Annotated in this window: 132 protein-coding genes and 2 pseudogenes (2 of these 134 only partly in view); 99 read left to right on the forward strand and 35 right to left on the reverse strand. The window is 38.1% G+C overall.

Going from position 1 to position 113,578, the window contains the following annotated elements:
* From AC1ECF_RS02360 to AC1ECF_RS02385, 6 genes are all read left to right on the forward strand, one after another.
* On the forward strand, window positions 1-25 hold the final stretch of the coding sequence (locus AC1ECF_RS02360; RefSeq protein ID WP_480387788.1) for an ABC transporter substrate-binding protein. 1,145 nt of this gene lie to the left of the window's left edge; 25 of the gene's 1,170 nt are visible here — the last part of the coding sequence; the start codon falls outside the window, past its left edge; it ends in the stop codon at window positions 23-25.
* Between the two features lie 55 nt (window positions 26-80).
* Window positions 81-956: a branched-chain amino acid ABC transporter permease gene (locus AC1ECF_RS02365; RefSeq protein ID WP_480387789.1), complete on the forward strand. Its 876-nt coding sequence runs from the start codon at window positions 81-83 to the stop codon at window positions 954-956.
* An 11-nt stretch (window positions 957-967) separates the two neighbouring features.
* Window positions 968-1,918, forward strand: coding sequence for a branched-chain amino acid ABC transporter permease (locus AC1ECF_RS02370; RefSeq protein ID WP_480387790.1), 951 nt, complete (start codon window positions 968-970; stop codon window positions 1,916-1,918).
* Window positions 1,908-2,693 carry an ABC transporter ATP-binding protein gene (locus tag AC1ECF_RS02375; protein WP_480387791.1) on the forward strand — a complete coding sequence of 262 codons (786 nt, stop codon included), beginning with the start codon at window positions 1,908-1,910 and terminating at the stop codon, window positions 2,691-2,693. The genes AC1ECF_RS02370 and AC1ECF_RS02375 overlap by 11 nt, the downstream gene beginning before the upstream one ends.
* Entirely contained in the window at window positions 2,686-3,393 is a 708-nt protein-coding gene (locus AC1ECF_RS02380; protein ID WP_480388104.1) for an ABC transporter ATP-binding protein, read from the forward strand. The genes AC1ECF_RS02375 and AC1ECF_RS02380 overlap by 8 nt, the downstream gene beginning before the upstream one ends.
* A 151-nt stretch (window positions 3,394-3,544) precedes the next feature.
* Window positions 3,545-5,092 (forward strand): sensor domain-containing diguanylate cyclase, encoded by a 1,548-nt coding sequence (locus AC1ECF_RS02385; protein WP_480387792.1) that lies wholly within the window; start codon window positions 3,545-3,547, stop codon window positions 5,090-5,092.
* 144 nt (window positions 5,093-5,236) lie between these two features.
* On the opposite strand, the gene AC1ECF_RS02390 is transcribed toward AC1ECF_RS02385, so the two are convergent.
* Complete coding sequence (locus AC1ECF_RS02390; RefSeq protein ID WP_480387793.1) at window positions 5,237-5,611, reverse strand: hypothetical protein; 375 nt, start codon at window positions 5,609-5,611, stop codon at window positions 5,237-5,239.
* A gap of 77 nt (window positions 5,612-5,688) precedes the next feature.
* Here AC1ECF_RS02390 and AC1ECF_RS02395 point away from each other — a divergent pair, with 77 nt between their 5' ends.
* Window positions 5,689-6,132, forward strand: a complete 444-nt coding sequence (locus AC1ECF_RS02395) for an OsmC family protein (RefSeq protein WP_480387794.1) — start codon at window positions 5,689-5,691, stop codon at window positions 6,130-6,132.
* Between the two features lie 15 nt (window positions 6,133-6,147).
* Entirely contained in the window at window positions 6,148-6,375 is a 228-nt protein-coding gene (locus AC1ECF_RS02400; RefSeq protein WP_480387795.1) for a hypothetical protein, read from the forward strand.
* A gap of 13 nt (window positions 6,376-6,388) precedes the next feature.
* On the opposite strand, the gene AC1ECF_RS02405 is transcribed toward AC1ECF_RS02400, so the two are convergent.
* Window positions 6,389-6,904, reverse strand: coding sequence for a kinase (locus AC1ECF_RS02405; protein ID WP_480387796.1), 516 nt, complete (start codon window positions 6,902-6,904; stop codon window positions 6,389-6,391).
* 98 nt (window positions 6,905-7,002) lie between these two features.
* Window positions 7,003-7,650, reverse strand: coding sequence for a PAQR family membrane homeostasis protein TrhA (trhA, locus tag AC1ECF_RS02410; RefSeq protein ID WP_480387797.1), 648 nt, complete (start codon window positions 7,648-7,650; stop codon window positions 7,003-7,005).
* A 135-nt stretch (window positions 7,651-7,785) separates the two neighbouring features.
* Between trhA and AC1ECF_RS02415 the strand changes: the two genes are divergently transcribed.
* The 6 genes from AC1ECF_RS02415 to AC1ECF_RS02440 all read left to right on the forward strand — a co-directional run bounded on the left by AC1ECF_RS02415 (window position 7,786) and on the right by AC1ECF_RS02440 (window position 13,122).
* Window positions 7,786-8,340, forward strand: coding sequence for a DUF1836 domain-containing protein (locus tag AC1ECF_RS02415; RefSeq protein WP_480387798.1), 555 nt, complete (start codon window positions 7,786-7,788; stop codon window positions 8,338-8,340).
* Window positions 8,337-9,854: an amidohydrolase gene (locus AC1ECF_RS02420; protein WP_480387799.1), complete on the forward strand. Its 1,518-nt coding sequence runs from the start codon at window positions 8,337-8,339 to the stop codon at window positions 9,852-9,854. The genes AC1ECF_RS02415 and AC1ECF_RS02420 overlap by 4 nt, the downstream gene beginning before the upstream one ends.
* A gap of 1,188 nt (window positions 9,855-11,042) precedes the next feature.
* Window positions 11,043-11,351, forward strand: a complete 309-nt coding sequence (locus AC1ECF_RS02425) for a magnetosome magnetite crystal formation protein family (protein ID WP_480387800.1) — start codon at window positions 11,043-11,045, stop codon at window positions 11,349-11,351.
* A gap of 22 nt (window positions 11,352-11,373) precedes the next feature.
* Window positions 11,374-12,195 (forward strand): type II pantothenate kinase, encoded by an 822-nt coding sequence (coaW, locus tag AC1ECF_RS02430; RefSeq protein ID WP_480387801.1) that lies wholly within the window; start codon window positions 11,374-11,376, stop codon window positions 12,193-12,195.
* 164 nt (window positions 12,196-12,359) lie between these two features.
* Window positions 12,360-12,560, forward strand: a complete 201-nt coding sequence (locus tag AC1ECF_RS02435) for a cold-shock protein (RefSeq protein ID WP_480387802.1) — start codon at window positions 12,360-12,362, stop codon at window positions 12,558-12,560.
* 91 nt (window positions 12,561-12,651) lie between these two features.
* Window positions 12,652-13,122 carry an SRPBCC family protein gene (locus AC1ECF_RS02440; RefSeq protein WP_480387803.1) on the forward strand — a complete coding sequence of 157 codons (471 nt, stop codon included), beginning with the start codon at window positions 12,652-12,654 and terminating at the stop codon, window positions 13,120-13,122.
* Between the two features lie 184 nt (window positions 13,123-13,306).
* Here AC1ECF_RS02440 and AC1ECF_RS02445 read toward each other — a convergent pair whose 3' ends face one another.
* The gene (locus tag AC1ECF_RS02445; RefSeq protein WP_480388105.1) at window positions 13,307-13,516 is read right to left on the reverse strand and encodes a hypothetical protein; all 210 of its coding nucleotides are present in this window, start codon (window positions 13,514-13,516) and stop codon (window positions 13,307-13,309) included.
* Window positions 13,517-13,681: 165 nt separating this feature from the next.
* Window positions 13,682-14,077, reverse strand: coding sequence for a reverse transcriptase-like protein (locus AC1ECF_RS02450; RefSeq protein WP_480387804.1), 396 nt, complete (start codon window positions 14,075-14,077; stop codon window positions 13,682-13,684).
* Between the two features lie 97 nt (window positions 14,078-14,174).
* Between AC1ECF_RS02450 and AC1ECF_RS02455 the strand changes: the two genes are divergently transcribed.
* Complete coding sequence (locus AC1ECF_RS02455) at window positions 14,175-14,360, forward strand: zinc-finger domain-containing protein (protein WP_480387805.1); 186 nt, start codon at window positions 14,175-14,177, stop codon at window positions 14,358-14,360.
* A 33-nt stretch (window positions 14,361-14,393) separates the two neighbouring features.
* Here the strand turns inward: AC1ECF_RS02455 and AC1ECF_RS02460 are convergent, their stop codons facing one another.
* Window positions 14,394-14,597: a cold-shock protein gene (locus AC1ECF_RS02460; RefSeq protein WP_480387806.1), complete on the reverse strand. Its 204-nt coding sequence runs from the start codon at window positions 14,595-14,597 to the stop codon at window positions 14,394-14,396.
* A 270-nt stretch (window positions 14,598-14,867) separates the two neighbouring features.
* On the opposite strand from AC1ECF_RS02460, the gene AC1ECF_RS02465 reads away from it, so the two are divergent.
* From AC1ECF_RS02465 to AC1ECF_RS02480, 4 genes are all read left to right on the forward strand, one after another.
* Window positions 14,868-15,497 carry an HD domain-containing protein gene (locus AC1ECF_RS02465; RefSeq protein ID WP_480387807.1) on the forward strand — a complete coding sequence of 210 codons (630 nt, stop codon included), beginning with the start codon at window positions 14,868-14,870 and terminating at the stop codon, window positions 15,495-15,497.
* Window positions 15,494-17,371, forward strand: coding sequence for an ABC-F family ATP-binding cassette domain-containing protein (locus tag AC1ECF_RS02470; protein ID WP_480387808.1), 1,878 nt, complete (start codon window positions 15,494-15,496; stop codon window positions 17,369-17,371). The genes AC1ECF_RS02465 and AC1ECF_RS02470 overlap by 4 nt, the downstream gene beginning before the upstream one ends.
* Window positions 17,372-17,384: 13 nt before the next feature.
* Window positions 17,385-18,497: a conserved virulence factor C family protein gene (locus AC1ECF_RS02475; RefSeq protein WP_480387809.1), complete on the forward strand. Its 1,113-nt coding sequence runs from the start codon at window positions 17,385-17,387 to the stop codon at window positions 18,495-18,497.
* A 589-nt stretch (window positions 18,498-19,086) separates the two neighbouring features.
* Entirely contained in the window at window positions 19,087-19,383 is a 297-nt protein-coding gene (locus AC1ECF_RS02480; protein ID WP_480387810.1) for a hypothetical protein, read from the forward strand.
* Window positions 19,384-19,474: 91 nt separating this feature from the next.
* On the opposite strand, the gene AC1ECF_RS02485 is transcribed toward AC1ECF_RS02480, so the two are convergent.
* Window positions 19,475-20,332: a manganese catalase family protein gene (locus tag AC1ECF_RS02485; protein ID WP_480387811.1), complete on the reverse strand. Its 858-nt coding sequence runs from the start codon at window positions 20,330-20,332 to the stop codon at window positions 19,475-19,477.
* Between the two features lie 87 nt (window positions 20,333-20,419).
* The gene (locus AC1ECF_RS02490; RefSeq protein ID WP_480387812.1) at window positions 20,420-21,850 is read right to left on the reverse strand and encodes a UDP-N-acetylmuramoyl-L-alanyl-D-glutamate--2,6-diaminopimelate ligase; all 1,431 of its coding nucleotides are present in this window, start codon (window positions 21,848-21,850) and stop codon (window positions 20,420-20,422) included.
* Between the two features lie 544 nt (window positions 21,851-22,394).
* Between AC1ECF_RS02490 and AC1ECF_RS02495 the strand changes: the two genes are divergently transcribed.
* Complete coding sequence (locus AC1ECF_RS02495; RefSeq protein WP_480387813.1) at window positions 22,395-22,832, forward strand: BrxA/BrxB family bacilliredoxin; 438 nt, start codon at window positions 22,395-22,397, stop codon at window positions 22,830-22,832.
* Entirely contained in the window at window positions 22,829-23,608 is a 780-nt protein-coding gene (locus tag AC1ECF_RS02500; RefSeq protein WP_480387814.1) for a class I SAM-dependent methyltransferase, read from the forward strand. Before AC1ECF_RS02495 ends, AC1ECF_RS02500 begins: the two co-directional genes overlap by 4 nt.
* A gap of 399 nt (window positions 23,609-24,007) precedes the next feature.
* Here the strand turns inward: AC1ECF_RS02500 and AC1ECF_RS02505 are convergent, their stop codons facing one another.
* Both AC1ECF_RS02505 and AC1ECF_RS02510 read right to left on the reverse strand, forming a co-directional pair.
* Complete coding sequence (locus tag AC1ECF_RS02505; RefSeq protein ID WP_480387815.1) at window positions 24,008-24,487, reverse strand: DUF3997 domain-containing protein; 480 nt, start codon at window positions 24,485-24,487, stop codon at window positions 24,008-24,010.
* 24 nt (window positions 24,488-24,511) lie between these two features.
* Window positions 24,512-25,009: a hypothetical protein gene (locus AC1ECF_RS02510; RefSeq protein WP_480387816.1), complete on the reverse strand. Its 498-nt coding sequence runs from the start codon at window positions 25,007-25,009 to the stop codon at window positions 24,512-24,514.
* A 187-nt stretch (window positions 25,010-25,196) separates the two neighbouring features.
* Here AC1ECF_RS02510 and AC1ECF_RS02515 point away from each other — a divergent pair, with 187 nt between their 5' ends.
* The 13 genes from AC1ECF_RS02515 to msrB all read left to right on the forward strand — a co-directional run bounded on the left by AC1ECF_RS02515 (window position 25,197) and on the right by msrB (window position 34,059).
* On the forward strand, window positions 25,197-25,676 hold the full coding sequence (locus AC1ECF_RS02515; RefSeq protein ID WP_480387817.1) for a peptide ABC transporter substrate-binding protein: 480 nt from the start codon (window positions 25,197-25,199) through the stop codon (window positions 25,674-25,676).
* 28 nt (window positions 25,677-25,704) lie between these two features.
* Window positions 25,705-26,169 (forward strand): hypothetical protein, encoded by a 465-nt coding sequence (locus AC1ECF_RS02520; RefSeq protein ID WP_480387818.1) that lies wholly within the window; start codon window positions 25,705-25,707, stop codon window positions 26,167-26,169.
* Entirely contained in the window at window positions 26,166-26,420 is a 255-nt protein-coding gene (locus AC1ECF_RS02525) for a hypothetical protein (RefSeq protein WP_480387819.1), read from the forward strand. The genes AC1ECF_RS02520 and AC1ECF_RS02525 overlap by 4 nt, the downstream gene beginning before the upstream one ends.
* A gap of 32 nt (window positions 26,421-26,452) precedes the next feature.
* On the forward strand, window positions 26,453-27,421 hold the full coding sequence (locus AC1ECF_RS02530) for a leucine-rich repeat domain-containing protein (RefSeq protein ID WP_480387820.1): 969 nt from the start codon (window positions 26,453-26,455) through the stop codon (window positions 27,419-27,421).
* A gap of 335 nt (window positions 27,422-27,756) precedes the next feature.
* Window positions 27,757-28,326 (forward strand): YpjP family protein, encoded by a 570-nt coding sequence (locus AC1ECF_RS02535; RefSeq protein WP_480387821.1) that lies wholly within the window; start codon window positions 27,757-27,759, stop codon window positions 28,324-28,326.
* A 42-nt stretch (window positions 28,327-28,368) separates the two neighbouring features.
* The gene (locus tag AC1ECF_RS02540) at window positions 28,369-29,313 is read left to right on the forward strand and encodes a thymidylate synthase (protein ID WP_480387822.1); all 945 of its coding nucleotides are present in this window, start codon (window positions 28,369-28,371) and stop codon (window positions 29,311-29,313) included.
* 15 nt (window positions 29,314-29,328) lie between these two features.
* On the forward strand, window positions 29,329-29,820 hold the full coding sequence (locus AC1ECF_RS02545; protein WP_480387823.1) for a dihydrofolate reductase: 492 nt from the start codon (window positions 29,329-29,331) through the stop codon (window positions 29,818-29,820).
* Window positions 29,783-30,553 carry a lysophospholipid acyltransferase family protein gene (locus AC1ECF_RS02550; protein WP_480387824.1) on the forward strand — a complete coding sequence of 257 codons (771 nt, stop codon included), beginning with the start codon at window positions 29,783-29,785 and terminating at the stop codon, window positions 30,551-30,553. The genes AC1ECF_RS02545 and AC1ECF_RS02550 overlap by 38 nt, the downstream gene beginning before the upstream one ends.
* 57 nt (window positions 30,554-30,610) lie before the next feature.
* Window positions 30,611-31,450 (forward strand): DegV family protein, encoded by an 840-nt coding sequence (locus tag AC1ECF_RS02555; RefSeq protein WP_480387825.1) that lies wholly within the window; start codon window positions 30,611-30,613, stop codon window positions 31,448-31,450.
* A gap of 118 nt (window positions 31,451-31,568) precedes the next feature.
* Entirely contained in the window at window positions 31,569-32,387 is an 819-nt protein-coding gene (locus AC1ECF_RS02560; protein ID WP_480387826.1) for a GDSL-type esterase/lipase family protein, read from the forward strand.
* 152 nt (window positions 32,388-32,539) lie between these two features.
* On the forward strand, window positions 32,540-33,115 hold the full coding sequence (locus AC1ECF_RS02565; protein ID WP_480387827.1) for a YpmS family protein: 576 nt from the start codon (window positions 32,540-32,542) through the stop codon (window positions 33,113-33,115).
* 13 nt (window positions 33,116-33,128) lie between these two features.
* Window positions 33,129-33,659, forward strand: a complete 531-nt coding sequence (msrA, locus tag AC1ECF_RS02570) for a peptide-methionine (S)-S-oxide reductase MsrA (RefSeq protein WP_480387828.1) — start codon at window positions 33,129-33,131, stop codon at window positions 33,657-33,659.
* A complete protein-coding gene (gene msrB, locus AC1ECF_RS02575; protein ID WP_480387829.1) occupies window positions 33,649-34,059 on the forward strand; it encodes a peptide-methionine (R)-S-oxide reductase MsrB in 411 nt (136 codons plus the stop codon). Before msrA (AC1ECF_RS02570) ends, msrB begins: the two co-directional genes overlap by 11 nt.
* Window positions 34,060-34,682: 623 nt before the next feature.
* Here msrB and AC1ECF_RS02580 read toward each other — a convergent pair.
* Complete coding sequence (locus AC1ECF_RS02580) at window positions 34,683-36,503, reverse strand: methyl-accepting chemotaxis protein (RefSeq protein WP_480387830.1); 1,821 nt, start codon at window positions 36,501-36,503, stop codon at window positions 34,683-34,685.
* A gap of 117 nt (window positions 36,504-36,620) precedes the next feature.
* On the opposite strand from AC1ECF_RS02580, the gene AC1ECF_RS02585 reads away from it, so the two are divergent.
* From AC1ECF_RS02585 to AC1ECF_RS02605, 5 genes are all read left to right on the forward strand, one after another.
* Window positions 36,621-36,842, forward strand: coding sequence for a YozE family protein (locus AC1ECF_RS02585; RefSeq protein ID WP_480387831.1), 222 nt, complete (start codon window positions 36,621-36,623; stop codon window positions 36,840-36,842).
* 74 nt (window positions 36,843-36,916) lie between these two features.
* Complete coding sequence (deoD, locus tag AC1ECF_RS02590; protein WP_480387832.1) at window positions 36,917-37,621, forward strand: purine-nucleoside phosphorylase; 705 nt, start codon at window positions 36,917-36,919, stop codon at window positions 37,619-37,621.
* Between the two features lie 84 nt (window positions 37,622-37,705).
* Window positions 37,706-39,187: a lmo1851 family serine protease gene (locus AC1ECF_RS02595; RefSeq protein WP_480387833.1), complete on the forward strand. Its 1,482-nt coding sequence runs from the start codon at window positions 37,706-37,708 to the stop codon at window positions 39,185-39,187.
* A gap of 221 nt (window positions 39,188-39,408) precedes the next feature.
* Window positions 39,409-40,299 (forward strand): CobW family GTP-binding protein, encoded by an 891-nt coding sequence (locus AC1ECF_RS02600; RefSeq protein ID WP_480387834.1) that lies wholly within the window; start codon window positions 39,409-39,411, stop codon window positions 40,297-40,299.
* A complete protein-coding gene (locus AC1ECF_RS02605; protein ID WP_480387835.1) occupies window positions 40,296-40,550 on the forward strand; it encodes a hypothetical protein in 255 nt (84 codons plus the stop codon). The genes AC1ECF_RS02600 and AC1ECF_RS02605 overlap by 4 nt, the downstream gene beginning before the upstream one ends.
* 233 nt (window positions 40,551-40,783) lie before the next feature.
* Here the strand turns inward: AC1ECF_RS02605 and AC1ECF_RS02610 are convergent, their stop codons facing one another.
* Window positions 40,784-42,151, reverse strand: coding sequence for an MATE family efflux transporter (locus AC1ECF_RS02610; protein ID WP_480387836.1), 1,368 nt, complete (start codon window positions 42,149-42,151; stop codon window positions 40,784-40,786).
* A 43-nt stretch (window positions 42,152-42,194) separates the two neighbouring features.
* On the opposite strand from AC1ECF_RS02610, the gene AC1ECF_RS02615 reads away from it, so the two are divergent.
* Window positions 42,195-43,271 (forward strand): undecaprenyldiphospho-muramoylpentapeptide beta-N-acetylglucosaminyltransferase, encoded by a 1,077-nt coding sequence (locus tag AC1ECF_RS02615; protein ID WP_480387837.1) that lies wholly within the window; start codon window positions 42,195-42,197, stop codon window positions 43,269-43,271.
* 402 nt (window positions 43,272-43,673) lie between these two features.
* On the opposite strand, the gene AC1ECF_RS02620 is transcribed toward AC1ECF_RS02615, so the two are convergent.
* Window positions 43,674-44,219, reverse strand: coding sequence for a GNAT family N-acetyltransferase (locus AC1ECF_RS02620; RefSeq protein WP_480387838.1), 546 nt, complete (start codon window positions 44,217-44,219; stop codon window positions 43,674-43,676).
* A gap of 556 nt (window positions 44,220-44,775) precedes the next feature.
* Here AC1ECF_RS02620 and AC1ECF_RS02625 point away from each other — a divergent pair.
* The 9 genes from AC1ECF_RS02625 to AC1ECF_RS02665 all read left to right on the forward strand — a co-directional run bounded on the left by AC1ECF_RS02625 (window position 44,776) and on the right by AC1ECF_RS02665 (window position 55,519).
* Entirely contained in the window at window positions 44,776-45,447 is a 672-nt protein-coding gene (locus AC1ECF_RS02625) for a response regulator transcription factor (protein ID WP_480387839.1), read from the forward strand.
* On the forward strand, window positions 45,444-46,808 hold the full coding sequence (locus AC1ECF_RS02630; RefSeq protein ID WP_480387840.1) for a sensor histidine kinase: 1,365 nt from the start codon (window positions 45,444-45,446) through the stop codon (window positions 46,806-46,808). The genes AC1ECF_RS02625 and AC1ECF_RS02630 overlap by 4 nt, the downstream gene beginning before the upstream one ends.
* Window positions 46,809-47,064: 256 nt before the next feature.
* Window positions 47,065-49,869, forward strand: coding sequence for a 2-oxoglutarate dehydrogenase E1 component (locus tag AC1ECF_RS02635; RefSeq protein ID WP_480387841.1), 2,805 nt, complete (start codon window positions 47,065-47,067; stop codon window positions 49,867-49,869).
* 25 nt (window positions 49,870-49,894) lie between these two features.
* Complete coding sequence (gene odhB, locus AC1ECF_RS02640; protein ID WP_480387842.1) at window positions 49,895-51,127, forward strand: 2-oxoglutarate dehydrogenase complex dihydrolipoyllysine-residue succinyltransferase; 1,233 nt, start codon at window positions 49,895-49,897, stop codon at window positions 51,125-51,127.
* Between the two features lie 129 nt (window positions 51,128-51,256).
* Complete coding sequence (locus AC1ECF_RS02645) at window positions 51,257-51,460, forward strand: DUF6501 family protein (protein ID WP_480387843.1); 204 nt, start codon at window positions 51,257-51,259, stop codon at window positions 51,458-51,460.
* Between the two features lie 48 nt (window positions 51,461-51,508).
* The gene (locus AC1ECF_RS02650) at window positions 51,509-52,369 is read left to right on the forward strand and encodes an ATP-binding protein (protein ID WP_480387844.1); all 861 of its coding nucleotides are present in this window, start codon (window positions 51,509-51,511) and stop codon (window positions 52,367-52,369) included.
* Between the two features lie 9 nt (window positions 52,370-52,378).
* On the forward strand, window positions 52,379-54,265 hold the full coding sequence (locus tag AC1ECF_RS02655) for a vWA domain-containing protein (RefSeq protein WP_480387845.1): 1,887 nt from the start codon (window positions 52,379-52,381) through the stop codon (window positions 54,263-54,265).
* 206 nt (window positions 54,266-54,471) lie between these two features.
* Complete coding sequence (locus tag AC1ECF_RS02660; protein ID WP_480387846.1) at window positions 54,472-54,645, forward strand: hypothetical protein; 174 nt, start codon at window positions 54,472-54,474, stop codon at window positions 54,643-54,645.
* A 115-nt stretch (window positions 54,646-54,760) separates the two neighbouring features.
* The gene (locus AC1ECF_RS02665; protein ID WP_480387847.1) at window positions 54,761-55,519 is read left to right on the forward strand and encodes a hypothetical protein; all 759 of its coding nucleotides are present in this window, start codon (window positions 54,761-54,763) and stop codon (window positions 55,517-55,519) included.
* A gap of 135 nt (window positions 55,520-55,654) precedes the next feature.
* Here the strand turns inward: AC1ECF_RS02665 and AC1ECF_RS02670 are convergent, their stop codons facing one another.
* Window positions 55,655-56,827 (reverse strand): toxic anion resistance protein, encoded by a 1,173-nt coding sequence (locus AC1ECF_RS02670; RefSeq protein ID WP_480387848.1) that lies wholly within the window; start codon window positions 56,825-56,827, stop codon window positions 55,655-55,657.
* Entirely contained in the window at window positions 56,805-57,473 is a 669-nt protein-coding gene (locus AC1ECF_RS02675) for a 5-bromo-4-chloroindolyl phosphate hydrolysis family protein (protein ID WP_480387849.1), read from the reverse strand. Before AC1ECF_RS02675 ends, AC1ECF_RS02670 begins: the two co-directional genes overlap by 23 nt.
* Before the next feature lie 228 nt (window positions 57,474-57,701).
* Here AC1ECF_RS02675 and AC1ECF_RS02680 point away from each other — a divergent pair, with 228 nt between their 5' ends.
* The 4 genes from AC1ECF_RS02680 (at window position 57,702) to AC1ECF_RS02695 (ending at window position 59,971) form a co-directional block, all read left to right on the forward strand.
* Complete coding sequence (locus tag AC1ECF_RS02680; protein ID WP_480387850.1) at window positions 57,702-57,983, forward strand: DUF1033 family protein; 282 nt, start codon at window positions 57,702-57,704, stop codon at window positions 57,981-57,983.
* A gap of 202 nt (window positions 57,984-58,185) precedes the next feature.
* Window positions 58,186-58,386, forward strand: coding sequence for a cold-shock protein (locus AC1ECF_RS02685; RefSeq protein ID WP_480387851.1), 201 nt, complete (start codon window positions 58,186-58,188; stop codon window positions 58,384-58,386).
* A 195-nt stretch (window positions 58,387-58,581) separates the two neighbouring features.
* Window positions 58,582-59,421, forward strand: a complete 840-nt coding sequence (locus tag AC1ECF_RS02690) for an STAS domain-containing protein (protein WP_480387852.1) — start codon at window positions 58,582-58,584, stop codon at window positions 59,419-59,421.
* A 70-nt stretch (window positions 59,422-59,491) separates the two neighbouring features.
* Window positions 59,492-59,971, forward strand: coding sequence for a YkvA family protein (locus AC1ECF_RS02695; protein WP_480387853.1), 480 nt, complete (start codon window positions 59,492-59,494; stop codon window positions 59,969-59,971).
* 358 nt (window positions 59,972-60,329) lie between these two features.
* On the opposite strand, the gene AC1ECF_RS02700 is transcribed toward AC1ECF_RS02695, so the two are convergent.
* Window positions 60,330-61,934 carry an ABC-F family ATP-binding cassette domain-containing protein gene (locus tag AC1ECF_RS02700; protein ID WP_480387854.1) on the reverse strand — a complete coding sequence of 535 codons (1,605 nt, stop codon included), beginning with the start codon at window positions 61,932-61,934 and terminating at the stop codon, window positions 60,330-60,332.
* Between the two features lie 230 nt (window positions 61,935-62,164).
* Here AC1ECF_RS02700 and AC1ECF_RS02705 point away from each other — a divergent pair, with 230 nt between their 5' ends.
* The 3 genes from AC1ECF_RS02705 to AC1ECF_RS02715 all read left to right on the forward strand — a co-directional run bounded on the left by AC1ECF_RS02705 (window position 62,165) and on the right by AC1ECF_RS02715 (window position 64,492).
* Window positions 62,165-62,686, forward strand: a complete 522-nt coding sequence (locus AC1ECF_RS02705) for a tubby C-terminal domain-like protein (protein ID WP_480387855.1) — start codon at window positions 62,165-62,167, stop codon at window positions 62,684-62,686.
* Between the two features lie 102 nt (window positions 62,687-62,788).
* Entirely contained in the window at window positions 62,789-64,030 is a 1,242-nt protein-coding gene (locus tag AC1ECF_RS02710; protein ID WP_480387856.1) for a S41 family peptidase, read from the forward strand.
* A gap of 138 nt (window positions 64,031-64,168) precedes the next feature.
* On the forward strand, window positions 64,169-64,492 hold the full coding sequence (locus AC1ECF_RS02715; protein WP_480387857.1) for a hypothetical protein: 324 nt from the start codon (window positions 64,169-64,171) through the stop codon (window positions 64,490-64,492).
* A 164-nt stretch (window positions 64,493-64,656) separates the two neighbouring features.
* Here the strand turns inward: AC1ECF_RS02715 and msrA (AC1ECF_RS02720) are convergent, their stop codons facing one another.
* The gene (gene msrA, locus AC1ECF_RS02720) at window positions 64,657-65,175 is read right to left on the reverse strand and encodes a peptide-methionine (S)-S-oxide reductase MsrA (RefSeq protein ID WP_480387858.1); all 519 of its coding nucleotides are present in this window, start codon (window positions 65,173-65,175) and stop codon (window positions 64,657-64,659) included.
* A gap of 108 nt (window positions 65,176-65,283) precedes the next feature.
* Here msrA (AC1ECF_RS02720) and AC1ECF_RS02725 point away from each other — a divergent pair, with 108 nt between their 5' ends.
* The 9 genes from AC1ECF_RS02725 to metA all read left to right on the forward strand — a co-directional run bounded on the left by AC1ECF_RS02725 (window position 65,284) and on the right by metA (window position 72,761).
* Window positions 65,284-66,225, forward strand: coding sequence for an LCP family protein (locus AC1ECF_RS02725; RefSeq protein ID WP_480387859.1), 942 nt, complete (start codon window positions 65,284-65,286; stop codon window positions 66,223-66,225).
* Between the two features lie 82 nt (window positions 66,226-66,307).
* Entirely contained in the window at window positions 66,308-67,501 is a 1,194-nt protein-coding gene (locus tag AC1ECF_RS02730; RefSeq protein ID WP_480387860.1) for an AI-2E family transporter, read from the forward strand.
* 5 nt (window positions 67,502-67,506) lie between these two features.
* Window positions 67,507-67,899 (forward strand): sporulation protein, encoded by a 393-nt coding sequence (locus AC1ECF_RS02735; RefSeq protein ID WP_480387861.1) that lies wholly within the window; start codon window positions 67,507-67,509, stop codon window positions 67,897-67,899.
* A gap of 76 nt (window positions 67,900-67,975) precedes the next feature.
* Window positions 67,976-68,188, forward strand: a complete 213-nt coding sequence (locus AC1ECF_RS02740) for a hypothetical protein (protein WP_480387862.1) — start codon at window positions 67,976-67,978, stop codon at window positions 68,186-68,188.
* A 70-nt stretch (window positions 68,189-68,258) separates the two neighbouring features.
* A complete protein-coding gene (locus tag AC1ECF_RS02745) occupies window positions 68,259-68,387 on the forward strand; it encodes an RAxF-45 family protein (protein ID WP_480387863.1) in 129 nt (42 codons plus the stop codon).
* 105 nt (window positions 68,388-68,492) lie between these two features.
* Window positions 68,493-70,118 (forward strand): ribosomal protection-like ABC-F family protein, encoded by a 1,626-nt coding sequence (gene abc-f / locus AC1ECF_RS02750; RefSeq protein WP_480387864.1) that lies wholly within the window; start codon window positions 68,493-68,495, stop codon window positions 70,116-70,118.
* 301 nt (window positions 70,119-70,419) lie between these two features.
* Window positions 70,420-70,890, forward strand: a complete 471-nt coding sequence (locus tag AC1ECF_RS02755) for a pyrimidine dimer DNA glycosylase/endonuclease V (protein WP_480387865.1) — start codon at window positions 70,420-70,422, stop codon at window positions 70,888-70,890.
* A gap of 135 nt (window positions 70,891-71,025) precedes the next feature.
* Entirely contained in the window at window positions 71,026-71,790 is a 765-nt protein-coding gene (locus AC1ECF_RS02760) for a DUF7683 domain-containing protein (protein WP_480387866.1), read from the forward strand.
* 62 nt (window positions 71,791-71,852) lie between these two features.
* Window positions 71,853-72,761 (forward strand): homoserine O-acetyltransferase MetA, encoded by a 909-nt coding sequence (gene metA / locus AC1ECF_RS02765; RefSeq protein ID WP_480387867.1) that lies wholly within the window; start codon window positions 71,853-71,855, stop codon window positions 72,759-72,761.
* Window positions 72,762-72,808: 47 nt separating this feature from the next.
* Here metA and AC1ECF_RS02770 read toward each other — a convergent pair whose 3' ends face one another.
* From AC1ECF_RS02770 to AC1ECF_RS02790, 5 genes are all read right to left on the reverse strand, one after another.
* Complete coding sequence (locus AC1ECF_RS02770) at window positions 72,809-73,960, reverse strand: acyl-CoA dehydrogenase family protein (RefSeq protein WP_480387868.1); 1,152 nt, start codon at window positions 73,958-73,960, stop codon at window positions 72,809-72,811.
* 17 nt (window positions 73,961-73,977) lie between these two features.
* On the reverse strand, window positions 73,978-74,910 hold the full coding sequence (locus AC1ECF_RS02775; RefSeq protein ID WP_480387869.1) for an aldo/keto reductase: 933 nt from the start codon (window positions 74,908-74,910) through the stop codon (window positions 73,978-73,980).
* A 385-nt stretch (window positions 74,911-75,295) separates the two neighbouring features.
* A complete protein-coding gene (locus AC1ECF_RS02780) occupies window positions 75,296-75,478 on the reverse strand; it encodes a hypothetical protein (protein ID WP_480387870.1) in 183 nt (60 codons plus the stop codon).
* Window positions 75,471-75,653 carry a YvrJ family protein gene (locus tag AC1ECF_RS02785; protein ID WP_480387871.1) on the reverse strand — a complete coding sequence of 61 codons (183 nt, stop codon included), beginning with the start codon at window positions 75,651-75,653 and terminating at the stop codon, window positions 75,471-75,473. Before AC1ECF_RS02785 ends, AC1ECF_RS02780 begins: the two co-directional genes overlap by 8 nt.
* Window positions 75,646-76,149 carry a sigma-70 family RNA polymerase sigma factor gene (locus tag AC1ECF_RS02790; RefSeq protein ID WP_480387872.1) on the reverse strand — a complete coding sequence of 168 codons (504 nt, stop codon included), beginning with the start codon at window positions 76,147-76,149 and terminating at the stop codon, window positions 75,646-75,648. Before AC1ECF_RS02790 ends, AC1ECF_RS02785 begins: the two co-directional genes overlap by 8 nt.
* A gap of 423 nt (window positions 76,150-76,572) precedes the next feature.
* Here AC1ECF_RS02790 and AC1ECF_RS02795 point away from each other — a divergent pair, with 423 nt between their 5' ends.
* From AC1ECF_RS02795 to AC1ECF_RS02840, 10 genes and pseudogenes are all read left to right on the forward strand, one after another.
* Window positions 76,573-77,880, forward strand: coding sequence for a tetratricopeptide repeat protein (locus tag AC1ECF_RS02795; RefSeq protein WP_480387873.1), 1,308 nt, complete (start codon window positions 76,573-76,575; stop codon window positions 77,878-77,880).
* The gene (locus AC1ECF_RS02800; RefSeq protein WP_480387874.1) at window positions 77,881-78,321 is read left to right on the forward strand and encodes a hypothetical protein; all 441 of its coding nucleotides are present in this window, start codon (window positions 77,881-77,883) and stop codon (window positions 78,319-78,321) included.
* 445 nt (window positions 78,322-78,766) lie between these two features.
* Window positions 78,767-79,294: pseudogene (locus AC1ECF_RS02805) on the forward strand (GNAT family N-acetyltransferase); the annotation flags it as partial.
* 30 nt (window positions 79,295-79,324) lie between these two features.
* The gene (locus tag AC1ECF_RS02810; RefSeq protein ID WP_480388106.1) at window positions 79,325-79,819 is read left to right on the forward strand and encodes a tetratricopeptide repeat protein; all 495 of its coding nucleotides are present in this window, start codon (window positions 79,325-79,327) and stop codon (window positions 79,817-79,819) included.
* A 29-nt stretch (window positions 79,820-79,848) separates the two neighbouring features.
* A complete protein-coding gene (locus tag AC1ECF_RS02815) occupies window positions 79,849-80,355 on the forward strand; it encodes a GNAT family N-acetyltransferase (protein WP_480387875.1) in 507 nt (168 codons plus the stop codon).
* Window positions 80,356-80,634: 279 nt separating this feature from the next.
* Entirely contained in the window at window positions 80,635-81,402 is a 768-nt protein-coding gene (locus AC1ECF_RS02820; protein ID WP_480387876.1) for an aminoglycoside phosphotransferase family protein, read from the forward strand.
* Window positions 81,403-81,597: 195 nt separating this feature from the next.
* Window positions 81,598-82,182, forward strand: coding sequence for a lysophospholipid acyltransferase family protein (locus AC1ECF_RS02825; protein WP_480387877.1), 585 nt, complete (start codon window positions 81,598-81,600; stop codon window positions 82,180-82,182).
* 94 nt (window positions 82,183-82,276) lie between these two features.
* Window positions 82,277-83,065 carry a DUF4097 family beta strand repeat-containing protein gene (locus AC1ECF_RS02830; RefSeq protein ID WP_480387878.1) on the forward strand — a complete coding sequence of 263 codons (789 nt, stop codon included), beginning with the start codon at window positions 82,277-82,279 and terminating at the stop codon, window positions 83,063-83,065.
* Window positions 83,066-83,183: 118 nt separating this feature from the next.
* Window positions 83,184-83,453, forward strand: coding sequence for a hypothetical protein (locus AC1ECF_RS02835; protein WP_480387879.1), 270 nt, complete (start codon window positions 83,184-83,186; stop codon window positions 83,451-83,453).
* Between the two features lie 89 nt (window positions 83,454-83,542).
* On the forward strand, window positions 83,543-83,947 hold the full coding sequence (locus tag AC1ECF_RS02840) for a hypothetical protein (protein WP_480387880.1): 405 nt from the start codon (window positions 83,543-83,545) through the stop codon (window positions 83,945-83,947).
* Window positions 83,948-84,083: 136 nt separating this feature from the next.
* On the opposite strand, the gene AC1ECF_RS02845 is transcribed toward AC1ECF_RS02840, so the two are convergent.
* A complete protein-coding gene (locus AC1ECF_RS02845; protein ID WP_480387881.1) occupies window positions 84,084-84,260 on the reverse strand; it encodes a hypothetical protein in 177 nt (58 codons plus the stop codon).
* A 71-nt stretch (window positions 84,261-84,331) separates the two neighbouring features.
* Here AC1ECF_RS02845 and AC1ECF_RS02850 point away from each other — a divergent pair, with 71 nt between their 5' ends.
* The 6 genes from AC1ECF_RS02850 (at window position 84,332) to AC1ECF_RS02875 (ending at window position 88,502) form a co-directional block, all read left to right on the forward strand.
* On the forward strand, window positions 84,332-85,237 hold the full coding sequence (locus tag AC1ECF_RS02850; protein WP_480387882.1) for an aminoglycoside phosphotransferase family protein: 906 nt from the start codon (window positions 84,332-84,334) through the stop codon (window positions 85,235-85,237).
* Between the two features lie 77 nt (window positions 85,238-85,314).
* Window positions 85,315-85,896: a hypothetical protein gene (locus AC1ECF_RS02855; RefSeq protein ID WP_480387883.1), complete on the forward strand. Its 582-nt coding sequence runs from the start codon at window positions 85,315-85,317 to the stop codon at window positions 85,894-85,896.
* A gap of 108 nt (window positions 85,897-86,004) precedes the next feature.
* Window positions 86,005-86,967, forward strand: coding sequence for a tyrosine recombinase XerC (locus AC1ECF_RS02860; RefSeq protein ID WP_480387884.1), 963 nt, complete (start codon window positions 86,005-86,007; stop codon window positions 86,965-86,967).
* Window positions 86,968-87,029: 62 nt separating this feature from the next.
* Window positions 87,030-87,572 carry a GNAT family N-acetyltransferase gene (locus tag AC1ECF_RS02865; protein WP_480387885.1) on the forward strand — a complete coding sequence of 181 codons (543 nt, stop codon included), beginning with the start codon at window positions 87,030-87,032 and terminating at the stop codon, window positions 87,570-87,572.
* A 158-nt stretch (window positions 87,573-87,730) separates the two neighbouring features.
* Window positions 87,731-88,180, forward strand: coding sequence for a hypothetical protein (locus AC1ECF_RS02870; RefSeq protein WP_480387886.1), 450 nt, complete (start codon window positions 87,731-87,733; stop codon window positions 88,178-88,180).
* A gap of 79 nt (window positions 88,181-88,259) precedes the next feature.
* Entirely contained in the window at window positions 88,260-88,502 is a 243-nt protein-coding gene (locus AC1ECF_RS02875) for an Imm59 family immunity protein (protein WP_480387887.1), read from the forward strand.
* 111 nt (window positions 88,503-88,613) lie between these two features.
* On the opposite strand, the gene AC1ECF_RS02880 is transcribed toward AC1ECF_RS02875, so the two are convergent.
* The 6 genes from AC1ECF_RS02880 to AC1ECF_RS02905 form a co-directional block, all read right to left on the reverse strand.
* On the reverse strand, window positions 88,614-88,961 hold the full coding sequence (locus AC1ECF_RS02880; protein ID WP_480387888.1) for a helix-turn-helix domain-containing protein: 348 nt from the start codon (window positions 88,959-88,961) through the stop codon (window positions 88,614-88,616).
* A gap of 350 nt (window positions 88,962-89,311) precedes the next feature.
* Window positions 89,312-89,731: a hypothetical protein gene (locus AC1ECF_RS02885; protein ID WP_480387889.1), complete on the reverse strand. Its 420-nt coding sequence runs from the start codon at window positions 89,729-89,731 to the stop codon at window positions 89,312-89,314.
* 39 nt (window positions 89,732-89,770) lie between these two features.
* Window positions 89,771-90,220, reverse strand: a complete 450-nt coding sequence (locus AC1ECF_RS02890) for a GNAT family N-acetyltransferase (RefSeq protein ID WP_480387890.1) — start codon at window positions 90,218-90,220, stop codon at window positions 89,771-89,773.
* 46 nt (window positions 90,221-90,266) lie between these two features.
* Complete coding sequence (locus AC1ECF_RS02895; protein WP_480387891.1) at window positions 90,267-91,088, reverse strand: GNAT family N-acetyltransferase; 822 nt, start codon at window positions 91,086-91,088, stop codon at window positions 90,267-90,269.
* Between the two features lie 168 nt (window positions 91,089-91,256).
* Complete coding sequence (locus tag AC1ECF_RS02900) at window positions 91,257-91,508, reverse strand: (4Fe-4S)-binding protein (protein ID WP_480387892.1); 252 nt, start codon at window positions 91,506-91,508, stop codon at window positions 91,257-91,259.
* A 17-nt stretch (window positions 91,509-91,525) separates the two neighbouring features.
* Window positions 91,526-93,199, reverse strand: coding sequence for a ribonuclease J (locus AC1ECF_RS02905; protein WP_480387893.1), 1,674 nt, complete (start codon window positions 93,197-93,199; stop codon window positions 91,526-91,528).
* A 164-nt stretch (window positions 93,200-93,363) separates the two neighbouring features.
* Here AC1ECF_RS02905 and AC1ECF_RS02910 point away from each other — a divergent pair, with 164 nt between their 5' ends.
* Complete coding sequence (locus AC1ECF_RS02910) at window positions 93,364-94,224, forward strand: manganese catalase (protein ID WP_480387894.1); 861 nt, start codon at window positions 93,364-93,366, stop codon at window positions 94,222-94,224.
* 34 nt (window positions 94,225-94,258) lie between these two features.
* On the opposite strand, the gene AC1ECF_RS02915 is transcribed toward AC1ECF_RS02910, so the two are convergent.
* On the reverse strand, window positions 94,259-94,966 hold the full coding sequence (locus AC1ECF_RS02915; RefSeq protein WP_480387895.1) for a hypothetical protein: 708 nt from the start codon (window positions 94,964-94,966) through the stop codon (window positions 94,259-94,261).
* Between the two features lie 146 nt (window positions 94,967-95,112).
* Between AC1ECF_RS02915 and AC1ECF_RS02920 the strand changes: the two genes are divergently transcribed.
* The 8 genes from AC1ECF_RS02920 (at window position 95,113) to AC1ECF_RS02955 (ending at window position 100,493) form a co-directional block, all read left to right on the forward strand.
* Window positions 95,113-95,598, forward strand: coding sequence for an N-acetyltransferase family protein (locus AC1ECF_RS02920; RefSeq protein WP_480387896.1), 486 nt, complete (start codon window positions 95,113-95,115; stop codon window positions 95,596-95,598).
* Between the two features lie 18 nt (window positions 95,599-95,616).
* Window positions 95,617-96,459, forward strand: a complete 843-nt coding sequence (locus AC1ECF_RS02925; protein WP_480387897.1) for an aldo/keto reductase — start codon at window positions 95,617-95,619, stop codon at window positions 96,457-96,459.
* A gap of 87 nt (window positions 96,460-96,546) precedes the next feature.
* On the forward strand, window positions 96,547-96,903 hold the full coding sequence (locus AC1ECF_RS02930) for a DUF3139 domain-containing protein (RefSeq protein ID WP_480387898.1): 357 nt from the start codon (window positions 96,547-96,549) through the stop codon (window positions 96,901-96,903).
* Window positions 96,904-96,995: 92 nt separating this feature from the next.
* Window positions 96,996-97,688, forward strand: a complete 693-nt coding sequence (locus tag AC1ECF_RS02935; RefSeq protein WP_480387899.1) for an AIM24 family protein — start codon at window positions 96,996-96,998, stop codon at window positions 97,686-97,688.
* Between the two features lie 99 nt (window positions 97,689-97,787).
* Window positions 97,788-98,051, forward strand: a complete 264-nt coding sequence (locus AC1ECF_RS02940; protein WP_480387900.1) for a hypothetical protein — start codon at window positions 97,788-97,790, stop codon at window positions 98,049-98,051.
* A gap of 58 nt (window positions 98,052-98,109) precedes the next feature.
* Window positions 98,110-98,307 (forward strand): hypothetical protein, encoded by a 198-nt coding sequence (locus AC1ECF_RS02945; RefSeq protein WP_480387901.1) that lies wholly within the window; start codon window positions 98,110-98,112, stop codon window positions 98,305-98,307.
* A 340-nt stretch (window positions 98,308-98,647) separates the two neighbouring features.
* Window positions 98,648-99,277: an immunity protein Imm33 domain-containing protein gene (locus AC1ECF_RS02950; protein ID WP_480387902.1), complete on the forward strand. Its 630-nt coding sequence runs from the start codon at window positions 98,648-98,650 to the stop codon at window positions 99,275-99,277.
* Window positions 99,278-99,476: 199 nt separating this feature from the next.
* On the forward strand, window positions 99,477-100,493 hold the full coding sequence (locus tag AC1ECF_RS02955; protein ID WP_480387903.1) for a C45 family autoproteolytic acyltransferase/hydolase: 1,017 nt from the start codon (window positions 99,477-99,479) through the stop codon (window positions 100,491-100,493).
* Window positions 100,494-100,654: 161 nt separating this feature from the next.
* Here AC1ECF_RS02955 and AC1ECF_RS02960 read toward each other — a convergent pair whose 3' ends face one another.
* On the reverse strand, window positions 100,655-101,632 hold the full coding sequence (locus AC1ECF_RS02960) for a DNA/RNA non-specific endonuclease (protein WP_480388107.1): 978 nt from the start codon (window positions 101,630-101,632) through the stop codon (window positions 100,655-100,657).
* A gap of 212 nt (window positions 101,633-101,844) precedes the next feature.
* Window positions 101,845-102,708, reverse strand: coding sequence for an SDR family oxidoreductase (locus AC1ECF_RS02965; RefSeq protein WP_480387904.1), 864 nt, complete (start codon window positions 102,706-102,708; stop codon window positions 101,845-101,847).
* Window positions 102,709-103,298: 590 nt separating this feature from the next.
* Between AC1ECF_RS02965 and AC1ECF_RS02970 the strand changes: the two genes are divergently transcribed.
* Both AC1ECF_RS02970 and AC1ECF_RS02975 read left to right on the forward strand, forming a co-directional pair.
* A complete protein-coding gene (locus AC1ECF_RS02970) occupies window positions 103,299-103,832 on the forward strand; it encodes an RNA polymerase sigma factor (protein WP_480387905.1) in 534 nt (177 codons plus the stop codon).
* Window positions 103,819-104,397, forward strand: coding sequence for a hypothetical protein (locus AC1ECF_RS02975; RefSeq protein ID WP_480387906.1), 579 nt, complete (start codon window positions 103,819-103,821; stop codon window positions 104,395-104,397). The genes AC1ECF_RS02970 and AC1ECF_RS02975 overlap by 14 nt, the downstream gene beginning before the upstream one ends.
* Window positions 104,398-104,572: 175 nt before the next feature.
* Here AC1ECF_RS02975 and AC1ECF_RS02980 read toward each other — a convergent pair whose 3' ends face one another.
* Complete coding sequence (locus tag AC1ECF_RS02980) at window positions 104,573-104,731, reverse strand: hypothetical protein (RefSeq protein WP_480387907.1); 159 nt, start codon at window positions 104,729-104,731, stop codon at window positions 104,573-104,575.
* 192 nt (window positions 104,732-104,923) lie between these two features.
* Between AC1ECF_RS02980 and AC1ECF_RS02985 the strand changes: the two genes are divergently transcribed.
* The 5 genes and pseudogenes from AC1ECF_RS02985 (at window position 104,924) to AC1ECF_RS03005 (ending at window position 107,118) form a co-directional block, all read left to right on the forward strand.
* On the forward strand, window positions 104,924-105,085 hold the full coding sequence (locus tag AC1ECF_RS02985; protein ID WP_480387908.1) for a tRNA U-34 5-methylaminomethyl-2-thiouridine biosynthesis protein: 162 nt from the start codon (window positions 104,924-104,926) through the stop codon (window positions 105,083-105,085).
* Between the two features lie 69 nt (window positions 105,086-105,154).
* Window positions 105,155-105,424 (forward strand): hypothetical protein, encoded by a 270-nt coding sequence (locus tag AC1ECF_RS02990; protein ID WP_480387909.1) that lies wholly within the window; start codon window positions 105,155-105,157, stop codon window positions 105,422-105,424.
* Window positions 105,425-105,514: 90 nt separating this feature from the next.
* Window positions 105,515-106,270 (forward strand): SDR family oxidoreductase, encoded by a 756-nt coding sequence (locus AC1ECF_RS02995; protein ID WP_480387910.1) that lies wholly within the window; start codon window positions 105,515-105,517, stop codon window positions 106,268-106,270.
* Between the two features lie 80 nt (window positions 106,271-106,350).
* Window positions 106,351-106,490, forward strand: a pseudogene (locus tag AC1ECF_RS03000) (GNAT family N-acetyltransferase); the annotation flags it as partial.
* Window position 106,491: 1 nt separating this feature from the next.
* Entirely contained in the window at window positions 106,492-107,118 is a 627-nt protein-coding gene (locus AC1ECF_RS03005; RefSeq protein WP_480387911.1) for an FMN-binding negative transcriptional regulator, read from the forward strand.
* Between the two features lie 400 nt (window positions 107,119-107,518).
* Here the strand turns inward: AC1ECF_RS03005 and AC1ECF_RS03010 are convergent, their stop codons facing one another.
* Together AC1ECF_RS03010 and AC1ECF_RS03015 are read right to left on the reverse strand one after the other, a co-directional pair.
* Entirely contained in the window at window positions 107,519-108,214 is a 696-nt protein-coding gene (locus AC1ECF_RS03010; RefSeq protein WP_480387912.1) for a response regulator, read from the reverse strand.
* Window positions 108,211-110,901, reverse strand: coding sequence for an ATP-binding protein (locus tag AC1ECF_RS03015; protein WP_480387913.1), 2,691 nt, complete (start codon window positions 110,899-110,901; stop codon window positions 108,211-108,213). Before AC1ECF_RS03015 ends, AC1ECF_RS03010 begins: the two co-directional genes overlap by 4 nt.
* 313 nt (window positions 110,902-111,214) lie before the next feature.
* Between AC1ECF_RS03015 and kdpA the strand changes: the two genes are divergently transcribed.
* Entirely contained in the window at window positions 111,215-113,032 is a 1,818-nt protein-coding gene (gene kdpA / locus AC1ECF_RS03020; protein ID WP_480387914.1) for a potassium-transporting ATPase subunit KdpA, read from the forward strand.
* Window positions 113,033-113,113: 81 nt separating this feature from the next.
* On the forward strand, window positions 113,114-113,578 hold the beginning of the coding sequence (gene kdpB / locus AC1ECF_RS03025; protein ID WP_480388108.1) for a potassium-transporting ATPase subunit KdpB. 1,530 nt of this gene lie beyond the right edge of the window; 465 of the gene's 1,995 nt are visible here — the first part of the coding sequence; the start codon lies at window positions 113,114-113,116; its stop codon lies beyond the right edge, outside the window.

The raw sequence follows: 113,578 nt of genomic DNA on the forward strand, positions 1-113,578 counted from the left end.
ATTTAAAACAAAGGTTAATCCATAACGAAAAGAAGGGGGGAGAAGTCCCTCCTTTCGTATTTAGGGAAAGGGGTTCGCAGATGGAATGGATTCAGCAGTTGGTAAACGGAATATCAATTGGTAGTATATACGCACTAATAGCACTTGGCTATACTATGGTTTACGGCATTATTAAGCTGATTAACTTTGCCCATGGCGATGTGTTCATGGTCGGTTCCTTCATAGGTTTTTATTCGATTACCGTATTAGATTTTGGTTTTTTTCCAGCTCTTATTTTATCCATGACTGCTTGTGCAATTTTCGGTGTGTTGATTGAAAGAATCGCATATAGGAGATTACGAAATGCAACCAGGATTGCAGCATTAATCACTGCTATTGGGGTATCTCTTTTGATAGAATATGGCGTTATTTACATAAGAGGCGCACAGGCTGCTGCATACCCAACCATTTTTGAAAATCGCTCCATTGATTTGTTTGGTATTCAAATAAGTATGCAGGCCCTTATTATTTTGACGATTGCCCTTATTTTAATGGTCCTTCTACAATTTATCGTACATAAGACGAAAACGGGGAAAGCCATGAGAGCGGTATCGCATGATATGGAAGCTGCTAGATTGATGGGAATAAACGTGGATAATACGATATCCGCAACCTTTGCGATTGGCTCTGCATTAGCTGGAGCAGCAGGCGTTATTTTTGGTATTTACTATACGAAGATTGACCCTTTAATGGGAGTCATTCCTGGAGTAAAGGCTTTCGTAGCAGCGGTATTAGGTGGAATTGGTATCATTCCAGGCGCTATGGTCGGAGGCTTACTGTTAGGAGTTATTGAATCCATTGTGAGTGCACTTGGATTTTCTTTATGGAGAGATGCTGCTGCTTTTATTATTCTCATTCTCATTTTGATTTTCAGACCATCTGGCATCTTCGGTAAAAATACGCGGGAGAAAGTGTAGGTGGATCAACGATGAAAATATCAAAACAATTTCTTCTATTCATTGGCATAGCGGTTGCCGTTTATATTGCAGTACAAGGAATGATAGTGTCAGGGCTGTTAGATTCCTATACAGCAGATATTTTAATCAAGATCATTATCAATATTATCCTTGCGGTTAGCTTGCATCTAGTCATTGGTATTACTGGACAATTCTCGATTGGACATGCCGGATTTTTGGCTATTGGTGCATATATATCTGCCATCATTACCATGAAGCTAGAGATGTCCTTCTTATTAGCAATTCTTGTTGGTGGTATTGTTGCTGCCCTTGCTGGTCTCGTTATTGGTATTCCGAGTTTGCGTTTAAAGGGAGATTACCTGGCGATTGCCACCTTGGGGTTTGCGGAAATCATTCGGATTGTCTTTTTAAATATTCCTTACGTGGGTGGAGCTGCCGGTCTTCAAGTTAGTCACCAGACGACTTGGACAATCGCTTTCATTTGCTTGGTGATTACGATTGTGGTTATCTCCAACTTCACAAGGTCGAGGCATGGGATTGCCGCTATCTCGGTAAGAGAAGATGAGATTGCTGCAGACGCAATGGGTATTAACACTACCTATTATAAGGTGCTTGCTTTTGCAATCGGAGCCTTTTTCGCAGGGGTAGCTGGAGCGCTTTATTCTCACAATTATTATATTATCCAACCCTCTCAATTTGGCTTTTTAAAATCATTTGATATTTTGATATTCGTCGTTTTAGGTGGACTTGGTAGTCTTTCAGGGGCCGTTATATCGGCGATTCTTTTAACAGTTATCTCTGCATATCTTCAGGACTATACAGAAACAAGAATGATTATCTACAGTCTTGTGCTTATTCTTGTTATGTTGTATCGACCAAAAGGGTTAATGGGAACGAAAGAGATTTCCGATTACTTTACAGGCTGGGGCTCACCGAAGGGAGGCAAACAGCATGGAAAATAAACAACCTCTGTTAGAAGTGAAAAACGCTGGGATACAGTTCGGAGGGTTAAAGGCTGTTCAAGGATTAAATATGACCCTTTTTCAGGGAGAATTAGTTGGAATGATAGGACCTAATGGTGCAGGCAAGACCACTAGCTTCAATCTCTTAACGGGAGTGTATGCTCCTACAGAAGGGGATATCGTGTTTGATGGGAATAAAATAAATGGGTTTGCTCCGTACAAGGTGACTCGAAAGGGCATCAGTCGAACATTTCAAAACATACGACTCTTTAAGGAGTTAACTGTGTTAGAAAATGTGAAGGTAGCCTATCATTCCTTGGCAACGCACTCTATCATCAGCTCCATCCTTAGATTGCCGTCTCATTTTGCTGGGGAAGAGGAGATGGAGAGAAAGTCTATTGAGTTTCTCAAAATTTTTAAGCTTGATTCCTATAAGCATGAGCTTGCTAAAAATCTGCCATACGGGCAGCAACGTCGTCTAGAGATTGCACGGGCGCTTGCAGCTGGTCCAAAGCTCTTGCTGCTAGATGAGCCAGCTGCCGGGATGAATCCTCAGGAGACAAAGGACTTGATGGAGTTAATTGCTTTTATTCGGAAAGAGTTCAATTTAACGATTCTTTTGATAGAACATGACATGAATCTTGTAATGGGTGTTTGCGAGCGAATATACGTCCTGGACCATGGGCAGTTATTGGCAGAGGGGCCGCCTGAAGTGATACGAAACGACCCTAAGGTGATAGAAGCTTATTTAGGGGAGGAGATTCATGATGCTTAAGGTAGATAATTTAGATGTTTTCTATGGAAATATCCAAGTGCTACGGAATGTTTCCATCGAGGTGAATGAAGGAGAGATTGTTACTTTAATAGGAGCAAATGGTGCTGGAAAAAGTACCTTATTGAAAACACTCTCTGGACTAATAAAACCAAAAAGTGGGACAATTGAATTCCTCGGAAAATCAATAAGTGGGAAGGCTGCGCAATCTATCGTAAAAGCAGGTGTCTCTCATGTTCCGGAAGGCAGAAGAGTGTTTGCTAACCTAACGGTTGAAGAAAATTTAGAGCTAGGAGCATTCCTTCGTAAAGGGAAAGATGCGATTCAGAAGGATTTGCATAAGGTATATGAAACCTTTCCTAGGCTACTTGAACGAAGAAAGCAGCATGCTGGAACACTTTCTGGAGGAGAGCAGCAGATGCTTGCAATCGGCAGGGCGATCATGGCAAAGCCTAAGCTTGTATTATTGGATGAGCCTTCTATGGGTCTTGCCCCCCTTATGGTTAAAACTATTTTCCAGGTCATTGAGGAAATCAATAAAGAAGGAACAACTGTTTTATTGGTAGAGCAAAATGCACATATGGCATTATCCATAGCAAACAGGGGATATGTCATTGAAACAGGAAAAGTTGTTCTTTCCGGTTCTTCTCATGATTTGCAGGATAGTGAGGAAGTGAAGCTTGCCTACCTTGGTGGTCATTAAAGGAAGAGATATGGTCATAAGCAAGGAAACATATCGGTCGTTTCCTTGCTTTTATAATGTTAGAAAAGTTTTAAAAATATTGTTCCAAATTACACTAGGAATGCTATAATCAGACAATGTGCATTTATTTAAGTAATAATTTGGAGGAAGTATGTTAAAGTCTCTTCGTTTTTGGATATTAATACTAATTGTATTTACAGTGATCGGAATTTTAAGCAGTGCTTTGCTGTCTAATTATATTGTTACTAAAAATAGTTTGATTAAGAACTCGTTAGAACAGAACGAGGTGTATTCTCAGAAGCTTTCCCAGATGACAGAGGAGTTATTTGAGCACATGTGGGTCACTTTGGAGGCTCGTAAGGTGGATGTTATCGAGCATCTCGATGACAGCGAACAGCTAACGGCTATACTTGATCAGATATTGGTTAGCGGAAAAAATTTTAACTCCTTATCGGTAATAGATAAAGAGGGAGTTGCCATTGCTACCTCTCCCAATGTTGGAATTGCAGGGAACCGTATAGACTCGGAGGGAGTAAGAGAAGCGTTAAAGGTGAAAGAAAATATTGTCACTCGTCCTTATATGGCTATTACTGGGAGGCTTCTTATACTAGTGTCCACGCCTCTTTTTACTGAGGACAATGAATATCTAGGTATGTTAAATGGGACCATTTATCTTCAAGAGGATAATTTTATTCAGAAGGTGCTAGTTGAACATTACTCACAAGATGGTTCTTATGTGTATGTGGTAGATAAGGAAGGAACATTGATTTATCATCCGCAGGAACATAGAATCGGAGAAAACGTGGGAGATAATCCTGTTGTTCAAGAGCTACTAGATAAAAACAGTGGATCTATGTCTACGGAGAATACTCAGGGTGAGGATTTCTTAGCAGGCTATTCCTATATCCCGCAAGCGGAATGGGGCGTAGTTTCCCAAACTCCTTATAAAAGTAGTCTGCAGCCGCTAGTTGGCATATTGACAAAGGTTTTTCTGTATTCATTACCACTAGCCGCACTTTTTATTTTTATCGCCTTTCATTTATCAACAAAGCTAGCGGCCCCATTGCAGCGCCTTGCTCTCTATACGATGCAGAGGGAGGGAGAAGCGGGAGAGTTAAATATCCCAACCTTTTATTTTGAGGCGAAGCAGCTTAAAGAGACGATTGAAAAATATAGAATTATGCAAGAGGAAACAGTGGAGGACTTTAAAAACCAATCCCTTACGGATGCCCTTACTGGATTGAAAAATAGAAGATATGCAGATTATTTATTTAATAGCTTTATAGAAAGTAAACAGTCCTTTTCTGTGATTATGCTAGATATTGATTACTTTAAAAAAGTAAATGATGAGTTTGGACATAAGGCTGGAGACGAAGTGCTTCAATTTTTAGCAGCAATCATGCAGGAGTCAGCTAGAGAGAAGGATACGTGTATCAGACTTGGAGGAGAAGAGTTTGCACTTGTACTTCCTGGTATTTCTGAGGAAGAGGCCTATGAAATAGCGGAAGCTCTTAGGGCGACTGTTGCCAACTCCCTACCACCTACGAACAAGTATATTACCATTTCAAACGGAGTAGGAACCTTCACGAATTTCCAGGAGCCTGTTGCTGACTTTATGAATCAAGTAGACGAAGCCTTATACAAAGCAAAAGAATCCGGACGGAATCGTACAATGAAGATTAGTGAGATGGATGAATAGACCGAGGGGAATTGGTAGTAAGTAACGTTAATGTGAAAAGGGGTTTACCTAAAAGTTTAAGTTGGCACTTACAATTGATCGTTTAAAATTGTAAGTGTTTTTTATTGGAAAACGGATAAGGATATGCTGAATAAAGAGCAGGAATTATTGTTCCTTGCTCTTTTTCAGGATATATAAGATTCCTTCCACAATAAAACCGATAACCAAGCCAAAGGAAGTAAAGATGAATAAGGAAAGGATACCTAACACATCTCCTTCACCATTTGCATCGATAATGAAAGAACGAAACAAATCAATGAAACCAATTGCCAATCCAAGCGTAAACAAATAAAATGCCTTATTTAATTTATAAATAAGAAGCGCCCCTGCAAATACCCCAACAACGATGGAAAAGGCTGCAAAGGCAATGAAATTCATCAGAACTAAATCCTGGCCAAGCACGTATCGAACGCCTAAGATTAAAAGGAACATGGATAATACGATAATAGAAATGGTGATTTTTCCGTAATTTTTTAACAAAGTGAATCCCTACTTTCTCCTATTAATCATAATAGATTCAGAAGATTTTTCAAGTACACATAAAGGGGTAGATAGATTTGACCGTACACCAATTTCATTTAAAGGCTGACTGGCCGGGAAATAGAAATGACGTAGGAACCATTGAGACAAAGAATCTTCATACCAAAATCTCCATTCCAAAAGAGATGGATGGACCAGAAATCGGAACAAACCCAGATGAAATGCTGTTAGGAGCAGCTACAACCTGTTATATCATCACACTCGCCGCCATGCTGGAGAGAAGTAAAATTCCAAAAGAAAAACTGCAGGTAGAATCTACGGCCTTTGTTGATGTGACCAATGGAGTTTTTACATATCAACGGATACAGCATCGGCCATATTTAGTTGTGACAAATGCAAAAGATTTATCTGTTGCAACCAAAATAGCCTACAAGGCAGAAGAAAATTGTATGATCAGTAGGGCACTTAAAGGAAACGTGGAGATAGATGTAGAACTAACGATAGAAGCTGCGAATGAATAGGAAGGATGATGGAATATGATGTGGATTGTTTTACTTTTAATCGGTGTACCTATTACGAAGTTAATTACTTCGCATTTAGAAGAAAGACAAAGAATAAAAGCTTCTGTGATAAAGGACCAGCTAGAATTAGAAAGAATAAAAAACGATAATTTTATTATGGAAACTGAAAAGATGAGATTGGAGCTAGAAAGAATGAAGCTACAATCACCACCTGGCTATACCTTTGATATAGAAAACAAATGAGCTTGAAGTAGCGTCACTTCAAGCTTATTTTTTGTACTTCTAGTTGTTCTAGAATAACCCCAAGAATATCTTCTTTCGTCATGTTATCAGTAAAGAGTGTTTCTCCTCCTACATCTAGATAATCACCTGCGTTCCACCATTCACGCAATGAGTCTTCGCCAAATTTTGCTGCCTTTTCTCTCGAGCTATGCCTTCTTACTGTTTCTTCAAAGCTTAGGTCAAAATAATAGGTATATGTATTGTTCTCATAATGGCTAATTAAGTCCAGAATCATATCCTTGTATCTGCTAGAAGTTAGTATTCCCTCTAGAATTACATACTGGCACTTACCTTTGCCGTACTCTGTAATTTGCTTGATTAACTCAATGGACAGATTTCCTTTTCTATCTCTGGCCAAAAGCATATTTCTTCTAATCATATCTTGGGATACTAAAAGTGTTCCTTCTCCAAAATACGCTTGAAGCGCTTTCGCTATTGTAGTTTTCCCGCTACCTGAATTTCCCCTTAAAATAATAAGCTTCGATTCCATTTTCTCCTCACCATCCTATATTGCATCATAGCAAATTTTTCTTCCAGGTGGCAATTTAATCCATAAAAAAACGCCCGTCCAATGACGAGGCGCTTTCCTTATAATACATAAACATATATACAAATAAAATGACAAATCGTACCTAGTAGAATAAATAAATGGAAGATCTCATGAAATCCTAAACGTTTAATAAAGGAAATATTAGGCTTTAACCCGTAAATTACTCCTCCGATGGTATAAAGAACGCCACCTAGAACTAAATAGATTAATCCACCAGCACCGAGACTATCCATAAGCGGGGAAATAAGAAAGATGATAATCCAGCCCATTCCTATGTAAAGTGCTGTTGAAACCCATCTAGGACAATTAAACCAAATCATCTTAAAGATGATGCCGCTAATTGCAAGGGTAGAGATGATGAGGAATAACGTATATCCTGTCACACCTTTTAAAGTAATTAAACAGAACGGAGCATAAGTTCCAGCGATTAAAAGATAGATCATCGCATGGTCTATGCGTCTCAACAATTGGATGACGTTGTCCTTTGCAATTACTGCATGGTAGATTCCTGAAGCTGCATAAAGAACAATCATACTAATCCCAAAAATGAGTACTGCGGTTATCGATAGAGGGGTCCCTCCTTGCTCTATTACCTTGAACAGCATAGCAACAAGCCCAAAGACACCAAGAACAGCACCAAACAAATGGGATAAACTATTAAACGGTTCCCTGATAAAATTATGCATCTAATCTCCTCCATCACTATATGTAGTTTCTATAACTACTTATTATGATATATGCATAACGATTAATAGTCAAGATTTACGTATTCAGATAATTACGTTACTATTATGGTTATACCCACTCTTGGAGGTTTAAACATGAGTTCTTATAAAAAAATAGAAGAAAAATTTTCGCAAGATGACAGGATTCTTCCGAATGACATTCCAGATATAGATTTGTATATGGATCAAGTCATTCAATTATTTGATTCCAAATATCATACTTCCTTAAGAAACGATGAAGACAAAGTCCTCACAAAGACAATGATCAATAATTACGCAAAAGGAAAACTCCTTTTTCCAATCAAAAACAAGAAGTACTCAAAGGAACACATTATGCTGATCAGTCTGATCTACCAGTTAAAGGGTTCCTTATCAATTAATGATATTAAAAGTGTACTGGAACCATTAAAGGAAGAGAATATTCGTTTGGAGGATTTTTATTCTTTCGTAACGGAGGAGCAGGAAAGTCATTCACAAATGGTACTTTCGAGTATTGAATCATTAGAAAAGAAAATGGAAGTTACTGAGATGGATGATTTACATCACCAGCTTCTCTTAATTGTGGCATTATCTAATATCAGCACTCTTTATCGAAGAGCCGTAGAGTACTTAGTGGATGATTTGGCAGCTAAGAAGGAGAAGAAAGAATGAAAACGATGTGGGCGGATGGAGAAATAATCACGATGATAGCTGAAGGGGACCAAGTGGAGGCCATATTGACGGAGAACGGTAAAATCACCAGAGTAGGGACTAAGGAAGAAATAGCTCCCTATGCTGATCGAGTAGTGTCGTTGCAAGGGGCTGCTATGTATCCCGGTTTTGTTGATAGTCATATTCATTTAATTGGCCATGGAGAAAAGCTCTCCTATTATGATTTATCGAAAGAGCCTTCTATAAAAGAAATAATAGAAAGTGTCGAAAATCGACTCACTAAGGGGCAATGGTTTATTGCAGAAGGCTGGGATGACAACCGCTTGGAGGAGAAGCGGGTCATAACAGCAGCTGACCTCCAGATCGTGGAAGATACTACTGTTGTCTTGAAGAGAATATGCAGACATGTTCTAGTTGCCAATAAAAAAGCAATGGAGCTAGCAGGAGTCACGGAAGACACTGAAAATCCAAAGGGGGGCGTCATTGGTAGAGATGAACATGGACGGTTAAACGGACTGTTCTATGACGAGGCACAAAAGCTAATAACGGATGCCATACCACCTGTAACTAGTGAATATTTAACGGAGGTCATTACAAAAAGCGTGAAGGATCTTCAAAAAATGGGCTTTACCGGAGCGCACACAGAGGACATGTCTTATTATGGGCATTATTCCGTTCCATTAGAAGCTTATCGTAGAGCGATTGCCGGTGATTTCAGACTTCATCTCTTAAGGCATCACCTTGTCTTTGAAGAAATGTCTGGGGAGCAGGAAGAGGATTTTCTAGAGTTTGGTGCAATGAAAATATTTATAGATGGTTCGCTTGGAGGCAGAACTGCCCTATTAACGGACGATTATGCAGATGAGCCGGGTAACAAGGGATTAGCTGTCCATTCATTAGAAGAGCTGAGAAGTTTCGTGCAGCTGGCAAGGAAACACAATGAAAATATTGCGGTTCACGTAATTGGGGACAAGGCTACAGAGATGATACTAGATATAATAGAAGAATTTTCGGTTCCTGCCGGGAAAAAGGATCGTCTGATACATGTAAATATCTTACGGGCGGATCTCATTGAACGAATGAAACGACTGCCAGTGGTATTAGACATCCAACCTATATTTGTCCCTTCCGATTTCCCTTGGGCAGCTGAACGACTGGGGGACAGCCGTCTAGCGTATTCCTACGCATGGAAAACCCTACTTCAAGAAGGTCTCGAATGCTCGGGTGGTTCCGATTCTCCTATAGAGAATGCTGACCCAATTCTAGGCTTAGACGCTGCAATCAACAACAAGTGGCTACCTCAGCAATCGCTTACCGTTTTTGAGGCAATTGCTCTTTACACATTGGGAAGTGCAAAGGCAATCGGCAAGGAGCACCGCCGTGGGAAAATAGCAATCGGATATGATGCTGACTTCACCATATTTGATCAAGTGATAACAAAAGAGAATATATTGGACCGAAAAGCAATCATGACTATTGTCAACGGACAAGTAGTCTACGACGGTCGAGGTTGAATCGATTTCTGTCTAACTGAATAGGATAGAAGGATGGGGGTGTACACCTACGAGTAAGCCGAGTATGACCTGGTAGGTGGGACCTCTTGTAAGGGGTACCTCCGAGGCTAAGCAGCTTGCCTAGGACGAGGAAGTTGGCATATCGCTAACTGAGAGTAAATTCCACCTAACCGAGAGTAAACTGCCTCCGACTGAGAGTAAACGACTTGAATGAGAATAAATTGCTGCTATCCGAGAGTAAAGTGAGCTCGAATGAGAGTAACGACACCCCGAACGAGAGAAAGTACTCTCTAACTGAGAGTAACGCATCCACGTGGTCAAGCGGCTTGATCAATAGGGAGTGATTTCTGCCTATCTGAGTCTATTAGCGGACCGACGGAGAATAAAGACATAAATGGGGGCGGCTTCGCCTATCTGGCAATCAAGTTGCTTCGATTAATGGATTCCGTTTTCTGCTGGCAAGCGGGTTATCATTACTGAATGAGAATAAATGTGTGCTATCCGAGAGTAAACTGCCCCCGACTGAGAGTAAATGGTTTGAATGAGAATAAATCGCTGCTATCCGAGAGTAAAGCTAGCTCGAATGAGAGTAACGACATCCCGAACGAGAGTAAGTAGTCTCTAACTGAGAGTAACGCATCCACGTGGTCAAGTGGCTTGATTAATAGGGAGTGATTTCTGCCTATCTGAGTCTATTAGCGGACCATCCGAGAATAAAGACTAAAATGGGGGCGGCTTCGCCTATCTGGCAATCAAGTTGCTTCGATAAATGGACCCTATTTCTGCTAGCGAGCGGGCTATCATTACTGAACGAGAATAAATGTGTGCTATCCGAGAATAAATCTTCCCTGAACGAGAGTATTCCCCTTGAATGAGAATAAATTGCTGCTATCCGAGAGTAAAGCTAGCTCGAATGAGAGTAACGACATCCCGAACGAGAGTAAGTAGTCTCTAACTGAGAGTAACGCATCCCGTGTACTAGCTAATTGGCCAGCCGGCAATCCTAGAATAAGAGATTCCTTGCAAAGTCAGCATCCCACTAACAGAGAATAATGCATTTCCAGGATTCTAGCTGCCGACAACTCGAGTGGAGCCTATCAACTGCCATTTATTGCTGCCATTCTTGACCGGATGTTAGTATCAAAAACCCTATGCAAGACAATAATAAATTGTAAAGGAGCTTATCAATTGGAGAACAAAGGATTCAAAGTGCTGCTACATGCAAGTACCTGGTTTGCCCCATTCTTGGTACCTTTTTTGTTGTATTTATTGATAGATAGTTCGGAAATTAGAAGATTGTCGCTGGAGGCGGTTCTATTTCAGCTAGTAATGTATGGTTTAATGACAATCTCTGCGTTTTTGGTAATTTTTTTAATTGGTATTCCAATGCTTATAATCTTTGGTATAATGGCATTTGTCATACCGATAATAGGAATTGTAAAAGCATTGAATGATGACTATTTTCAATATCCTATCGTTGGCAACTGGATAAAATAAGCATTATCAAAGGGGAATGAACATGGCTGTAAGATTAGGGATAGATGCTGGAGGAACTTTAATAAAGATTGCATATTCAAACGAAGAAGGGGAGATGTGCTTCCAACATTTCCTTTCCTCTAATTTTCAGGCTGTAAAGGATTGGATAACAAAACATCATCCTAATGCTTCTATATGTCTGACTGGCGGTCGTGCGGAACAATTAAAAAAATTCCTATCATCAGAGAAGGATATACCATACATAGTAGAATTCGATGCTACAATGAACGGGGTCTTCTATCAGCTGCAGCAAGAGGAAATCGAAATCAACTCAGCTATTATTGCAAATATCGGAACGGGAACATCTATACATAAAATGAGTAAGAATAATCATATAAGAATTGGTGGGACAGGCGTAGGCGGTGGTACGCTAATGGGCCTTGCGGTTAGTACTACCGGAATCTCCGACTATCAAAAAATTATATCGCTATCTAAAGAAGGAAAACGTTCGTCAATAGATGTTTTAGTGAGCGATATTTATAAAGACAATAAGCTACCTATTAAGGGCTCTTTAACAGCAAGTAACTTTGGCGGAGTTTCATTAAAAAGCTCAGAAGCTAACGTCCATGCTGATCTACTTGCAGGTATCCAAGGGCTTATTGGGGAAGTAGTAGCTACGCTTTGCATTCAGGCCGCAGAATCGAATGATGTGGAAGATATCATCTTTATTGGTTCAACGCTGGAGGAAAACGAGCTTTTGAAAGAAATTATCGAATCCTACACAAAACTAAAAGGGAAGAATCCTATCTTTCTTGAAAAACATGGTTATAGTGGAGCAATTGGTGCTTTGGTGGAAAATGTATAAAAAATTTCGGTAAATTGGTTGCAATATAAGTTTTACCATGTTATATTATAAGAGGATTATTTTTGTTCGGTTAGTTAGTAGGTGGCAACACTTTTACTTAACAGTGTTGAGCAAGGATAGTAACAAAATGTATGCTGCAGTTAGCATACGAGGAGGAAACAAACATGGAACAAGGTAAAGTAAAATGGTTTAACTCAGAAAAAGGATTCGGATTCATCGAGCGCGAAGGCGGAGACGATGTATTTGTACACTTCTCAGCTATCCAAAGCGACGGTTTCAAAACTCTTGATGAAGGTCAAGAAGTGACATTTGAAATCGAGCAAGGCCAACGTGGTCTTCAAGCTACTAACGTAGTTAAAGCTTAATTTTAAACCAATAACTTGAACAGACTCTTTCGGGAGTCTGTTTTTTTGTGCTATGATAGAAGTAACATAACTTACATAAGGAGCAAATAGCATGAAAAAATGGAAAAGAGAGATTCAGATAGACGTTCCAATCGAATTTGCTTGGTCCTACTTTTATGGGAATTTGGAGAAGAAGAAAGCAATCTTTCCTAAAATAGAGGAAGAAGAGTATACAAATCTAACAAATACCATTGTGGGGTCTACATTCAAACAGACATATAAACTTACAACTTATTCGGATACGTATGATATTACGATTACGAAATATGAGGACACAGAAGATTACAAAGTTATTGAGGAGAGCTTTGTGTTAAGCAATCGTTTTAATATGAAGACTGCTTATGAGCTAAAAAGTAATCCAGATGGAACGACAACCTTTATTTATACATCGGTAAACAAACCGAAAAATCCTTTATTGATTTTATTTCAGCTATTTGGAAAAGATGATGCGATTGTCAGCTTTTTGAATCGCACAAAACAAACGATTGAGGCAGCGTACAATACGCAAGCTGAGGGAGAATAATAAAAACCGATAGATTACTTAACTAATGTAGTGGTATGAATAAAAGGTTCCGTGAGGGTAAGTGAACAGCTAAAAACATAGATAAACAGACATGATTATTTCCAATTTTCTATCTGAGGCCAACTTTGAGACAATCAGATCACCCTTTTCAAGATGACCGACTTATCCTGCTTGCAGTTCAATTTCAAGCTCGTTCCTTTAAATATTCCTCCAGAGCATCCTTTACCTTATCTGGTTTTGGGGTCACTCTGGATAGCCTCTTTTGGATATCAGCTAATAAGTATAAGCCTCTAAATAAGATGCCTACCACAATACCAAAACCAATGACGACACCAAATGGACCCATCAAAAAGAGTACTGCCCCTAAAAGTCCTGAAAGAACTATGGATATCATTAAATGCAAAGCAATTCCCCCTTCTAAATAAATATCCTTTAATTACCATATTGCTTTAAATTCCAATAAAATACAACACTATTTAATAGATGGACCAAATAAATGAAAAAACAGACCAACATAATGTAAGTTGATCTGTTTTTCTTTCTAAAACCGTATACCTTCCTATTGAGATGTCCCTTTTGCAACAGCTTCACGAGCTAGAGCATGGGCTGCTTTGTTTTGCTCGTCAGGAATCCATTTGATAAAAAATAAATCAAACGTATCGGCTATAGCCAGGATTTTTTTGAGAATTTCTGCAAATTCTTCGTTTTTAGCATATCGTTTTTCTACTGCAGCTAAAACGGCTTGAGAATCCGTTCTTACCGATACGATGGAAGGGGAGAGCTTTTGCACTTCTTCAACAGCTCGTAATAAGGCTAAAAATTCCGTTGTATGATTTGTATATTCTCCTATATATTCGCTTATTTTAATATGGTGGCCTTCTCCTTTAATGAAAACTCCAATTCCACTGGGACCTGGATTTCCAATTGTAGAGCCGTCAATATATACTTCTAGCATCAAATTTCCCCTTTATTAATCCGTCTTCATTACTTGCAAGGACGAGAAGTCTAGTTGTACAATCAATAAATATTAACTTCAAGGAGCGATTAAGTATATGAAGCATACAGATATTATGAATGAAATTGATCATTTACTGCAAACATATTGTGATGGCTGTTTGGTAAAAGCTCAGCTTCGTAGGGAAAGAGGGAAGACAAAAGCCCATCATTTCTGTATTAAAGACTGTACCGTTGGAGAGGAAATAAAGGAATTTGGTCAGAGGCTTACAGAGTCCAAATAAAAAACCCTGGAAAAGATCCCAGGGAAGGACGTATTATTGCTGCTTGATCACATTAGCAGCTTGAGGACCGCGATTTCCTTCTACAATTTCAAAAGTAACAAGTTGTCCTTCTTCCAAGGCTTTAAACCCGTCCCCTTGTATGCCGGTAAAGTGAACAAACACATCCTCGCCGTCATTGTATTCGATAAAGCCGTAGCCCTTCTCATTATTAAACCATTTTACCTTCCCCTGTTGCATTCTGTTCCTCCCTTAATCCACCAAAAATTCTGAAAATGGATAGTTTCACTATACAGAAAGTGACACAAACTGTCAATTATTTGTTGTTTTATTTAACAATTCACTTATATAGAGACTTTTAAGTGGGCCTGCTACGGTCACTCTATAAATTTTGTTATAATAGAAATACAAATCGGGATTACGAGTAAGCTAGTAAACATTAACTATTGCTTAGATCTTCGTTTCTGTAGAACGTATACATAGATTTTATTTGCAAGAAAGGAGATACTTATGGACACGGTTACTTATTGTGAGTCGCTAGTAAAAGGAATCTATGAAAAATTTGATGCTAGCCATGATTTTCAACATATACAAAGAGTCAGGAATAATGCAATGGAAATTTTAAAGGATGAAGAGCAGGCTGACAAGGAGCTAGTGCTTCTCTCCGTCTTGCTGCACGATGTAAGTGACCCAAAATATTCTAATGGGAAAGAGTTAGAGGTCTCCATACTAGAGAAGCTATCACTAGATAAGGAAAAGAAGGAACAAATCCAGCGAATCATTCAATCTGTCTCCTTTAATGGTGGGCATGAGCTACCTGCCGAGTCGGTAGAAGCGAGAATCGTTAGAGATGCGGATCGATTGGATGCAATCGGTGCTATTGGGATAGCGCGAACCTTCGCGTATGGAGGAGCAAAAAGCCGAAAGCTTTATGATTCTAGTGAGCAAGCAAGAGAAGAAATGACGGAGGAAGAGTATCGGTCCAAAGCAACCTCCTCAGTGACACACTTTTATGAGAAGCTGTTAAAATTATCTAAGGGAATGCTCACAAAGAGAGGGCAAGAGCTTGCTATGGAAAGACATCAGTTCATGGAACAATTTTTAGAACAATTTAGAAAAGAAGTAGGAGAAGATATATGAGTCATTTAATCATATCCAATTTAACAAAAACAGTAGGAGAGAAGACGCTTTTTGAAAACATCTCCTTCACGATACATAATCAGCACAGAGCTGGTTTGATTGGTATTAATGGAACGGGGAAGTCTACCTTTTTATCCATTATTGCAGGAGAACTGGAGGCAGATTCTATTGAGCGTGACCATCCAAACAAATTTCGTGTTGCTTATTTAGAGCAGCAGCCTGTTTTTACGAAGGATGAAACGGTGCTTCAAACTGTGTTCAGTGGAGACTCTCCTATTCTAAAAGTAAACAGAGATTATGAAGAAGCGTTAAAGAGACTATCTGCTGACCCAACTTCAGAGGTGCTACAAAATAATCTATTAGCCCTTCAGCAAAAAATGGACGAGCTAGAGGCTTGGGATGTAAATGCTCTTGCAAAGACTGCTTTAACCAAGCTTGGAATCACGCAATTTGAGCAATCGATTCTTCATTTATCTGGTGGGCAACAAAAAAGAGTGGCGCTTGCCAAGGTGTTAATTGAGCCGGCAGATTTGTTGCTGTTAGATGAGCCAACAAACCATCTAGATAAGGAATCCACAGACTGGCTTCAGGAAACGCTTCAGCGAATAAATGGTGCGATGATTTTTGTCACTCATGACAGATACTTTCTGGATGCAGTTGCTACTCATATATACGAGCTGGCTGACAAGCAACTATATACGCATACTGGAAACTATGCAGATTACCTTGAATCGAAGGCATTAAGAGAAGAAATGAATGCAGCATCCCAGCAAAAGCTGCAAAACCTTTACCGGAATGAATTGAAATGGATTCGAAGAGGGGCAAAGGCTAGGACGACCAAGCAAAAGGCTAGAATTGATCGCTTTGAAGAGTTAGACTCGAAGATAGATAGAAATAGTGGGTCCCAATCTTTGGACATGGAGCTAGCTTCCTCTCGCTTAGGGAAGCAGGTACTAGAAGGCAAGAATATATCTAAAAGCTTTGGTTCAAAGAAAATCGTAGAGGATTTTTCCTTTCTTCTACAGGCTGGTGACAGAATTGGCATCGTGGGACCAAATGGAGCTGGCAAAAGTACGTTGCTAAAGATGCTTGCGGGTGAATTAGCTTTAGACAGTGGAGAAATCATTGTTGGTTCCACTGTTAAGCTGAAACATTTTTCCCAGCAGCTACCACCACTAAACGAGCAAACACGTATGATTGAATATATTAGAGAGTCTTCTAACTCAATTGAAGTATCATCTGGTGAGAAGTTATCTGCAGCTCAAATGCTGGAACGTTTTTTATTTCCCCTACACACACATGGTACTCAAATAGGCAAACTCAGTGGAGGAGAGAAGAAGAGGCTGATTCTACTAAAAATGTTGATGGAGCAGCCCAATGTATTGTTACTGGACGAGCCTACAAATGATTTGGACATCCAAACCTTGTCTGTGCTTGAGGACTTTATTGAATCGTTTCCAGGTGTTGTTATCACCATTTCCCACGACCGCTTTTTCTTAGACAGAATTGCCAAAAAGCTTTGGATAGTAAATGGAGATGGGACAGTAAAGGAATGGTTGGGTGTTTACTCCGATTATTTAGAGGAAAATAAAACAGCAGAAAAAGAACAGCCGGTGAAGAAAGAAGAACCAACTGTAAAGCCACAAAAGGAAAAGAAGAAGCTTTCCTATAAGGAACAAAGAGAATGGGAAGCAATTGGTGGAGAAATCGAGAAGGCTGAGCAGCTCATTATGGAGCTAGAAGAGCAGCTTACAAACGCCGGAGCCAATTACGATTTGGTAAGAGAATTAACCGAAAAACTGGAAAAAGCAAATGAAACATATGAGCAGCTTATTGAAAGATGGTCGTATTTAGAAGAGTTAGCAACCAAGTAATGGAGGGAATAGCATGAAAATCGTATCCATTGAACCAACACCTAGTCCAAATACAATGAAGGTCAATATCGACCAAGAGCTTCCATTTGGGAAGAGTCATAACTATAACAAAAACAATATCCAAGATGCACCAAAAGAAATCCAAGAGATTTTTGCGATAGAGGGCGTCAAGGGTGTCTATCATGTAGCCGATTTCTTAGCAATTGAGCGTATCGCTAAATTTAGCTGGGAATCCATATTAGCTTCTGTCGAAAACGTTTTTGGGGCAGAGAATGACAGTCAAGACAGTGACAAGCCTGCTGATCACTACGGAGAGGTCTATGTGCATGTGCAGCAATACAAGGGAATTCCTCTTCAAGTGAAGGTGTTTGATAGTGAGTCGGAAACTCGCTTTGGCCTGTCTGAAAGGTTTACAAAGGCACTAGACGAGGCGATGGAGGGGGACAAGGAAAACTATATCCTTCTTCGTAAATGGGTAGATTATGGTGTGCGATATGGAGACCAAAAGGAGATTGGAGAGCAGCTGGTGAAGGAGCTGGAGGCAACCTTCCCGGAAAGCAAGCTGCAGGACCTCATAGAGAATAAAGATAATAGTGAAGAACGCAAGCCGGTTCGTGCTCCGTTCACATTAGAGGAATTCAATCATCCAGACTGGAAGGTACGATTTCAGCTGCTAAACAACTTGATCAACCCTGAGCTGGAGGACTTACCAATCCTCGCAAAGGCATTGGAGGATGAGCAAGTATCTATTAGACGTCTAGCGACGGTTTATCTCGGACTTTTAGAGGACGAAGCAGTAATCCCATACTTAGAAATAGCATTAAAGGATAAAAGTGCTTCAGTTAGAAGAACTGCTGGCGACGCGATGAGTGATTTGGGCTTCGAGCAATTCTCTACTGCAATGAAAGAAGCATTGTTTGATAAAAACAAATTAGTAAGATGGCGTGCAGCGATGTATTTCTATGAAGTAGGGGATGAAGAAGCACTCCCTGCATTAAAAGAAGCAATGGATGACAAAGAATACGAGGTCCGCTTACAAATTCGCATGGCAATCGCACGAATTGAAGAAGGGGAAGAAGCAAAAGGATCTGTTTGGAAGCAAATGAATGAAGCGAGAAGTAAATAAAATAACATCTTTTCAATTACTCAGAAGCTAGTTTGATAGTATACCAGGGAGCCGCTATATAAATGGACATTCCTATGCAGGCTTTTGAGTTTGAGATATGCGGTAAGAGGAGCACTTATGATTCTATCATTTGATAAGAATCATAAGTGCTTTCTTATTTTGAGTGTTAGGTTCTCTGCGCGTCTCTCAAACTAAACGAAAGCCCCAATTAGGGGAGTGGTGAAATTGCTCGGAACAAAGTTGCAAAGAAACGTTTGGACTTTGTCGTACTCTTTGCTATTTTTTCTCCTATCCCCATGAATCATTTCTGTCTACATCTATAGTTCTTTACTCTCACACAGCATTGTATTATTCTTAATTTTTATCAAAAAATATAGATGAAATATTATTTTTCTGTACTTTCATATGATAAAATAATAGAAAAATTTTCTAGTCTATTTCGTCACGAGCGGTTGGAATATTTCCATATGATAAGGAGAAAAACATTTGTAAATAAAATGTAATTAAAATTTCCATAAATGTATGTGTAAACATGAGGAAAAGTGTGAATAATACAATAAAAGACGGCTTGTAGAATTGAGGGATCTGTATGGCGAAGAATTTTAAAAGAGAAGAACTGAATAAAAAGGAAGAGCTAAAGATCACTTATTATTTTACGTTGTTCATGACGTTAGTGGGTACTCTTTTGATTATGTTTTTATTAAGCTATAAGGTAGAAGAGCTCAATCTTTTTGTCGTATTGTTGTCTATCTCCGCTGGTGGTCTTCCCCTCGGAATTGTGGGAGCATACTTCGATTATCGAATGGCAATGTTGAAGAAAAAGTATCAAGAAATGAAGTACAGAGAAAGATTGTCCGGTAAAGGTTTAAATAAGTCATTAGAATAGTACTTACGGGTTCTTCTATTTATGGGAGGGCCCTTTTTTATAGAAAAGGCACACTACGATACATGTCGCCGTGTGCCTTTTAAACTTTCTCTTACCTGTTCAAATCACTTAATCCTGGACTATGCTCATTTGGCATAACAGGGAGTACAGGAACAGGGAAACCTTGCGGTGGTGGAGTAACCTGAACTTGTCCACCATTCCTGCTAGGAGACTGTCCTTGAAAGATTTCTTGTACCCTTGTTGGATCTAAGCGGAAATTGAACTGTGCATTATGATAACCCATATCTACGAACTTTTTGCACTCGGGATACTTATTGATATCGTAATTAGGTATCGGCAAGATTTTGCCCCAATCTACACCTAAGGTCTCTAATGCTTTGGCAAATACATTTTGATGTGCATTATCTCTGACAATCAAAAATGCCAAAGTTTCTCTAAATGTTTGATTGGAGCTCATTTCATAAATACGTGTTTTTTGAAGAACTCCGGTAGATTCTAACACGACATTATCCAAAAGGTCTGCAATTAGATTACCGTGAGCATATACCCAAGAACCGTTCCATGGATTTCCAGCAGCGTCTACTGGAAGAGACCCCTGTGCCCCTATAATGAAGTGATGTGGGTTTGCATGCTTAGTGGCATCATCTAGCGGTGCACCATCCATACCCGCATTACCGGCTTGATCAGACATACCAGAATCATTCAGTAATTGATTGATCGTATTTTGAACAAGCTCTACGTGAGCAATTTCCTCTAAAAAGACTGCCTTCAAGAGATCTCGGTATTGGGTTTCTGGACCGCGAAAGTTGGACCCTTGGAAGAAATACTGCATCATCGTTCTCATTTCACCGAAGTGTCCACCAAGAATCTCTTGTAAAATTTTAGCGGCTGCTGGATCCGGTTTGTCAGGCTTAATAATATTGATTAGCTCTTCCTTATAGTAATACATCTATTTTCCTCTTTTCATCAGACAATTTGTACAACCTGTTTATTAGGATGTACGGAATGTTGACTGATATACGAGGACTTTATTTCATTAAACATAGGCTTTTATTCTGGATAAATACCTTAACGTTTCCATATCGTTTGTTGTTGGAAAAGAATATTCCTGCTGATAAGTTTCACAGCCTTTTCCTGTAATAACCACCCAATCATCTTCTTTTGCTCTTTCCCATGCATAATGAATAGCCATTGTTCGATCAGGAATAATGATACATTTTTCGTGATTCCCTAATGCTTCTAACTCCATAATCATTTCCTTATAGGAAACTCCATTTAAATCATCAAATGTAAGAATGCAGCAATCACTATATTTTAAGGACATCTCCACCATTTTTCTTCTTTTGCCAGTGTCGCGATTTCCTCTAAAACCAAAGATATGAATGATATTGTTTGGCTGTTGTGACCTCACTGTATCTAAGATATGGAAGAACGCATTAGCCGTATGAGCGTAATCGACTACAAAAGTTGCACCTATTGGAGACTTAAATAATTGATATCTACCTGGTAAGCCTGAAAAAGTTCGTAGGGATACTGATATCAACTCAGGTTCGATTCCTAATGCTCTACAAGCACAGAATGCATTTGCTGCATTTTCAATGTTATGGCTTCCTTTCATTTGGGTGAGGAGGGAGTAACTTAGGAGTTGATAGTCTTGCTTTTCTATCAGCTCATTTCCATTTATTATGTATGTTGGATTTGATCCGTCAATTTGAAGTACTTTCTTTCCAATTGACTGAACGTATGTACTTAATCTTTCTCCGTAATCATTCATACAGTGAACGACTGCAGTACCATCTGGCTTTAAGAAATCAAATAAGGATTTCTTAGCTTCAAAGTATGCTTCCATATTTTCATGATAATCTAGATGCTCGTGCTCGATGTTCGTGAAAATACATACGTCAAATTCGAGGCCCTCAATTCGGTGTTGTATCAGGCCGTGTGAAGATACCTCCATAATTACTGCTTGGTCATCACTTTCGGCAAGAAACTGGTGAAAGGTCAGCGGATCCAAGGTAGTATGTGGGGAAGGATGCTCTTCTCCATTGATAACCACAGCAATACTGCCAAATAAGGCACAAGATACTCCTTGAGCCTCTAAAATATGCTTAACCATATAGGATGTTGTTGTTTTCCCGTTCGTACCTGTAATACCAATGAAAATCTTTCCGCTGGCAGGATTGTGGTAGTACGCTTTTGCCAAATGGGCTAAGGCTTTTCGAGAATTCTCTACCTGAAAATAAGGATAGGTGGTGGATTCACTATCTCTTTCACCAATTATGGCGGCTGCACCTTTCGTAATCGCATCCTCTATAAAAAGATGCCCATCTGTATTGGTTCCTGTTATTGCAACAAAAAGATAGCCTGGCTTTACCTCTGAGGAATTAAATGCCAGTCCTGTGATGTCAATATCCTCCGTAACCTTTCCTCTATGTTGTACTGATGTTAATAATTCACTTAGCTTCATTCTATCTCGCTCCCCGTCTATTTATCTACTACTACGAGAGGAAAATCCGTTCTTTCATGTAAAGAAATGAACTGTTGGAACAGCTTTCTATTTATATGTACTGTTCTAATTGTTCACTAAGAAATTCCTTTCGATTACATTTGGTTAGCTGCCTACTAAACATATAGATGCTTTGTCGTATGTTTCTTCTTAGATTAGCCCATTTTAGAGCAAGTATTAACCCCACTAATAGTAAATACACGTTTTTGATATAAAACTAACCTAAAAAAGATAAAAATATATAAATTTTATAAAAAAGGGGTAAATGTATTTAGATGAATTATAAAGAAAGTAAGAAGAAGGTATTAGATAAATGTTTCTATATTGGAGGAAATCCATTTATTTGTCTAAATTGTCCTATTTTTAAAGAATCATAAAGAAAGTAATTTGGAAGAAAGTGGAACATTCCCGTTGGTAGAGTTCAAATGAATGAAATTATATGCTGTTGGAGGTAAAATGAATTGAAAGAACAATATAAAAAGGTAATTGGAAGGAGCATGTAAGCGTGAATGCATACGATGAATATATGAAAGAGGTTGTAAAGCCAATGCGAAGAGAGCTGACGGATGCAGGCTTTACAGAATTAATAAGCGAAGAGCAAGTGCAGGAACATATGGAGCATGCACAAGGTGTTTCACTTATTATGATCAATTCCGTTTGTGGCTGTGCAGCAGGATTAGCTAGACCAGCAGTGGTTGGTGCTATAGAAGAGCTTCAGGAAAAACCGGATCATCTGGTAACTGTTTTTGCTGGACAAGACCAAGAAGCAACAGCAACGATGCGTGGATATTTTGAAGAAGTGCCTCCAAGCTCACCTTCTATCGCAATTTGGAAGGATGGCAAGTTAGCTTATTTTATTCCAAGGGAACAAATTGAAAACCATGAGATGGAATCCATTAAAGAGCATCTAACAGGTGTTCTTGCTCAAATAATCGCAGAATGACACTCATTGTAACGACACCTGGAAGAACAGATAAGGAGCATATTAGTCAGGCAAGAAAGATTGCAGCTGAACTGAATGTTCCTTATGTAGAAAGGCGTAAACGTTCCATAGAGCGCATGCAAAAGGATACGAATGCTGATATTGTGCTTGTGAGAAAGGAAAGACTAGAGTTCTATAGTCTTGGAGCGAAGGAACCATTCTTTTTTCATCCTAACTCTGCAGCATTTCGCTTGAAAAGATTACTAAACGGAGAGCAAGATTCCATGCTCGAAGCAACAGGTCTTACCGAAGGTGATTCTTTTCTAGATACTACAGCTGGCCTTTCCTCCGACTCTATTATTGCCTCCTATGCCGTAGGGAGCAGTGGAATGGTGCATGCATGTGAGAAAAATAAGATTATTGCCTACCTCGTCGGGAAAGGATTGAAGGAATATACCTCCGATAACGAGATGCTCAATGAATGTATGAGGCGGATAAAGTTATTCCAAGAAGACTCGGTGAACTTTCTTAAGCAAAGCGAAGATAATGCTTACGACGTGGTCTATATGGATCCAATGTTTGAAGAGGAGATAACGGAGTCCAATAACTTTCAAGCATTACGAAAAGTAGGAATGCAAGATACACTAACCGCTGAGTGGGTAAAAGAGGCAGTTCGAGTAGCCAAAAGACGAGTAGTGTTGAAGGCACACTTCCGATCTCCTTTATTTCAACAATACGGCTTCTCTCAACAAATCAGATTAACCTCCAAATTCCACTATGGAATATTGGAGAAATAAAAGAAGAAGTTGGGACAAATCCAATGAGAAGCACTTATGGTTCTAATATATGATTAGAATCATAAGTGCTTTCTTAGTTTTTGAGACTCAGGTTCTCCGCTACGTCGGACGCTTGGAGTGGAGGCCGACAGGATGTAGGTCAGGAAAACGTTGTCACACGACGTGACGTTCTTAGTTTTCCCTCCCCCGTAAGCCAGCACCCATCGCTGACGCGCATGGCTGTGCTGGCTTACCTACCACCCTGCTCCCGCAGGAGTCGCCGACGCTGCTCCAAACCATTAATGTTTCCTACTTAAATTGAAGTTTAATCAATACATTCCAAAAAGAATATAACCCATCAAGAAAAATTTTGTCCCGGCCCTTTTTTTACTGCTTCCATCCGTTGAAGAAAATGGATATTTAGTATCTATCTAGCTTTTCAATTAATTCCAAAGAGATCAAATCCGTTATTTCTAATTGATCGGTTTCCTTTTCCAAATCTTTTTCGTTTAAGGGACCTAACACTTTACGACTGTTTACATCAATGATCCAATAAGAATAGTCACTTTTGGTGGGGTTCTTTGGAGGCTGCTCATAGCCTCTTTCATCAGCTACTAACTCTATTTGCTTAGCAACTATATAATCATCGTTCCACCAAATACCTGTGACTTCGGTTGGGACATAAAGATAATCATAGTTAGTGTCATCCTCCGAGTATTTAGGCTTCTCTCCATAAATGGCAATACTATGAGCCGATGAACGATCTATACGAAATCCATTATCTAGTGGAATGGTATAATCAGCTAAACCAGCACAACCAGCTATAGGAAAGCATAGCAGGAGGACCAATGCTATTTTTCTGTTGTTACCAAATATTTCGAGCCATTCGTATTTTCTCAAATCAACCCTTCTTTCAAGTTGGGATTACTTTTTGGTAGAGTAGATTATTTCCCCTGATTCCGATAATCCTTGAATGTTTACAGGGTATACAAACCCTTCAGATTTTAAAAAGAAAAAGCGACCTTCGTTCAGAAATAGAGCATTTTCAAAGGAGTTCTTTCCTGTCTCCGCCTTTATTTGTTTTATGTCGTTGTTCAAGACTTGACCAAAGAAATAGGCTGGACTTGAACCGGAGGCACTCCATGTAAAAGTCTCATCTCGAGAAGGAGGATAGTAGGTGGAAGCTAGTGTACTTTCTGACCCCTCGTCATTTTTAACCTCCCAAAACCCTAACCAATTTTGGTCTAATCGAGCAATCATAACAGAGTGTTTGTTTCGAAAAATGGTTAACCATTCCTCGCCAACCTTTTCAATTGAAATGACTTCCTCTGTCTCTGGATTCCAGCCCTCCGTAGCATTCCATACATCGGTTTGTGTCGGTGATTGTCGATGATTGTAAATTAGAAATACAGAAAAAATCACAACAAGTACTCCCAAAAACATATATACTTTTTTGATAGTTGGTTCCCCCTTAGTGTTACCTGTTATCCATATATTAACATATACCCTTAGAAGAAAGTTTTTTTATATAAATTAGCTTAGATAAAGTTCCTAAAATGGTTAAATATGTTAAAATTTAAATAAAATTATGAAAAAGGAAGGGGTAACTATGAGAGCTAGGTTCCTTCTTATTCTTTTGGGACTACTATTGCTAACAGCTTGTAAGTCAACGCCAATAAAAGGGGATTTAGGACAAATCTATATCGTGGCATTGGAATCCATTTTGCACCAGGAACAAGTACTAAGTGAGAATATGGAATATATCGCGATTGATACGAGTAATTTTGAAGATACAGAGGAAGAGGACATAATTAAAATCCTAAGCTACTTCGAGGAAAAATATTCAATAGAAGTATTAGAAGCTACTCTGGAGCAGCTAAAAGAAAAAGAGCACTATGATTCAGAAACAAAGGTTTTAAACGGTGTACTTCTTAGAATAGACAAGATTCAACCCGAGTCTGATGAGGCCGTCTTGTTTGAAGGTTCCAAATACCGGTCTGGTGATGGTGCAGTGGGAATACAAGGCAGCATATATTTTGAAGACAATCAATGGAAATCCAAAGAAGTAGCAATCACCTGGGTTTCTTAATTCCAGATCAAACAAAGGGTGGGACTGCATGCTATTAACTCCATTAGGGGAAATCAAATTACTAGTGAACGGATTAGAAGTAGAGTATGAAGCGATAGAAATAGAAAAAGATTGTTTGTGCCAAGATGTAGATGGCAGGTATATGATTTTATTTGAAGTAAAAAATGAAAATAATATAAAGGAAATTACATGCTGTATCCCAGGTTTAGATATCAAGGGCTATACGGAAAGTGGAGAGATGCTAGAAGCAATTGGATTCTATAAGGATGATATAAAGCTGACAATCGGTGTGGTTGGAGAATTCTATTATCCTATTTATCAGCAGGATTATAATGGAAACTATTTAGATGACGGTATCCAATATATCCTATTTCCTAATTTCGCTAGCAGAACAATTAAATTTGGGGTGTGCTGGATTCAACCAGTGACAGAAGATAATGATATCCAAACACACTTTGGGGTCGATCTTGGATATTTGGGGGAGAGAAAATGAGATTAGAATTGGTGGGTGTATTCTTTATTTTTCTAAGTGGAATATTTTTTACTGCTGAAAGAATTGCCGAGGTATTAGCGGCTGGAATGAGACTTAGTGTAGATGTTTATTATCCCGACTTCTTTGATAACTTTTTCGTTTGGTTCTTTTTTGTAATTGGTCTACTTTTAATCGTAAATAAATTCCTATTGAAGCTGTGGAAAAACTATCATTCCTTCGTTTCACAGGGGGATTCAAATATAAATTCATAACTATAAGTGATCAAATTTAAAAGGGGAACGTGATGAGAAAAAAATACTTGGTATTTGTCCTGTTATTGTTAGTCGGTTGCGAAAATGAGAGTGATATTATCAAGAAAAATGACACACCACAAAAAGAAATTCATGAAGAAACTGAAACCGCGGAGGTTGTGAAAATTCCAGATGCACTTCTCACTGAAATCTCCCAACAAATTGAAGTTCCAAAAGAAGAACTAACACATGAAGATTTAGTTTGGGTAAGCACTTTAACCATTGATAGTCAGAATAATGATGATGTCTCAGCATTATCTGAAATGAAAAATTTAGAACATCTTTACGTGACGGCTCCTATAGATATTAACTCTATCAGTAAATTAAGTAACTTAAAATATCTATATCTCCAGAACACACCTATATCAGAAGTGTCTTTTTTAAGTTCTTTTAAGCAATTAAATACGTTGGAAATATCTAATAGTGGCCTAGAGGAGCTGAAGGATTTTCCAGAGTTGAAAAATATAGTAAGTCTTAATTTGGTTAATAATCGAATAGAAGATTTAGCTCCACTGGATATCTTGATTTCTCTCAAAGATTTAGATATTACCAACAATCAAGTCATCTCGTTGTCTCCACTCGAAAGACTAGTGAATCTTGAAAGTCTTATTTTGATAGACAATCCAATTAAGGACTTTTCAACACTTGGTAAATTAGAATCTTTACGTTTTCTTTCGATGAACGGAACGTCTCTTCATTCTCTTGAATTTGTTAGCTCGTTGAATAACCTGGAGCGTCTGCAGGTTTCGGATACAGAGATTTCAGATTTGTCTCCTTTATCAGATTTACGTAACCTAACATACCTAGATATTCGAGATACAAATGTAACGTCTATCCAACCGTTAAATAATATTAAGGGGCTAAAATATTTATTAATAAACAAAGAGAAAGTCAAGGATTGGAGGCTACTCGAAAACAGAGAGGATCTAGTGATCTCTGAAAATGTTATAATAGCTGAATGACAGAAGAGAAATGAGAATGGGGTATAATAAAGCAAGTAAGTAAGAAGAAAAGAGCAGCTCCGACTAACCATTAGATCGGAAGTGCTCTTTAATGTTTTTCTAAAGATAAGCTTATTAGTCCGTGAAACACAATGAAGTTAAATAACCTAGTAAAAATAGAAATCCGATCCCTATTACGACTGAATTCATGAGAAATTCCTCCTTCATAAAAAACCTACTGAATGTTTCCACTTTTTATTGTACAATGAATATGAAAAAGAGGAAACCTTTTGTTCTTTTAGACGTATATGTTTATACAAGTTATGACAAATTTGTTCAAAAAGAAGGTGTTTAAGTTGAAAAAGTGGCTTCAGAAATCCATTATTATCACAGTTGCATTCTTGACGTTTGGATTAATTTCCCCGAACCATTTAATTTGGGAGCAGCTGCTTGATAAAGAATCACCAAATGCCCTCTCATCGGCTAATACTGGTATTGAATATAGTAATGTCATAGAGGAAACCGTTGATCAAAAGGAGCTTCTAGCTCTTGCAGCAAAAGAACAATCATACATAAAATTTGGACACCGAATAGGACCTGTTATTCAGGATGAGTTTGAGCAGGTGATCTTCCCTAGAATGCAAGAGGCAATCGATGTCGCTGTACAGAAGCTGGACAACCAGTCCATCAAACAGCTGGGCATTACAGAAACACCATCTGGAGACTATCATGAGAGGATTTTCCATATCTTTGATGAAAAATCTAAGAAGGATATTATTAGATTTCATGTTCGTACAGATAAAAAGCCTTTAGATGGATACTATTTTAATTTCCATTATCATTTAGCCGAAGATCACTATGCAAAGCATTATGTGTTAGGTGAGATATATTGGTCTAAAAATACACCACCAAAATGGCTCTCCTAGTCGAGAGCTTTTTTTACTTGAATCAGAAAGTGAGCGATATAAATGGAACAATATTTGAATCTAATGCGATATATTAAAGAGAACGGGGTAGAAAAAGGCGACCGCACTGGTACTGGCACAAAAAGTGTCTTTGGTTATCAAATGCGCTTTAACTTGCAAGATGGCTTTCCACTTATGACAACAAAGAAAACGGCATTTCGTTTAATTGTGGGAGAGCTTCTCTGGTTTTTAAAGGGTGATACAAATGTGAAAACGCTGATCCAAGATAATATTCATATTTGGGACGAATGGGCGTTTGAAAAATGGGTAAATAGTGAAAAATATAAAGGACCGGATATGACGGATTTCGGAAGAAGGGCAGCAAAGGATCCAGCTTTCAAAGAGATTGTTCAACAAGAAATGGAGAAGTTTTGCGAACAGATCCTTGCTGATGAAAAGTTTGCAGAGGAATTTGGTGATTTAGGACCTGTCTATGGTAGACAATGGCGTTCTTGGCCCGGAAAGAATGGGGAGACGATTGATCAATTAACGAAGCTTATTGATCAGCTAAAAACGAATCCTGATTCTAGGAGACATATCATAACAGCCTGGAATCCGTCTGAGGTGGACGATATGGCACTGCCACCTTGTCACAGCTTCATGCAGTTCTATGTGGCAGATGGAAAGTTGTCCTGTCAGTTATACCAACGTAGCGCAGACGTATTCTTAGGGGTGCCGTTTAACATTGCGTCATACGCCTTGCTGGTACACTTGATAGCAAGAGAATGTGATCTTTCAGTTGGTGAGTTTGTCCATACATTAGGAGATGCACATATTTACTTAAACCATATGGACCAAGTCGACACGCAGCTCAGTAGAACACCAAGGACTCTTCCAGAGCTTGTCCTTACAAAGGAAGATAAATCTATCTTTGATTTTGAAATAAAGGATATTACCATTCAGGGCTATGATCCTTATCCAAAAATCAAAGCAGATATTGCCGTATAAATAGGAGGAGAAGCAATGATTTCATTAATCGTCGCACATGATCCGGACCGAGTAATCGGATATAAAAATAAATTACCTTGGCATATCCCTGGTGACCTTGCTTACTTTAAGGAAAAGACGATGGGAAAAGCAATGATTATGGGGCGTAATACGTTTGAGTCAATAGGTAGAGCACTTCCTGGTCGGAAAAGCATCGTTGTGACCAGAAATCCTGATTACCAGGCAGATGGAGCTGTTGTTACGACTAGTTTGATGGAAGCTGTTGAAATAGCAAAAGAACACCATGAAGAAGTAATGGTAATTGGAGGAGAACAAATCTTCCGTACGATTCTTCCGAATGCTGATCGTTTATATATCACCTATATTCAACAGAACTTTACAGGTGATACGTATTTCCCACCATATAATGCAAGTGACTGGGCGCTTACACAGACTTCAGAGGAAATGCAAACCTCTGATGGAATAACATATGTATATTTGGTTTATGATAGAAAGGTTCGTGACTAGTTTGTTTTCATCTTTAAGAACGTTTGGCTTCTTATTTGGTTATTTGCCGGTAAGTATGCCAAGATTACGCAAGATAAAGGAACAGAAGGGCAAGCTCTCTACTGAAGAATATGACAAGCTTGTACATTCTGTTCCCCAAATGTGGGCAGAAGGAATATTAGAGCGTACAAAAAGTACGTTTGAAGTGAAAGGGCTGGAAAATTTACCAGAAGGGCCAGTTCTACTGATTAGTAATCATGAAGGGAACTTTGATATTCCTACGTTACTCACTTATATTCCGAAGCCTTTTGGGTTTATTTCAAAAGTAGAAGTGAAGAAACTACCGATTATTCGAACTTGGATGGAAGAAATGAACTGTGTCTTCTTAGATAGAAGCAGTAGAAAAAGTAGCTATCAATCTATCTTAGATACAATCGAGCAGTTAAAAAAAGGACATTCCATATTAATTTTCCCGGAAGGAACGAGAAGTAAAGGACAAGGAATCGGAGAATTCAAGTCGGGTTTTATTCGTATAGCGAAAGAAGCACAAGTTCCGATTGTTCCCATTGCTATAAAGGGAACTTCTGAGATTATGGAGAAAAATAATAACAAAATCCGTCCTGCGCATGTTCAAATAAGTATTTTACCAACATATAGTAGTACAGAGGTTTTAGGAACAAATAGCAAAGATATGATACAGTTAATTCAGCAAAGAATTGAGCGAGAGCTCGTTCTTATGAATAATTCCAATTAATTTACATAAAGGGTTGCTTCTTTTTAAATAGAGGCTACTAAGGAAGGATTGATATGATTGTCACAGGTTCATATTGTTACAGATTCAACAGCAGATTTACCACAGGATATTGTTGAAAAATATAATATTCATGTAGTACCTTTAACAATTCAAATTGAAAATGAATCTTACATTGACGGGGTAAATATTCAGCCAGCAGAGTTTCTAGAGAAAATGGCAAAAACGAAGGAGCTGCCTAAATCATCTCAACCAGCTATAGGAGTGTTTAAGGAGCTCTATGATGAATTAGGAGCAAAAGGAGATTCCATCATTTCCATCCATATGACTGGTGGGATGAGTGGGACAGTGGAATCAGCAAAAAGTGCCGCTGAATTAACCAATGCAGATGTTACAGTAATTGATAGTAGATTTATCTCATTCGCGCTAAGATTCCAGGTGGAGGAAGCAGCAAAAATGGCTATCTCTGGTGAATCAAAGGAAGCGATTATAGAAAAGGTATATGATATCCGCTCTAAAACCCATCTTTTTGTTGTGGTAGACACATTAGAGAATCTGGTGAAAGGCGGAAGGATAGGAAAGGGAAAGGCGATGATCGGCTCTCTATTGTCGATCAAACCAATCGCCTCTTTAGACGATGGTGTTTATACGCCGATTGCGAAGGCAAGAAGCCATAAGCAGGTAGTAAACTATCTTTTTAATCAGTTTATGGAGGACACAAAAGGGAAAGTAGTAAAAGCAGTAGGAATTTCTCACGCAAATGGACTGAAGATGGCTACTCCATTAAAAGAGCTTATAGAAGAGTCTGGCTTTCAAGATGTGAAACTGTCGATTACTTCACCAGTAATTAGCACACATACTGGCCCAGGAGCAGTAGGCTTTATGTATATGACAGAATAAATCGAAAGGCAGGGAGGTGTTTGTCCCTGCCTTTATTTATAAACCGGCTACAAATAATAGGTGAGTGTTAGGGTAGGTAGGAATAAGGTTACAGCGTTTTATAGTAAAGGGGTTAACAATGAAGCATTTCATTCAAATTTGTTGTATCGTGCTACTTCTTGCAGCGTGTAGTGGGGAAGAAATAAGAGAGGTAAGTTTTCAAGAAAAACAGACAGTTTTGTTTGAAGAGTTATCCGTTCCTGAAAAGTTTTTCCCGAAGACATTGGATATAGTCGGACTAGGTGATTCACTGACACAAGGAGTAGGGGATAGCCTTAAAAGAAATGGTTATGTTGGCAGGTTGCAGAAGGAAATTTTAGCGTATAAAGGAATAGAAGACGTGATAATAACCAATACTGCAAAAAGAGGTAGAAGAAGTGACCAATTGTTAAAGCTTTTGAGAGACGGGGATATTGATCATCATGTTCGAAGGGCAGACATCATCACCGTAACGATTGGTGGTAACGATATGATGAAGGTATTTAAGAAGGACCTTTTTAACTTGAAGGTAGAAGCCTTTGAAAAAGAATTGGTACGTTTTGAAAACAATTATGATTCTATCTTAGAGGAGATTCGAGAGATTAATAGTACTGCTCCAATTGTGATGATTGGTATTTATAATCCAATAACCATTGTATCCGAAGAAACAAGTGAAGTTGATCAAATTGTTACGGATTGGAACGATACAATTGAATCTCTTTCCTATAGTGATATAAATGCCTGCTACGCACCGATAGATACTTTATTTGATACAAACGCAAATCTTGTTTATCATACGGATTTCTTCCATCCCAATAGTAAAGGCTATGAGCTTATTACCGACAGGGTTATCGAATCGCTAGAAAATTGTGGTTTGATTGATAAGGAAAGTAGGGAATTGTTTTTTATAAGGGATTAGAAAATATTTTTTTCTAATGATTGTTTAGCTCGAGCGTTCTCGCACGAGGATAAATAGGAGCATATTGCAGTGGCCGAGTGTATACTTGCTGTGTTTCATTTGCTTTTTGCAACGGACATAGGCGCTTGCGCTTTTCTTAAGGGGTTGATGAAATGAATAAATGGAAGATAGCGTTCTTTTTGCTCCTTATTATCATTGTAGGAAGTATTGGAGCGTTCATCTATTGGATAACTGCTCCTTCTGACTACGTAGAGGAGCCTATAGAAACAGAGGCATTTGCTTCGGGACATGTGTTAACTGTCAACACGACAAAAGAGGATTTTGAAGGAATAGCCAATTCCTTTATCCATAAAGCGATGGGTGGCAAACCACTGCCTCTGAAGCTAGAGGTAGACGATCAAATTGTCCTTACATCTGAACTTACGATTTTTTCCCTATCGTTACCTGTGAAGATGTATTTTGATCCTTATGTGGAGGAAGATGGTAATATCCGGATGGAACAGTCTTCTGTAGAAGTCGGAAATCTACAAATTCCTCCTGAAACAGTTTTAAAGCTGTTAAGGGATTCCGTCGATTTACCTCCTTGGATGATTGTGAAGCCACAGGATGAAGAGGTCCTACTGCAGCTAACGAGTATTCCTGTTGCCTCTGGTGTCAACGTCCGAGCAAAAGAGTTGGATTTAAAGGTAGATAAGATTATCCTAGAAATAGTCGTACCTACAAAATAAGGGGGGATCTACCATGGAATTAGCTACGTTTGCTGGCGGCTGCTTTTGGTGTATGGTAAAGCCATTTGATACCTACGACGGCATTGAGAAAGTGGTATCAGGCTATACAGGTGGACATGTAGAGAATCCGACGTATGAACAAGTTTGTTCAGAAACAACCGGCCATTATGAGGCTGTTCAAATCACTTATGACCCAGCCGTCTTCTCCTATGATCGTTTATTAGAAATCTTTTGGTTGAACATTGACCCTACTGATGAAGAAGGGCAATTTTTTGATAAAGGGTCTTCCTATCAAACAGCCATCTTCTATCATTCTGATGAACAAAGGGAAAAGGCGGAGGCATCTAAGAATGCGTTAGAGGAATCTGGCAAATTTAACAGGAAGATAGCGACGAAGATTTTACCAGCTTCTACTTTCTATGAAGCAGAGGAATACCATCAGGATTACTATAAGAAAAATCCGATGCACTATAATCGTTATTTCGAAGGCTCAGGAAGAAAAGCTTTCGTGGAAGCGAGTAGGAGGTATCATAATGAAGGATAAGCTAACAGAAATGCAGTATTACGTGACACAGCAAAATGGTACGGAGCCACCTTACCAAAACGAGTATGATCAGCATTTTGAAGAAGGAATCTACGTGGATATCGTCTCTGGCAAACCACTTTTCCATTCGAAGGATAAGTATGATGCAGGCTGTGGCTGGCCAAGCTTCACAAGACCAATCGAAGCGCAGGAAGTAACAGAACACTTTGATGACTCCCACGGGATGAGACGAGTAGAGGTTAGAAGTAGAACGGCTAATTCTCACCTTGGACATGTGTTCCCAGATGGACCAAAAGAGGAGACAGGCTTACGCTACTGCATTAACTCTGCGGCAATGCGTTTTATTCCAAAGGATAAGCTTGAAGAAGAAGGCTACGGCGAATATTTAAAGCTATTTTAAATAAACTACCTCGAGAGTCTAGGCTCTCGAGGTGTTTTCTTTGTACTGTGTAGCCGAGCGAATTACTCACTAAAGGAAATAGGAAGTGTAGAGACGTGTTAACCGGTCGAGGATGCTATCAAACGAGTTTGGGGGCATCAATCAGTAAATGTGTTTTACCATGCGATAAAAGAAGGCTATCGAGCGGTGGGAGGCAAGGGCTTGAGATATCGATCGAAACCAGCAGTCTATCGAGCGATAAGAGTTAGCTATCGAGCGGAAAATGGACCCTATCGCGCGGAACTAGAGCGGTATCGAGCGGTGGGAGGCAAGGGCTTGGGCTATCAATCGAAACCAAGGGTCTATCGAGCGATAAGAGTTAGCTATCGAGCGGAAAATGGATTCTATCTCTCGAAATTGACGAGGTATCCCTCGAAACTGAGGAGGGGCATAGTCTACTGCTCGAATCCACGGACCTTTTGCGCTGAACGAAGTATCTACTGCTCGGAAATAGGTTGTTAATGCTCGAAACAAGGTATTTATCGCTCGGAACCGACGTCCTGTCCTTTACCCAAAGGCTCTTATCGCCACAACACGCAAGCGATAAAAAAACGATGAGCACCTTAGCGAGCTCATCGTTTCTCTTATAGTTTAAATTCATTTACCACTTTTCTTAGTTCATCTGCTTGATGGGAAAGCTCTACGGCGGATGCGTTGATTTCTTCCATTGCGGCAGAGCCTTCTTGGGCAGCGGCTGCGGAAGTTTCGGTGTTTGCAGCAGTGTTTTCTGCGATTTGTGTTACTTCGATGAATGATGCCGCAACCTCTTGGCTGAAGTTAAGCGTTTGTTCAATTTGACTTACCATTTTTTCAATAATGGTGATAGTCTCTTCTGTCTGCTTCATGATTTGTTCTAGGGAGCTGGTTGTTTCATTGGCAACCTCGACTCCTTTGATAACACTTTCAACACCTTCGTGATTTTGTTTCACGATAGAAACTACTTCATGCTGGATGGAAGTGACGATATTGGTTACTTCTTTTGCCGCATTCTGAGATTGCTCGGCAAGCTTTCGTACTTCATCTGCCACCACAGCAAATCCTTTCCCATGCTCACCCGCTCTTGCTGCTTCGATTGCGGCATTAAGAGCAAGTAGGTTTGTTTGTTCTGCGATTGAAGTAATCGTCTTAATGATAGAAGTGATTTCATAAGATTTCGTTCCTAAGCTCTCCACAGTTTGAGAGGTAGTAGCCATCGTTTCTTCAATATTAAGCATTACTTTAGAAGAAAGCTGAACGGATTCTACTCCTTTTTTTGCAGCTAAGGACATATGATCGGTTGCTTTCTTTACCGTTTGTGCATCCTCGTTTAAATATCTTGTTGCTTCCTCTAAGGAATTCATTTTATTAATTGCTACTGTCATGCTTTCCATTGTTTGCTCGCTACCGGATGCAATCTCACTTGTTGAGTCCGCGATCGATTGAATGGTGATGGCAGTATCATCCGAAGAGGCCATTAGCTGTTGACCGCTTGCGGATACATTTTCAGTCAAGAGGCTAACTCTTTTCACTAAGCTTGCGATGGATCCAATTAAAACATTTGTATTGGTAGCAATCTCAGCGAATTCGTCCTTAGAACGTACTTTTACTCTTCTAGTTAGATCTCCACCAGCCTGTGCAATTTCCAGTATAGACTGGTTAATAGACTGGGTACTTTTGCCGATAGAATTGAATAAAAATATTCCGAAAATTAAGGTTAGAACCACCGCGATAGCAGTTAGTGAGATAAAAAGAATCAATGCGTTTTGATTATCATTTTCCATTTGTATTATTTTAGCTGCATTCTGCTTTTGAAGAAATTCGTTCATGGATCCAATCTGGACATCCATTTTACTCATTTCAGCCTTTCCACCGCCTGCATTTACTAGCTTTTGGGCAGCCTCGAAGCTGACAGTGTCTCTTTGGTTTATAACACGATCCGAATACGCCAGATATGCCTCTAGATGCTCGCTAATTGAAGTTATTTTCTTAAACTCCTCTGGGCGATTTTTATAGGTATTCTGGAGATTTTTTAATTGCGTAATAGCAGAGTCTTTATAATTCCGATAACTTGTCTTATAATTTGATTTACCTGTTATGATATAACTCTGCTCAGCGTTGGAAAGTTGGGCTAAAGTAGTAGCTATTTCATTTACCATCAGCTGTTCCGTAATTCCTACATTTATGTATTCTTCTAGTTCATTTTGAAATTGATGCATTTTCGATGATGTTAAAAAAAGCATAGCTACTAATATAAGTATTAACATGGAAAAAGCAACTATAACTCTTCCTCGAATAGAATGCAGGAGAGTTGTTTTCTTGAAAGATTTTTCTTTCCTTTTCTGTTTTTTAGGTGACGTGTTTGTTTCTACGCCTTGCCTATGTACTTTTTTATTTGACTCTTGTCTGTTTTTTCTCTTAAATAACAAAAAGAACAATCCTTTCGTGTAGTATTTTCTTAATATTTAAAGTTTACTTGTTTTGGAATAATTTATCTACTAAATTTTCAATTTATAGGAGTCTTTATGACTAAAGGAGGGGAAAAAATGGTTCAATCCTTTTATTTATTTGCGTTAAAATTTAGAGGGGGACAAAAGGAGGATAGCAAATCAATTTTTGCAGAGGCGATGTTTATGACGCACGATTTTCCAAAAACGGAAACTTCTTTCGTGGAGATTTCTAAATATATAGAAGAATTAGCACATCCAGATATGCCGGCAACTGTATTTGACGACATTTGGAGGCTCTATGAAGAACATATCCAATAACCACTTCTGAATTGCATTTACAGATAAAAACGGTTATTATTAACACGACAACTTTAGAAAAGAGGTTAAATGTAATGAGTATTCACATTAACGCAAAAAAAGGCGATATTGCCGATACTATTCTACTTCCTGGAGACCCACTAAGAGCAAAATATATTGCAGAAACTTTCTTAGAGGATGTAACTCAGTATAATGAAGTTCGAAACATGTTTGGATATACTGGTACATATAAAGGAAAGAGAATATCTGTTCAAGGAACAGGAATGGGAGTACCCTCTATTTCTATTTATGTGACAGAGCTTATGAATGAATATGATGTTCAAAAGCTAATCCGTGTTGGAACTTGTGGTGCTATTCAAAAAGACGTAAAGGTAAGAGATGTAATCCTTGCGCAAAGTGCTTCCTCGGATTCTACCTTAAACAAAGTATTATTAGATGACCTAAGCTTCGCACCAACTGCAGATTTTGACTTGCTTTATAAAGCATACAATGCAGGGAAGGAAGCTGGCTTAAATCTGAAGGTGGGTAATATTTTCACTGCGGATTTATTCTATAACGAAAATGCTCAGAACGAAAAGCTTGCAAGCTATGGCGTGCTAGCAGTGGAAATGGAATCTGCAGCTTTATACACTTTAGCAGCTAAATATGGTCGTCAAGCATTATCCGTTCTAACTGTTAGTGACCATATTATTACTGGAGAAGCTACTAGTGCTGAAGAAAGACAAACTACCTTCAATGACATGATTGTGGTTGCACTTGAAGCTGCAATCCAAGAATAATTTTCATGGAGGGCAATAAAAATAGACTGTCATCTACTGACGGTCTATTTTTAAAAGAAGCTTTAATTGAAAAGGGTGAAAGTTTTGGAAGAAGAAAAACAACAAAGCGAAGAGCTAGCATCTACAAATAGACCTGCTTCTAGACAGATTAAAATGAAGCCATTTGTATTTCTGCTAATGATTTTTGCCCTTATAGTGGTAACTGCTGGAGTAACGATGATCGCACTTACCTGGGGAGATGAAAAGGTTGTAGAAGTAGTTCCTCAATCTACTAATGAAAGAGAAGAGTTTGCGAAACTATATTTAGCTTATGACAAACTACAAAATGAATACTATGAAGAGATAGATGCTGAATCAGTAGTAAATGGAGCAATCAATGGAATGATTGATGCTTTGGGTGATCCTTACTCCGATTATATGAATCAAGAAGAGGCTTCTTCATTTAATGATAGTATATCCTCCAGCTTTCAAGGTATTGGAGCAGAGATACAAGAACTTGACGGCGTCATAACAGTTGTATCTCCTATTAAAAATTCACCAGCAGAAAAAGCTGGCATTTTACCGAATGATAGAATCCTAGCCGTAGACGGTAAGGATATCCAAGGCTACAGTGCTTCGGAAGCGGTACTTTTAATAAGAGGTCCAAAGGGAACAGAAGTAACCTTAACTGTAAAACGTGGAGATAATTCTTCGATGGAGATAACAATCGTGCGTGATGATATACCGATTGAGACAGTCTATGCAGAAATGTTAGATAACGGTATTGCGCATATTATCATTTCAAGCTTTTCTACGAATACCTATGAGGAACTATTAGAGGCGATTGATGAAATGGAAGGCCAAGGGATGAAGGGTCTGGTATTGGATGTAAGACAAAATCCAGGCGGACTTCTTGGTAGCGCAATAGATATATCAACCCTGTTCTTGGAGGAAGGGAAAACAATCCTACAAATCGAAGAAAAGGGTATTACCGATAAAACCAATGCTTCTGGTGGAAAACAAGTAGACGTTCCGATGGCTGTTGTGATTGACGAGGGTAGCGCATCTGCCTCTGAAATTCTTGCGGGAGCACTTAGTGAATCTGCGAACATACCATTAGTTGGAGTAAACAGTTTTGGTAAAGGCACTGTTCAGCAAGTGAATGATTTACCGGACGGTTCTAACCTCAAATTGACAACTGCGAAATGGTTAACGCCAAATGGCAATTGGATTCATGAGAAGGGAATTTCCCCAGACTTTAAAGTAGAATATCCATCTTATGCAATGTTATCTCCTCTTGATCCATCCTATGTGCTTCGATTAAATACTGACTCGGAAGCAGTTTCGGCAGCGAAAGAAATGCTTCAAGCAGTGGGATACGAAGTAGGAGAGATTAACACTGTATTTGATCAAGAAATGCAAGATGCTGTAAAGAAATTCCAAGCGGATAATGAATTAGAAGTTACCGGTGAGCTTACTGGCGATTCTACTAATTTGTTAATGAACTTGCTTCGTGAGAAAATCATGAACGATGATCCTCAGTTAGAGAAGGCAGTAGAAGTTGTAAACGATTTATTGACGAAATAATCAATAGAGGATAGAGCTATGGTCTGTCTTAGACCCTGATAATATAGTAAAAAGGGGTGTCCAATAAGTAGAATACTTATGGGCGCCCCTTCTTTATGTAGTATAGCTCTTTGTATCGGTCGAAAAGGACCCGTCTTTAAATAACTTTTCAGACGGGTCATTTTCTAGTACTTAATTCGTGTTAAGTGAAACTGGATATAAGAAAGGATAAGTGTAAACGAATGATTGATGTATATCTGTTAAGTGGATTTTTAGGGAGTGGGAAAACCTCTCTACTTTCTACGTTAATTGAACAGCTTAAAAAGAAGGGACTAAAGCCAGCAGTCATCATGAACGAGCTTGGGAAACTTGCATTTGATAGTAGGGCAGTGGAGGAGGATATCCCTCTAAGGGAGATGCTTGAAGGCTGTATATGCTGCACAGGCTCTGAAAAAATGGAGGCTCAGCTACAGACATTACTGGCCGGTGAACAATTTGATGTTTTATTAATCGAGACAACAGGAGCTGCCCATCCTGTAGAAGCAATGGATGCCGTGTTATCACCTCTTTTTGCTAAAGAGTTCCACATGAAAGGAATTATTACCGTTGCGGATTGTAAAAGGTGGTTAGAAAAGGATAAGATGACACCACAAACAAGAGTGCTATTCCTTGAGCAAATACGGCATGCACATTTACTAATTGCTAATAAAATCGATCTCTTATCTGAATCAGAAGCAGCAGTTGTGACGATGCAGCTACAATCATTAAATCCACATGCACCTATCATTCAAACAACAAACAGTAGAGTTCCCCTTTCAGTGGTAGAAAAGATGGAGGCTACTTTTCAAGCAGGAGAGATTCAACAATCTGCTATTGGAAAACAACTCACCTTATCTTCTAGGGTCCATACATTTGAACAGCCGGTTGATCAAATGGAATTCGAGAAATGGGTGAAGGACCTGCCTGATTCTATTTATCGAATAAAGGGGTATGTGCCAATTAAAGGACATAAAAACCCGTTTCTATTCCAATATGCATATGGGATGGTTCAGTGGTTACCTGAATATATAAAAATGGAGCCACAGATTGTCATTATCGGTGATGCTGTGAATGAAATTGAGGTAATGGGATGAGCGATGTGATATCTAGCCTCCAGTTACTCTATAAGGATAGAAAATCTCTCCAGACTATCGAAAGTGAGGAACAGGTCCGTCAAATACTAAAAGCAGAGCTGCTAGATGAGTATACGCACCCAAGGGCGAGATTATCTTTAGAAAAGAAATATACGCTAATAAAATCGAAGGTAGTTAACAGTAAGCTTCTACCGAAGGCGCAGGAAGAGCTTCTTTCTGTTCTACAAGAAGAGTATGAAAAAATGAAATGAGCGAAAAAAATAGGCAATTCTTATATGCATATTAAAAGTCAAACAACACCATTAATAAGACTGGAGAGGATTCGAGCAATTTCGGTTCCCCTACCAGTCTTTATTTAAAGTTTTATAATACGTCCAGAAAAAACGATTGTATTAGAAGCAATAAGTAGAGGTGTATCAATGTAAGAATCAATAAATACTATTCCTACATTAACTTAGAACCTTTATTTATAAAGTGGTTTTTTTCATTTCTGTATTTCCTTGATCGATTTATACCTATCTTTTTGCAATAAGATTAAGCGAGTGCCAAGTGTGATAGCTCCTAATGTCAGTCCGACAATCAATCCGACCCAATAACCGAAGGGACCAAGAGAGGAATAGATTCCTAGTATATATCCCGTTGGAAGGCCAATTATCCAGTAAGAAATAATTGCCATGACAAACGTAATATTAACATCTTTATAACCTCTAAGCGCTCCCTGTACAGGTGCCTGAATTGCATCAGAAAGCTGGAATAACGCAGCAAAATAAAAGAATTGAATCGTCCAAGACACTACTTGTGCGTTGTCAGTATATAGCGATGCAATGGGCTCTCGAAACACAATGAGAATGGATGCTGATAGAAAGCTAAAGGCAACAGCAGCTCCCACGCTTAACCAACTATATGCTTTTGCCTCTCGATAGTTATTTGCACCAATCTCACGACCCACTAGAATCGTTGCCCCCATAGCAATGCTTAATGGAATCATATATAGCAAGGAAGTAAAGTTCATAGCAATTTGATGTGCAGAAATAACTACTGTAGAATATACACTCATCAGTAAGGTTACCGCAGAAAAGATAGTGGTCTCTGCAAATAACGACAAGCCAATTGGGATACCAATTTTCGTTAGACTCTTCCATTTTTCCAGGGAAGGCTTTGGCCAGCTTTTAAATAAATCAATCTTTCGAAACTCTTTCACCTTTAGAAATATCACAATGGTAAAAAACAAAACGAACCAATAGGTTAAAGCCGATGCTAATCCAGCACCCATTCCTCCCAATGCAGGGAAACCAAGCTTACCAAAAATAAAAATATAATTTAAGAAAATATTAATAGGTACAGATAATAAGGTGATAAACATGGAAACTCTCGTCTTAGCATGTGCATCTATGACGGCACGAAGGACACTGTATAAAAATAAAGGAACAAGACCGATTGTCATCATATATAAATAATTCTTTGCTACGGAGCGTACACTAACTTCAAGAGGCATCTTTACTAGTAAAAAATCCACTAAAGAGATTATCCCTACAAATACGACAAAAGCTAGTAAAAAGGCTATATAAAATCCTTGCTGTATATACGCTCTTACATCTTGCTCCTTTTTCGCGCCGATTAATTGTGCTACAATTGGCGTTAGACCAAGTAGAATACCGGTTAATCCTGTATAAACTGGTACCCAGATAGAGGAACCGATAGAAACACCGGCTAGATGATCAATATGGTATTTACTAGTCATTAAAATATCAAAAAAGGTCATTAAATAAAGCGCTACCTGGGTAACTAAAATCGGAAAGACGATTTTAGTCATATAAATGGCTTTTGTTCGAAGTGTTTTCTTTTCTCGCATTTCGCATACATCCTTTAAGCTATAAAAGTTAGGAGATTCTTGAATGAATAACAATACAATTGTATTAACTGGTGGAGGTACAGCAGGGCATGTATCCCTGAATGAGGCCATCATCCCAGAATTAATTGCAAAGGGATATGAAGTCCATTATATAGGTTCACCTGATGGCATTGAAAAAACCATTATACAAAACAGCTTTCCAACTATCCCATATTATTCTATCTCAAATGGGAAGCTAAGAAGATACTTTTCTTTGAAAAATATATCGGATCCCTTCAAGGTTTTAAAAGGAACCCTCCAGTCTTTAAGAATACTTAGAAAAGTAAAGCCTTCTTTAGTATTCTCTAAGGGTGGGTTTGTTTCTGTACCTGTCGTGATGGCGGCAAGACTAGCTAATATTCCAGTTGTCATCCACGAATCAGATATTACACCTGGATTAGCAAATAAAATCGCAGGCACCTTTGCGGAGCATATTTTTACAGTTTTCGAGGAGACCCTTAAATATCTTCCAAAAGAAAAGTCTACTTCTATTGGTGCTATTCTTAGACCAGATCTTTTTCAAGGAGACGAGAAGATTGGATTAGAGCTAACAGGGTTTAGCCCATTAAAGGAAACGATAATTGTCATGGGAGGAAGTCAGGGCTCCAAAATACTCAATGATGCCATAAAAGAAAATATTGCAGAGCTTACCAAGAGGTATCAAATCATTCATTTATGTGGTAAAGGAAATAATGATAAATCATTGGAAGGTACGCCTAACTATATTGCCTTTGAGTATGTGACGAAGGAGCTGCCTCATTTATTAAAGATATCGAAGTATGTAATTAGCCGGGCAGGCTCAAATTCCATTTTTGAATTTTTAGAGTTGAAAAAACCTATGCTTCTCATTCCGCTTTCTAAACATGCAAGCCGGGGAGATCAAGTGCTTAACGCACTTTACTTTAGTAAGAAAGGTTATGCTATTGTTTTAGAAGAGGAAAATCTCACGCCTAAATCTTTTGTTGAATCCTTATATAGACTGATTGATGAGAAGGAAACAATTATTGACGCTCAATTTACTGCATCTCCCTCTAAAACCCCAGAACAGTTTACAGACCTTTTATTAACATATAAAAATTAGATGTATTGAAACGGTACCAATGCAATTGTCGTATTATAGAAGTGGCAGGGACCAAACCATTCCTTTCTTGATGATTTGGACTGTTAGTTCGTAAAAGCGTCGGCGATTCCTGCGGTAGAAAAAGACAGGTGAGACATAGCAACAGCACGCGTAAGCGTTCGGCTATGTCTCATTTTTATGGATGGAAAACTAAGGATGTCACGTCGTGTGACAACGTTCTCCTCACCAACATCCTGTTGGCCTGCGGAAAGCATCTGACGTAGTGAAGAACGTAAGTTTCAAAAATTAAGAAAGCACTTATGATTCTTATCAAGATTAAGAATCATAAGTGCTATTTTTGTCCCTACCATTTTTTTATTCAATTAGTAAATCCTATAATAGTTTCTGTAGCAGTAAACACTCCTAAATTGCTTGCTCTTCTTCTACATCGCTCTGTAGCAAAGTTAAATAGAATAGATCCTTTGGTATATAGTAGAGGTCAAAAGCCTCTTGGTTTTTATTGATTGCTTCATAGATAAGGGGATGTGAATCATTTGCTTTCAGTGCATATCTTAATTTTTCAGTAGCCTTAATGCTCTTTATATTATTTTTTTTAATGCGTAAATAAACAGTATGAATATTACACTCGAAGAAAAGCTCTTCTAAGAATTGTTCTTTTGCTTTTTTATTATAGCCAAGTCCTTGGAAAGGTGTGCCTATCCATGTACCCATAAAACCAGCTCCATCTTGAATATCAAAAAGGTTAATGGTACCAATCGGCTGACCGAAATCACTGATAATTGTTCGGGAAATCACTAGTCCAGCTTGCTCATCTTCGATTATTTGCTTTGTTTGGAACCAATATTCATCTGCAGAATATGCCTTTTGCCGAACAAAAGAAAGAATAGTCGGGTCGGCCATTAGCTCATATAATGCAGTACATTCATGTAAATCTCTTTTTTTCAACACAAAAAAACGCCTCCATCTAGCACCTATACGAAAGTAGACTTTCATATGGTTCCCCTGAAATTTTTCACTAAGAATCGCATAAAAAATTTCGGGGTAGGAATCGAACCTACTAGAACCAGTTAAGACTGGTGGCGCACCATTTGCCTTCCCACGACAAGGTTCCCCTTGTCTTATAAAATTATTTGCATAAAATAATATACTTTGTTTTTATCAATTTGAAAAGTAAAAAATACTATAATTCTTCCTGTTTTGAATTAATATACTTGTATGTTTCACAAATTATTCATATGATGAAAAAAAGGCTAAGCCACAAGCTTTTTATTGCTATTTCTAGGATTATATCTAACCCTTTTAAAAAATACAATCTTTTTTCAAGTAATCTATAAAAGAAACTCTTTTCGGAGTTTTAACAGATATTTGTATCTAAGAAGCAAGATTGCCACATTGCTGGATGAAAGAGCTTGTTACAGGAAAAACTAATGAAACAAAGTCTACATAATAATTATTAGTTTCATTCATCACCAGATGAATTTGATTTGTAAAAGGAAGTGTCCAAGTGAAACGTCATATTTTAGTCATTGAGGACGAAGTGAATATTGCAAAATTTATTGAGCTAGAGCTTAAACATGAGGGATTTGATGTAACGGTTACCCACGATGGGAGAACCGGGGCTGGACTAGCCCTTTCTAGTGAGTTTGATTTATTACTGGTAGACGTCATGCTTCCCCACTTAAATGGGATGGAAATATGCAGGAGGGTAAGGAATCAAAAGAACACGCCAATTATCCTTATAACCGCAAGAGATGCCATTATCGATCGAGTATCTGGCTTAGAGGCTGGTGCAGATGATTATATTGTAAAGCCGTTTGCTATTGAAGAACTACTAGCAAGAATACGTGCAGTATTAAGGAGGGTAGATACCTTTGACAAGGGAGAGGTTCTAGAAATTAAAGGACTTCAAGTGGATAAGGATGCCTACCGAGTAAGCTATCAGAACAAAGATATCGAGCTGACAAAAACAGAGTTCGATTTATTGGTGTTATTCATGTCTAATATTAATAGAGTGTTAACCAGAGACTTAATTCTTGAGAATGTTTGGGGATATGAAACAGAGGTTGAAACAAATGTGGTGGACGTTTACATAAGACACTTGCGGAAGAAGCTACCTCTGGAAGTTGCGGTGCTCATTGAAACGGTTAGGGGTGTAGGATACGTGATGCGCAAATGAAAAAATGGACCATCCAAAAGAAGTGGACTGTTTCCTCAGCGATTTCTATCTTTCTCAGCTTTTTAGTAATGTGCATTATCTTATATTTTTCCTTACAAGCCTGGCTGTTAAATGCCGAAAGGAACACAGCACAGAACACACTAAATGAGGTAGTGATGTTTCTTGAATCCCGAGGACCCATCATCTCTCTTCAAGATATTCAGGGTAACAAAACGCTTCTAAATCAGTTATTAAACCAGGAACAATCTGTCCGGATTTTAAATTCGGATGGAATTGAGATTTTAAGAATCAATGATGCAAGTCCTTTTGCAAGCTTTCAAAAGTCGGAGGAGTTTGCGCGAGGGAATATTAACGGACAAGCATTTTATACGAAGACATCACCAATTGATTTTGGTTTGTTTACTGGCTATGTGGAAATTTCCCACAGCTTGGAGGATTTTGAGGAATTAATGGACTATATGCTCATTTCTATGACTGTTTTCGCATTAGTAGCCTTATTCGTCTCTGCATTCATTGGTTATTCCCTCTCAAGCTTTTTATTGAAGCCTTTACAGGATTTACGAGATGAAATGGTAGAGGCTAAAAAGCACAAATTTCTAAAGAGAGTCCATTTTGATGATGTTCCTTCTGATGAGATAGGTGAAATCCTTATCCTTTATAAGGAACTGATGGAACAAGTGTCAGAGACCATCACGAGACAGGATGAATTTATTCATAATGTCTCTCATGAGCTAAGAACCCCTATTCAAGTTGTAGAAGGACATCTGGCTTTATTAAACAGATGGGGAAAAAGTGATCCGGCAGTACTGGATGAATCACTGGATATCTCATTAGAAGAAGTGAAAAGAATGAAAACTCTCATAGAAGAGATGTTAAAGCTAGCTAAGAATGAACAAACTGATTACACGGTCCAAACCTCGGTAAAGGAAGTGGTGGATGAGCTGATCAAGCTCTATAAAACACTAGCACCAAATACTACTATAAGCTATAAAGAAGATACGGCCGTGGTTGTTGCAGTGCCCAAGACAGTTTTACTCCAAATTGTTAGTAATCTTATCGATAATAGTATCAAATATAATGATAAAGAACCGTTAATTAGTATAAAAGCCCGAAACTTGCCAGGAGAGGCGTGTATTTCCATAGCCGATAACGGGATAGGAATTCCTGAGCATCTATTAGACAAAATCTTTGATCGATTTTTTACCGTGGAAGAAGCAAGGACAAAAGCAAAAGGTGGTTCTGGATTGGGCCTTAGCATCGTCCAACGACTTGTGCATGCATATAAAGGAAATATATGTGTAAGCAGCTCCGAAAATGGGACAAAATTTGCCATTAAATTCCCGAATTTAACAATTGAATAAACATTCATAAAAATTGATTATAAAAATTATAAAAAGTGTTAGTAAATTTGTGAAAAAGCATTGTAATTTTCTCCGAGAGTAGTAAGATGGAAGTGGAAAAATCTTATCGGCGTGCTATCTTTCGGACATCAAGAAAGAATGGTAAACTATAAGTGTGAATTATTTATCAATTTATTCGTAATCTTTCCATTATGCAATTTTTGTTTTATTTATCATTAAATGCCAGTGGGCATAAAATGTTGGAGGTATTTCTAAAATGTCGAACAAGCAATCACCTTGGTCCTCCTTTTCAGGACCAAACCTTGGCTATGTCATGGAGCAATACGAACTATTTCTCCAAACTCCAGATGAGGTCGACTCTGAGTTAGCTAGTTTATTTAGCCAATACGGAGCGCCAACTGTAGAAGGTGTAGCAGCATCAGATTCAGTAAGTTCGCTGCCAGTAGTTGAAACGAATAAATTTGAGAAGGTTGTCCGTGCGATTCAGCTTGCAGATGCTATTCGTGCGTATGGCCATTTAACTGCAGATATTTATCCGTTAAATAACGGACCAAAAGATGACGCTAGAATTAACCCAAAAACCTATAGCTTAACGGAGGAAGACCTTCGAGAAGTGCCGGTTGCATTTCTATTAACGAATCCTCCTTCTGGCGTTACAAATGGTTTAGAAGCAATTGAGCATTTAAAAGCAGCTTATACAAATAAAATCGCTTTTGAATTTTCCCATCTTGTTAGCACCGAGGAAAGAAATTGGCTTCAAAGTCAGATTGAAGGAGGGCAAGTAGTAGATAGCCTTTCAAAAGATCAGAAAATGACTTTATTGGAGCGTCTTACACACGTTGAAGGTTTTGAAAAATTTATTCACCGTACATTTGTTGGAGCTAAACGCTTCTCTGTTGAAGGTTTAGATACGCTAGTAGTATTAATAGATGAGTTAGTACGTCAAGCAGATAAATCTAATACAAAACAATTAAACATTGGTATGGCACACAGAGGACGTTTGAACGTCTTAACACATGTGTTAAATAAGCCATATGAAATGATGTTTGCAGAATTTGCACATGTACAATCTGATTCCTTCTTGCCTAAGGATGGTTCTTTAGAAACTTCTGAGGGTTGGTATGGTGACGTGAAATACCATAAAGGTGGATCCTATCATAGTAAATCTGGCTTAACTATTAAGCTTGCTTATAACCCATCTCATTTAGAGGTAATTAGTCCAGTTGTAACTGGTCAAATAAGAGCGGCACAAGAGAAAACGGATGCACCAGGCTATCCTGTGCAAGACAAAAATGCTGCATTTGCCGTCCTAGTTCATGGAGATGCTGCATTCCCAGGACAAGGTATTGTTACGGAGGTACTGAACTATAGTCGAGTACGTGGTTTCCAAACGGGCGGTTCTATCCACATTATTGCGAATAATATGATTGGTTTTACAACGGAGCATTACGATTCACGTTCAACCTTCTATTCTTCTGATCCAGCTAAGGGCTTTGAGGTTCCAGTATTCCATGTGAATGCAGATGATCCAGAGGCTGTTCTTGGAGTAGCGAAGCTCGCATATGGATATCGTAAGCAATTCGGAAAAGATGTTGTCATTGATCTATTAGGATATCGCCGCTATGGTCATAACGAAATGGATGAGCCAATGGTGACAAACCCGAAAATGTATCAGCTAGTGCATAAGCATCCTACTGTTCGTAAGTTGTACGGAGAAAAACTGGCAAATGAAAATATTCTTCCAGCCGAGGAAGTTCAAAAGCTCGACCAAGCTGTGTTTAGTAAAATGCAAGCTGCGTATGATCGTGTGAAGGAATTACCTCAAACAACTGCTCATGACATCGTGATTCCAGAAGTAGTTCTTCAAGGTATGCCAGAGACAGAAACAGGGGTAGCGAAAGAAAGACTTGAAAAAATCAATGAAGAGCTATTGACTTGGCCTTCTGAGTTTACTCCGTTTAAAAAGCTAGAGAAGATTCTGAAACGTCGAGAGGAACCGTTTAAAGGAAAAGGGAAAATTGATTGGGGACATGCGGAAACATTAGCTTTCGCAACCATAATCCAAGACGGTCAATCTGTTCGTTTAACTGGTCAAGATGCTCAACGTGGTACATTCTCACATAGACATCTTGTGTTGCACGATGAAAAGACTGGGGAGCAATTAATCCCGATACACATCATTTCCGATTCCAAAGCATCCTTTGCTGTATACAATAGCCCATTAACAGAAACAGCTGTTCTTGGTTATGAATTTGGATATAACTTAGAAGATAGCAATACATTAGCTATCTGGGAAGCACAATACGGTGATTTTGCAAACATGGCACAGGTTATGTTTGATAATTTCATCAGCTCAGCTCGTGCAAAATGGGGTCTAAAATCTGGCTTAGTAATGTTATTACCGCATGCTTCAGAAGGGCAAGGGGCAGAGCATACAAGTGCAAGATTAGAGCGTTATCTACAGCTAGCGGCTGAGAATAACTGGACAGTAGCAAACTTATCAAGTGCAGCTAACTATTTCCATATCCTTAGAAGACAAGCTAAAATGTTAAATGATGAAGCAATTCGACCACTAATCATTGTTTCACCTAAGTCACTACTACGCCACCCATTAGTTGGTGCTGAAGTTGGCGAACTAGCACAAGGTAAGTTTGAAACAATATTAGAACAACCAGGCTTAGGCCAAGAGGTTGAAAAGGTCGAGAAAATTGTATTTGCGAGTGGTAAGCTTGCAATCGATTTAGCTGATAAAGTGAAGGACGGAGCAGGCTTCGAGTTCATGCATATTGTCCGCATTGAACAGCTGTATCCTTTCCCAACAGAAAAAATCCAAGCAATTATTGAGCGTTATCCAAACGTGAAGCAGCTTGTATGGGCACAAGAAGAGCCACAAAACCAAGGGTCTTGGAATTTTGCTCTTCCATATCTGTTAGAGCTAGCAAAAGACAAAGACATTGCCTACGTGGGACGTGTAGCTCGTTCAAGTACTGCTGAAGGCGATGGAGATACGTTCAAAGTTGAACAAACTAGAATTATTGAAGAAGCTTTAAAGAGCTTGTAAGAAAGCATTAGAGGAGGAAATTAAAGTGGCAGAAATTATTGTTCCGGAATTAGCAGAGTCAATTACAGAGGGTACGATTGCTCAGTGGTTAAAACAACCAGGAGATACAGTTGAAAAAGGTGAGTTTATCGTTGAATTAGAGACAGACAAAGTAAACGTTGAGGTTATCTCTGAAGAGGCTGGTGTAGTAAGTGAGCTATTAGCTGCTGAAGGCGATACAGTTCAGGTTGGTCAAGTGATCGCTATCGTTGGAGCTGGCTCAGGTGCTCCTGCTAAAACAGAAGCGAAAGAAGAAGTGAAAGAGGAAGCGAAAGCTCCTGAAGCACCGAAAGCTTCTCAAGCACCAATTGCACAAGCATCTACAACAACTGAACAAGATCGTACTATTGCTAGCCCTGCTGCACGTAAGCTTGCGCGTGAAAAAGGCATCAATTTAAGTGATATCTCTCCAGTAGATCCAATGGGTCGCGTAAGAGTACAAGACGTTGCTGCACACAATAATGCGCCAGCAGCACCAAAAGCAGCTCCTGCACCAGCAGCTGCTACAAAAGAAGATGATGGCCGTACAACTCGTGAGAAAATGTCTCGTCGTCGTCAAACAATTGCTTCTCGTTTACTTGAAGTAAAACAAAATACTGCAATGCTAACTACATTCAATGAGATTGATATGACAAATGTTATGGCATTACGTGCTCGTAAAAAAGATAAATTCTTCGAAGAAAATGATGTTCGCCTAGGTTTCATGTCATTCTTCACAAAAGCAGTTGTTGCTGCACTGAAAAAATATCCATATGTAAACTCTCAAATTGACGGAGATTACATCGTGAAAAACAACTTCTATGATATCGGTATCGCGGTATCTACAGAAGGTGGATTGGTAGTGCCAATCGTACGTGATGCAGATCGTAAAAACTTTGCAGAAATCGAAGGAGATATCGCTGCTTTAGCGAAAAAAGCTCGTGACAACAAGCTTGCTCTATCTGATATGCAAGGTGGATCATTCACTATCACAAACGGTGGAGTATTCGGTTCTCTAATGTCTACACCAATTCTAAATGGTACTCAAGTAGGTATCCTTGGAATGCACACAATTCAAAAGCGTCCAATCGCTGTTGGAAATGAAATCGAAATCCGACCAATGATGTACATTGCATTATCATATGACCACCGTGTAATTGACGGAAAAGATTCTGTTGGATTCTTAAAGACTGTAAAAGAGCTTCTAGAAAACCCAGAAGATTTAATGTTAAACTCTTAATCTATCCATCTATTTGGCAGGTATACTTAGGTATACCTGCTTTTTTGGTGTAAAGCGCATGCAATGTGACGTCGTACATTGAAAAAACAGCTTGTAAATCGTATACTAGTGATAAAAGGGAGTGCTACTATGATACATACAGATTGGATAAACAGACCAACTATGAAAAAGGTTACTTGTGTACATACTAATGCAGAGAAATTCTTAGTAAGTAATGTACTAACGGTTGGAAAATCTTATGAAGTAAAAAATGAAACAGAAGAATTTTTATTTGTAATCGATAACACTGGAAAAATCGGTGGCTATTACAAAGAATATTTCCAAGAAAACTGATGATTTCATCAGTTTTTTTTCATAAAAAATGGTTTAGGAGGATATACATTGAGTCTTATATTAACAGAAAAGCAAAAGCGTAATAGCCGAAGTCATAATGATGCGGATCAAGAGCTCATTGGGTCAGGTGGCTATACATCACCTGTTAAGCATTTATTCGAAGATGTCTTAACCGCTGTAACTCTTAAGCATCCCGTGCTCTTAAAAGGGCCGACTGGTGCTGGGAAAACAAAGCTTGCCGAGACGGTTTCGGCATTTTTCAATCAACCAATTCAGAGCATCAATTGCTCGGTAGACTTAGATGCAGAGGCTTTACTAGGATTTAAGACAATCATCGTGAAAGATGGCGTCAATTTAATCGACTTCGTTGATGGACCAGTTATTGAGGCAATGAAAAAAGGACATATACTCTATATTGATGAGATAAATATGGCCAAGTCCGAAACACTTCCCATCCTTCACAGTGTGTTGGATTATCGAAGAATGCTGACAAACCCTTTTACCGGAGAGGTTATTAAGGCTCATCCTGACTTTTCTGTCATCGCAGCAATCAATGAAGGATACATCGGTACAACACCAATGAATGAAGCACTTAAAAACCGTTTTGTCTCCTTTTCTATTCCCTATTTAACAGGCGAACTACTACAAAATCATTTTAATAATCTCTATCCCGATGCAGAACCAAAGCTTCGTGAGTTATTCTTTCACTTAGCGGAGGATCTAATGGATCAAGTGAAACAAGGACTTCTTTCCGAGGAAGCAGCTTCGATTAGAAGTCTCCAATATGCTATTGAGCTTTCCCGTTATATCGAGCCTCTTCGCGCTATTCGCTATGCTATTGCAGAAAAGCTGGAGGATGAGCAGGAAAAAAATTTAGTGATGGAATTAGCATCTACTTGGATAAAGTGAGGGAACTAAATGTCCTCTATTGACCGTTTTATTCAATTTAATAATGAAACTATTGACGCGAGACAGCTCCTTCATTATGAAAACCTTGCAAAAGCACTAACCAAAAACTTAAATATCTCCATTAGTGAACGGAAGCTTATTGAATTTCAGCCATCTACTCAAACGATTTCTATCAGTGTCTTTTGGAGGCATAGAGAGCAGGAAACAATTGAAGCGGGGAGGCTTTCGGATCTTTACTTGATGACGGAAGGGTTTTGGAAGCATTTTCATCTAAAAGATTGGGCGGACTATCTCCAAGACAGAGAGGTAGCACTACCAAAGCTGATGGAACAGATGATTTTTTGTTTAGAAGAATTTCGTCTCCAGGAGCTGATCAAACGTAGAAGGGTAGGTACTGCAAAGTATTTTCAGGTTAGAAATGAAACATACCTGTCGTTTCATAAGCAGCAGCTGAAAATAAACAGCCAAAAAGGTTTCTTAGCAGAGGCGTATATAAGCTATTTATACATTGCTTTATATGAAGGTACTCTAAGGGCAAGTGGACCAGAGATATTTGAAATGACAGATACTGTTATTCATCGAGCTTATGATATCAGGTCTACACAAGACGCTATTGACCTAGCTTATCAAATGATTGCACGCTTGCAGGGAATCAAACAGGATTTATTGCTACCTTACTATGCCATTATTTCATCTGAATTTATTCAAACGACCGATTTTACTTACCACAAAGGTGTGAAAGAAAGTTCTCCTGGATCAGAAGAAAAGAAGGAAACGATTGAAGAGATTTTTCGGACGTGGCACAGAGAATCAAAAGAGGAGAATGGAGTCCATCTACGTTATGAGCTAGAGCATGGGAACAGCGGCAAAACATTTGGGAACCCTGACGCAGAAGAAGGTAGGGAGGACCAAGAAATAACAGAAGTAGGACAAGGGAAATCAGCCGGACAGAAAGAGTATAAAAAAAATGCAGATGCCTCTGAGCGGAAAAATGAAAAGAAAACAAAGAAGGCAGCTAAGGAATTCGGATCCGAGCATTCGAAAGTAGTATATAAAGAGGAAAGAATTTCAATTGCCCCTAGCAAGAGAAACATGGAACTGTTACAAGTGTATCGTACAGAGCAAGCTCCCTATGTCAAAGCATTCGTAACAGAAATTAGGAAGCGGATGGAGCAGAAGAAGATAGATAGGAGAGATAACCTTTCGAAAGGCAGGCTATCTTCAAAGCTGACAAGGCTTTGGACAGAAGAGAGACCAAAGCCGTTCTTTAAAAAGGATGCTCCAAGCGTGAAACTTGATGCCGTGTTTGGATTATTGGTAGATGGGTCTGCGTCCATGAGTGATAAGATGGAGGAAACGAAAAAAGCAGTACTCTTATTTCATGATGTTTTAGGGCAGTTAAACATTTCCCATGAGATTGTCCTACATTACGAGGACGCCTTCGAAGCCTCTGAAGAAGTACAACCAAATATGTTTGAGTGGATCCATAAATTAGAAGATGGCCAAAAGGATAATGGCCTGGCGATTATGTCCATGGAGGCCCATGAGGACAACAGAGATGGCTTTGCCATTCGTTGGATAGGCAATAGACTAGCTTCTAGAAAAGAAAAGCATAAGTTTTTACTTGTATTTTCAGATGGTGAGCCATCTGCCTTCGGTTATGCTCAAAACGGCATAATGGATACTGCTGAAGCAGTGCTGGAGCAAGAAAAACGAAATATATCTGTTTTACATCTATTCTTAAATGATCGAGAGGCATCCGAAGAGCAGCTAGCCTTATTTCAATTAATGTTTGGTAAAAAGACAGCAACTGCATCGTCGTTATCTAAATTCTCGGAAGAGACCCTTCGTATCATTAAAAAAATGCTCCACTATGTGGTGAAAAGTCAGACATAATATAAGACAGTAGGATAAAACTAGCCGTCAAGATACATGCAAAGAAGCTGGGACAAAACAATCTTAACGCACTTATGATTTTAATTTTAATAAAATCGTAAGTGCCTTCTTGCTTTTAAAATGCTTGGTTCTCCCCGGGCTTTAGGCTTCCGAATCAGTGCGAGTAGAGTTGTAATTATTCATTAACATGTATAGAAATGCCCATCTTGAGCAAAAATGTACATCATGTTGCGGACATTTATAGCTATCCAGCGATTCTCCGGTTCTATCGTGCGATTCCAGACTCCTATCGTGTGGAAATGACTTTCTATCGTGCGATTCCAGACCCTTATCGTGCGGAGATGACTTTCTATCGCGCGATAACGCATACTATTGTGTGATTCTGTGGGAGGAAGGAAAGCAACAATAAATTATAAATACTTATTATGTAAAAGGTGGTACTACAGTAAAAAGGTACACTTGTATATAATTAGTATTAAGGGGGAGGGCAGATGGATGGTTGTAACAAAGCAAGATCTTATAAAAGCTTTGCCGTATTTATTATCAAAGCTAGCAGGGGCTGGGTTTTTATTATTTATGATTTTTATTTACGGAGTGCTTTTACTAGGATTAGATATGTATGAAATTGTTGCAGATATTTCTAAATTTTTTATTTGGGCTATCGCTTTAAGTTTTTTCACTATTTTTATTGACTTATTCATAAATAAATTAGCAATTAAAAGTAAAACCCTAAAAATTCTACTATATATAATCGTTGGATTTGTATTTTTTGTTCCCATACTAATCTATATAATTTTTATATGGTTAGCTATTTGGGGATCTGTTATGTCATTGATTATTTACCTTGGTTCTTCCATTTCCCTTCGTTCTAAACGATTTAGATACATCTTTTCTTTTATAATTCCTATCTTTCTTTTAGTCTTGATTAATATTAACTTTACAGAGAAAAAAGGTTGGGAGGAAGTGAGAAGCTCTACTTCCTTTGAAGCCACTTTTGACTACTTCAACGGACACCACGAAATCCCTATTTACCTAGAGGTAGGAGAAACATTGGTATATAGAATGGATTATGATAATCGTAATGGCGGTGGTATAGGTTTCCATATGACGGATGAAAATAATAGGAGAATTGGTTGGATAGGAATAAATACAAATGAAAATCAATATGTTGCCAGTAAACCTGGCGTCTATAAAATTATTCTTACGGGTGATGATGTGAGGGGTTATTTTAACGTCAAGTGGAAAATAGAATAAAGCTATATATAGGGAACATTCATGATGCAATTGTTCATCCATCAAAAAAGAACCCAATTCCGTGAGGAAATGGGTTCTTTTTTATGTGTCTCGCCCTTTTATCCTTGTAAGGGGAGGGGAGTCTAGCTGTTTAGTTTATCTATTCTTTGATTGCTCCGCAATCATTAATAATCGCTGTTTTAGTTCTTCTTCCATACGGGCAATTTCTTGTTCGGCTGCTTTTCGTTTTACACGACCATCCGCTTGTATACGCATTGTTTCCTCGATTGTTTGTAAAAGGTTTTCTTGTGTCTTTTTCAATGTATCGATTTCCACGATGCCTTTTTCGTTTTCTTTTGCTGTTTCGATACTATTTACCTTCAGCATTTCTGAATTTTTTAATAGCAAGTCATTCGTTGTTTTGGTAACTTGCTTTTGTGCTTCGACAGCTTTCTGTTGACGGTTGAGCGTTAATGCAATTGCTATTTGGTTTTTCCAAAGCGGAATGGATGTCATGATAGATGACTGGATTTTCTCCGCAAGTGTTTGGTTTGTTTGTTGAATCATACGAATCTGAGGTGCACTTTGAATCGTAATTTGTCTAGAAAGCTGTAAGTCGTACATTCTCTTTTCTAAACGATCGACAAACTGGGCCATATCGTTTACTTCCTGATAAGCCATTTGATCGTTGGACTGTTCTGCTTTTCTTTTAAGCTCAGGTATCGTAACGTTCAGAATTTCATCTCTTTTTAATTCTGCGGCAGCAATATACACGTTCAGTGCTTGAAAATACGTTTTGTTTTGTTCATATAACTTATCAAGCATTTGAACGTCTTCCACAAGCCCTCTCTTAGAATGCTCTAATTGAATACCAATTCGGTCTATCTGAGTGCTGAGCTTTTGGTATTTAGTCATCAGCTCTTGGACAGAGCGGCTCACTCGCTTAAATAATTTTTTTATCCCTGATTTTTTTTCTTGGGAAAGCTCCTCTGGGTTAATTTCAGAAAGCTTGTTCATAAGCTCTCCTAGTATGTCTCCTACAGGACCAATATCCTTTTTCTGAACATGGTCAAGCATTTGGTGAGAGAAGCGGGTAAGCTCTGTTTGTGCATTTGCTCCATAGGTAAGAATCGCTTCATAATTTCCAGCAGGTATTTGTGCGGCCAATTGTTTAGCTTTTTCTTTTTCAGCATCTGATAGACGATCAATAAGCATAACAGGTGTAGACTGTGCAGGCTTTTGTTCCATTTGAGGAGCTGCTTCCATCTGAAAAGGGTTGGAGAGCAGTTCATTCATTAATAAATCATCACTTGTATTCTTTTCGTTCATGGTCTGTATCTCCTTTTAAGTATAGAGGTTCTTTTTTAGAAACAGAAAGCTTGGCGAAATCTAGCTCCATCTTCAAATTTTCGATATCAGAAGCTAAGACCTGCTTTAAATCATCCTCTAATACAGTATTTAAAGATTCCAGTGTTTCTCTGGTATCTTGTAGGGCGATTTTCATATTTTTATCCTTCGTAGGCTGACTAACTAAAAATGTGTATTTCGTTGTCAGCTCTACGGCAGAATCTAAATGAGCATAGAAGAAATTCTCCGCTTGATAGAACTTTTTAGGATTCGCCTTCACCAGTGCAATTATTCGCTTTGCAAGCCTGCTGAGATCGAATAATTGTTTAAAAGCACTGATAGAACGGACCTTTAAATACTGACTATTAAGGGAACGAACCTTCTCGTTTGCTTCCTTAATTTGCGCTTGAATATGATAATACTCAGAGGGACTAAGCTGATGTTTTCTCCTAATCGAAGTATGTTGTATTTTTTTTATTGTAAAATTAGATAAAGGATAGACAGCAATCGATAACAGAGAGCTTATCCCAAATCCTAAATCTAGAGGGAAGAAAAATAGGAACCACGATGTAATCATGATTGGAAAATTGATCATATGACGTACAATAGTAAGTAAAATTTGTGTCATATTCGGTAACCTCCTTAAATATACATTACATTATACGAATCACTGGTTAGAAGGTTTCAGTTGTTTGGTGTAAATAACTCGGAAATTCGAGTAGCGACTTGTTACTATTATAACTTAACGTATCCTGACATGTTTTTCAATTTAAATTGTCTCGACGAGTCATTAAAGTAGACAATCTTTGAGAAATGGGTAAAATATGTATTAATAAAAATGTTTAGAGGCGATATAATGTACGAAATTATTTATATGAAAGCGGATTATGAGCCTTGGTGGCAATTTGAAGGCTGGGAAGAGCATATTATTGAGCGCACGGCATTCGAGGACGAAGCGGAGGCGGAAGATTATTTATGTACTCTTTTAAAAAAATTACGTAGCAAATTTCCCTTCGAAAAAGAGAAACAGAAGGAACAAAGATATTGGGCTTTCTGGAATATCAAAGAACAGTGCTATTGTAAAGACTGCGAAGATGATTTACAAATTTACCATGGAGTTATTTGGAAGAATTCCTAATAAACGATTTAGAATTATATAAATATTTATTGACTATTTCTATCCAAATGCTATAATTTAAATAACGTTTTATAGTGAAAAGAACCGCATTTGCTATTCACATATCCCATGTAGTGATCGATGATGTGATGTCGGTACTTCATGGAATATGTGAATTTTTCATTTTCACATATTGATTAATTTTATTTTTGGAGGTAATTGTATGAAACAAGGTACAGTAAAATGGTTCAACGCTGAAAAAGGATTTGGATTCATCGAAGTAGAAGGTGAAAACGACGTATTCGTACACTTCTCTGCAATTCAAGGTGAAGGCTTCAAATCATTAGAAGAAGGACAAAGCGTAGAGTTTGAAGTGGTTGAAGGTAACCGCGGACCTCAAGCTGCAAATGTAGTAAAACTATAAAAATACTTAGAAGCTCATCAAAGAGATGAGCTTCTTTTTTCTAAATGGTAGGAAATAAAAGAGTAGATATCCTGAAATCTTTTATTATTTTAATATATTTGCTAGAAATTCGTGAAATTATTCATGTTTTTATGTTTATTTGTCGATAACTGGGGTATATAGTTAAAAGGATTATATGACTAGGGGGAACTGTCAATGATTGACAAAGTAATTGATTCAAAAGTGAAGGATTATTTTATTTACTCTAAACAGGATTTTGAGAATGCCTTGCTTGATCAAGCTGTCAATGTTCGTGATAAAATTAATGATATATTAAGAGTGGGTGATATAGATTTAATTAACAACGCCCATAGATTGGTAGGTTATATCTTAGATGGTAATAAAGAGGATGAATTGAAAGCTTTTGCTAAACAAGAGGGAATTGCCTGGGCAACATATTCCTTAACCTTATCATTTAAGTTAGAATGGGTTCAGGCTATTAGACGAACCTTATGGAATCTCCTTCAAAGGTATCAAAAAAATAGCCATGATTTAACGATTGAGCAGCTATTCGATATTGAAAAACAGCTTAATAACAACATAGATTATTTCTTAAATGAATTTTTTATCAATTATTCTACATATAAAGATGCACTTATTATGTCCCAGCGGGAAGTAGTAGAAAACTTGTCAGTACCAATTATTCCAATTACTCAATCTATCTGTATCCTGCCGTTAATCGGAACAGTAGATACTTTTAGAACCACCATTATTGAAGAAAAAGTGTTAATAGAAATTGGTAGACTTCATATTCAAACATTAATCATTGATTTGTCTGGTATCGCAGAAATGGAGCCTGAAGTGATCGAGCATCTAATGAAAACTATTTATGGTACTTCCATGATGGGCTGCAATACAGTCATCACTGGCCTACGTCCAGAGGTAGTCCGAAATATGATTCGCTTGGGAGTAAAGTTCAATGAAGAGACGAAAACATATGGAACACTTCAGCATGCTCTGAGAGATTATCTCACCCTAAATAAAATTGAAAAATAAGGAATTCCCCCGTAATAGCGCATTCGGATGTAAATCTGGTATAGTGAAAGAAAAGAGAGGGGGAGTTACGTTGGAATTAAAGAAAGAGTTACCTTCCTATAAGGAGCAACAGGATTTTTATACAAAACTTCGCGCAAGAATTACAAATTACGTTGAATCTAAATCAACGAAGGCAGGAAAGTTTACACCCTATCTATTATTCGCACCAGACTTTTTTCACTTATTGATTAAGTCAATGCTGGATGATCGAATTGATAGTAAGAGTAAGACGTTAATCGGAAGTGCTATTTTATATTTTATTACTCCGATTGATGTGTTACCAGAAGGGTTGGTTGGACCTGGTGGGTTTATTGATGATTTGATAGTAGCTTCTTTTGTTATTAATATGCTGCTCAATAAATTTACTCCCGAAGTAATCGAAGAGCATTGGGCAGGAGAGGACAAGCTCCTCAATACATTGAAAAAAGTATCGGAGACCGGGGATACCCTGCTTGGAAAACTGCCAGCTCGTTCACTGCTAGGGAGATTTATTAAAAAAACAAAAAAATAATGGCAACCCAAAGACCTGAGGAATACTTAGGTCTTTTTATTATGGATATTGCATGAAAAGACAGTACAGTTAGTCTAGCTATAAGCTAAATAGGTGTATGCAACTTTATTGCTGTTGACAAACGCAAGTAAACTTAGCAATAACGCAAGTATGAAGGTGGCTACCGCAAGTAAAATATGAGAAAGTGCAAGTAATTAGAAGGTGACTGCAAGTAAACCTAGTAGAATTGCAAGTATCTCCATTTTGTTGGAAAAATCATCGCTTTTTTTACTTGCTCCAATATATATAACAGCGCAGAAGCTAGATGTCAGCCATATAAAAAAGCTATCAAGACAAGGTCTTGATAGCTTTATATGTTTTACGCTAAGTTTTGTTGCTCTTTCCACTCTAGGAATTCATCGTATGTTAACTGTTTGTCTAGAATAGAACCATCTTCTTTAATTTCAATCACACGGTTTGCGATTGTTTGGATGAACTGATGGTCATGAGATGTGAAGACCATAGCGCCTTTGAATGCGATTAAGCCGTTGTTAAGTGCTTGAATAGATTCAAGGTCTAAGTGGTTCGTAGGATCATCTAGCAATAATACATTCGATTCAGAAAGCATCATTTTAGATAGCATACAACGAACTTTTTCTCCTCCAGATAAAACAGAAGGCTTTTTCTTCACTTCTTCACCAGAGAATAGCATACGACCAAGGAATCCGCGTAAGAAAGTTTCACTTTCATCGTCAGGTGAGTATTGGCGTAACCAGTCTACTAGTGAATTCTCTGTACCAGAGAAATACTTCGCATTATCTAATGGGAAGTATGCTCTTGAAGTTGTCACACCCCAACGGATTGATCCTTCTTGTGGCTCTTCCTCTTCTGCAAGAATACGTAAAAGAGCTGATTTTGCTAGCTCATCGCCTAAAAGAATGATTTTATCGTCTTTATTCATCGTAAAGTTCATACCAGAGAATAATTTTTTATCTTCTATTGAATAACCTAAATCTTGTACTTGAAGCACATCGTTACCGATTTCCCGCTTCATTGAAAAATTTACGTAAGGGTACTTACGAGAAGAAGGACGGATATCATCTAATTGAATCTTGTCGAGCATTTTTTTACGAGAAGTAGCCTGCTTGGACTTCGATGCGTTTGCACTGAATCGAGCAATAAAGGCCTGTAGCTCTTTAATTTTCTCTTCTTTTTTACTGTTTTGGTCTTGAGTCAATTTCAATGCAAGTTGGCTAGACTCATACCAGAAATCATAGTTCCCAACATAGACTTGAATTTTACCGAAATCTAAATCCGCAATATGCGTACATACTTTGTTTAAGAAGTGACGGTCATGGGATACGACAATAACAGTATTTTCAAAGTTAATAAGGAAATCCTCTAACCATTGAATTGCTTTGATATCTAGATGGTTGGTAGGTTCATCCAGTAGTAATACATCTGGTTTACCGAATAACGCTTGAGCTAGAAGGACCTTTACTTTTTCAGAACCTGTAAGCTCAGACATTTTCATTTGATGCATGCTATCCGGAATTCCAAGTCCTTGTAACAGAATAGCAGCCTCAGATTCTGCTTCCCATCCGTTTAAGTCAGCGAATTCACCTTCAAGCTCGGCTGCACGCATACCATCCTCATCAGAGAAATCCTCTTTCATATAGATGGCATTTTTCTCGTTCATCACTTCATATAAGCGCTTATGTCCCATGATGACAGTTTCTAAAACTGGATATTCTTCGTATTCAAAATGGTTCTGTTTCAAAATAGCAAGACGCTCATTCGGATTCATAATAACGTTTCCTTCTTGAGGCTCAAGCTCTCCTGATAAAATCTTGATAAATGTTGACTTACCAGCACCATTTGCACCGATCAATCCATAACAGTTACCAGGGGTAAATTTTATATTTACATCTTCGAAAAGTTTGCGATCTCCAAAACGAAGACTTACGTTACTTACAGCTATCATGGGTTTACCTCCTAAAATTCACAATGATATTATTATACCATGTAGACAACATAAAAGCTATCAATCGTTGTTACAGAAGGGTTTAAGAAAACTCTGAACTCTAAAGGGACAGAGCATATTCGGAAAAAGCAGGGGTAATAAGTTGCCTATTATCCTGTCGTATGAAACTTTCAGGGTTATGGAACGTACATAGATTTTATCATCGTTAAATGGTGGAAAGGGATTTTATCATGCATACATACACGTACCAGCTACCTGCTGTAAAAGGAAGCAAGGAACATATTCATATATTTAATGACGAAAACCAAGTGGCTTATACAACGTATCGAAAGTATCAATCTATATTTCAAGAATTCATAGATGCTTGGATTGGTGAGTTTCGCTTGTTTTGCGAGTTTGAGGGTATAGACTCGTCAGGGAATGTAGTAGCGACCTCTCATAAGAAGCATTATTTTTCTAAGCGCTCTAAGTCCATTCTAACAATAAATAAAGAAACATTTTATGCTGAAACGGAAGGAATAGATGCTATTACTCCTACTTATAAAATAGAAGGGGTTAATCTTCAAATGAAAGCGACAATTAATGAGAATCGGCTGGTTCATTTTTATGAGAATGGAGAAGCGGTAGCAAAAATCCAACTTTCATTTTCAAATAGACGAAGATGTACATTAGAGATAGAGGAAGTGGCTACTATTCAACATCCATTATTTTATGTCATTTCAGCGCAGATGTTTTATTTTATAGGTGAATAGTTTAATCCATCTACATAAAATGTAAATGTTATAAATTTATTGAATATTCGAATCTGTTTGATGGTATAATTTACCTGTTCATATTTGCAATGGGGGGATTAAATGGCTACAAAAACAGAAATATTTCAGGATATTGTAAAAGTGCTAGCAAACGATTATGCGGGATATGAGGAAAAGAAAGCGATCAACTGCCCTAACAATTATCTTATTACAGATGAAATGGACGAAACAGCATTTGTTCAAACGATACAAAGCTATTTACTAGATTTTAAGGATGGCCATCTTTCTTTTAAAACGAAGAATGGTACAACACCATTTAAAGGGTTTAAAGTACGTCGTTACAAGAATGCACTGTATGTGACAGAGGTCCATGGCGAACAGCGTATGGAAATTGGGGATGAAATTGTTAAGTTAGATGGATTTTTAATTGAGGAATTTGAGAAACAACATTTCAAGATTTTAGAAGACACGATTCATGAAAGACAATATTGGAATGCAGCTTTAACTTTGGTGAATTCGATTACTTTTAAGAGGAATCAGCAAATCTATACAATCGATTTAAAGAATTACCCAAGACCCAAAAAAGTGCCAGAGTATTCATTTACACAATTGAACCCAGAAACCACTTACATCAAATTGACTGATTTTGAACAGAGCGAGCCTATTCAAAGGATAGTCACAGAAAACCAACATGCTTTAAACGAAGCGCAAAACTTAATAATTGATGTCCGAGTGAACGGAGGGGGCAATGACTTATTTTATTTCCCACTGTTAGATTTTATTTTTAACAAAAGAGTCAATATCAAAGATTTCATAGAACAAGATGATATGATGTATACAAACTATACGAAGAATAATTGTGATCTTTGGATTACGGCCTTAAGTGAATATTTAGAGCAACCCCTGGACCAAGAAACAAGAACATGGATAGTAAATGAAATAAAGAAATTTCAATCATACAGAGGACAAGGGCTTTTACCTGTACGTGAGGAAATGGATTATATCATAAACGGAAGAGAGCGTCCTGCGAATGTGTATATCCTATCAGATGTAACCTGCGGTAGCTCCGGTGATACCTTTGTCAAAAATGCAAAACTCTCACCTAAAGTAACGGTAGTCGGGAGAGCCACAATGGGCATTATAGATTACGCGAATGTTGTAACAAAAGATTATGGAAATTACGAGTTAATTTATAGTATTTCCAAAATGAATGATAAATATCATTGCAACGAAACCGGAGTTTTACCGGATATACACATACCATGGACTCCAAAACATTTAAAACAAGATGTCGATCTAGAGTACGTATTAAGCTTATGTGGGACTGTGTATTTAAATAATTAAACCTGAACATCAACTTTAGTAATGGTAAAGGGCATCCACTTGGATGTCTTTTTTAGTTTTAGAAGATCATGAACTTTTAAGAAACAGAATCGTACTAATAAGAATAGTGAAAATCTTTTGACTCAAGGGGGGATGTTTTTGAAAACATTCATAAAGGTTTTATTTGCATTACTAGTTGTAGGTTCCTTAGCATTTATTCCGCCATATCTGTTACAAACTAATCCAGAAGATTTTAGAGAGGAGGATCAACAGTTAGTGTTAGATGCATTGTCCAGTACAGATTTAATTTTAGAAAACGCTCTGGAGAGGTTAATTATTATCTCATACGGTGTTTCATTGCAAGGTGATTCTCAAGAGACTGCTGAAGTTGTTGCTTACACAGTTTTTGGAATTCCTTATGCAGTTGTAGAGACTAATGAAAAAGGGGCGTTTGTAAAAACGAGGTTTGGATTTATACAGTAGTTCTCCACTAAAAACTTCAAAAAGCCGGTAGCTTGTATATATATTAGCAATACCTTGTTGGGAATTACTTGCCCGGCTTTTTATGACTCAAGTCAGCATTGGCTTACCATTTCTGTAGGTTGAATAAAAAAAGACAAGCCAATAGCCCGTCTTTTCTTCGAATATTAGCCCCAATGCTTTTCAATAAATTCATCGCGGCCCGACTTTTTACGGTCTTCCTTATAGTGTGCTTCTTCTTTTTTATAGTAATCCTGATGGTAATCCTCCGCTACATAAAACGTTTCAGCATCACGGATAACTGTCACGATAGGCTTTGAAAATTTGCCACTTGCTGCAAGATCGGCCTTAGACTTTTCAGCTATTTGACGCTGCTCCTCCGAATGGACGAATATCGCGGTCGTATAGCTTTCTCCTCTATCATGAAACTGCCCGTATGCATCGGTAGGATCAATCTGCTGCCAATAAACCTCTAGCAATTGTTCATATGGAAACACAGCAGGGTCAAATTGAATCTCCACCACCTCTAAATGTCCAGATGTTCCTTTTTTTACATCCTCATACGTTGGATTTTCTATATGTCCACCCATATATCCCGATGTCACTTTATGTATCCCATCCCAAGAATCGAATGGTTTTACCATGCACCAAAAACAGCCACCAGCAAATGTTGCTTTTTCAAACATTTTCATTCCCCCTAATATAGTAAAATGATTTTACCACTAGTTAAATAGATTTTGAAACAAATTTGGCTTAAATGCGTTATTATATAATTAAAGGAGAGTTGAGAAGCAATGGAAGAAGAACAACTAAGACAAAAAAGACATAAGCCGAAAAAAAAGCTTAGAGTCGGCAGAGTTATCACAACAATTATTCTCCTATCACTCGTCCTTGGTGGCGTGTATTCCTTCATTCAATATTCCAGTGGGTATAAGCTTGCGAGCGATCAAGAAAAAGAGGTCGCTAGCTTTAACGGGGATGTATGGGAGAAGGGAGAAAGAGAGAATATCCTCGTACTGGGAGTTGATTCCAGAGGGGAAGAAAAGTCCCGAACGGATACAATGATGTTAGTTTCGTGGGATAAACAAGAAAACGATATAAAAATGGTGTCTTTTATGCGTGATATATATGCAGAGATTCCAGGCTACCAATCATATAAGCTAAATACCGCATATTATCTTGATGGAGCAGATTTACTTGCAGACACCTTAAGAGGTATGTTTGATATAGAAATTCATCACTATGCCTTAATCGATTTCCAAAATTTTGAGTCGATGGTAGACATCCTTGCACCCAATGGAGTAGAAATAGAAGTTGAACAGGATATGTCAGAGCATATTGGAGTGACCTTAACAAAAGGGACACATCATTTATCTGGGAAGGAATTATTAGGATATGCTCGATTTAGAGCTGACCAGCAAGGTGACTTTGGTCGTGTTGGGAGACAACAAATCGTATTAGAGGCTCTAAAAGACGAGTTGCTTTCCGTGAAGAATTTAAAGAACGTTCCAAAATTCGTAGGAGCTACCGAGGGATTTATTGAAACAGATATGACAAGAACTGATAAAATAAAGAGAGTGCTAGACATTGCGGTTAGTGGTAAGGTCGAGATGGATAAACTGACCTTACCAATAGAAGGCAGTTACAGCTTCAAAAACTATAGTCATGCTGGTTCTGTTATGGTAATCGATAAAGAAAAAAACAGTGCTGCTTTACATGATTTTTTAGATAAATAGGCTATTTTCTAAGGAGGAAGGAAGTTATCTTTCTTCTTCCTAGTTTAAAATAGAAAAGTAAAAGGAAAGGAAGTAAGAGAACTTGGAACCAGAGAAATCGTCTTTTTTTTCAACTAGATACATAAAATTTCTAGGCGGTAAGAATACTGTATTTACATTGTTTCTTTTATTACTAATAGGGCTAGTTATATGGGTATATGATGAAATATCTTTTATTTTCGTTCCGCTAACCGTCTTCCTAGGGAATGTTATTTTGCCTGGTATATTGGCGGTCATTCTTTATTATTTGCTCAGACCTTTACTCAAACTGCTGGAGAAAATAAAGATTCGCAGAGTATGGGGTATTCTCATTATTTTCATCGCTCTAGCAGGCTTAATCACTCTATTAGTTTTCCTTGTTTTCCCATTTCTGAAGAGTCAGTTCTTTAAGCTGACAGAAGAGCTTCCGAACTATTTTGTTCAGCTTATCAATTTATTAGATAGTTTTTTAAGAACCTCTTTCATTAGTGAGTATTATTTACAAGTTGAAAGTGACGTTACAACTATATTGAATGATCTCCCAAGAGAGCTGGGAGGATTTTTCCAAGATACATTCACTGGTATCGCATCAGGTATTTCCTCGTTAGTTGGGTTCTTGGCAAGCTTTGTTCTGGCGATTGTAACAGTTCCGTTTATCGTCTTTTATTTGTTAAAGGACGGAGAAAAGCTACCAGCTTACGTAATTAAGCTTTTCCCTCCTAGAATGAGAAATGACTTATCCGAGGTTTTTGGAAGTATCGATCGTCAAATCAGTTCCTATATTCAAGGACAGATTCTTGTTTCCATGTGTATTGGATTGATGATTTACATCGGATTCACGATTATTGGAATGGATTATGCTTTACTGTTAGGGGTTATTGCGATGGTGACAAGTGTGGTTCCTTATTTGGGACCTGTTATTGCCATAACGCCTGCTGCAATCATTGCACTTGTTTCCTCGCCTCTAATGCTTGTAAGCTTGGCGATTGTCTGGACCATTGTGCAATTAATCGAAGGGAAGTTTATCTCCCCACAAATTATGGGGAAATCCCTACATATACATCCTATTACCATCATTTTTGTCCTCATTACCTCGGGTGCATTGTTCGGAGTACCTGGTGTAATTTTAGGGATTCCAGGATACGCCATATTAAAGGTAATTGTTACACATTTGTATATGTTATTTAAAAGACGTTATAACAAATTTGAGCCTGTTATAGAAAATCATTATGAGTATACAAATCACAAGGTGGATTGAGAAGCATGGCCAATAAATTTAAATCACGTATCGAAGTAGGGGAAATGAGGATAGAAACCACGGTGGACCATCCGTTCATCGAGCATGGAATTAATCTCTCTGGAACCATTTATATTGAAGGAGCCCATGACTCGGATAGTATCGATACGATTAAGCTGGAAGTTTTTAAAATGACAGAAGGAGAGCAAAAGGTTGTTTCCAAGCATTCCATCGAGCTTGTAGGCGGCGTAGCATCTAAGGACACACAAATGATGCCGTTTGAAATAATGCCAGATGAGCGCTGGCTTCCTGAGGGTGAGGATGAGTTCGTGAAGCTTATACTTCGTACTACCGTTTATTTTGAAAACGGGGAAGAGCTACAGGCCGAGGGTGAAATTTATTTTGATATCGAGGAGTAAACCAGCAGCTTTTTGCTGGTTTTTTTTATGGATAAATATCCTTATCCTTCGCAACCTAACACAAGAGGTGATTAAAATGAAGCAACTGCTAATGCTTTTGATGACCGTTTGTTTGTTCATCACCGGCTGTGGAGTAGATAGAAACTCCAACCAGCCACCAAACGAGGAAATACAGCTGAATGGGAAGGATGCTGACAATGTGGGGGGCAACGAAGAAGTAAATAGGGAAAATGATATAGGTAATCGTGAAAAGCATACAAACGATCCGACCTTTGACGGTTATCAATAAAATCAGAATTGCCATACAAAAAGAAATATGATATGATATGAATACTATTTAGAATCGGAGGTGTAGAAGGATGAAGAAAGCTGTTAAATCGCACAGTTTCATATTGGAATTTATTTCTATTAATTGTGCGATTATGCATGATTTTGCTGCCAACGGGACCAGTCTGCCCTTTTTTAAGCAAATAAATCATCATAAATAACAGCTGATAAGCCATCTTTTCTACACGTATGAAGACTGCTTGCTTACCAGGCAGTCTTTTTGTATGCAGAAAAATGCTTCCAGCTTGGAAAAGGAAGCGATAATCATGATATGTACAATAAATAATATAAGTAAAATGCTAGGTGGAAACACCATCTTTGAAAAACTGTCTCTTGCAACAAAGATTGGGGATAGAATTGGATTAGTCGGAAGAAATGGAACAGGCAAAAGTACTCTATTTAAATTAATTGCCGGTATGGAAAATGTGGATAGTGGGAGTATTCATTTTAAAAAGGGTACGAAAATTGGATATGTAGCTCAAATTCCTAATTACGGTCCAGATATAACAGGCCTAGACATTTTGAAGGGTGCTTTCGAAGAAATTCAAATGATTGAATTTCAGATGAAGCAGCTTGAACAAAAGATGGCGATGGCTAATCCAGCAGAGCTTGAAAAACTCCTAAACAAATATGGAAACCTTCAGGAGCAATTTGCAAATGAAGGTGGATATATAATCGAAAGCGAAATTGAGAAAATAATAAATGGGCTAGAGCTATCGGATTTTGTTGGGCAAGAATTCGTCCAACTCAGCGGTGGTGAGCAAACTAAAATTATGCTAGGGAAGATGCTACTTACCAAACCAGACCTTTTGTTGCTTGATGAGCCAACGAACCATCTAGATGTTCTGGCAGTGGAGTGGCTAGAGAAATATTTACGTGACTATGACGGAACGATCCTCCTAGTATCACATGACCGATATTTCTTGGATGAAGTTGTGACGAAGATTGCTGATTTAGAGGACGGAGAGATTACCGTCTATCATGGTAATTATTCTGCCTTTGTAAAAGAAAAAGAAGAAAAGCTATTAAGGGAGTTTCAGGAATACGAAGAGCAACAGAAAAAAATCAAAAAAATGCAGGAAGCAATTAAACGACTTAGACAATGGGCAAATGAAGCGGTTCCTCCTAACGAAGGACTTCATCGACAAGCCAGAAATATGGAAAGGGCGTTAGAGCGAATGGTTAAGGTTCGGAAGCCTTTGATTGATCCGAAAAAAATGGCCTTAACCTTCGAAGCGGCCCCGCGGAGTGGTAAGGAAGTCGTGAAAATGATAGATGCTAGCTTTTCCTATGGAGACCAGCCAATATTAAATTCCGCTTCCCTCCATGTCTTTTGGAAGGACAGATTGGCCATCGTGGGAAGAAACGGAACCGGTAAATCTACTATCCTGCACATTCTTCAAGGACAACTGCCTATTACAGAGGGAACCGCTATGCTAGGAAGTAATGTAAGAGTGGGTTATCTTTCACAGCACGTAGCGATTCAAGACCCAAAGAAGCGAGTGCTAGATGTTTTTCGTGACGAGGTAGAGGTCACAGAGGCTGATGCAAGGCATATACTGGCCAATTTTATGTTCTATGGACCAGATGTATTTAAAAGGTTCCAGGATTTAAGTGGGGGAGAAAGGATGCGTCTTCGTTTAGCGCAGCTGATGCACCAGGACATCAACCTATTGATACTGGATGAGCCAACGAACCATTTGGATATTGAATCTAGAGAGGTACTAGAAGAGGCATTGGACGACTTCCAAGGTACCATACTCGCCGTCTCGCATGATCGGTATTTCTTAAATAAGCTGTTTCCTAGAACCGCATGGCTTCAAGACGGAAAGCTGAATACTTTTGAAGGTCCATATGACTGGGCAAAGGAAAAAATGCAACAGACGGTATAAGGGATACAGATACAAAAACGCCTTGCAAAAAGTAATTGCAAGGCGTTTTATAACAGAGAGACCAGAAGAGGACAGTCCTCTACCAAGGAGCTTTTAACTGTTATTTGATAAAGTAATTTAAAATAATAATATTATGTAAACTAATATCTTGCAGGTATGAAAAGTTGATTACTCTACCTAAGACTTCCTGTGTTTAATTTAGAACAAACTTAGAGAAACTACGGAAAAAGCTTTTAATAAATTACATCTTCACACTTAAATTGAATGCATAAAATAAAGATTAAAACCGAGGTAAGAAAGAATGAATATTTTTTTGCCATATGAAGAAGACATTGAAAAGTCCGTGCAAAGTCTCGATGATCGTAGACTTGTAAAGCAAGTAATGGAATGTAAAATACTACTTGATATTGCATTAGGAAAGAAATCCGGCTATGCAAATCATCCAGTTTCGAAGCATTATAAGGATTTTCCAGCATTTTTAATACAATATGGATTAGCCTCCTGTAAGGAATACGAGCACCGTTACAATAAAACACATCAATATTGGCCTTACTTCCAAGAAATGAAGGAAGCGGACACTTCTCCTGATTATATACCTTATTATGCTGCAGGCAGTAAAAAAAGCCCCGATTGCATTCGTACAACTGACAATGTAAGTACGTTGTTTCAGCAAAAGCTTATTCAGAAGTGGGAAGACGACACTGGAAAGGGTAGAGCTCCAAAATGGACGAATAGGGGAAAGGCGGAATTTTACGTAGATTCAGTAGAATAGATAATATGGAAAATGGTTTGGATTCCTCCAAACCATTTTTTGAATATTTCCACGAAATGTTTTAAAGACCAACAATTTCTGTAGGAACTATGGTAAAATGCATAAAATCATCATTTCTTAAGAAGGAGAAATAAATTGCCTGATTCTATCAAAAACCAGTGGCGAGTAACCAAATATAATCCAGCATATAGAGATAATTATGGTCATTACACTTTAATAGAGGAGTGGACTTGTCCTTCCGAAATTGGTAAAACGTTCAATGGAAAAGAATTTACATTAAGTGAATACCTTCAAGTGGAAGAAGCCTATATCCATACTGCCCTAAAATTCTTAGAGGAAAGTGGTTTAGCCACATTGAGGATTTTGCAGCTCTCTACTACATGGTTGGATAAGGAATCTAGTTTATATGAGTCTTCATTCGACCAATTAGATTTAAAAGAGGATATGCTTGTTACTCTAGAGGAAATCCCGTTGATATGTAAGATGGTGTTAAGAAGGCTATTGGATTGCCAGTTGTACAACAAAGATATGTTTTTTATCCATTTTGGTTGGGATTACTATATGTATATTGGATCTTCAATTCATTGCTCGTCAGCAGTTGCATTCGGTCTCCATAATAGACTGTTTCCTGAACCAATGAACTCACCTTATTATATCGATGAAGAACAGATAATTAGATTTATGCAATGGAGCCTACTCAATGACAAATTTATAGTGGGAGAAGAGGAGCTAGTAGATATCCCTCTGGATAAATTTCAAAAAGTGTTTCATTTATCCAGTGAGCATCCCGTTATTGGAACATTTCCTATTACAGAGGAGTATAGAGAGTTCTTCCAAGAACATCTATCGCATAAAATGGACTTCACTAAGTACAAGTATAGTTTTTGGGGAGGGCGTTAAACTTCTAAAGCAGGTTTTGCTTGTGCTTTGGTCGTTAGAGTTCATCATTAGGGGGGATTACTTTGCCTATCAATATACCAAGAGGTTTGCCGGCTATACACACGTTAAGGGGAGAAAATATTTTTGTGATGGAGAATGAAAGGTCTCTCGCTCAGGATATTCGGCCACTTTCTATTCTTATTTTGAACCTGATGCCTGAAAAGGAAAAGACAGAGCTCCAGCTGCTTAGATTGCTAGGGAACACCCCTTTGCAAGTCGATATCACCTTTTTAAGGACCGCCACCCATGATTCAAAAAATGTAAGTAAATCTCATTTAAATAGCTTTTACCATACGTTTTCTGAAATAAAACACAAAAAATTTGATGGGATGATTATTACTGGAGCACCGGTCGAGCAGCTTGCCTTTGAGGAAGTGGATTATTGGCAGGAGATGCAAGAGATACTGGATTGGACCACGAAGAATGTGACATCTACCTTACATATTTGCTGGGGGGCGCAGGCAGCTCTTTATCACCATTTTGGTATCAATAAACAATCATTGATTGCAAAATGCTCCGGAGTCTTTACGCACCAGCTACTAATGGGGACGGATGAACTGGTAAGAGGATTTAATGATTGCTTTCATGCACCAGTCTCCCGCTATACTACCATAGAGCTGGAGAGCATTCAAAAGGAGAAAAGGTTAAAGGTAATTTCATCTTCCGAGGAAGCGGGAGTATTCTTGATAGTTTCTGATGATAAAAAACAAGTTTTCGTGACTGGCCACTTAGAATATGATGCAAACACTTTAGCCGATGAGTATAACCGAGATCTTGCCAAGGGACTAGCGATTGATATGCCAAAATACTATTTTCCTAACAATAACCCTCACAATAAACCAATGAACACTTGGAGGGCACATACCCATCTTTTATTTTCGAACTGGCTCAATTACTATGTCTATCAGGAAACTCCCTATATATGGAAATAAAAAGGACTCCTTCTCACAACGAGAGGGAGCCTTTTCTACTTTAGAAACTAATCTTCCTGTAAGCTATCTATCAGCTCTTTTGCCAGTTTTGCTTTAACCATATCCTCCATTGGTGGATTGTATAGACCTGCTCGGACATTTAAATAGTAGCGATGCATAGGATGGGAGGCAGAAAGTCCTCGAGAGCCGACTATCTTCATAGCTAAATCAACCACTCGAATAGCGGCATTAGTAACAGCAATCTTCGTAATATCTAGTGCTTCTCCCATTTTCCTTTTATCTGCCGCTTGCTCATAGCGTTCAACTGTGCCATATAGCAGGTGGCGTGCAGTTTGTAGTTCTAGCTCCATTTCTCCGATTATTCCTTGGATATTAGGAGTTACTATGATTGGCTTCCCTAAAGAGGAAGGCACATAGGAAGCGGCAAACTTCACAGCACAATTACTAGCAGCTGTTGCGATCCCTAAATAACATGCTGGTATATGCAGCATCCAGCCTTTCGATATTGCTTCGTTTCCTGTTAACTTTTTTAAGGTATAAGTAGAAGGAACGGTTACGTCCTCTAAAAGTAAGGTATGGCTAGCAGTTCCTCTCATCGCAAGCATATCCCAGGTTTCGATAATGGTGACACCCTTTTCGTCCTTAGGCACAATCACGATGACAACCTCATCATCTTCATTTGTGGCAGTGACCAATATGTAATCTAACACAGGAGCAGCCGAGGTGTAGGTCTTTTCTCCATTAATAACAAGTTTATCTCCATTTTTTTTTACTGTTGTTCTAGGTAGGGCACCTCTTGTCGGACTGCCTGCATTTTCTTCCGTCGCAGCGCTGTTTATAATTGCTCCATTTTTTATTTCTTGTAGAAGCCAGGAAGCGATTTGTGGGTTCCAATGCTTATTCTCGGCATACTCCAGAATGATTCCATTATGCCATCCGATTGATAAACCAGTGGAGCCACTACCAGTTGATATTGCCTCTTGCGCTAAGATGTATTCGTATAAGCCTAGCCCTTGACCACCGTGTTCTTTTGGTAAGGTCAGCGTATGGTATTGGATATTTCGCAGATCCTCCAAATCTGCAAAAGGGAAGGAGCCGAGTTTATCCAGGTGAGGCTCTCTATGCTGAAAGAGGGGGATTAATGGAGACAAAAGCTCCATTAATTCCTCTTGTTCTTTGGTTTTTACAAACATATTCATACATGCACCGTCCTTGCTTATTGAAAAATTTCATCGATGAAAGCTACTTCAGAATCAGTTAATGTTACCTGTAAGGCTTTTAAATTATCGAGTACTTGTTGTGGCTTCTTCGCTCCAGGAATAACCGCATCAATCGTATCACGTGTTAAATACCAGGCCAGTACTACATTCGCAATACTAACTGATTTTTCAGCAGCTAATTCCTTTAATTGATCAACCTTTTGGAGATTTTGTATGAAATTTTCTCCTTGGAATAGCGGGTTTTTTGCCCGACCATCAGTAAACGTGCTATCCTTTGTAAATTTTCCGGTTAGCAGACCTGAAGCTAAAGGAAAGTAGGGAATAAAGGATATTTGGTGCTCTTTTACGTAGGGAAGTAAATCAGCCTCGGCTTCACGTTTAAATAAGTTGTAGCCTGATTGAAGCACATCGATATAGCCATCCTTGTTTCCTTCCTTCAGCTGGTCTAAAGAGAAGTTAGAAACACCTATCGCACGAATTTTTCCTTCTTCTTTTAATCGTTGCAGAGCCCCTACAGCTTCATCTTTTGGAGTGGCTTCATCTGGAAAATGAATATAAAACAAATCTATATAGTCCGTTTGGAGCCTTCTAAGACTATCCTCCACTGTTTTCCTTAAGAAAGCAGGAGAATTATCAACCTCCATTTTGCCGTCTACTAGCTTATGGGCACCTTTTGTTGCTAAAATAATGTCCCCACGATTACCTGATTCCTTTAAAACCTCACCTATTAACTGTTCCGATGTTTCGGGTCCATAGATGTACGCAGTATCTAAAAAGTTTATACCATGTTCAATAGCTGTTCGAACGATATTCTTCCCATTTTCGTTATCGAGATTTGGAAAAAGGTTGTGTCCACCAACTGCATTTGTACCAAGACCTATCGGATTGACATACAAACCGCTTTTACCTAGTTCTACCTGTTTAGACATAGATATAAACAACTCCTTTTAGATTTATATAAACATCTTACCAATATTTCTATAAAGCTACTAATAATGTGATGTGATTGGTTGGAAGAAAGCTTGGTAATCGTGACTTATGGTGTATTGGGGAAGGGGGATAGGAGAAGTAGACAGTGGGGGACAAAGTGAGTAGTTTATTTTTTCCATGAAAATGGTAATACTTGCGGTTCTTAGCTATTTACTTGCGAATTGGGAGAGCATAGTTGCGCAGAGGTTTGATTTAGTTGCGTTTGTCAATGATTTAGTTGTCCATATCGTTAGATCGTATTCATAGCTAAAAGCTGTGACGAAGTTCAGTTAGGCCGCCACAGCTTTTATGGATTATGAATCAATAATGGTATGATTGCCTATCCTATCCTTTCATATCAAAGAATCCAGGTACATCTTTTGTAAATTTCTTTTTAATAATATGAATGATTCGTGCCTTTAGCTCCTGCTCTAAATCCTCTCTATGCTCGTAACTCGTTTGAAGCAGTACGCTTTTTAGCTTTGGTTCCAGCTGACTGATCACTTTTAGGATATCCTTGTCATCCATTCGCTTTTCCTCCTTTCTTCTTAGGCGTCGCTTGGCTGATGGATTCGGATAAATCATGGACAGAGCTTCGGAGCGATTCTAATTTGTTTTCAAAGCGATGTAACAGGTAAATCGTAATCACAATAGGAAAACCAAAATTACCGATTAGCTGGACAATATTGCTAGCATCAATCATATAAAAGCTCCTTTCGAATGATTTCTAGAATTTTCTTCCGCGACTTAGAGACGGCCTGTTGAGAAATCTGAAGCTCTGTTGCAATTTCTTTATCAGTTAACTGTTTTATATAAACAAGGGATAATATATCTTTCTGTCTCTGGGAGAGATTTTGAATGCAGAGGAACAATTTTTCAGAGGTTATTACTTCACTTATATCGTCGGTCTCATTGATTAAATCGGCATAGGGTATTTGAAAGTTTTCAGAATATAGGTCAAAGGTCAAGTCATTTTTTCTTCTGTAATCTCGTTCTTTTTTATCTAGCCTCTTGCTTTCGTAATGAAGCATCTTTATTACGTAAGAAAGGATGCGGATATTTTGATAGAACTTTTTAAACTCTTTGTCCAATTTCTCTTTTAAGTCGTCAGATTGGCTATCCAAATAATCATCATAGAGCTTTTGATTATCTGGATAACTTAAAAATTCATCAATTATTCTTTGCTTATCACTACTCATTTTGATCACTCCTTTCACCATATGCTGTCAATAAATTGTGTCCGGTGAACATGCTATGTGATAGCTTGAATAAAAGTAGGTTTATTATATAAAGGACAAAAAGTTATTAAATTTACAACTTACCCAGAAATTTCAAATAAAAGTAAAATACCAAGAGTTATTAACCAAATATTACTAAATATAAACATAAAAAGAAAACACATTAAGTTGTGAAATTGAATGTCGAATTTGAAGATATCAGTAGGTTTTGAGGAAAACTTTCCTGCATGCAGTGAACTAATTTTACAAATGGTCGATAAAACCGTGTTTTCGTTCTATTTCATAATTCTTTTGATTCAGAAGGGAGAATTAAAATTGAAGGAAATATGTTATATTCATAGAAGATTCTATAAATAAATATTACTTTCATAGGAGGCGGCTTTCATGAGTAGCATAGGACTTATCATCAGGCAGGAGCGGATTAACCAAAATATAAAACAAACAACATTAGCTGAAGGAATATGCTCAACGTCTTATTTAAGTAAAATTGAAAATAATTTTACAGTTCCAAGTGAGGAAGTAGTCAAGCCATTGCTAAAAAAACTACAAATCAAGCTTGAAACCATCTCTGCAGAGGATGAGTATAAGTTAATTGAAAGCCTATATAGTCATTACAGGGATGCCATCATTAAACGCGACCGCTCGAACATTAAAGAAACGCTCGAACAATATTCTATTAGAAAAATAAACTTTTCCAATCTAAAAAACTTTTACAGCTATAATTTATACATGTTTCGGTTAATTCTAATTTTGGATGAAGAGGTCGTCACCTTACAGCCCTATTATAAGGTGCTCGTAAAGATGGAAGAGGAATTCGATGATAAACAAAAATTTATCATGTATTTGAACCTTGGGATTTATCATCATATTAACGGTGAATACGAGCAATCCCTTCAAAAGCTAGAAAAGGCTTTGAGTATCATGAACCATTCTTATTATGAGGAATGGGAGCTTGCAGACTTTTACAATGTATTAAGTCTTGCCTATTTTAAACAGCAGGAATATTTTAACGCCATACATTATGCGACGAAATCTCAGAATTTTTATAAAGATCACTTATTGTTTGAGCGGGCAATCGACAGCTATATTGTGATGGGTGTCTCCTATAAGAATATGAAAAATTACAGAGAATCGGAAAAATATTATAACCTTGCTAAAAAATTGGCTGCTGACTATAAGCTTCCCCAATATAATGGGATGATTTATCAAAATTTAGGAGCTCTATATTCCATTCAACGTGATCCGATAAAGGCCATAGAATTTTTTAAAGAAAGCCTTGAATACAAGGAAAACAATCCTAACTCAATTGGCTATCTCATAACCATTTTTTCCATTATCAAAGAATACTCCAAACAAGGGAATTCAGAAATGGTCCTTCATTGGTGTGAGACAGGCTTAGAAAGTATTCGTAGTATACATAATGATGGGCCACATGAAACCATGAAATACACCTATCATTTTCATATATATAAGGAATTGCATCTTCAGTCTGAGCAACTAGAACAATGGTTAAAAAAAGGTATTTCTTATTTTGAATCTGTCCACGACGATAGGCATATACAAAAATACTCCATTCTCTTGGCAAATTTTTATTTTAATAAAAATAAGTTCAAGGCTGCAAACTTGTGTTATCAAAAAGCAAATGAGATTTTATTTAAACAAAAATCAATTATGAAATGGGAGGATTTATAAATGAAAAAAACATTCTTTCTGACAACTTCGGCTGTTTTTTTAACATTTAGCTTTGGCTCTTCCTCTATGCTATCTTTTGAAGATGAGGTTCCAAGACCAACCTCTCTTGATTTAGTGGGCTTTGAAGACGAGGTACCGAGACCGACTTCTTTTGATCTAATAAGCTTTGAGGATGAGGTTCCAAGACCAACAGCTTACGATCTAGTAGGCTTTGAGGACGAAGTGCCAAGACCGACTTCTTTTGATTTAGTAGTCTTTGAGGACGAGGTACCAAGACCAACTTCTTTTGATTTAGTAGTCTTTGAGGACGAGGTACCAAGACCGACCGCTTACGATTTAGTAGTCTTTGAAGACGAGGTACCAAGACCAACCTTTTTTGATAAGGTAGCCTTTGAAGATGAGGTGCCAAGACCAACCTCTATTGAAAAACCTTTCGCTTAAGTAATGTTCGTCGTGGATCATTCAAAATAATATTATACAACCCCGTCCAGAAATGGATGGGATTTCTTATTTTATAGAGCTTATTCCATTAGTTATATATAAATGACAATTTTTAAAGTATTTTGACATCGTTTGATTTATACTAGAAGTAATTGTTTTGTAGCAAGGGGGACATGGGATGATAGAGAAATATAATGCAGAGGAGTTATCTAGGTTTATTGCCAAGATGAATAGTTCTTCCACCTCTCACATTGGCTTTTGTGGAGAGAATGAGGAGGAGATTCTTTCTAGTTTACAAGAGGATTTTTCCGGTAACAGTATAGCTGTCAGAAAGAAGAGCGACCGAATTATTGGCTTTCTTGGATTCGATGAATACGATGGAATAGCCGAAGTATGGGGACCTTTTGTAGATGAAGCATACATCTATCAAGAGATTGCGAGAGACATGTGGGAGGAGCTAAGAAAACCGGAAATCCATACATACCAACTTTTCATTAATATAGAGAACCGTGCTGCCATTGAATTTGCTCAAAAGATTGGTGCTTCTTGGAAAGGAGACAGCCTCATATTAGAGACAAAGATACATACTTTTCTACAATCGTATTCAAATGGCATCGAGGAGTATCAAGAACAAGTAAAGCAAGCTTTTGTTGATCTCCACGATACCGAATTCCCAAGGACTTACTATTCTGCAAAGATGATTCTGGAAAGACTAGATGACCCGCAACATAAGTTATTTATATTAACCGATGGGCAAAAGCTGATGGGTTATGTTTATGTCGAGTCGGATTCGTTACATGGAGAAGGACACGTCGAGTATATAGCGGTTCATCCGGATTACCGAAAAAAGGGGATTGGTAGACAGCTTCTCGAGCATGCACTCTATTTTCTTTATCAATCGGGCCAGCATACTGTGAGGTTATCTGTCGGTGCGGAGGAATCTGCTGCTATTCATTTGTATAAATCGGTTGGATTGCAAGTGGTTCATCAAGTTTCCGCTTTCATCCGAAAGGAAGATCTTGAGCTTAATAAGGCACTCTCTTTACGAGCAGAAGGAGATTTAGCAGGCTCGAACAAGCTGCTTGTACAATTGGCTGCTAAGGAGCCTACCAATGCCTCTATACATTATCAATGTGCCTGGAGCTTTGACGTGCTTGGGGAAGAGGCAAGCGCTGTCCCTTATTATGAACGGGCAATAGAGCTTGGATTACCGAGGAATGAGCTAGAGGGGGCACTGGTTGGCCTTGGAAGCACTTATCGAACTTTAGGTAGATACGAGGAATCACAGCAGGTGCTTCAACGAGGCATTCATGAGTTTCCAAACAATAAAGTCATCCCTATCTTTTTGGCGATGACCTACTATAATTTAGAAAAAGCAGACATGGCGATGGAAATTCTATTAAAGACGATAGCCACAACCTCTAACGACGAGGAAATACATAAGTATCACAAAGCCATCCATTTTTATGCCGATAAGCTTGATAATGTTTGGGATTAGTAGAGCTTGATTTAGAAGAGGAGAAGAACATGATTGAATTACGGAAAATAACAGGGGATAACATAGACGAAGTAATAGCACTTGAAGTGGATGAAAACCAGGAAGACTTTATAACAACGACTAATCTCAAAAGCTTTGCAGATGCTCATATGTTAAACGGAGACAATATACCAGCGACTACTTATGGGGTTTATGCTAATGAAGTGGTGATTGGTTTTTTGATGTATATCTATGACTCTCTGGATCATGAATCATTTGAAAACGAAGCTTTTTATGGAAAGAAGAGCTATTTTATTTGGCATATGATGATAGATAAGCATTACCAGGGGAAAGGATACGGGAAACTTGCTTTTGAAAAAATGTTGATAGAAATGGAAGCTAAGCCAAATGGAGAAGCGGACTATGTCACCCTCTTTTATCACACAAGTAATGTCATAGCTAAAGCATTATACGAGTCATTTGGTTTTGTAGATACTGGTATCATACAAGATCATTCGATGTTGGCTATTAAGTATTTAGAGGGGAAAAGAACTTAGTAATTCCCATTTTGACAAACAAGCTTTATCACAGGCAAGCAACTCATATTAACCCGGTCTAACGAATAGGATAGATGGGATTCAGAGGAAGCTGTTATCTTTACAGCTATTAAAGTCATTGTTTTCAGCGTTATTATGTTTACCCTAAATGTCTGAAAGTACATTCGTTCGATTTAATAAGTAATACCTAACGACAAGGCAGTAGATTTCTTTAGAGAATTTTACTGCCGTTTTCTGTGGCAAAAAAGCAAGCAAAATATAGCTGAGGGGGTAACGAGTTTGAAGTTACAAATACCGATGTTTGAAGAGAAAAGTACCTACAAAAAAATTGAGCTGGGCTATTCTAATGATGAAAAATGGATAGTGGATGATACCTATTTAGTTCGCCTAACGCCTAACAGCCTGGAAATGATTAAACAACAGGCTTTGCTCATTAACGAAGTACATAAACTAGACTGTCGTATACCCTTCGTCTATGAGGTAGGAACACTCGAAGAGAAACATTATATGGTTCTAGATTACCTATCTGGTGAAAACGCGGAAGTGGCTTTACCCAAATTGGCGGCTGCAGATCAATATCGAATTGGTGGCCAGGTCGGTGAGACATTAAAAAATATGCATAGTATAGCTGCTCCTTCCGATTATCCTGCTTGGGATAAAAGATGGACAGAAAGATACCATAGACTCAAACTCAGCTTTGAATCCATAGTAAGCGATAACCCTAGCTATCAAAGCGTCCTGCCTTTTATTGATGAAAATATTTCGTTACTCGCCAATCGTCCAAGTGCTATACAGCATTATGATTTTCATCCAGGTAATGTGCTGATTAATGGTATGGAATTTTCCGGATTAATCGATCTTCAAAAAATAACCTATGGGGATCCGATCAACGAATTTTATAAGCTAGAATATTTTACGGTACAGCAAAGTCGAGATTTCGCTTGCGGAATAGTAGACGGCTATCATCATTATCAGCCTATCCCAATAGAATTTTGGGAACTACACCGACTATATGCAGCCATCCATATCGTTTCTGCTGAAGTTTGAGGTCATATTGGAGCATTGGAGCAGAAGGACAAGTTCCAACAGTATACCAAATTTACATTGGAGCAGTTTGAGCATTTCCAACGGCTCATTCCTAAATGGTATACAAAAACCAGATGAATTGGACCTAGTATTTCCCAAAATATCTGTTTACAATTAGCACTAGATACTAAATTGAGAATCATAGGGGAATAAAACATGTATACATTCACAAAAAATTTAGCAAAGCTTATTATTCGTTCGATTGGAAACGTAGAAGTAAAGAATGAGCATCTCTTACCGAAGGAGCAAGGATATTTGGTCACCTGCCCACATACTGGATGGCTAGAGATTGTCATATTGGGGATTGTGCTACCACGACCGGTACACTTCATGGCAAAGAAGGAGCTTTTTAAAAACAAGCTCATCGGCTATTTCTTACACAAAATTAATGCCTTCCCTGTAGATCGGTCAAATCCTTCTCCAAGCAGTATTAAGATACCAGTAAAGCTTTTAAAGAATGGAGAGGTAGTTGGAATATTTCCAAATGGCACTAGGGCTTCAGAGGGTACACCGTTGAAAAGAGGTGCAGTGACTATTGCGAATCTTGCAAGGCAGCCGATCGTTCCTGCCTATTACGAGGGACCAAAAACATTAAAAGAATTTTGGAAAGTAAAGAAAGCAACCATCATTTTTGGTGAGCCAATGTACATAAAGGTAGAAAAGAAGGAGCAGCTGACAGAATATACAGAGAGGTTAAACGAGATAACAAGTAGCCTAGGCAGAAGTCTTGTGAAAAACTAGGTCTAGAGACGTAGTGTAAATCACGCTAGCGGTCGATTTAATTATTCCTTTATTTACATATAATGGACTTAAGAATAGAAAGGGGAGGATGAGGATGAATATGAGAAAGGTCATCATCCTGGCAGTAGGAATTTTGGTACTTGGCGCAGGGCTAAATATATTTTTTAGCATAAGAGATAGTGTGGTGGATGCTGAAGATGAAATAACCCTAACGGACAATTTTGAGAATATCGAAATATTGGTGGAGAATGCATCGGTCAATATATACCCAACCTCAGATTCTACTACAACTGTAAAATTTGAAGGGAAAATGAGGAGTAAATCAAGGTATAAGTTCACCGCTGATGTTCGGAAAGATACACTTCAAGTGGAGCTGACGGATAGAAAATGGTTCAATATCGGAATTAATTTTACTCCTTTTAGCAATAAGCTAGATGTATATGTACCTGAGAAGACTTATAAAAAAATACTGGCGGAAAGTGAAAATGGAGCATTGAGTGTAGAAGACATAGAGGCGGAGGAAATTCATTTTCAAACAAACAATGGGCGGATTTATTTCAAAGAAGTAGAAAGTAAAGTTTATGCAAATACACATAATGGCCGTATTCATTTGGAACATGTTGATGGAGACATTGAGGCTATGACGAATAATGGTCGTATCGAGCTCCATACAAAAATCCTCAATCATGATATCAATCTAAAAACCGATAATGGAAGAATATTGATTGAAACCGAAGAAGAGCCTACAAACGCAACAATTGAAGCAGATACGGACAATGGAAAAATAAGAGTGTATGGACATTCCAATAAGCACACTGTTTTTGGAAAAGGGAAGAGTAAGGTAACAATCGAAACCGATAATGGAAGTATTACGGTTAAATAATGAAGAGACAGAGAGAAAGCGAATGAAAAGCACATATGATTCTATCTGATGATTAGAATCATATGTGCTTTATCTTGGGTTTAAAATATAATAAGAAGCCCTTGCAACTGCTTTCTTTATGAAGTATCAAATTGATAGTCGAAATTACGAGGCATTTCAGAAGCTATTCTATGATGGTACAGAGGATACAATTTCAAAAGATGAGTTTGATCAATTCAAAGAAATCTCGACAGCTGGAGCAAATTTTAAAGACTTCGAACTAATCACCATGGACAACGGAGAAATGTTGCTGGTTGAATTTGCACCTCTTCTAGAAGATCAATCAGAAGACAAAATCGTAAACGTTAAACTTGTCCCGGAAGAAATGAGAGCTTTGTTTTCTAACTGAATCTTCCGTTAGAAAACGTGATGAATAACTTTATTTAGCTTTAAAATCGGTGTCCAGTAAATCACACTTATAAGCGATGAGGTATTGTTATGAAAGTGAGATTGTTTTTACTATTTATTGTCGTATTATTTACTGCCGCTTGTAGTCAAGAAGCTCATAATGAACAGCACGAAGTATATTTATCAAACAAAGAATGGAATATTAAAGAGTCAACCGAAGTTGAAACTTATATATTAGATATGCCTGATGAAGTGCTTAGTAATTATGAAGCGAGTGGGATAACATTTTTGAGCGAGTATTTAGGTGAGGAAGTTACAGAGTATTCATACGAGTTAAAAGAAAAGGATATCGAAGGAAAACATTTGAAAGCATTCATATTAGAATTAGAAGGTAAAATTATTGGAAGTTATGGAGTTCTTCCAAGCTGGGACCCAGGTCTTTTTAATTTGGATGATAAAGAACGTCTTATCAATGAACAAATAATTAAGCAATAAGAACCTACACTGGTTAGAATAAAGATCATCTTCAACTAATATAGGCTTTAGTTGAAGATGAGAAGAATAGCAAATTAAACAGAAAACGCTCAATTTAAACTATTGAGCGTTTTTGCTTACCGTGTACATTGTTACCCTAAGCTTTCGAATAACTTGTATTCCTTATCGCTAAGGTTATAGCGATTGACAAAAAAACTATACCAGCCCCATAGCCGACAACAGTAGAAATCGAAAACACATTTTGGAGGGACATTCCTCCCATGATTGATGCAACAAATAAGAACAGAAACAAAATCACAAAATTCTTCTTCATCACTACTCACCCCTTTTGTTATTATTATACTATTAAGAATACTTTAAGCAAATCGAAGGGGGGGAGGTTTGTTGGGAACGAAAAAGGACTTTGAGGAGAAAATCATAGGTGCATTTGGGGACGAAGGTGCCAAATGGTTAGAAGGACTAAATGAGACGGTGAACTACTATATACATAAATGGAAGCTGGTATCCGAAGGGCCGGTAGAAAACCTCTCCTATAATTATGTATTACGTGTTAGGGACCAGGGAAACAGGCCACTCATTCTGAAGCTTGGGGTGCCTAACTTTGATTTTGCGAATGAATGCAGGACGTTACAATTTTATGATGGGACCAGCTGTGTCCAGGTAATAAAGGAAGATGCATTGAATGGTGCGTTTCTACTGGAGAGGATAGAACCAGGGAACATGCTTCTCGATTTAGAGGAGGAGGTGGCTGTAAAAGAGTTTGCAAAGGTATGGAAAAAAATAAGAAGGCCAATGCAATCCAATCAGGATTTTCCGCTTATCCAGGATTGGTTTCATGCATTAGACCGTTACTTACTAACATATCCTGAGAATAACGGACCGCTTCCAAATGAGCAGGTAGAGCAGGCAAAAATGCTAGCTCATGACATCCTTTATCACACAGGTGATTTACACCTTCTGCACGGAGACCTACATCACCAAAACATCCTTTATTCTGATAAGTATGGTTGGACAGTCATTGATCCAAAGGGCGTTATCGGTGACAGCTATTTTGATTTGATATCCTTTCTGGTTAATGAGCTGCAACATCAGACCTCTCCTAGAGAAGTGCTGCAGACAAGGATAGATATCCTAGTAGAAGAGCTGAACCTTGATAGAGAAAGACTGCTACTTACCGGCTTTGTAATGAGTACCCTGTATGCTTGCTGGGGGTTAGATGATAAATCCGATTGGCATCAAGCTAATCAATGTACGAAATGGTTTCAACAATTTCTTCATGATAATGAGTAAATTCCTCTAGGACGAATTCTGTTTGAAGAAGCATATTATGGGGAACAGTTATGTACATTGTACTAAGGGGTGATAGTTTGAGTGTACAGCTGCAATACAACGGTTATGTTTTACTTTATAGCTACTTACAAAGATTATATGTAAGCGAAAAAGTTAACACCATGCTTGGGAACGGAGAAATAAAGGATGAAAAACTGGAATCCTTAAAGCTTCTGCTAAAGGAGCTAGGAGAGATAGGTACTTATTTTCAAGTAAATAAATCGTTGTCCGAGGAATATAAAGATTACCTTATCGGATTAACGGACAAAATACGTGGTTTAACAGATGATTATAAAAAACAAATTACTGACGCTAAGACAACTAGGGACTATATCCCTTTGGTCGCCTCTACTTTATATGCAGAGGATCATGTGAACAATGGAATTGTCAATATGGGAAGGCTCTTTAACCCTGAGATAGCAGATCGATATATGCAAAAGATACCGTACTTTAGGCAACGGATAGGCTGGATTAATTCTATTGTATATAAGGTAGGGGAAGGGAAGTCTTTAACGGACGAAGAAACGGATCAACTAAAGAATGTTTTTTCTACCGTTTATCAGGTAAGGGATGGAATCGATAAAGATTTTGCTACTATCAAAGCATATATGTCCACTTAATTATCCTCTTAATCAGGGGATTTTTTTTATACAAATAAAAAACGTTCCCAAATACATATTTGGGAACTATAATAGATAGTATGAAAATTACCTCATAGGAGGGTGAAAATGACATCTAAGACACCGCGGATTTTAAAGGATTTCTTGATCTATTTAACGACGATTAAAGGGAAATCCATGCGTACACGTAAAGAATATGAATACGATTTGCTTTTATTTTTCCGTTTTCTAAAGGGAATAGAAGATGATATAGAATTTTCTAATCAGATGGATATAAGTGAGATAGATATTGAATGGATAAGAAAGGTATCACTAGAGGATATTTATCTGTTTTTAGAGTTCTGTGAGGTACAAAGGAAAAATAGCGCGGCATCCAGAGCAAGAAAAGCAGCGACATTAAAGTCTTTCTTTAAATATTTAAAAGGAAAGAGAAGGCTACTGGATTACAATCCTGCAGAAGAGTTAGAGTCACCAAAAATCGGAAAGAGAAAGCCTGTCTATATGGACTTGAAGGAAGCAGAAGTTTTCCTCACGGGAATAAAGAAAAACTGTCATTATTATCGTAATTATTGCATGGTCATGCTGTTTCTAAATCTTGGATTACGAGTAACCGAACTATGTAGCCTAAACATGGATTCAATTCAAGAAAACGTTCTCCATGTCACAGGTAAAGGAGACAAGGATCGTACCGTATTCCTGAACCAAGCATGTAAGGAAGCCCTACAGGCGTACATAGAGAAGGAAAGAAAACCTGGTAAGGGAGAGCAGAAAGCACTCTTCTTATCACAAAAGGGAACAAGGCTAACCCGACAAGCTGTGGCAAGAATTATTAAGAAAATAAATGAAGAATCTGGTTTAGGGAAGCAGAAAATTACTCCCCATAAGCTAAGACACACTAGCGCAACGCTTATGTACCGTAGTGGAGCGGATATCCGTAGTCTTCAGCATATCCTTGGCCATACAAGTGTATCTACCACCCAGATTTACACCCATGTAGAGAATAAAGAGATCCAACAAGTCATTGATAATAATCCATTCAATAAATTGATTACACATAATAATATTATGTAAACTTAAATTGTGCTTGTTTTCTGACGAATGCCCCGATACACTATTCAAAAGGGGGAAATAGTATGTTTACATATCCATTAGATGACAAGACCTATTTAAAGCTGTTAGATCCGAGAGATGCCGAAGAACTTTATCAGCTAACGATTAATTCGAAGGAAACTCTTCGTGAATGGCTACCGTTTATAGACTATACAAAGACGGTTGAGGACACAGAAAACTTTATTAAATCAACCATGCAGCAGTTTGCCAATAACAATGGCATTCAGTGTGCGATTTGGTATGATGGGAAAATTGCCGGAGTAATCGGCTTCCATGCAATCAACTGGAGCAACAAATCCACTAGTATTGGCTACTGGCTAGGAAATGACTTTGTAGGGTTAGGTCTAATGACAAAGGCAGTAAAAGCGTTCGTGGATTACGCCTTAAAAGAGCTTAAACTAAACAGGGTCGAAATTAGAGCGGCTGTAGAGAATAAGAAAAGTCGTGCCATCCCTGAAAGACTAGGCTTCACAGAGGAAGGCCGTATCAGACAATCCGAATGGCTATATGATCACTACGTGGATCATGTCGTATATGGCATGCTGGCTGACGAATGGATGAAATAGTTTAAGAAAGTACTATAGTTATGTTCTGTTACTGAAAGTAAGTATGGGTGACTTGTCTTTAAAAGGATTAGTCACCTTTTATATAGAAGAAAGACAATCAGTTTGGGGAAGAGAACACGGAAACCTATATATTAGAGGCTTTTTAGGAGGCATTCTCGTTGCGACATATACTTTTTGTTTTCTTATCACTTAGTACAATTGTAGCTTTTTATTTGCTGTTAGATGTCTTTACTAAAACGGCCATTATTCATTTATTTATGTTCATTTTAATTGGCGTATTGGGTTTTCTAATTCAAAAAAAATTATATAATTTCTTTGTTCTAGAATTTATATTTATATACAAAGGAAAAGAAATTCAATTACCAAAAGCGTTAAAAGTGGTACGAGATACAGGTATGGAACTAGCTTTTATCTTAATTTTAGCTGCGTTTGGGATTAATCCAATTCTGGATATTATTGAAGCGAATAAGCCGTCATTTTCCATCAATTTCTTTTATATTGAACTAGCAATGACTTCTGTTAGTATTGCACTCTTGCCGACGATACTTTATTGTTATTATTACTTTTGGAGGCATCTATATGATAGTAAAAAAGGGGAGCTAAAATAATAGCTACTCTTTGTATGCTTAGAAATATGCTTTTTGGAACGCTTAAAAGATTAAATAAACATTAAAGGTGAATAAACAAATGACACTTGCTGAAGCAAAGGAAATAATTAAGAACGAGATGCTAACACGTTTCAATTGGTTTGATGAACATCCATTAAGAGAAAATGAAGTAGGAATCAAAGCTGATGGTAATGAATGGATTGTTTATGTAACTGATGAAAGAGCTAGTGTGGTTTCTGGTTCTATTAAGAAATTTAATAATGAAAGTGAAGCTTTAGACAAATTTATAAAAAGATTAAGAACAGAAAAAATATTATTTTAGTTTTTATAGCAACTACCTATGATACATATCTATCAGAATAGGAAAGGAGACATAATTTGCATGAGCTTTATTGTCTCCTCGTTTGTTTTTATTCAGATCAAGTTATAACAATTAGTTGTGGATACTTTCATACTTTAACCATTCATCAATCTCAGCTTTTAAAAAGAGTGTTTGATTATCTAGTCTGATGTAGGGGATAAATCGATACGTATCATAAGAGCTCATGCTTGCTTTCGTTAATGAATCCTCATTTATAATATTCTGTATTGATTTTTCGCTTATCTGTAGATATTCGGACAGTTGAGCTAGGGTCATAACATCAGATATTGTATGAGAGGTTGGTTGCGAGTGAATTTCTTCGCTTCCTTTATGTGAAAAAGTATCACGAATAATAAAACTAGAGACAATGATGGATACTCCCAGAATCAAAGCAACAAAGATATTAGTGAATTGTTTCATTTTTATCACCTCATGTATATTAAAAGATTTCTTCTTTCCTAACTTTGTATATTTTACAATTTGTCTGTTTCTCAAAATATAAGAAAAGGGTGTGTCTCCAGTAGCTGGAAGGAAGGAAGAAAATAAACCAAGCCTTGTAAAATCGGCACGAGCACAATCGAAATGGATTAAAAGTAAACTAAAAAAATCGAGAGGGATATGAAGTTGGAACGCAAGGGACACCAAAATTGAATGGATGGGCATACAAGTAATCAAACGAATCATTCTTCAAGGTCGCTGTACAATATGTCCAAAAATGAGCGGGGAACTGTTCCTAGCTCATTTTTTATATCTTTTCTCTCCAATAAACGCTAATCCAAAAACTTTAATTTAATGACATCCTGCTTTTCATTGAATGTTATCGTGATTGTATATGTATCCTCTTTATAAGTTTCCAAATTAGCAGTACCGATTAAAAAGGAAAGGACATTATCGTCGAGTTTGGTAATCATATCAGCTGCATTACCAAGGAGGACTCCATCTCTACCTTGAAATTCAATGTCTATATTACTTAGATCTTTGGGCGATAATTGGACATCTTTAGATTCCATTTCAACCCAATTAACTTTTTTCTCCTCATACAATTCAGGATCGTAAATATAACTTACATTCCAAAATTCTCCTTCACCATAAAAGATAGCCTCGTCTTCCAAAACAGTTTGTTCGTTAGATGAACAGGCTGTTAGACTTATTAAAAGAACAATTCCTAACAACAATAGATTTCGCTTCATATTTAAATCACCCTTCAAAATAATAAATGGTACAAAAAACTATTCACGCAGCCATTCATACTCCAGGTCGGTTAAGTTCTCTTCATTTGCATATCCCTTACCAACCACAGTAAATCCATTCTTCTCATAAAATCGTTGAGCGTTCGTATTAATCTCAAATGTACGTAGTGTCAGCCTACCACTTGATCGTTCCTTTGCTTTCTGAAGCAAGGCACGACCAATGCCATAACCCTGATATTCCACGTGGATGTATAGCTGGTTTATTTCTTTCGAATTAAAAGCAATCATTCCAACTACTTTATCCTCTATGAACGCAAGGTAGATCTCAAATTGTTTTGGTAATATATGATCTAAAAAATAGATATGGCTATCCAAGCTATGCTTTTCTTTTTGACCAATCGCCTTTTCCTTGCTGTCTCTCCACATGGACACTGTTTGCTCCGCATATTGCGGCTCATAAGAAGTGATAACAAATGCTTGTTTACTCAATGAAAAGCCTCCTTAAGGATTATTCAATGTATATGGGAGGGGGAGGTCATCCTACCTTATAGCTATAATAATCCTGTGCGTGGACAACATAGAATCCAGTAGACTCATAGAGCTTTAATGCATGCTCATTTTTCGTTTCTACCTCTAGATGAACAGAGTATCCTTTCTCTGCATTTTCTTTTACAACGTGTCGTAAAACGCTTCCGCCAATTCCTTTTCCTCGGTGCTCCGGCAGGATAGAAAAACCTGAGATCCAAGCCTCTTGGTTTTCTCGCTTTACACGTAAATAGCCTATGGGACCATCTTCCGTTACAATCATGAACTGATCAACGTTTTCTATATTTTTCACATCTTTTTTTAGCTCCCTGACATCCTCTTCAGGTAACCCAAAGCCTTCTACAAATAAGCGAACCCGGATTTCATAGTCATCATTAGTGGTCGGTCTCAGCTGAAAATTACTATCAACGGAAAGCTCCTTAGGCTGCCATTTCATCTGAGATTCAGAAAAGGCATAAACTGCTCCTATGTTGGAGAGAAAACCTTTGCCCGCTATGGAGCCGGCTGGGGTATTTAAAAGTATCTTTTCATAGTTTTTTTCTTTGATTAGCTCCATTGCCTCCTCAAACAAACGAGAGAACACTTTCTTTCTCCGATGGGTAGGACTCACCATCCCACATACCTCTACAGTTGATGCGTATGGATATAGACCTAGGAACCCCACAAGAACGTCATCTTCATAATGAAAAAAATCTAACTTTTCCTCTCTGTTTCGTAAAGAATCCCAATTTAACTTCAATTGGATTGCATCTGTTTCTTCGCAAAGCAATTGTAGTGTATGTATTGCTTCTAATTCCGCATTATTTAGCATGTTATCTCTTCCTTTTTTGAGTATATGTTCCTTTTTATTGTACTGATTTATGTGCTTGGAAGATATAGATTTTTCTCAAAAGTCACACAGAAAAGAGGAGGGAAGTATCTGATAACGAAGATATAGCCATACAAAAAAGCAAAGCCGATTTACGACTTTGCCTTGTTCTTATTCTGGCCATTTTTCTATAAACTTCAAGGCCCCGGATGGACATGTTTTCACTACTCGTTTGTTGTCCTCTCGTCGTGATCCGTTTGGTAGAATCCATGGCTTTCTGTTCACGTTAAATGTGGAGGGTAAATATTTGATACAATTAGCAGCATGGGTACATTTGGTAGGATGGAAATAAATATCTACTTCGTCTCCAACGTATTTTTTAAAGCCTGCTTTCACTAATTCTTCTTCATAATTACCTTCCATTTTGACTCATCCCTTTACTATATCTCAATGATAATTGGCAATATCATTGGTTTTCGTTTGGTTCTTGAGTATAACAGCTTTTCTACAGATTTTTTCACATTTTGTTTGAGCACTCGCTGATTGAGATTATTTTGACTCGCTTTATTCACAGCGCCAGTAACTTCTTTATTTACCGCTTGTATCAATTCCTCCGAGTCTGCGCCATATGTCAGCCCCCGGGAAATGGTGTCTGGAGAATTCACAAGCTGGCCATTTGCTTTGCTGATGGTCATAATAATGACAATCATCCCGTCTGAAGCGAGCTGCTTACGGTCTCGTAAGATGATTTCACCAACATCCCCAATACCAAGCCCATCCACATACACATCTCCGGCATCGACAGAACGAGTCTGCAATACTTCATTTTCACCCAGGATATCTACTGCGTCTCCATTTTTCAGGAGAAAGATGTTTTGCTTCTTTACACCAAGCGCCTGTGCCATCTCTCTATGAATGTGGAGCATACGGTATTCTCCATGGATTGGAATAAAATACTTGGGCTTCATAAGTGCAAGCATCAGCTTTAAATCCTCTTGATAACCATGTCCGGATACATGCATACCCGTAATACTACCGGAACCGTAGATCACATTCGCACCTAGTTTAAACAGATTGTCTACGATACGTGAGATGCTTTTTTCGTTTCCTGGAATAGGACCGGCTGCAAAAATAACGGTATCACCCTGGTGGACCTCTATATCACGGAAGCTGGAGGTCGCCAGTCTTGATAATGCTGCCATTGGCTCTCCTTGTCCACCCGTACATAAAATAGTGACCTCCTCAGGAGGAAGGTTTTGCACTTCATGCCTCTCGATAAGCATACCCTCTGGCATTTTTAGATAGCCTCTATCTGTAGCGACGGTTACCACATTCACCATACTACGACCTAGTAAAGCAACCTTTCTATTTGTTTTAATAGAAGCGTTTATAACCTGTTGTACCCTGTCCACGTTTGAGGCAAACGTTGTGACAAATATCTTGCCAGTGGCTTTTCGGAATGCCTCTTCCAGATGGTCTGTAATTTTCGCTTCTGAAGGGGTAGACCCAGGTCGCTCAGCATTGGTACTCTCAGAAAGTAAAAGTAGTACGCCGCTGTCTCCTAATTGAGCCATTTTATGAATGTTTGGATATTCCATATCAACTGGTGTCCAATCGAATTTAAAATCTCCCGTATGGACAATTGTTCCATGCACCGTGTGGAATGCAACACCTAAGCAATCGGGTATACTATGGTTCACCTTAAAGAAAGTAGTTCGGATAGTTCCTAAGCGCAATACAGAGTCCTCATCGATCATTAAAAGCTTGGTGTCCCGTAATAAGCCGTGCTCCTTAAGCTTAATTTCTATCAAGCCTAGGGTAAGGTTTGTAGCATAGACAGGAACATTTAACTGTCTTAGAAAATAAGGAATCGCACCAATATGGTCCTCATGCCCATGGGTGATAATCATGGCACGAATCTTATCTTTATTTTCCTTCAAAAAAGTGATATCTGGGATAATTAAATCGATTCCCGGTAGTGACTCATCTGGAAACATGGCACCGCAATCGACAATGACGATATCATCATCCGATTGAATGACATACATATTTTTACCTATTTCGTTGACCCCACCTAGTGGGATAACGGAAACAGTAGATTTACTAAGACTCATCTTGATTTTCCTCCTTCGAATTCCTATTTTCAGTATGACCTAGCAGATATTTTTTATAAGGGTAACATAGAAGAATACTTAGATAAAATTTGAACAGATGGTAACGGAAGATAAAGGCCTATCATAGTCTAGGATGGTAAGAAAAGAGGAATTGGAGGGTATACATGTTTTATCACGTAAAGGAACTGCAATATCATGCAAAGCCAGAACGGCCAGATCCATTTTTTGCGAACAAGCTACAGGAGGTACTTGGCGGACAGTTCGGAGAAATTTCAGTGGCCTTACAATATTTGTTTCAAGGTTGGAATGTAAGAGGAGACGGGAAATATAAGGACTTGCTAATGGACACAGGTACTGAAGAGCTGGCGCATATTGAGATGTTGTGTACGATGATTGCAAGACTGCTTGATGGGGCTCCAGTGGAAGCTGTTGAAAAGGCTGCAAAGGATCCTGTAATGGCAGCAATATTAGGAGGGATGAACCCACAGCACGCGATTGTGTCTGGACTTGGTGCCATGCCTGCAGATAGTGTAGGGAATAGATGGAATGCAGGCTATATCGTGGCAAGTGGGAACCTTCTAGCTGATTTCCGTGCAAACTTAAACGCTGAATCACAAGGGAGATTACAGGTTTGCCGCTTATATGAAATGACAGATGACCGTGGCGTAAAAGATATGCTGTCCTGGCTGATTGCACGAGATACGATGCACCAGAACCAATGGATTGCAGCCATCAAAGAGCTAGAGGCTAAGGAGAATGTTGTCGTACCAAGTACTTTCCCGAAAAGCTTGGAAAAGAGAGAGGTTGCCTATACACTGTTCAACTATTCTCAAGGGAATGAAAGCGCAGAGGGAAGATGGGCATCCGGACCAAGCATGGACGGTGAGGGAGTTTTCAATTATGTTGAATATCCACTACCTTTTGCTGGTAAACCAAAGCTAAAGCCAGCTCCCCCTGAAATTTTTAACACTCCTCCAAGTGTGTTGAAGGACGACGGTGGTATGTTACCTCCAAGCTATATGTAAAGACCAAGTTTTCTTGGTCTTTTTCTGCTTTTATTTACCTAGTGGAACCTGAGAATTCGCTTTGTCTTTTCTCTAGCTGCTGTATCCACTCACCATTATTCCAAATGTCAGGATTGTTAACAGTTATATTTTCTCCGCGGACTAGGAAGTCATAGCTGTCCTTTCCGCCAGTATACCAATCCGCAATGACTAGTTTCCCGTTTACGTTGCGAACAAGAAATTCAGTTGCTTCGCCTCTACTGCCGAGCTGTTTTTTTACTTCCACAGGCAGATGTAAATAGAGGAAGCCACCATCTGCATCTTCGATAAATTCCACTTCCCATTTCACTTCCCGATTTTCGACAACGCTTTCCACTGGATCATCTGTAGAATCTTGAAACAGTTCCATTTGATACTGAATCTTCTTCTCCGTATACCTTTTAAGATTTTCGTTTTGAATGTAAGACGATAAATCGCTCTCTATGCCATTCCAGATAGCTTTGTAATAGTCAGTCAGTGCAGCCATACATAATGCATATGCCGTATCGGCATCCTCAAGCGATAAACTCTCTATGTTTTTAGCGAGGTATTCAGGGGAATCTTGTACCAATGTCTTCTCGTTAGAGCTCTTTATTTCGGCAACTGCTTTACTTTCTTTATTCTCCACCCAAACCTCTGACGTACTGGCTTCCTCTTTGTGTGTAGACTCCTCACATGCCACAAGAAGAAATAAGAACGGTAATAACAGATAAGATTGCTTCATGGTTTCTCCTCCAATTCACTAGTTTGTCTGGAAAAATTACTCTCGGTATAGAACTAGACGAATAAAGTCCTTTTTCCGTTACGATATTTTTGTATAATAAAGAAATAAATTAAAAATATTCCGAAGATATATAGGGGACTGGTAGAATGATTATTCGTCAAATGGAGGAGAAAGATTTACAAAGCGTCTTACGAATATATAAGGAAGGCCTTCAGACCGGGGTAGCTACTTTTGAAACAGAAGTACCATCCATCGAAGTCTGGGATAATGGGCACCATCCTACATTGCGTTTTGTGGCGGAGGAGCAGGAGATGGTTATCGGTTGGGTTACGATCTCTCCAGTGTCTAGTAGGCAGGTTTATAAAGGAGTAGGAGAGGTAAGCGTTTATGTGAGTGGGGAAGCTAAGGGTAAAGGTGTTGCTACAATTCTCATGAAAAATTTAATCATGGAAAGTGAGAAAGCGGGGTATTGGACATTACAATCCTCTATCTCCACCCAAAATGAGGCAAGTATTTCTTTACATAAGAAAGTTGGTTTCCGTGTTGTAGGAGTAAGAGAGAAAATTGGAAAGCGAGACGGAAAGTGGCAGGATACTGTACTAATGGAAAGAAGGAGCAAGACGATTTACTAGTTTGAAGGAGGTTATACAATGACATTCATCCCTTTCGGTCTACAAAAGGTACCGGCTATCGGAATGGGAACCTGGCATATGGGAGATAACAGCAGTAAGAGAGCAGAAGAAATAAAAGCTCTTCGCTCTGGCATCGAGCATGGGTTAACACTTATTGATACAGCTGAGATGTATGGCGAGGGGCTTGCGGAGCTTCTTGTAGGAGAAGCGATAAAATCTTATACACGAGAGGAGTTGGCAATTGTCACCAAGGTGTATCCGTGGAATGCAGGGCGTCAAAATGTTCGCACTAGTCTAGAAAACAGTCTGAAGAGACTTCAAACCGATTATGTCGATATGTACCTACTCCACTGGCGAGGAGAGATACCGCTTAAGGAGACGGTAGATGCCTTCGAGCAGCTAAAGGAGGAAGGGAAGATCAAAGCATGGGGTGTTTCGAATTTTGATGTTTCTGATATGGAAGAATTGACGGCTTTTACAGACAACTGTGCTACGAACCAGGTGCTTTATAATTTGGGCAGCCGTGGAACGGAATATGACCTTCAGCCATGGATGAACGAGAAGCAAATGCCGATGATGGCATACACACCACTAGGACAGGGAGATACACTTCATGCAGGCTTCCGACATAATAAAGTCTTACAGGACATAGCGAATCATCACCAATGCAGGATCTTTCAGCTATTGCTTGCATGGACGATACGTAGTGGAAAAGTAATTGCAATCCCTCAATCCAGTAATGCAGAGCATGTAGTGGCCAATGCTGAGGCTCTAAGGATCTCACTTTCCCAAGAAGACATAGAGAGGATGGATCAAGCATATCCATCTCCGAGTCATAAGGTGCCTCTTGAAGAGCTATAAATAATAAAAGAGAGTTCGAAAGAGTTGATGAAAAATAAATTCCTACCCACGGTGCGATACTCCAATAAATCCTAACGGAGAGTGAATATGATTACTAAAAAGCATCTACAAGGAGCATCTATCTTAGCGTTTATCTTGTTAACCTTTACACCCTTTTTATACGTTCAAGAAAAGAAGCAGAAGTGTTTAGAGAAGGTATGGACTCGTCTGGAAGAAAAGGGCTACCGGGAATCTGATATTAGCTTGATTGAAAGTAAGTATCACTTAGCAGGACTTCCGAATTATTGGGAATCAGTTATTTTTAAAAATGAACCTAATATTAAATATGTTTATTACTGTCATCAAGAGGGGCAGATGGAATATCATTCATTAGATGGAAAGGAAGTTCCCATCGACCAATTAAAGAATTATGATGTTATTCCTTTATCTGAGCGATACAAATAAACGAGGATTGCTTAGATGGAGAGAAATTTTCGTAATTCTGAAACATAGAGTACAACCAAATCGTATATGTTAGTAAGGAAGGGGTGTTTAAAATGAATAGATATTCGGTATCTGAATTTTTACGTAAGACGGAGCAAGTAGACAAAGGACAAGGCTTTTTTGAGCTGGAGACAGACCGTATGCTAGAAGTAAACCTAGAAGGACAGGTTTGGGCAAAAGCTGGTTCGATGGTGGCTTATCAGGGTGGAATCAAGTTTGTGAGAGAAGGTATCTTAGAACAAGGTGTAGGCGCTATGTTTAAAAAGGCTTTAACTGGAGAAGGCGCTTCCCTCATGAAAGCCACTGGCAACGGCAAGCTATACCTTGCAGATAGTGGAAAGAAAATAATCATTCTTCATTTACAAGATGAAGCTATTTTTGTAAATGGTAACGACCTGTTGGCATTCGAGCCTTCTATAAACCATAACATCAAGCTGATGAGAAGGGTAGCAGGCATGATGGCTGGGGGATTGTTTAATGTGAGATGTGAGGGAACGGGCTTGATAGCAATCACCTCGCACTATGAGCCGCTTACTTTACGTGTGACACCTGGCAAGCCGGTAATCACCGATCCAAACGCAACGATTGCATGGTCAGGAAGCCTACAGCCGGATTTCCAAACGGATGTCAGCTTCAAAACCTTTGTGGGTAGAGGAAGTGGGGAGTCTATTCAAATGCGTTTTGAAGGGGAAGGCTTTGTCATTGTGCAGCCTTATGAGGAGGTTTATTTTCAGCGACAAGTGTAATAGCTTGGAGGAGGAACTAGGATAACAAGCAATGCGAAAATTGGGAGCCTTCTGTTTCTCACCTTATTCTGTTTGTATATGTATGGGAAAGCTCCCCAGATGGATTTGGAAAATACACCGGTAGTTTCGAAAGAAGCAGAGGCTATCTCTCTTTTAAAGGAAGAGCTGCACAATATTTATATTGGAATCGATGTGAAAGTAACCACTAACAAGGAATTGGTCATACAATTTGTAGGCGACGAAGAGTATTTTTATTCAGTAAAAAAGGATTTAGAGGAAATAACGGATAAGGTAATGAAAACCTCTGCTATAGGAGACTATCCAATTATTTTCCAAAGGTTCGATTTTGTTGATAAGGAATGAAACTTAAGTCTCCTCCTTGTTGAAAGTAAATGCTTTAAAAAGGGAAGTGGAAGAAGAGTTGAAAATAAATAGGAATCTTTTAGTGGATTTTCTGCTTATCGCTACCTTTATCATCTCTGGCTTATCTTTAATTGTTGTCTACTCAAAGAGCTACATAGCAGAGGCACATATATCACATGCCCTACCGTTATCATTGGTTATTGGCTTTACGGCCATTTCACTTGCTATAAACAATAAGAAAAGGCCCTCTAATTAGTGGGGTTCTGTGGAAGAGTACAAACAAGAAAATAGCAGCATACATGGAAATCCAATTCACAACCGAATTGGATTTCTTTCATTTATTGATAACTAAGTATTTTTAACCCTTTGGTAGATGTATTAATGTTGTTAATCATATCTTAATGAACAGAAGGCTGCTGTTCAGCAGACATACTTCGAAATAGGTGCTAAAATAGTAAAAATAGGGTGACAAACATACACTCTCCATTGAGTACGAGGTTACAAGACTGTGAAGAAATTCTTTTAACCTCTATAACTATTACTTTTGAAAAAACAATACATAACCTTAATTTTACAACGTCAAGGAGAGAAAAAGTATGTCTTGGTATATAGATAATGTTTACGACTTAAATAAAGAATCGCCATATACGTTTTATGTTCCCAGTTCAGAAGCGTTGAATCAATTAAAAGTTGGCGATTTGGTAAAGTTAATCTTCGTAACTGAAGATACAGAAGATGATGGATTTAGAGGAGAAAGAATGTGGGTTAAAATCACATACATAAAAGGAAAGAGCTATATAGGGAAACTGGACAATGAACCTTATCGTTTGCCGTTAAAGGTAGGGGATGAGATTACATTCGGTTTGGAAAACATTTGTGATACAGAATATCACGACCCGAATTCAGCTGAATGGGATTTTTATTTTAATACCTTAGTTACAGTTAGCCAAGATGTACTTGAAAAGAGAGAATTCAACTTTATGCTAAGGGATTATCCACAGGGCGAAGGCGATTCAGGATGGTCTATATTGAGTGGGTATGAAGATGATGATTTTCTCAGTGAATCTGAAAACTTTCAAGTTGTATCTGTTGGAGTAATATTAAACATGGACGATTCCGTTTTGGAATTTATCCAAGAACAGCCATTATGTGCATATGAGAGAGATGATGAAGGTGACTTCTATAAGATTGAGAATTACAATTGGGACGATTATGTAAACGGTTAATTGACTCTTAAAAACGAAATGCTATTGGGTTTGTGGACCAAATTGCTATGTTGGCTATTTGCCTCTTTTATTTTTAGAGCATTTGTTGCTTTGAAGGATTTACAACCCTTTTTGTTGAAGTAATTGGCAAGAACATTGTGACGAGTTACATAATGTAATTGTTTTTACGTAAAGAGTAGATAAAACTGGGGGCAAAGATATGTCGACTTTTTCAGTAAGTGTCATTCAATTAAGGGATCACTCTTTTGATATTGGGTTAAAGATGGGAAACTATATTAAAAATAAACCTATTGTAAAAACCTTAGAGTTGATAACAAAATCAGAAATTGACTATAAAAATATGAAAGCCATTTTTTCTTCCTTTGCACCTCATCTACTTGAAGAGCTTGATGGTTTATCTCAAGGATTGGAAATTCCACTTAGCAGAGCAGCTTCTTTATTTAGTGGCTATGATGTGCCAAAGACGGAGGCTATGGGCTGCTCGGCATTAATCACGAAAGATTATTACGTTAGAAATTACGATTTCTCACCTGCTTTATATGATGGTGTTTTTAGTCTAGTTCAATCTGAAACAGCTTTTGCCTCAGCAGGATATAATCTTCAAATCTTAGGAAGGCACGATGGTGTTAATCAAGAAGGGTTAGTGGTAGGACTCCACTTTGTAAGTAATGATGGGTATACAAAAGGGATTTCTCCATGGACAGCTATAAGAATGGTTCTGGATAAGTGTTCTTCCATTGATGATGCAATTTATATGCTGAAAGAAATACCTCATTCCGCTTGTTATAATATCTCTCTCGGAGATAAACACGGGAATATTGCTGAGGTTCAAGCTACTCCAGAAAAGGTTATGGTTAGAAACGGTCAATCATTTATGGCTTGTGTTAATCATTTTCAAGATGATTTGCTTAAACATAAGAATAGAATATCAATTGAAGGTTCAATCCAACGGAATCATTACCTACTGGGTCTTAAGGATAAAAATTATACACATCGACAAATGTTCGAGGAGTTTAGAAGTATAAATTCTCCTTTATTTTTTACAGACTATAGAAATATGTTTGGAACTCTTCATACATTTTCTTACACACATAAGGATTCAAGAATTCTTACTACTATTGCTAAAAGTAATCAAGTCTTAGATATTAACTTTCAAGATTGGGTAGCTGGGGGAGAAATAAGTGATCAAGTTTTGCAAGGTGTTATAGAAGTATGATAAAGAATGAGTTCTTTGGATAACTAAGTAGAAAACAAATACTGTAAGTACGTAAATTGCCATACATTTTATAGTAAAATTAAAGTTCATATATCAATAAAAAAGACCAACAAATTAGCATACAATTTGCTGGTCTATTTGCGTATATTCTATTTTTAAGCTTATTCGCCTACCAAACCATCATTGTCTCGGTCATCCATATACGGGTATAACCAGTGGTCTCTCGTTATCGGCATACTATATCCTGCTGCTTTTGCTTCTTTTATTGTCACCTGGCCATTACCATTTGTATCTACACTAGAAATATCACCTGTCTTGTTGGAGCTAGGCGTAGTGGTAGTGGAAGGGGAAGGCTTACTACCTGTTAAACCAAGGTCAGCGTTCACTTTATCCGGGTTTACATTGTTAAATTTATCAACGACTTTGTTACCTCTGATGGTATAGGTATACTGATAACTGGAAGGAATCTGCGTTTTCGTATTAGGATAAGTGATGATTGCCTCAAAATTTGTGGCACCACCAGCTTTTCGAATCGCATCCTCCATATAAGCTTGATCACCATGTCGGTTAAGCGTACTTTCCTGTGGGGTAATGTTATAAGCATTCGAAACCCCTCCAAGAGAATCCGCAATGATATGTCCTTCATCTAAATCTGCTCTTTCCACACCAGGTACTTTTGCTTCATCACTATAGTATCTGCCAGAAGATGTTACAGGTTCGTTATCGTCATTTTGTAGAATGATTTCCTCTGCAACCACACGCACGAGCTGTCCATATTCATTTGTAAAAGCCCAATATTCTCGGTCTCCAAAACCAATATCTACTACGACGTTCGCTTGACGATATCCAGATTTATCGCCACCATCCACTTCAATAAGTTTGTATCCTGAGAACAATGAGTCAGTTGCTTCAGGTTTTGCTTCTTCTACTACTAGTTCTTCCCCAACGATCGTGCTAGTCTCTACCTTTTCATTGGGTTGATTTGTTTCTTCTGTTGTTTCTTCTTGTGTTTGTGTTTCCGTTGTTACTTCTTGTGTTTCATTTTCTGTTTCTACATCTATATGGGATGTTTCCTCCGAGTCGGTACAACCACCCAAAAGAAGAACGGATAGTAAAGAGATGATCAAATAGTTCCAAATCTTATTCACTTTCTTGCACTCCTAATAATAGTTTTCCGAATATTGATTAATTCGGCAATGGTAATCCATAGTTTATAGTACAACCCATTTAGACATTTTATTAATATTTTATTAATTTAAAATAAAGGAAAAATAGTTCTTTCAGATGATTTTCAACTAATACAAGTTACTCTACACGTAAAAAAGACCCTACAATGAGGGTCTTTTCCGTGTTAAAACGGTGTACCACCGTTAATATGCAGCACCTGTCCTGTGACAAAAGAGGACTCATCAGATGCAAGGTATACGTATCCAGGAGCAAGGTCACTCGGCTGACCTGGTCTACCCAGTGGCGTTGCAAATTCGCCTTCCTTCCCAAAACCTTCTACTTCTTCAGCGGTAAAGGAAGCAGGAATAAGCGGAGTCCAGATTGGTCCTGGCGCCACTGCATTCACTCGAATTTTCTGCTCTGCAAGTGAGCCTGCTAGAGATCGAGTAAAGGTAAGAATCGCACCTTTTGTGGATGAGTAGTCAATTAATGACGGTGCACCTTGGAAAGCTGTAATGGAGGTAGTGTTAATAATCGCACTACCAGGCTTTAAGTGGTCGAGCGCAGCCTTGGTTAGATGGAACATACTGAAAAAGTTCGTTTTGAACGTTCTCTCCAGCTGCTCCGTTGTAATATCCTTAATAGAATCCTGTGTATGCTGCTCGCCAGCATTATTGACCAATATATCAAGCTTGCCAAATTCAGCAATTACTTTCTCAATTATTTCCTTACAGAAAGACTCTTCTCCAATATCTCCTGGAATCAATAAACAGCGTTTGCCTTCGTTTTCCACAAGCTTCTTCGTTTCCTCCGCATCCTCATGCTCATCTAAGTAAGAAATAGCCACATCGGCACCTTCTTTGGCATATGCAAGAGCTACTGCTCGTCCGATTCCACTATCACCACCAGTGATTAGAGCTACCTTATTAGGTAAACGAAGCTTTCCTGCAAAGTTTTGAGCAAAGTCTGGTCTAGGCTCCATCTCCGTTTCAAATCCTGGTTGTCTCTCCTGCATTTGAGCAGGAATGTTTTCAGGCTTTTTATCCATGTAGATCATTCCTTTCACTGATATGTGGTTACAAGAAACTAATACCCATGTGTGAATGGACAAAACATTTAAACAAGTAGAATGAAAGCGGAAATGCCTTAGTGAATGTATTCCTACTATAAGCTTCTCTGAATAAGAAAAGGGTAAAAATTATCCGCCCAGTCATAGATGCGAACCAACAAAAGATAGTAACTGTCATAATTTTTATTCGAGCAAGCTCTTCTAGGAGATAATGTTGTAAAAATAGCGGGTAATGTTGTAAAAAATTCACTTAATGTTGTAAAAATGAAGGCTTATGTTGTAATTTTCCTTCGAGCAAGCTCTTCCAGAAGATAATGTTGTAAAAATAGCAGGTAATGTTGTAAAAAGGCCCTACAATGTTGTGAAAATGAAGGCTTATGTTGTAATTTTCCTTCGAGCAAGCTCTTCCAGAAGATAATGTTGTAAAAATAGCCTGTAATGTTGTAAAAAAATTCATTAATGTTGTAAAAATGAAAGCTAATGTTGTAATTTTCATTGAAAAAAATTATTCCATTCGTAATATAGCACCTTTTCCTTGCTCAATCGTCTTTTAGATAAGGGGGTGCAGGATGGACGACGCTTCAAAGCTTGATATTACAGAAATTTATCGACTGCATTCAGATCATGTATTCAGATATATATTTTATATGGTCCACAATGTACATACAGCCGAAGACTTAACACAGGAAACCTTTATTAAGGTGCATAGAAACTTAGACACTTTTCAATTTCAATCAAGTATTCAAACATGGGTTTACAAAATAGCTAGAAACACGACATTGGATTACTTGAAGCGAAAGAAACTGGTAAGCTTCTTTGATCCAAGTAGACTGCTCCAGCTAATAAAAGGATCAGAGCAATCAGTAATAGACGTAGTGACACATACCGAGGAAAGGGAGCAGTTGTATATGTATCTGCTTTCCCTCAAGAAAGAATATCGCGAAGTACTTATCTTACGGAAAATTAATGAGCTCTCTGTAAAAGAAACAGCTCAAATTCTAAGTTGGTCAGAGGATAAAGTGAAGTCGATGACAGCTAGAGGGTTAAAAAAACTAAAGGATGCGTTAGAGAGAAAGGAGGAGAGCTGGAATGAGTCGTTTTGATGAGCTTGATTCCTATTTTGATACACTTAAACAAGTACAACGTCCAGTGGAGCAGAAACAAAAAACACTAGTAAACGTCCTACAGGCAAAGAAAAATACCCAAAAGATACATCGTCCTTTAGCTGGAGGCATCGCTATATTAAGCGCTATCATTGCTACCTTCTTACTAATTACTACTGGAAATGACCAGAAGGACCTAACATCTACAAGCATAGAAGTTGAAGTAAGTGAAGTCTGGGTAGCAAATTCCGTTTCATCCACTTCATTCAAAGCGTATTCTACTTCTACTTTAACAGCAGCTCAAATTAAGGATGAATTATTCTATCAGGAATTAAAGTCATTTCTAAGCCAGTTAACTCCTTTAGAAGCAATCCCTACTTACCAGGAACCTTCTTTTGATATGACAATCAAAGCTATGGATGGAGATCAACTATATGTAAAGCTATGGGAAAATGAAGGGGAAATCATCTTCTATAGTTTAAACGAGGAAAAATATTATGCTAGCACCAATCAAAGCGCTATGAATGTCTATCGTATATTAAGCAATATTCCATTTGCTAAATAACAATATAAAAGTTTTTCTGATATCCAAACCAAGGAGGATTAATGCTCTATAGATAGAGGTGGTACCATCTGTGGAGACAATTACTGTACTTTATCCAGGGGATATTGAGTAACTTCTGTTCTCCACAGCGGGCTAATAAGTTAATTAAAGTGAGCATTATATCCAAATTGTTAGTTTAATTGCCACTCTCTACGTCTTTTTGAGTATCGTTTATAAGCTCATTTACGAGTTTCTCAGCTGTCTCATAGTCTTTTACCTTAAGAGCCTCTTTTACATCTTTTAAATCTCTTAATAGCAGCCTAGAATAGCTTTTAAAAATCAGTTTATCTTCCACATTGCATCAGCTCCTAAATTAATATCATAAGGTGTTAATTATATCTTATTTTTTCATTTTTGTCTGAAAAATAAAAAGGCGGTCAGTTAATAAAATATTGAACTTCTTATAATAGTAACGGAACAGTTTAGTTAAACAAGGAAATTCGAAGAGGGTTGGAGAAATTAACTATTAAATAGAGGAGGTAGGATAGTGAAAAGTCTATTTTATTTTATATTCATTTCTTTGATGGTCTGGCTTATATGGGGGGGTTTTACGAATGATTATTCCCCAAATGGATATAGTTTGTTTTTATCAGGTCTTATTTCAGGTTTTTTAATAGGCAGACGTAATCCAAAAGAAGAAACTGAATAAATAATGAACAATCAGGTGCTTTAGTAAAAATCTAAGCTATAAGACTGATTAGCAACTAGTCGTGATATTATGATTATTAAAATTGACGGTTATTATCATCAAGTTCTACTTACAGGTAAAAAATGTTCCGAACAACAGCTAAAGCAAAAATATTTACAAGCAAAGAAATTAACCTATGATATAAAAGACCTTCCTAATGTATTTTGTAGATTACATAATTTTGAACAATTACCTTTTGACAGTGATATTGAGGTTGAATTTCTAATGGATACTGATATAGACAGAATTTATTCACCTTCTTATTTAACCAACGGGTGCTTTGATCCAAGAAATGATTAACGACCTTTTTATTGAATTCCGTGTTGTAGAAATGAGTCGGTTTGTTTATTGAGAAACGAAAAAAGTTTTGTTAAATGAGGGGGAGAGATTATGACATTAGATGGGTCTATAGCAATAGTCACCGGTGTGAGCCATCATCAAGGAATTGGAGCAGCTATTTGTCGTAAGCTAGCAAAAGAAGGTGCAGATATATTTTTTACACATTGGGGTTCAAATGATGATTGGGCATTAAACTTCCAAGATGAGATAATAAGAGAAAATAGAGTTAGATGTGGCAACATAGAAATAGACTTGTCCGAACCAAACTCCCCATTTAAACTACTTGATATGGTTACTCACCAATTGGGCATACCTACAATATTAGTTAATAATGCGGCACATTCCACAAGAGATGGTTATATGAAATTAGATGCAAAAACACTGGATGATCATTATGCAGTAAATATGAGAGCAACTTTTTTGCTGAGTGTTGAATTTGCTCGTCGCTTAAAGCTACAAAATAAATCGATGGGAAGAATCATCAATATGACATCAGGACAAGCACTCGGACCGATGACTGGAGAATTAGCCTATGTTGCAACAAAGGGAGCTATATCAGCTTTCACACTTTCTTTATCGGCGGAATTGGCACCATTAGGCATTACTGTAAACGCAATAAATCCAGGTCCTACGGATACAGGCTGGATGACAGATGAAATAAAAACTCATTTAACAAGTAAGTTCTTGTCAGGGAGAATTGGATTACCTGAAGATGCAGCCAGGTTAGTATCATTCCTTGCCAGTGAAGAGGCACAATGGATTACAGGACAAATAATAAACTCAGAAGGAGGTTTTTTAAGAGCTTAGGTTTTTAATCTAATGGATGTTTTCGTTTTAACTGCTTTATCAAAAAGCCTTGAAAATAACAAAGGCAAACATAAACAAATTGGCTTGGCGTGTTAGAAAAGAATAAAATGCGATTGCGTTTTATAGGAGGCTGGGGTTTGTTGCAGAAGGGTCTCATTTCTTGGGTGACGTAGAGCAAACAGATATAATCATGAAGAAATCGCTCATAGAGGAGGAGTAATATGTACATACCAAAATACTTTAAGGTGTCAGATGTGGAGGAAATTCGTTCATTCATCCAGCAACATTCATTTGGCACGTTAGTTACGACAAGAAAAGGAAAGCCGATTGCGACTCATCTTCCGTTTCAGCTAGTTCAAGAAGGTGCAGATACCTTTTTGACTGGACATGTGGCTTATGGGAATCCTCAGTGGAGGACGCTAGAAAATAATGAAGAGGTACTGGTGATGTTTCAGGGACCACATGCTTATATTTCTTCAGCGTGGTATGGCCATGAAAACGTACCAACTTGGAACTATCAAGCAGTACATATATATGGCTCTGCCGACCTTTTAACTGAGGAGGAGCTGGAGCAGGATCTGATTAAGTTGCTACAAAAATACGAAAAACACCGTGCCCATCCTATTCTTTGGGAGACTCTTTCTCCTGATTTGCTGGAAAAAGAGCTTAAGGGAATTGTCGGATTCAAAATAAAGATCAAAGAAATCCAGGCCGCCAACAAGCTAAGTCAAAACCGCAATGAAAGTGACTACCAATCTATTATTCAACATTTATATAATGAAGAAAACGTGCAATCGAAGGAAATGGCTGAGTTGATGGAGAAACGTGCTAGCAAGAAACCGCAGTAACACCATGATTAAATTTTTTCTTCCATATATTTTTATATTCTATCCTATGACTATAGGAAGGGAGAAAATATGAAGAGTAGTTTATAGGGCTAATTATCGTTTTAGTTTTAATCTCCTAAGTTGTTTATGTTTATCATTTGGTATCAATTAAACAGTGAATTATCAATGATTAATAGTAAAGGGACATTAATAGAATTTGAACAAAAAAATAAATATTAATTCTGAAGGAAATCTTAATAAGGCACTAACCAAAAGCACTAGTAGGTAATTTAAGAGGTAGTTTGATAGTTAATAAAAAAGCCTTAATCTAAAATAACGGATAAAGGCTTTTCATTTTCAAAGTGGCTTTTGGTTATATTTTCTCAATAGTTGATGTTTTTTCTTTTTAGATGCCAAGTTTTTAATTTTTCAACATCCGATATCCAACACCTATATGTGTCTGGATATATTTTTGATTGCGATTCACCTCAATTTTTTTACGAAGTGTTGCCATAAATACTCTTAGTGATGCTACATTGTTCTCCCATCCACTTCCCCAAATTTCTTTTGTAATGTAATTATGAGTTAAGACTTTCCCTATATTTTTGGAAAGAAGGACAAGTAATTTATACTCAATTGGTGTTAAATGCAGCTCTTTGGCGTCTAAATAAGCACAGCCAGCTGCATAGTCAATTGTAAGCTCACCATTTGTAAATTTAGCATTTTGTTGTGCGTTTTCTGTGTTGCTAAAGTGAATTCGACGAATGGCCACACGTAATCGAGCAAGTAGCTCCTCTACAGAAAAAGGTTTCGTTAAATAATCATCAGCTCCTGCGTCTAGCGCATCGATTTTGTCCTGATCTGTACTTCTTGCACTGACAACAATAATAGGCATCAAGGACCAAGAACGTATTTTCTTTATAATTTCTATACCGTCTATATCGGGTAAGCCTAAATCTAGAATGACAATATCCGGATTATGTGAAATAGCCTCTAAAATCGCTTGTCTCCCATTTGCAGCTGTATGAAATCGGTAATGTTGTGTTTCTAATGTTGTGGTGATTAAATTTCTGATAGCTTCCTCATCTTCTACAATTAAAATGAATGGTTTTATCATAAGTTCACCTCCTGTGATTGTAGAGTGAATTGGAATATGGCACCAGTTGGAAAATTGTCATGGACTGTTAATGTGCCGCCATGTGCTAGGATAATGGACTTACATAAAGCTAGGCCAATACCCATCCCTCTCCGACTATCCGATATACTTTGCGATGCTGAATAAAACATGTCAAAGAGATGCTCTTTTGCTCCGTCGTCAATGCCGTGTCCATTATCTGCAACCTCTACTACAATCCAATCATCCTGCTTTTTAGTTGAAATAACAATTTCTGACCCAGCCGGTGTGTATTTAATGGCATTATCAACTAAATTGATGAGGACCTGAATAATTAGCCTAGTATCGAGCTTTGCCATAAAAAGGTTTTCATTATCTGCTACCTTAATGACATGTTCGCTACTTTTACGGTTGATATGCTTGAGTGCTTCATCAATTACTTCTTCTATTAGCTCCGCTTTCATCTGAATTTGCATTGTCCCATCCTCAATTCGCGTAATAGAAAGCAAGTTTTCAACTAAATGAATCAGCCACTTTGCATCATCATAAATATCCTTGTATAACTGAATCTTTGTATGTTCTTCGATGTGCGTGCCATTTGATATAAGAATGTTGGCATTTCCTGAAATCGTTGTCAAAGGCGTACGTAGATCATGGGAGATGGCCCGTAATAAATTGGCGCGTAATTGCTCATTTCTTGCGTGTGAAACAGCTTCTTCACGTTGCCGAATAAAATGTTCTTTTTCAAGCGCTAATGCACATTCTCCAAGCATGGACAAAACTAAATTTTTTTCAAAAGCATCCAGTGTATCGCCTTGTTTTAATGAGATGCCCATAACTCCATATACATTTAAATTAGTTCGTAATGCTAAATATAAGCATTTAGCATTACTTAATGTATTTGTTGATGCGCCAGCATGTTTACTGTTATTAAATACCCAAGTAGCAACTGCATGTTCATTTTCGGTAATAAGTGAGTCTGTATGAATAGCTTGATTATTCGAGATAACTACAGATTGTTGTAGCTCATTATCTAGTACAGGGTAGTAGACAATTGCACGATTTAACAGTTTTCCTACTTGATGTGCAGCTGTATCTAAAATGGCAAAGGAATTGTTGGATTGCTGAAGCAATTGATTTGTTTCGAGTAATATTTTTGTTCGGTATGCTGTTTCAGCAGAAATATGTGCTTGTCTACGGAGCTTACTTGCTAATGTTCCAATCGTAAAAGCTGTGATAAACATAATGATGAATGTCACATGATAGCTCGGTTCATACGTTGCTAATGAATATGTTGGGTAGATAAAAAAGAAATTAAAGGCCAGGACACCGAGCGTGGCCATTAAAATACTACAAAAACGACATGCCGTTACAATTGCAGTAGCAAGAACACCTAGTATATAAAGATTTATAATATTTGTTTCGCTTAAGTTTAATAGTTTAAATAAAAAACCTATGACAGTGGTGATAGCCAATATTACAGCTACTTTTGTTAAATCAGACGGTGAAAAAGTAATTTTTTTATTCCAATCCTTCTTTATTTTGTAGTGCGCCTTTTGCTGGTCCGGAATGATATGGATATCTAAATTTGGTGCTAATTCTGTTAACTGTTCCGTGAAGGACTTTTTAATAGGAAATAAAGAACGCTTTGTATTAGTGCGACCGATGACAATTTTTGTGACACCAGTATACCGTGCAAATTCAGTAATTTGGAATGCGATATCGGCACCGTTGACTTTTTCAACTAAAGCACCGAGTTGTTCAGCTAAGCGTATATGTTTTTTTAATCTCGCTTTATTGTCTTCGCTCCATTGATCAAACTCAGGTGTTTCCACAAAAAGTGCAGTAAAATGCCCGTTAAATGCATGCGCCATTCGAGCTGCTGTTCGGATAATTTTTTCGTTAGAAGGAGAGGAGGATAGACAAACTAAAATGTGCTCTCCAGCATTTAAATAATCTTTTATTGTTGATTTCGATTTTTCTGCAATATAATGTACACGGTCAGCTGTACGTCGCAAGGCAACTTCACGTAATGCAACTAAATTTTCTAATTGAAAAAAACTCTGTACGGCCTTTTCAGCTTGTTTCTCCTCATAAATTTTCCCCTCATTCAACCTTTCTAAAAGCTCAGCTGGCTCAATATCAACGAGTGTTACTTGATCAGCATCATCGAAAAAATGATCTGGAATGCGTTCACGTACGATTACACCTGTTAGAGAAGCGACTAAGTCATTTAAGCTTTCGATATGCTGGACATTCACTGTAGTAAAAACATTGATGCCCGCCTTTAAAAGTTCTTGAATATCTTGATACCTTTTTACATGCCGTGCTGGTTCGATATTGCTGTGAGCAAGTTCATCTACTAATAAAAGTTGAGGTTTTCTAGCCAAGGCGGCGTCTAAATCAAATTCTTGTAAGGTCATACCTTTATGTCCAATCGTTTGTGTTGGGATTCTTTCCAGTCCTTCTAATAAGGCGGACGTTTCGGGCCTTGTATGAGGTTCAATATACCCGACAACAACATCCACACCTTGAGCCTTCATCTCATGAGCTGTTTTCAACATGGCATAAGTTTTGCCTACACCAGCGGCATAACCAAAGAAAATTTTAAGGTGACCATGGTTGTTTTCTTTTTTTATGGTATAAATTCGTTGCAAAATTGTATCAGGGTTTTCTCGTTCGAAATGCATCTTTTCCCCTCATTTATCCAATTAGATTTATCCATAGTATAGCGTAATGGATGTTAATGAAGAATAAGAATCTATCTAAGTAGTATAAAGAACGTATAAAGATATTCTTATCAATCAAAGATTTCTGTTTAGTCGCCGTTCTTAATGCAATCTTAATACCAATCGTTGTTTTCCTAACACCGTATTCATTTGGTATTTTGTATTGTTAGGTTAAAGGGGGAATGGTGATGCAATTCATTGTAAATGCCATTGGAATATGCGCAATTCTTTTGTTACTTTACTATGTTGCTATTTTGCTAAGGGGTGATCAAGGATGATGAGTAGCTTGCTCCAATACGGTTTGTATTTATTAATCGTTATACTGCTGGCAATTCCATTAGGCAAATATATCGGAAAGGTTATGAATGGCGAGCGCGTTATCATTTCAACAATTGTTATGCCGATTGAAAAAGGCATTTATAGCCTATTAAAAATTAAATCAACCGATGAAATGGATTGGAAGAAGTACTTGTTTTCGGTATTGATTTTTAGTGGTATAGGCTTTCTATTTTTATTCGCTTTACTAGTAGCTCAAGGCGTTTTATTTGGAAATCCGCAAGGGATTGCGAATATGAGTTGGCATTTATCATTTAATACAGCAACCAGCTTTATAACAAATACGAATTGGCAATCTTATACGGGGGAAGTACAGGCTACGTATTTAACGCAGATGGTCGGCTTAACGGTTCAAAACTTTGTCTCGGCTTCTACAGGTATTGCAGTCCTTTTTGCCTTAATTCGTGGTTTTAAGCGGGTGAACAGTAAGGAACTAGGTAGCTTTTGGATTGATATGACGCGAGTAACACTCTATATTTTATTGCCTATCAGCTTAGTAGTAACTGTCGGTTTAATTTCACAGGGAGTAGTACAAAACTTTGAGCCTGCACAATCAGTACAATTACTAGAACCGATTGCCATCTATGAAGATGGCACAATTATTGAGGGTGCAACGATTCAAGAGGAATCAGGTAAAGTGATTGTCGACGGTGAAGTCATAAAAGGTGCACAAGTGATAACGGAGCAATTTGTACCAATGGGTCCAGCGGCTAGCCAAATTGCCATTAAACAGCTAGGTACAAATGGGGGAGGTTTTTTTGGTGTAAATTCAGCTCATCCATTTGAAAATCCAACAGCTTTTTCAAATTTACTAGAGTTGATTTCAATTTTATTAATTCCGATTGCACTATGTTTTACATTCGGTTATAGCATACAAGATAAAAGGCAGGGAACTGCAATATTTATAGCTATGTTCAGTTTACTTGTTCTTGCTATTGCTGGTTTGGCAATAGCAGAACAAACAGCTACACCACAGCTAGCTCAAAATGGGTTGGTAAATGTTTCGATGGATGAGCAGGCTGGTGGCAATATGGAAGGTAAGGAATCGAGATTTGGAATTGCTTCCTCTGTTACGTGGACGGCTTTTACAACCGCGGCATCCAATGGCTCTGTGAATGCTATGCACGATAGCTATACACCGCTTGGAGGGATGATCCCCATGATACTAATGCAGTTGGGGGAGGTTGTTTTTGGCGGTGTTGGAAGTGGTCTTTACGGTATGCTGTCATTTGTTATTTTAACCGTATTTATAGCTGGTCTTATGGTAGGTCGTACACCAGAATATTTAGGGAAAAAAATTGAACCGTTTGAAATGAAATGGGCAGTGCTTTGCTGCTTGGCCACGCCTATCGCAATTTTAGTGACTGGTGGTATTGCTGCCATTGTGCCAGCAGTCATGAATAGTACAAATGATTTGGGGCCTCATGGGTTTTCAGAGCTGTTGTATACATTTACGTCAGCAGGAGCGAATAATGGATCTGCTTTTGCAGGATTTGTAGCTAATACACCATTTATAAATGTGATTTTAGGAATATCCATGGTCTTTGCTCGCTTTCTTCCAATTTATTGTACATTAGCGATTGCGGGGAGTTTAGCGCAGAAAAAAAGAATGGCTACAACCGCGGGCACGTTATCTACGAGCGACGGATTGTTTATTTTCTTACTGATTTTTGTCGTACTGTTAGTAGGTGCGTTAAGTTTCTTCCCAGCTTTAGCGCTGGGGCCAATTGCAGAGTTTTTGATCATGTTGAGTTAGGAGGTAGTTGAAATGATACAAGATACAAATAAAGGCTGGTTAAATAAACAGATCCTTGTGAGGGCTGTAAAGGATTCCTTTATGAAGTTTCATCCGAAATATCAAGCACAAAATCCCGTTATGCTACTTGTGTATATTAGTTCTATATTAACTTCATTGCTATGGATTTTCTCGTTGTTTGGTATTCAAGATGCAGCTTCTGGTTACACGTTGGCTATTGCACTTATTTTATGGTTTACAGTTCTATTTGCAAACCTTGCAGAGTCAATCGCGGAAGGAAAGGGGAAGGCGCAGGCGGATACATTGAGAGCTGCCAAAAAGGATGTAGCGGCAAATAAGCTAAAGAGTCTCGATGATTTAAATACGATAGAAATCGTTCCCTCTGCGATGTTACAAAAGGGTGACTTTATTCTAGTACGTACGGGTGAACAAATTCCGGCGGATGGTGAGGTTATTGAAGGTGCCGCATCTGTTGATGAAAGTGCAATTACTGGTGAGTCTGCTCCAGTAATCCGAGAAAGCGGTGGAGATCGTAGTGCTGTGACG

This window comes from Psychrobacillus sp. Z3-81 (assembly GCF_056620325.1).

Coding starts and splice junctions, on each gene's coding strand:
- AC1ECF_RS02365 (WP_480387789.1), top strand. CDS start 81: ATGGAATGGATTCAGCAGTTGGTAAACGGAATATCAATTGGTAGTATA.
- AC1ECF_RS02370 (WP_480387790.1), top strand. CDS start 968: ATGAAAATATCAAAACAATTTCTTCTATTCATTGGCATAGCGGTTGCC.
- AC1ECF_RS02375 (WP_480387791.1), top strand. CDS start 1,908: ATGGAAAATAAACAACCTCTGTTAGAAGTGAAAAACGCTGGGATACAG.
- AC1ECF_RS02380 (WP_480388104.1), top strand. CDS start 2,686: ATGCTTAAGGTAGATAATTTAGATGTTTTCTATGGAAATATCCAAGTG.
- AC1ECF_RS02385 (WP_480387792.1), top strand. CDS start 3,545: ATGTTAAAGTCTCTTCGTTTTTGGATATTAATACTAATTGTATTTACA.
- AC1ECF_RS02400 (WP_480387795.1), top strand. CDS start 6,148: ATGATGTGGATTGTTTTACTTTTAATCGGTGTACCTATTACGAAGTTA.
- AC1ECF_RS02405 (WP_480387796.1), bottom strand. CDS start 6,904: ATGGAATCGAAGCTTATTATTTTAAGGGGAAATTCAGGTAGCGGGAAA.
- trhA (WP_480387797.1), bottom strand. CDS start 7,650: ATGCATAATTTTATCAGGGAACCGTTTAATAGTTTATCCCATTTGTTT.
- AC1ECF_RS02415 (WP_480387798.1), top strand. CDS start 7,786: ATGAGTTCTTATAAAAAAATAGAAGAAAAATTTTCGCAAGATGACAGG.
- AC1ECF_RS02420 (WP_480387799.1), top strand. CDS start 8,337: ATGAAAACGATGTGGGCGGATGGAGAAATAATCACGATGATAGCTGAA.
- coaW (WP_480387801.1), top strand. CDS start 11,374: ATGGCTGTAAGATTAGGGATAGATGCTGGAGGAACTTTAATAAAGATT.
- AC1ECF_RS02435 (WP_480387802.1), top strand. CDS start 12,360: ATGGAACAAGGTAAAGTAAAATGGTTTAACTCAGAAAAAGGATTCGGA.
- AC1ECF_RS02440 (WP_480387803.1), top strand. CDS start 12,652: ATGAAAAAATGGAAAAGAGAGATTCAGATAGACGTTCCAATCGAATTT.
- AC1ECF_RS02445 (WP_480388105.1), bottom strand. CDS start 13,516: ATGATATCCATAGTTCTTTCAGGACTTTTAGGGGCAGTACTCTTTTTG.
- AC1ECF_RS02450 (WP_480387804.1), bottom strand. CDS start 14,077: ATGCTAGAAGTATATATTGACGGCTCTACAATTGGAAATCCAGGTCCC.
- AC1ECF_RS02455 (WP_480387805.1), top strand. CDS start 14,175: ATGAAGCATACAGATATTATGAATGAAATTGATCATTTACTGCAAACA.
- AC1ECF_RS02460 (WP_480387806.1), bottom strand. CDS start 14,597: ATGCAACAGGGGAAGGTAAAATGGTTTAATAATGAGAAGGGCTACGGC.
- AC1ECF_RS02465 (WP_480387807.1), top strand. CDS start 14,868: ATGGACACGGTTACTTATTGTGAGTCGCTAGTAAAAGGAATCTATGAA.
- AC1ECF_RS02470 (WP_480387808.1), top strand. CDS start 15,494: ATGAGTCATTTAATCATATCCAATTTAACAAAAACAGTAGGAGAGAAG.
- AC1ECF_RS02475 (WP_480387809.1), top strand. CDS start 17,385: ATGAAAATCGTATCCATTGAACCAACACCTAGTCCAAATACAATGAAG.
- AC1ECF_RS02480 (WP_480387810.1), top strand. CDS start 19,087: ATGGCGAAGAATTTTAAAAGAGAAGAACTGAATAAAAAGGAAGAGCTA.
- AC1ECF_RS02485 (WP_480387811.1), bottom strand. CDS start 20,332: ATGTATTACTATAAGGAAGAGCTAATCAATATTATTAAGCCTGACAAA.
- AC1ECF_RS02490 (WP_480387812.1), bottom strand. CDS start 21,850: ATGAAGCTAAGTGAATTATTAACATCAGTACAACATAGAGGAAAGGTT.
- AC1ECF_RS02500 (WP_480387814.1), top strand. CDS start 22,829: ATGACACTCATTGTAACGACACCTGGAAGAACAGATAAGGAGCATATT.
- AC1ECF_RS02515 (WP_480387817.1), top strand. CDS start 25,197: ATGAGAGCTAGGTTCCTTCTTATTCTTTTGGGACTACTATTGCTAACA.
- AC1ECF_RS02520 (WP_480387818.1), top strand. CDS start 25,705: ATGCTATTAACTCCATTAGGGGAAATCAAATTACTAGTGAACGGATTA.
- AC1ECF_RS02525 (WP_480387819.1), top strand. CDS start 26,166: ATGAGATTAGAATTGGTGGGTGTATTCTTTATTTTTCTAAGTGGAATA.
- AC1ECF_RS02530 (WP_480387820.1), top strand. CDS start 26,453: ATGAGAAAAAAATACTTGGTATTTGTCCTGTTATTGTTAGTCGGTTGC.
- AC1ECF_RS02540 (WP_480387822.1), top strand. CDS start 28,369: ATGGAACAATATTTGAATCTAATGCGATATATTAAAGAGAACGGGGTA.
- AC1ECF_RS02545 (WP_480387823.1), top strand. CDS start 29,329: ATGATTTCATTAATCGTCGCACATGATCCGGACCGAGTAATCGGATAT.
- AC1ECF_RS02550 (WP_480387824.1), top strand. CDS start 29,783: ATGTATATTTGGTTTATGATAGAAAGGTTCGTGACTAGTTTGTTTTCA.
- AC1ECF_RS02560 (WP_480387826.1), top strand. CDS start 31,569: ATGAAGCATTTCATTCAAATTTGTTGTATCGTGCTACTTCTTGCAGCG.
- AC1ECF_RS02565 (WP_480387827.1), top strand. CDS start 32,540: ATGAATAAATGGAAGATAGCGTTCTTTTTGCTCCTTATTATCATTGTA.
- msrA (WP_480387828.1), top strand. CDS start 33,129: ATGGAATTAGCTACGTTTGCTGGCGGCTGCTTTTGGTGTATGGTAAAG.
- msrB (WP_480387829.1), top strand. CDS start 33,649: ATGAAGGATAAGCTAACAGAAATGCAGTATTACGTGACACAGCAAAAT.
- AC1ECF_RS02585 (WP_480387831.1), top strand. CDS start 36,621: ATGGTTCAATCCTTTTATTTATTTGCGTTAAAATTTAGAGGGGGACAA.
- deoD (WP_480387832.1), top strand. CDS start 36,917: ATGAGTATTCACATTAACGCAAAAAAAGGCGATATTGCCGATACTATT.
- AC1ECF_RS02600 (WP_480387834.1), top strand. CDS start 39,409: ATGATTGATGTATATCTGTTAAGTGGATTTTTAGGGAGTGGGAAAACC.
- AC1ECF_RS02605 (WP_480387835.1), top strand. CDS start 40,296: ATGAGCGATGTGATATCTAGCCTCCAGTTACTCTATAAGGATAGAAAA.
- AC1ECF_RS02610 (WP_480387836.1), bottom strand. CDS start 42,151: ATGCGAGAAAAGAAAACACTTCGAACAAAAGCCATTTATATGACTAAA.
- AC1ECF_RS02615 (WP_480387837.1), top strand. CDS start 42,195: ATGAATAACAATACAATTGTATTAACTGGTGGAGGTACAGCAGGGCAT.
- AC1ECF_RS02630 (WP_480387840.1), top strand. CDS start 45,444: ATGAAAAAATGGACCATCCAAAAGAAGTGGACTGTTTCCTCAGCGATT.
- AC1ECF_RS02635 (WP_480387841.1), top strand. CDS start 47,065: ATGTCGAACAAGCAATCACCTTGGTCCTCCTTTTCAGGACCAAACCTT.
- AC1ECF_RS02645 (WP_480387843.1), top strand. CDS start 51,257: ATGATACATACAGATTGGATAAACAGACCAACTATGAAAAAGGTTACT.
- AC1ECF_RS02655 (WP_480387845.1), top strand. CDS start 52,379: ATGTCCTCTATTGACCGTTTTATTCAATTTAATAATGAAACTATTGAC.
- AC1ECF_RS02665 (WP_480387847.1), top strand. CDS start 54,761: ATGGTTGTAACAAAGCAAGATCTTATAAAAGCTTTGCCGTATTTATTA.
- AC1ECF_RS02670 (WP_480387848.1), bottom strand. CDS start 56,827: ATGAACGAAAAGAATACAAGTGATGATTTATTAATGAATGAACTGCTC.
- AC1ECF_RS02675 (WP_480387849.1), bottom strand. CDS start 57,473: ATGACACAAATTTTACTTACTATTGTACGTCATATGATCAATTTTCCA.
- AC1ECF_RS02680 (WP_480387850.1), top strand. CDS start 57,702: ATGTACGAAATTATTTATATGAAAGCGGATTATGAGCCTTGGTGGCAA.
- AC1ECF_RS02685 (WP_480387851.1), top strand. CDS start 58,186: ATGAAACAAGGTACAGTAAAATGGTTCAACGCTGAAAAAGGATTTGGA.
- AC1ECF_RS02690 (WP_480387852.1), top strand. CDS start 58,582: ATGATTGACAAAGTAATTGATTCAAAAGTGAAGGATTATTTTATTTAC.
- AC1ECF_RS02700 (WP_480387854.1), bottom strand. CDS start 61,934: ATGATAGCTGTAAGTAACGTAAGTCTTCGTTTTGGAGATCGCAAACTT.
- AC1ECF_RS02705 (WP_480387855.1), top strand. CDS start 62,165: ATGCATACATACACGTACCAGCTACCTGCTGTAAAAGGAAGCAAGGAA.
- AC1ECF_RS02710 (WP_480387856.1), top strand. CDS start 62,789: ATGGCTACAAAAACAGAAATATTTCAGGATATTGTAAAAGTGCTAGCA.
- msrA (WP_480387858.1), bottom strand. CDS start 65,175: ATGTTTGAAAAAGCAACATTTGCTGGTGGCTGTTTTTGGTGCATGGTA.
- AC1ECF_RS02725 (WP_480387859.1), top strand. CDS start 65,284: ATGGAAGAAGAACAACTAAGACAAAAAAGACATAAGCCGAAAAAAAAG.
- AC1ECF_RS02735 (WP_480387861.1), top strand. CDS start 67,507: ATGGCCAATAAATTTAAATCACGTATCGAAGTAGGGGAAATGAGGATA.
- AC1ECF_RS02740 (WP_480387862.1), top strand. CDS start 67,976: ATGAAGCAACTGCTAATGCTTTTGATGACCGTTTGTTTGTTCATCACC.
- AC1ECF_RS02745 (WP_480387863.1), top strand. CDS start 68,259: ATGAAGAAAGCTGTTAAATCGCACAGTTTCATATTGGAATTTATTTCT.
- abc-f (WP_480387864.1), top strand. CDS start 68,493: ATGATATGTACAATAAATAATATAAGTAAAATGCTAGGTGGAAACACC.
- AC1ECF_RS02755 (WP_480387865.1), top strand. CDS start 70,420: ATGAATATTTTTTTGCCATATGAAGAAGACATTGAAAAGTCCGTGCAA.
- AC1ECF_RS02770 (WP_480387868.1), bottom strand. CDS start 73,960: ATGAATATGTTTGTAAAAACCAAAGAACAAGAGGAATTAATGGAGCTT.
- AC1ECF_RS02775 (WP_480387869.1), bottom strand. CDS start 74,910: ATGTCTAAACAGGTAGAACTAGGTAAAAGCGGTTTGTATGTCAATCCG.
- AC1ECF_RS02780 (WP_480387870.1), bottom strand. CDS start 75,478: ATGGATGACAAGGATATCCTAAAAGTGATCAGTCAGCTGGAACCAAAG.
- AC1ECF_RS02785 (WP_480387871.1), bottom strand. CDS start 75,653: ATGATTGATGCTAGCAATATTGTCCAGCTAATCGGTAATTTTGGTTTT.
- AC1ECF_RS02790 (WP_480387872.1), bottom strand. CDS start 76,149: ATGAGTAGTGATAAGCAAAGAATAATTGATGAATTTTTAAGTTATCCA.
- AC1ECF_RS02795 (WP_480387873.1), top strand. CDS start 76,573: ATGAGTAGCATAGGACTTATCATCAGGCAGGAGCGGATTAACCAAAAT.
- AC1ECF_RS02800 (WP_480387874.1), top strand. CDS start 77,881: ATGAAAAAAACATTCTTTCTGACAACTTCGGCTGTTTTTTTAACATTT.
- AC1ECF_RS02815 (WP_480387875.1), top strand. CDS start 79,849: ATGATTGAATTACGGAAAATAACAGGGGATAACATAGACGAAGTAATA.
- AC1ECF_RS02825 (WP_480387877.1), top strand. CDS start 81,598: ATGTATACATTCACAAAAAATTTAGCAAAGCTTATTATTCGTTCGATT.
- AC1ECF_RS02830 (WP_480387878.1), top strand. CDS start 82,277: ATGAATATGAGAAAGGTCATCATCCTGGCAGTAGGAATTTTGGTACTT.
- AC1ECF_RS02835 (WP_480387879.1), top strand. CDS start 83,184: ATGAAGTATCAAATTGATAGTCGAAATTACGAGGCATTTCAGAAGCTA.
- AC1ECF_RS02840 (WP_480387880.1), top strand. CDS start 83,543: ATGAAAGTGAGATTGTTTTTACTATTTATTGTCGTATTATTTACTGCC.
- AC1ECF_RS02845 (WP_480387881.1), bottom strand. CDS start 84,260: ATGAAGAAGAATTTTGTGATTTTGTTTCTGTTCTTATTTGTTGCATCA.
- AC1ECF_RS02860 (WP_480387884.1), top strand. CDS start 86,005: ATGACATCTAAGACACCGCGGATTTTAAAGGATTTCTTGATCTATTTA.
- AC1ECF_RS02865 (WP_480387885.1), top strand. CDS start 87,030: ATGTTTACATATCCATTAGATGACAAGACCTATTTAAAGCTGTTAGAT.
- AC1ECF_RS02875 (WP_480387887.1), top strand. CDS start 88,260: ATGACACTTGCTGAAGCAAAGGAAATAATTAAGAACGAGATGCTAACA.
- AC1ECF_RS02880 (WP_480387888.1), bottom strand. CDS start 88,961: ATGAAACAATTCACTAATATCTTTGTTGCTTTGATTCTGGGAGTATCC.
- AC1ECF_RS02885 (WP_480387889.1), bottom strand. CDS start 89,731: ATGAAGCGAAATCTATTGTTGTTAGGAATTGTTCTTTTAATAAGTCTA.
- AC1ECF_RS02895 (WP_480387891.1), bottom strand. CDS start 91,088: ATGCTAAATAATGCGGAATTAGAAGCAATACATACACTACAATTGCTT.
- AC1ECF_RS02900 (WP_480387892.1), bottom strand. CDS start 91,508: ATGGAAGGTAATTATGAAGAAGAATTAGTGAAAGCAGGCTTTAAAAAA.
- AC1ECF_RS02905 (WP_480387893.1), bottom strand. CDS start 93,199: ATGAGTCTTAGTAAATCTACTGTTTCCGTTATCCCACTAGGTGGGGTC.
- AC1ECF_RS02910 (WP_480387894.1), top strand. CDS start 93,364: ATGTTTTATCACGTAAAGGAACTGCAATATCATGCAAAGCCAGAACGG.
- AC1ECF_RS02915 (WP_480387895.1), bottom strand. CDS start 94,966: ATGAAGCAATCTTATCTGTTATTACCGTTCTTATTTCTTCTTGTGGCA.
- AC1ECF_RS02920 (WP_480387896.1), top strand. CDS start 95,113: ATGATTATTCGTCAAATGGAGGAGAAAGATTTACAAAGCGTCTTACGA.
- AC1ECF_RS02925 (WP_480387897.1), top strand. CDS start 95,617: ATGACATTCATCCCTTTCGGTCTACAAAAGGTACCGGCTATCGGAATG.
- AC1ECF_RS02930 (WP_480387898.1), top strand. CDS start 96,547: ATGATTACTAAAAAGCATCTACAAGGAGCATCTATCTTAGCGTTTATC.
- AC1ECF_RS02935 (WP_480387899.1), top strand. CDS start 96,996: ATGAATAGATATTCGGTATCTGAATTTTTACGTAAGACGGAGCAAGTA.
- AC1ECF_RS02940 (WP_480387900.1), top strand. CDS start 97,788: ATGGATTTGGAAAATACACCGGTAGTTTCGAAAGAAGCAGAGGCTATC.
- AC1ECF_RS02950 (WP_480387902.1), top strand. CDS start 98,648: ATGTCTTGGTATATAGATAATGTTTACGACTTAAATAAAGAATCGCCA.
- AC1ECF_RS02955 (WP_480387903.1), top strand. CDS start 99,477: ATGTCGACTTTTTCAGTAAGTGTCATTCAATTAAGGGATCACTCTTTT.
- AC1ECF_RS02965 (WP_480387904.1), bottom strand. CDS start 102,708: ATGGATAAAAAGCCTGAAAACATTCCTGCTCAAATGCAGGAGAGACAA.
- AC1ECF_RS02970 (WP_480387905.1), top strand. CDS start 103,299: ATGGACGACGCTTCAAAGCTTGATATTACAGAAATTTATCGACTGCAT.
- AC1ECF_RS02975 (WP_480387906.1), top strand. CDS start 103,819: ATGAGTCGTTTTGATGAGCTTGATTCCTATTTTGATACACTTAAACAA.
- AC1ECF_RS02990 (WP_480387909.1), top strand. CDS start 105,155: ATGATTATTAAAATTGACGGTTATTATCATCAAGTTCTACTTACAGGT.
- AC1ECF_RS02995 (WP_480387910.1), top strand. CDS start 105,515: ATGACATTAGATGGGTCTATAGCAATAGTCACCGGTGTGAGCCATCAT.
- AC1ECF_RS03005 (WP_480387911.1), top strand. CDS start 106,492: ATGTACATACCAAAATACTTTAAGGTGTCAGATGTGGAGGAAATTCGT.
- AC1ECF_RS03010 (WP_480387912.1), bottom strand. CDS start 108,214: ATGATAAAACCATTCATTTTAATTGTAGAAGATGAGGAAGCTATCAGA.
- AC1ECF_RS03015 (WP_480387913.1), bottom strand. CDS start 110,901: ATGCATTTCGAACGAGAAAACCCTGATACAATTTTGCAACGAATTTAT.
- kdpA (WP_480387914.1), top strand. CDS start 111,215: ATGATGAGTAGCTTGCTCCAATACGGTTTGTATTTATTAATCGTTATA.